Below are 115,343 nucleotides of genomic sequence, written 5' to 3' on the forward strand. Positions count from 1 at the left end.
TTGCTAGACCAATCTGTTTTGACCGGTTGTGTGGGACGTCCCATACAGACCGGTAGGCCGTCGCCAAGCGTTTGGCGCACCGTCTGTAGCGCAGGCTCGAAGAGCCGACAGCGTGAAGACAAAACAAACCCCGAGTGTGGGGCGATAGGGTTCGGCAAAAGAGGTTTCTAGATATCGCAAATAAGGTATCTTACCTTGAATACATAGGGGTAAGAAGCGAACTCGGGGAACTGAAACATCTAAGTACCCGAAGGAAAGGACATCAACCGAGACTCCGCAAGTAGTGGCGAGCGAACGCGGACCAGGCCAGTGGCAATGAGGAATAAAGCGGAACAAGTTGGAAAGCTTGGCCATAGTGGGTGACAGCCCCGTACGCGTAGAACACTCATTGTCCTAGAGTAGGGCGGGACACGTGAAATCCTGTTCGAACATGGGGAGACCACTCTCCAAGCCTAAGTACTCGTGCATGACCGATAGCGAACAAGTACCGTGAGGGAAAGGTGAAAAGCACCCCGACAAGGGGAGTGAAATAGAACCTGAAACCGGATGCCTACAAACAGTAGGAGGGCGAAAGCCTGACTGCGTACCTTTTGTATAATGGGTCAACGACTTAGTGTAACTAGCAAGCTTAAGCCGGTAGGTGTAGGCGCAGCGAAAGCGAGTGTTAATAGCGCGATTGAGTTAGTTGCATTAGACCCGAAACCGAGTGATCTAGCCATGAGCAGGTTGAAGGTTGGGTAACACCAACTGGAGGACCGAACCCGCATCTGTTGCAATAGATTGGGATGACTTGTGGTTAGGGGTGAAAGGCCAATCAAACTCGGAAATAGCTGGTTCTCCGCGAAAACTATTTAGGTAGTGCGTCGATCGAATACCTCAGGGGGTAGAGCACTGGATGGGCTATGGGGACTCACCGTCTTACTGATCCTAACCAAACTCCGAATACCTGAGAGTACTAATCGGCAGACACACGGCGGGTGCTAACGTCCGTCGTGAAGAGGGCAACAACCCTGACCTCCAGCTAAGGTCCCCAAGTCATGGCTAAGTGGGAAAGGATGTGAGGATCCCAAAACAACCAGGATGTTGGCTTAGAAGCAGCCATCATTTAAAGAAAGCGTAACAGCTCACTGGTCTAAATAAGGGTCTTTGCGCCGAAAATGTAACGGGGCTAAAGCCATGCACCGAAGCTGAGGATGTGCACGTAAGTGTACGTGGTAGCGGAGCGTTCCGTAAGCCTGTGAAGGGACAGTCGTGAGACATCCTGGAGGTATCGGAAGTGCGAATGTTGACATGAGTAACGATAAAGGGGGTGAGAGACCCCCTCGCCGAAAGACCAAGGGTTCCTGCTTAAAGTTAATCTGAGCAGGGTTAGCCGGCCCCTAAGGCGAGGCAGAAATGCGTAGTCGATGGGAACCACGTTAATATTCGTGGGCCTGGTGGTAGTGACGGATCACACAAATTGTACAGTCTTACTGGATTGATTGTGCAGTGGAGTGGTTCCAGGAAATAGCTCCACCGTATAGACCGTACCCGAAACCGACACAGGTGGTCAGGTAGAGTATACCAAGGCGCTTGAGAGAACTATGTTGAAGGAACTCGGCAAATTGCACGCGTAACTTCGGAAGAAGCGTGACCCCTTTTTACGCAAGTGGAGAGGGGTGGCACAGACCAGGGGGTAGCGACTGTTTATCAAAAACACAGGGCTCTGCGAAGTCGCAAGACGACGTATAGGGTCTGACGCCTGCCCGGTGCTGGAAGGTTAAAAGGAGAGGTGCAAGCTTTGAATTGAAGCCCCAGTAAACGGCGGCCGTAACTATAACGGTCCTAAGGTAGCGAAATTCCTTGTCGGGTAAGTTCCGACCTGCACGAATGGCGTAACGACTTCCCCGCTGTCTCCAACATAGACTCAGTGAAATTGAATTCCCCGTGAAGATGCGGGGTTCCTGCGGTCAGACGGAAAGACCCCGTGCACCTTTACTATAGCTTTACACTGGCATTCGTGTCGGCATGTGTAGGATAGGTGGTAGGCTTTGAAGCTTGGACGCCAGTTCGAGTGGAGCCATCCTTGAAATACCACCCTTATCGTCATGGATGTCTAACCGCGGTCCGTTATCCGGATCCGGGACAGTGTATGGTGGGTAGTTTGACTGGGGCGGTCGCCTCCGAAAGAGTAACGGAGGCGCGCGATGGTGGGCTCAGACCGGTCGGAAATCGGTCGTCGAGTGCAATGGCATAAGCCCGCCTGACTGCGAGACTGACAAGTCGAGCAGAGACGAAAGTCGGTCATAGTGATCCGGTGGTCCCGCGTGGAAGGGCCATCGCTCAACGGATAAAAGGTACGCCGGGGATAACAGGCTGATGACCCCCAAGAGTCCATATCGACGGGGTTGTTTGGCACCTCGATGTCGGCTCATCGCATCCTGGGGCTGGAGCAGGTCCCAAGGGTTTGGCTGTTCGCCAATTAAAGCGGTACGTGAGCTGGGTTCAGAACGTCGTGAGACAGTTCGGTCCCTATCTGCCGTGGGTGTAGGAATATTGACAGGATCTGTCCCTAGTACGAGAGGACCGGGATGGACATATCTCTGGTGGACCTGTTGTCGTGCCAACGGCATAGCAGGGTAGCTATATATGGAATGGATAACCGCTGAAGGCATCTAAGCGGGAAACCAACCTGAAAACGAGTATTCCCTATCAGAGCCGTGGAAGACGACCACGTTGATAGGACGGGTGTGGAAGCAGGGTAACCTGCGAAGCTTACCGTTACTAATAGCTCGATTGGCTTAATCGTTCTCATTGACCATGCTCATCGACTTCGTCGATGAGCCATCTGTTTAGCGCTCACGCATGAGCGGCTCGTATACGAGCCTATGCTCCGCGAGGGCGCCGAACGATCGGCGACGCGCCTTGCGCTTGCGGACTTCGTCCGAAAGTGCCAAGCAAAACGTCGCGGAATGACGTGTTCACACAATAAGAAAACGGGCAATGCCCGCCAGCTTCTCATCAACATTGCCCTTAGCTGACCTGGTGGTCATGGCGGGGCGGCCGCACCCGTTCCCATTCCGAACACGGCCGTGAAACGCCCCTGCGCCAATGGTACTTCGTCTTAAGACGCGGGAGAGTAGGTCGCTGCCAGGTCTGCTAAGCGCAATGTTCATACTCAAATCAATCATCTTCTCTCATAAACATCGGCCCCGCCGAAAACATAAAGGGTCGCTCAAGCGACCCTTATTCCGTTAACGAATAAAAATATATAACGCGGGGTGGAGCAGCCCGGTAGCTCGTCAGGCTCATAACCTGAAGGCCGCAGGTTCAAATCCTGCCCCCGCAACCAATAACTTACACAAAATATCAATACGATAAGCCCTCCCAAAAGGAGGGCTTTTGGCGTTTCTGGGCTTCAGTTGCCGCGAGTCTTCCCATGAGGTCTTCCAGGATCGCCTTTTCGTTGAGGAACTCAGGCTTCTTCTTGCCGGATGCAGAGGTGAGGATCGCGGCAAGATCGCCTCGCAGCACGATCACCAGTTGCCTACCATCGGGCACGAGATTGATGCGGCTGACCAGCGCACGGAGTTTGTTGGCCGCCAGCGCCCGCGTTTTTTCATTGCTCAACTGTTCGGGGAGAGCGGCGATCTCATCATGATAATATTTCGCCAGATTGGGATGCAGCAGGGGGGAGGTGGCTCTTCTGCACCATCGAGCAAGCCGGCAAGCTCTTTCTTCTGAATAGCCCCGAGTTTCGTAGCCCCCCGGGTTACGTTTTTTGCTGCTTTTCGAGCGCGACAGGTGACAGCATTCCGTTTCTGACGTGCTTGCGTTTTGGGTTGTGGAAAATTTCGATGTAATCGAACATGTCCATTCGAGCTTAATCGCGAGAACGGTAGACCTTGCGACGTATCCGCTCCCGCTTCAGAAGATTGAAGAGGCTCTCGGCGACAGCATTGTCATGGCAATCGCCGCGTCTGCTCATCGAGTGAACCAGATTGTGATGCTTCAGGAACGATGCCCAGTCCATGCTGGTGAATTGTGAACCCTGATCCGAGCGCACCAGAACCTTTTCCTTTGGCTTTCGTCGCCAGACAGCCATCAACGACGACAGCAAGATAGGCAAAGCCCTAGTTCGTCCGGATGTAGGTGATGTCTGTGACCCAGGCCTTGTCCGGAGCCGCCACGTCGAGTTGTCGATTCAGCGTGTTATCGATGACAATGGAAGGTCTGCCGCTATAAATTCCAGTAGGGCGCTTATAGCCGATCTGAGCCTTTATCCCGGCGGCCCGCGCAAGCCGGGCACCCGTGTTGAGGCAGCAAGTCTCGCCGTGGTCGAGCAGGCCGTCGTGAAGCTTGCGGTAGCCATAAACCTTGCCGCTTTCGTCTTAGGCTTTCCGCAGAAGACCGATTTGCCGGTCGTCTTTACAAGCCCGCTTGCTCAAGTGTGTCCGGAGCCAAGCGTAAAAGCCGCTGGGATGAATACGCAACAAGCGGCACATCGTTCGCACCGAAAACAGCTTCTGATGCTGGGCAACGAACGCGTACTTCATTTTGCATTCCTGGCGAAATACGCGGTCGCTTTTTTTATATGTCGGGCTCTTCGGTGACGCGCGCCAGTTCCTTTTTAAGCTGCCTGATCTCTTCGGCCTGGTTGCTGCCCTGGTCACCCGTCGGCGAGGAGAATTTCTTCTTCCACTCGTAGAGGGAATGTTGGCTGACACCCAGCCGCTGCGAAACCTCTGAAACGGGATAGCCTCGTTCGGTGATCTGACGCACAGCGTCGATTTTTAAACTCTTCGCTGAAATTCGATTTGCTCATGATGAGCTTCTTGCCTCAAAATTAGGAAAGAAGGTGCCTACAAATCTAAGGGCTATTCAATCCTGATCGACCCGATGATCATCCACACCATGCCACTCGAAGACATCAACAAGGGCTTCGAGCTGATGCGTGCCGTCGTAGCAATTGCTGGAGGCGAGCTATCTTTAATTTCCACTCTTGGGGTTGCGCAAAAGCAACATGTGTTTTTTGAATGTCGTTTTTGCGGCATTTGTCGTTTTTTACAATTGTTAGTTAGGCATCTGCTGCTATCTATTTTTTTTATTGATTCTTGGATTTTGGAGCAGCGAATGCGCAAGGTTTTGCCAGTTCTTTTGATTGCGATTTTGTCGAGCTGTGCAAAACCATCGGATGGACCAAGTGCTGGGGCCATCCGCTCTGCGACGTTCCCGGGCAGTTCAAGCAAGGTGCCGGTGATTGAGCTTTCCAAGGCGCCGGCTGTCACGGCTGCGGCACCGCAGTCTGGTTATTCAGCCTCCGAACCGGGTCTGTCGGTGCTTCGTGGCGCCTATAATCAACAGAGACTGCGGCCGGGCGATGTGTTTGACGTCACCTTGCTGGATACCGGCGAAGAAGGTCTTTTTTCCTCCACCCATAGTAGTACCCTTAATCTTGGCCGCTTCACTGTCGATCCGCAGGGCAGCGTCACCATGCCTTTCGTTGGCAAGCAGCGGGTGACGGATTCCACCCCGGAAGGCCTCCAAAATCGTATTGTCCAGGGCATGAAAGGCTCGGCGGTTAACCCACAGGCCGTCGTGACAGTTGTCGACAAACCGTCCAGCGCCGTTCTGGTCAGCGGTGGCGTCAAGACCCCCGGAAAAGTGGCGCTGACAGCGCGGCGTGAGCGGGTTCTGGATATCATTTCGCAGTCAGGCGGGGCGTCTGTTGCACCGCAGGCCGCCAAGGTTACCGTGGTGCGCGGTCGGGAACGCGCAACGACGACGCTGGATCGGGTGATGAGCGATGAAAAACAGAATATCGTCCTGCTGCCAGGCGACCAGGTGATCGTCGATGGTGAACCGGCCAGCTATACGGCCCTTGGTGCTTTCAAAAGCACGGGTGAATTCCAGTTCGAAACCGGCAAGCTTACCCTGGCTCAGGCGGTTGGCCGGGCTGGCGGATTGCTGGATGACCGGGCCGATGCCCGCAATGTCTACGTGTTCCGCAACCAGTTGATCCAGGTTCCGGCATCGACGGTGACGGCAAGTGGCGCCAAGGGACCGGTAGCCATGACCACCAGCAGCAAGCCGGTAATCTATCATGTGAATATGAAAGATGCCTCCAGCATCATGCTGATGCAACTGTTCCAGATGCAGAAGGGCGATGTGCTCTATGCCAGCAATTCGGGCATGGTTGATGCTGCCAAGTTGCTGACCGTTTACCAGAAAGTGCCGTCAACATCGGCGGCACCTCTCCCTGGCTCCTCCAATTGATCCTGATAAGCTGAACCTGCGGCGTGCTGGTTCTATGATTGAAGTGACTGTCAAAATTCGGGTCTTGGACATCTCAAATTCTTGATGGATTTGAGATGTCTTTAATGCTTTGATGGCGAGAAAACCTAAGCGTTGTTACGCCCTGATATCATTCCCTTGCCCCTATCTGCGACAGGTTCGCCAAGGCTTCTTTGGCGGTTTCGGGCCTGTTTCCAGGATCGATGTTACAGAGGTGATCCGCGAGCTGTGCACGATCGGCGTTCTGGCCTTGCGGCACAGTGTCGAGCATTCGCAAGAGCACGCGACCTGCACCGTAGAGATCCATCGCCGCCGATGCCTTGCTGGAAGCATTTTGTTCCGGGGCGCGATAGTCCGGGGAGCCAACCTCTGCAAGACCGAGATCGGCCCAGCTGGCACCGCATTCTATGGTCAAACCAAAGTCGGCTAATCTTGCTATCCGCCGCTGCGGATCGAGAATGATATTGCTGGGGGTAACATCACCGTGGACAAGGCCGCGGTTATGCAAAGCCTCAAGTGCGGTCAGGAGATCATGCATGATTTGCGCTACGTCGAGACCGGTTCCTCCCTCCCTCTCCAGGCTCTCCCTCAGAGAATACCCAGACCAGGGTTGGATAAGGCCTGGGCTGCCATCGGCCAGTCGCAACAGTATTGAGGTTTTGACCAGGTTGGGGTGGTCCAGGTCGAGGCCGATCCGGGCTTCACGGATCAGGAGGTCCGCCTGACTGGCTGACGGAGCCCCATCCGTGGTCAGTGTTTTCAGGATATAGACGGTTCCCAGATCCCGATGACGCAGTTTGAGAACGCGGCTATGGCTTCCCTCGTAAAGCAGGTTTTCGACGGCAAATGTTCCTGCAACGAAGGCGGGGTCCGAGGGAGCCAATGTTTCGGCCCGGCGGTCGAGGGCGTTTCTCAACTGGTCGATCAGCAGCCGCTGTTCTCCGTCATTATGAGGTGTCCCGCCACGCCCGCGCACAGCTTGCATCAGGGCGTTGAAACGGGCGGCGACGTCGCTGAAACCGTCAGGCAGAGGCATCGCTACGTGCCAGGCTAACGACGATAGCGCTCACATTTTCGCGCACATTGGCAATCAAAGCCTCCTGAACCAACCGCTCGGCGCTTTCTGTATCGGTGCATTGGTGCAGAATTTCCGCGACGGTTCGCTCCGTCAGGACCTGGATCAGCGGAAAACTGCATAACAACAGGCGGTCGCCCGGTAATATGTCGGTGGTCAGCGTTTCCGGCAAAAATTGCTGATCCAATCCTACCCCGCGCCGCAGTCGTTTTTGCAGGCCGATGGCGATATGGTCGCGGGTCAGTGGTACCATTGTGCCGTCACGCAACAGATAGGCCCTAGCATCCCCCGCCCAAACCAGCAGAAGTTGATGATTCACCAAGGCGGCAACAACAACGCTGGCGGCGGGTGCGGTTCCGTCTGTGCGTTGCGTGCGGGCCTGCAACAGGCTATTGGCCCTGCCAAGCTTGCCTTTGATTTCCTGCAATATGGTGTCCAGATCGGCGGTCTCACCGATTTCGGCCAGTTGGCCTGCAGTATAGCGTGCGGCTTCCTGCGACGCGGTGTCGTCGCCAACACCGTCGGCAATGGCGAAAATCCTTGGTTTTTCGCAGATGAATAGCCCATCCGCATTGATCGAAAATCGTGTGCCGGCATGGGTGGCATAACTATACCGTAGCCCTGCTGCTTGCGGCTCAGGTGCTTGTTGGTCTCTGGGCGGCTTATCCGGGCTTGGAGCGGTCCGTTGAGGCGCAGGTCTTGCCTCGGCTTTTATCGGGACTGGCCCTGGGGCACGGGATGAGGCAGGGGCGGTTGTGTCTTGTGGTCGGGATGTAAGGCCGGCGCTTTGCCGGAAAAGCCGCAGGAAGTCCTCGGCCTTCATCTGGCTTGAAAAGCGAAGGCCCTGCGGTTTTGAGGTCTGCGGGTCGATATACCACCAGAGCGCAGTGCCATCCTTGCTGGCGGTGGCGGTGCCCTCTTCCTCCTGGGGACGGGGCATACGCATGCGCTTCAGGGTTTCAGTGAAGCGGTTGATGTCAAATTCCCGCGTCATCGTCGATTCAGCCAGGCCTTCGGCGGCCATGAACCAAGTATGGTCCAGAAACAGCGTGCGGGGGTGATGGGTGAAGCGGTGCATCTGCGCCATGATGATCAGCGGAAAACTGCGACCAACCCGATCACGGCTGGCCAGCATGACACCCGCATGAGCCACTTGGCCCCAGACGCCTTTTTCGACGATGAACCGCCAAGGAGGGGAGGCGCTGAATAGCTCCGGCCAAGCCGAGCCGAATTCCTGTTCACAGGCGTGCAGGCCGCCACGGATCCAGCCATCGAGCGTCGCGACCATCTCCCGTTCCAGGCCATCCGAGAGGAAGTCGCCATGGCTTGGTAATTTGCCGAAAAACCCGATCCGGTCCTGATTGGCGGGCTTTTCTGTCTGGGCAGGTCGCAATGCCATGGCTTGCCTCTTCCTCAGGATGCATCCCGACAGAGTGATCCGGGGTGCCTTTGACAGGGAGGTAGGACCCGGCCATCAAGCCGGGTCCTACGATAGCGGTTCAGAACTGGGTCGGGCAGGTAAATTCGGACAGCGCCTTCAGCCTGAAGGCATTCAACACCGAACCAAACTGCACATCGAATTCCGCCACCTGGTTATCGTTGGTGAATTTCGCCCTAAACAGATCGTCGCCTTGGTTTTGGATATTTGCATCGTCAAACAGGCGGAAAGGCGACCAGTCGCCATTTTCGGTTTTGGCCTGTTGCCAGCCGCCGGGCTGGAAGGCAATCCGCGACATGCTGGCGGCATCCTTCGATGGCCAGGTTATGGTTTTCGCCTGGACCGGGCCATGGAAATATACCACCCGTTCGCCCTGGATTTCCAGCATCACCGCCGTCGAGGTCTCGCCAAGCGACACCGGCTTGACATTGATGGCAATCGCCGGTGTCTCGCTGCCATTTGGGAAGAAGGCGCGGAAGATCTGGTCGGCCCTTTCAAACTCGGCAATACCCTCGCTGGGAATGCCTGCCGCGCCGAAGGTGCCCTTCCAACCCCAGGGGGAGATCGACTGATCGACGAAGGGCTCCATCCTTTGCTTGAAGAACGTCTGGAACAGGCCCTTCGGTCCAAAAAGCCTGATGAAGTCGTTCATGGCGACATCGCGGCTGGAAGCGCGGTCGAAGGGGTAGCGGCCCGTAACGATGGAGCTGCACAGGCCCGCCCCTTCGCTCGACCACAGGTCGCCAATCCGGCTGCGGGCCGATTTGACGGCGAGTGAGCCGGTATCGGCGGCAAGTCCGGCCATCCAGCCATCCAGCGGTCCCGGTAGGCGGCGGGCATCCTGGAGCAGGTCCTGATTGGCCCGTGTCAGTTGGCTATCGACATCGAATACTTTCGCCACCTCCGCTGAGGACGTAACCGAGCGGGCCAGCTGGTCATGCAGCGCCGTGATAACTGGCAATATCGCCTCGACCTGGGAGGCGGGTTTATCCTGTTTATCTGTTGTTGCCTTGCGGCTATCGTCTGCGGCAGGCGTATCCAGCGCCTCGCGCAAGCGGCTATAGGGATCAGGGGCGGCCATGGAGGATGCTAGCATGGCAGCAACTGTGTCGCCGCTGGCGGATGACACCAGCGTGGTCATGCCCGCCGTATCGCCCTTCGGGCGCAGATCCGTCGCATCGGCTATCGATCTGGCGGCCTGGGCGACGATATTGCGGTCATTGGAAAGGATGCGTGTGGTTTCCACGGCATCGCCCAGGTTTTGCGACGGCCTGACGGCTAGATCTCCCAGCACGGACGCCCAGCGCTGTTCAAGCCGGTCATAATAGATTTGCAAGGCCGCCTGGGCCACTGACTCCAGCGTTTGCCCCCGCAATTGCGCATTGGAGCCGCGCACCCATTCTTCTTGCAGCGCTTCGCGGGCGGCGTCGGCAATATGCGGCAGGACGACGCTGCGGTAGCCGGTCGCGGTAAACAGTCCCTCGACCCCTTCCGTCAGCAGCGCGCCGGACTTACGGATGAAGGCTTTTTCACCCAGCGCGCCAAAGGCAAGCGACGGTTGCCACGGCATCAGCGCCTGCGCTTGTTTCGATCCGGCCAGAATGTCGAAAGCACGTTCGGCAACGGTTTGATTGCGGATGGTGTCGCGGGCCTTTTCGATGAGCCGTCTGTCGATTTCGACTGGCGGCAATACGCCGGCTGCCATGGCACTGGCATGCTGGATCAGCGCTTTGCGGGCCGCTGTCCGGCCTTCGCCGGGATACAAGGCGTTAAACATCTGGGTTGCCTGGGCGGAGACGAATTCCCGGTCAAGCCGCCCCAGTCCACCCAGCATTTCATAGAGTTTCAGCGCATTGAAGGTACGCGTTACATCGCTTTCACCGGTCAGGTCCTTTTGCAATTGCACCAGCATACGGGGCAACAAAAGGCTGTTCAGTGCGCGCTGATAGGCGTCGCGCTGGCGACCGGCAATCTTGTCGCGCTGGCTGAGGCCGAAACTTGCGGCCCAGACATAGCGGGTGTCAAAGCCGGTTGGAACCGCACGCAGATTGTCCAGCGCAGGCAGGACGCGCAGAAAATCGGCATCCGACACATTGCGCACCGGCACATCCTGGATCAGCTTGTCATAGGCGTTCAGATGTTCTTCGGCCTGGGCGAGAGCGGCCCGGTTCTGGAAAAACGTCATGGTCCATCCGGCAAACACAATGACCACCGCCGCCACAGCCAAACCCCAGACGGCCTGGCGCAGCAGGACTTGGCGAGAGGAAAGGCGCTTGTCGCGTGCAACCAGGGCCGCTTCGTTGAAAATCACCTCGCTGAACAGTTTCGGCAGAAAATAGCTGCGCCGCGTCCGGTTTGTCGTGGTGCGGGCCAGGGTTTCATCCGGTTGTGTCGCGGAGACGAAATAGATACCACGGATCAGCGGAGCCTCGACCAATGACGAGCCGGTGCAAAGCTCGCTGATCGCCTCACCGAGCTTCTCCTGCAAACTGGCAAGCTCGGCCGGAAAACGGAAAATCCGGCCCCGCACATCAGCACTTTGCTCCTGTTGCAGACGCTCGATCAGCATGGCATCGACACGCTGTTGCAACAGGGCGAATTCCTCGGCAAAACGCTCCGGCAATGTCTTTGCGCCGTAGCTTTCTTCCAGGCCGAAGGTCGTGCCCCAGACCTGTTCGCGGTCGCTCTTGTTGAAACTATCGTAGAATTCCACGAAACCGGTGAGAAGATCGGCCTTGGTTAGCAGGATATAGACCGGCACGCGGGCACCGAGATGGTCGTCCAGTTCGGCCAGCCGCTTGCGGATCGCACGCAGTTCTTCTCGCTGGGCTTCCGGGTCGCGGGTCAACAGGTCGCCGATGGAAAGCGTCAGCAGCGCGCCATTGACCGGCTGCGAACGGCGATAACGGCGCAACAGGCCGAGAAACCCTTCCCATCCGGCTTTCGATGATCCATCGAGGTCATCCTGGGTCGTATAGCGGCCAGCGGTGTCGATCATGATCGCCTGATCGGCGAACCACCAATTGCAATTGCGCGTGCCGCCAATGCCCTTGACGGCATCGCTGCCAAGGGCGTCGCCAAGCGGAAATTGCAGGCCAGAATTGGTCAGCGCCGTCGTTTTGCCAGAGCCGGGTGCCCCGAAAATCACATACCATGGCAGCTCATAGATATAGCCGAAGCGTTTCTTGGTAATCCGCCGCAGCAAGGCCAGCGCTTCTTTCAGCCGGTTGCTGATTTCGCTGACTTCGGCCTGCTGGTTGGCCAGCGCCTGCGCCTCGATACTGTCGACCAGTTCCTTGTCCTGGCGCTTGGCGCGGACCATGGTGACAATCATATAGGCGGTCCAGATGGCAAAGATCACCACCATGGTCCAGATGCGGGCGGAAACGCTGGCGAGTGGCTTGAAGCTGCCGAAGGCGGCCAGATAGCCGTAGAACCAGATCAGCACGCAAAGGGCGATGACCCAGATCAGCGATATAAAGCGCCGCCCCACGACACCCGCGTAGGAATCGACATAGGAGCGTATGGTGTAAAACCAGCTGAGTGGATTGATCACGGCTTGGCCCCCTGCTGCGTCTTTATACTTGTGTTCGGCACTTGATTATTGGGACCGTTGTCGATGCTTTCAACGGGCGGGGTCAGGATGCCGGCATCGGTGATTTTCTCGTCGGGATTGGTCAGAACGAGGATTTCCGTGCGCCGGTTCATTTCACGGCCCTCCGGCGTGTCGTTACCGGCAATCGGATCGCTATCGGCGCGGCCTTCGGTCAGAATGGCATCCGGTCCGGTGAAGCTGGAAAGGATTTCGCCCACCGCTTTGGCGCGGGCTTCCGACAGGTGCCAGTTGGATGGAAACTGCACGGTCTTGATCGGCACATTGTCCGTATAACCGATCACCACCGCCCTGAATTTTTCCGCCGCCAGCGCTCCGCCGATGCGTTGCAGCAGATCGCGGAACTGACCCTTCACATCGGCGCTGCCGGTGTCAAACAGGCCTGAATTGTTGATGCGAACGCGCAGCCGTCCATTGGCATCTGACAGCGATACCAGTTTCTTTTCGACTTCCGGCTGAAGGAAGGTAATGAGGTTTTTCAGACGGCTTGGCGGCGGTGGCTCCGGTGGCTTGACCGGCTGCGGTTCCGGCTCCTGCTGCGCAACGGTTGGCTGGGGCTGTGGTTCAGGTACGGGAACCGTTATCATCACACCCGGCGCCTCATGTGGTCCAAGCCCGGCCAGCCGCTCGAAAGTTCGGTCGGAGCTGTCGTTCAGGGTCAGGGTGAAAAACAGATAGCCAAGCCCAAGCGCCAGGGCCAGCAGCGACAGGACGGTCCACAGCGCCGCCATGGTGCGCAGCGGTTTGTGGCGGGCATGGACCCCCTGCCAATGGGGCGAAAGCTCCCGTTCAAACACGCCATACTGGCCAAGCAGGGTTTTGTAGAGACTGTCGCGAATGCGGGAAAGCTCAAGCGGTCCCTTGGAGGAAACGCGGGTACGGCCTTCGAACGCCAGCGACAGGGACAGGTAGATCAGCAGCAGCAGATCCTTGGCAGACCCAGGCGATTGATGGAAATGATCGAGAATATCGAACACCCGGTCGCCGCCCGTCACGTCATTGTGGAAGGTGGAGACCAAGCCCGAGCGCGCCCACCCGGCCCGCACGCCCCAGGGCGTAGACAAAACCACATCGTCGATTGTCGCGCAGACGACATAATGGGCGGCGCGCGCCCGTTCCGGGCTGATCCGGGCGCTGGCGAGATCACGCTCATAGCGGTTGACCGCATTGATGCAGACCTGGCGCAGTTCCTCGATATCCGGCTGTTCGGCGCGGTAGCGCAGCGCATGTGCAAGGTTGAGCAGCGGTGCTGCTGAGCGCACCAGCACCGGCATTTCGCTGCTGCCGAAGCGGAAATTGTCGATCAGATGCGCGACAGGCATCCGCGCCCCGCTGTCGTTGGGTGCCGGTTGCGATGTTTCGCCGTCGAGCAGGTCGGCGACCTTGCGGGCGTTGTCGTCCTGGAGGCGTTTTTCCTCCGTGACTTCCACCACGGTCGGCAGATCCTGCCAGGAAGGAGGCCGTTCGTTGCTCATTCTCTCAAGGCCCACATTTCGAGTTCAAGACCAGGGAAGTCGCCTGCCAGGTGCAGGGCAATCGCCCCGGATGTTTCAAGCTGTTTCCAGAGCGGCGTCTTGGTATCCAGCTCGAAATAGATGGTTCCGGCCCGGTAAGGCAGCTGGCGTGGCAGAACTGGCAACGGGCGCACCGGAATGCCCGGCAGCGCGACATTGACCAGTTCGGCGATCCGCTCCACCGGCCCGACCTTGATACGAGCGGGTAGGGTGCGGCGCACGTCTTCCGCCGACATGTCCGCCCGCACTGCCAGCACGAAACCAGCATCGCGCAGCAGGCTGCGGTCGTTGATCGTGCCGACCCGCACGCCGTGGCGGCGTTCCACCAGCTCGATAGCGACAGCCGATTGCGCCAGCACCGAGGACAGCGAGGTGCGCAAATCCTCGAAGACAGCGCCAAACGTCGCCTTCAGATCGTCATGGCGATAGGCCGGAAAATCCGTCGCCCGCTTGCTCTCCATGGTGAACGTTGCAAGCTCGCCGGCTAGCTGAATGCATTGCTCGTAAAACTGTATGGGATGCAGGCGTGTGGCGTTGGACAATGCATGTTTCAACAGCGGATCGGCGCGGTTGAGGATCTGCAACAGGAAATAATCACCAACTTCCGCGGTGCCGCGAATGGTCGGATCGCCGATCCGCTCGGCAATCGCTTCCGCCCGGTGCCGGACGATGCCCAGCAATTCGGTCATCAATTCATGCAGTCTTGAGGACGCCGTGCAGTTCAAGCTGGCTGGAATGAAATCCGGGTCGAGGAGAACAGCCTTGTCGGAGCGCACCTCGACCACGCGGGCAAGCCCGAGCAGTTCATAACCAGCCAGATCGTCGCCGGTCTTCAACAGCTTCAGGTTCAGCCGTCCGACATCGATGGGCGCCAGGAAATCGGTTTCCACATTGGCATCCGGCGCTTCATAGGGTGAAGCAACAAGCCGCACACTGTTGACCGCCGAGGTGCCGGTCTGGGCCATGTCAGCCTTGCCGGGCTGGCGGGCGGGAAGGGCCAGATAGATCACCGCGTTCTTGACGGATTCGTCCAGCTCAAGGGCTGCTGGCAGGTCGGTATCCTCAGGCGCATCGAAGGGTGTGCCATCCGGCAGCATGCCACGCAGGCCCGACAGGGCGAACTGGCCGATGGCAAGGGCGCTGCGGTCGAGGCCAATCTCCAGAATACCCCAGGGATAAGGCGTAAGGCTGCGCGCCACCGAGCGCACCAGACGCTCCGTCCAGCGGTCGGACTGCTGGAAATGTTGGACGCGAAGGAACATGCCTTCGGTCCAGGCAACCCGGTTTTCATGTCTCATCGGTTGTTTCTACCCCCATTACTCTGTCGGCTTGAACCGGTACGGCTGGCTCTTCGGCCTGCTCGCCCATGGCGGCGCGACGCATGAAATCCCTGAATGAAAGAATACGGCCCTCGGCCTGAAACAATTGCCGATAGGCCGCCCAGTAGTCGCGCTCGGCAAGGAAAGGCAGCCGCACCGGCGAGTTTGCGTCTACCTTGGCCTCCAGCAGGCGTGGGTCCAGCGACCGGCCTGCCGCCTGCATCATGGTTTGCAAAATCGCCGCGAAGGCCTCCTGCTGTCCGGCAAAGGCTTCAAGCCGGGCGGCAAGATCGGTGTCGTTACTGCTCGACAGGGAAGGCACGGCATCACCTGGCAGGTCGAAGGCCGCGATGCTTTCGGCCAGAGCCTCTTGGGCGCGGGAGAGCGCCGCCATCATCCGCTCCGCTTGCAGATCTGAAGCCGATGGGCTCTGTCGCGCATCCGGCTCCTGATCCTCAGGATCGGCGAACACCGCGTCAAATTCGTCCTGCGGTTTTGACCGCTCCTCTTGCGGAGGGGGCAATTCCTGCGGCGAACGGCGAACGGGGGGCGCGATGGTCACGAAGGTTTTCGGCGCGGCCAGATGTTCCATGGCGCTTCCACCGGCATCCTCATCGAACCAATTGTCCGGCAAGACGGGTTTCATGCCATCGGTCTGCGGCGGACCGCTCCAGCCGATATCGACATGACGGGTAAAGCTCTTTTCCTTGTCCGCCCGACGGTCAGATTGTGTGGCCCCTCCAGACATGCCTCGCTCTGATGGCCGGGGTTGCTTCCACGGTTCCTCCACCTGCCGGTCTCCCAGAAGGCCGCGGGCGGTGGTGCCATTCGGGGCGATATCGGCAAGGATCGAGGAAATCGTCAGCGTCTCACTGCTAACCGGCATGGTTGGATCGGGATCGACCGCCTCAGGCGTCGCCTCACCGGTAATTGAAACGGTAAACCGGTAGCCGCGCACATCGATGCTGGCGCCGTGCTTGAGCCGGATCGTATCGCCTTCCAGCAGCAGCTTGCCATCGACCAATGTGCCATTGGCGCTCTGGTCGCTCAGCACGTAACCGTCCCGGTCCCGGCTGATGGTGCAATGCAGTTTCGAGACGCGACATTCATTGTCCGTCACTTGCCAATCGCAGGCAGGGGCGCGGCCAATGGTCCGGCGACCATAGTCCAGTGTCCATGTGGTCTGGCCCTTGGTAACTGGTTTTTCGGGGCGAAGTTCCAGCTTCATGCCAGACCTCCCTGCGGCATGGCCTGATATTCGGTAACCACGGCATCGCGGCTGTCAGTGCTTGCTGGGGCCAGCCGCGCCCAGCTGTTCCAGCCGAGCCGGGCAGGCATGGTCGCAGACCCCATCTGACAAAACGGAATGTCTTCTTTTTTCAGGACGACCTGGGCATCGATATCAAAGCCGTTGCCGATAAACAGGCGGGTGAGGGCGAAGATTTCCGCAAGACGCGGCTTGCCAGGCGATAGGCTGATATAATCGTCATAGCCAACCGGACCGATGACCAGCCTCAGTGCTCCGCTCCGGTCCATGACGGATGCACCCGCCATGGCGTTGACGCCGAGTCTTGGGCCGGACCCCTTGCCCATCTGGCTCAACTCTGCCGACGGAATGGAGACCCAGCGCGGACGAAACTGCTCAATCGCCACCGCCATGCCGGTAAACTCCTCCAGCATGGCTCGAAGACTGGCGACATTGCGGGTACGGTCGGCAAAAAATCCGGAAAACCGCAGGATCACATCTTCATTGATGCCTGCCTTTTCCACCAGTCCGGCGGTGCCGAAGCCGGTCAGCGATAGCAACACCTTGCGGAAGGTGTTTTGTTCCTTGGTGGCACTCCAGCGCAGCCGCCGTGCCAGCCGGTATTTCTCGCAGGCCGCCACAAACAGTTCCGAAAACCGGATGGCAAACAGGTTGAGAAAGCTGATCAAGGCGCGGGAACGCCGACGCTCTTCGCGCAGCAGCAATTCGTTATATTCCGGCGGCAGCGCGCCAAGCGGCCCGACCAGCGGCGCAAAAGCCGATTTGACGACATTGCCCTGCAACTTGCGGCGAAAACCGCTGACGGCAAGAGGGGCTGGCTGAATGCCGGAATGGGCCCCGACCTCCAGCTCCGTTCCCGATGACAGGTGCTGTGCCACCCGAAATGCCGTGGTCGATTCAAAATGGCCGGGGTCCTGCTCCAGCAGGCGGGCCAGCTTATCCTCATTGGGTTTGATCTGGATATTCATCGCCACCCCTACAGCAAAGGCCGCTCGGCGGCCCGGGCGGGCCAGCGGACAATTGGCTCGGACTGGCCGCGCATGGTGAGGGTCAGCCGGGTGAAACTGTTGACCGAGGTATAGAGCCCGCAGAAATGATCAATGATGCTGCCGAAGATGAAAGCGGCCGCCCGGTCGATCATAGCCGGGTCGAATTCGATCGTGACATCGGTGCCTGGCACCATGGCGGGGCCAAGCCGGGCGAGTGCATGTTTTGCCTCGACGCGGCTGATGGCCTCGACAAGCTGTCGCGTTTCCGGCGCATCGCGCAATGCATAGAGCGAAAGAATATCCTTCAGTGCCGAACCGTCATTGTCGAACAGTGACAGATGATTGAGCAGCAGATGGGAGACCAGCCGCCACTGGCGCGCCAGTTTTTCATGGATACGAATGGCGGGCGTTGGCGGTAAAAGCGCCTTGATCTCGGCCACGCTTTCACTGCGCTTGACCAATTGAAGGTGCGGGTGACCGCCGCCGAAAGGCAATTGGCTGGCAAGGTCTCTGTTCAGGCATAGGGTATCGACGCTGGCCGTCAGTCCGGTCGGCTCAAGCGGACCGCGATTGCGATCAACGAAGGCGATCTGGGTGTCCGATGATCCGTCATCCTCATCGAACCGGCGAACCGCCTGCCAGAACACACTGCTATTGGCGCCCCGCTGGCTGCTCCCGAAAAATGGCCGGGCATCCTGTTCTTCGCCGGACGCCGCCGAAAGCCGGACCTGTTCGACCATGTAGATTTCCCGGGTCGTTTGGCGGCGGCTGTCGGGCAGGAGCGAATATTCCGTGCGGCTGCCATCCAATGTCAGCGGTTCCGAGCTTTGCCGGAACAAATTGATGACCGGGGTGGCATTGAGGACGATGTCGCTGGCGGAAATCATCCGCTCCAGTCGCGCATCACTGCTGTCCAGATAGATGTAAAGCTCGACATCATCGCCCTGCCAGCGATCCATGCCGGATACTTCCAGGAACAGAAATTTTTGCGGCAACGTGAAAAACTCGGTCAGCAGCCGGTATCCGGCAAAACTGCCCGGTGCCGTGGGAAGCATCGCCTGCTCCGGCGCAAACCCCAGTGGACGCAGGTTTTCCGCTGGCAGAAAGACCGCATTGCGATCCTCCGAATGGCGTGCCAGCGCCATGCCGATGCAATGATTGGCCAGAAGCTCGAACAGGGCGGCGGCCTGCGCCCATGCGGAGGCAATGAAAAAAGTCAGGCGCTTGACGCCAAGCCCGGCCATGCTGTCCTGCTTGGGGGCCGTAGAGCGCAGGGACAGACGCAACACGCCTGCTGCACCTGCAAAGGGTGCCGCTGGCGCATCGAGTGGCAAGCCGGTCAGGCTGGCATTGCTGACCGTCATCGGGACAATTTCCACATCCTGCGTGGTGCGGAACTGGCAGGGATCGCCGCCGACCGGCTCGGTGACGATGTCGGTATGGCGCGGCAGCAATTGCATACCAGCCAGCGTTGCGCCTGGCGCAAATTGCACGATGCTCATCGGCGGCACCGGCGCCAGATAATGGGGATAAAGCGTTTCCAGCAGGCTGTCGGTCAGTTCCGGAAATTCATCATCCAGTTTCTGGCGAACGCGGGCGGCGGAATAGGCGAAACTCTGGATGATCCGCTCTACATGCGGATCGTCGGCCACATCACCCGACAGACGCAACCGACCGGCGATTTTCGGGAAGGCGCGGGCGAACTTTTCCGCACGCCTGCGCAGCGCGAACAATTCGTCATTATAGCGTTCCAGAAAGGTCTCAGCCATTCGACGCCTCGATGCGGAAAGCCTGGGTGGAAGGGTCGATGCGGGATTCGAAACTGACCGGCGGCATCCCGTCATAAAGACGGAACGTACCGTTGATGCGCATCCGCAAGGCGCGGTCGCCCTCTGTATTGCCTTTGAGGATCGTGACCTTGACGTCGGCGAGGCGGGTCTCAAACAGCGCAATGCGCCGTTCCACCAGTCTTGCCAGCCGAAGTTTGGATTCGTCCGTCGAAAGATTGGCCGAAAGAATACCATCGACGCCATAGGAGACCAACGCGTCCTGCAACTCGCTAAGGCCATCCGGTGGTGCTTGCGGGCAGCGGCGGGTGTTCAACAGCGCTTCCAGGTCGCGGCGGATCACTTCGCGCATCTCCCGCACCTGTTCGCTGACGCTGGTTTGCGGATCACTGTCCATATCAGGCGTATCGTCCAGCAGCCGGTCCAGGACGGATCGGTTCAATACCCGTTCAGAGGCGCGAAACCGTTGTAATGGATCAACCATGGGCAGCCTGCCTTTCGCCGGTCGCATCCGATTGCAAGCTTTCAAGATCGTGGAAAGACACCAGTTCGTCGCCCGCCAGCAGGCATCGCTGGCCAAGACCGGTGACGATCCCGTCCACCGCATCCATCCACTCGGTCTCATGGCCGAGTTGCAGGGCAGGGCTGGAATCGGCGCCATAATAAATGGCGGGAAGAAGCACGGTCGCCTCGGCGCCGCTTTCCAGTGTCAGTTCCGCCGGGCGGAAGGCCGTGTCCCGGGGGCGGCGTATCGGTTGAGGCGTAACAGACGCGATCCTTGAAAAATCGACCCAGAGATAGGCGCCGCCGGTGGTCAGCACTTCAAGCGCATGAGGGATACGGTCGTCGAGATCGCGGATATCGGCAACGGCGCCGCCGTTCCATAGCATCGGCACAGTGCCACGGCTCGCTTCCAGTTCGGCAAGCAGGGCCACGGCCTCGCTTGCCGCTCCTTCCTTCAGGGCCAGGTTGAGCTTTAGCGCAATCTGGTCGCTGGCGGTGAGGCCACCGGGAAAATCCGGCAGGGCACCGGTTTCAAACCAGGCTTTGCGGGCTGCCATCCCACGGATCTGCTGGCGCAGCATCGAAAAACCGACGGCATCCTGCGGCTGGAAGCGGACAGCCAATTCGCATTGGCTGTCGGCTTTTTCATAATCGCCAGCCAGAATCAGCAGGTCGATATAGAGATGGCGCAGGTCATGATCGCTGGCCGCCGTTTTCAATTCGGCTTTGACGGCATCCATGGCCTGGGCAAGATCTGCATCATCGAGCAGGCTGGCAATGCGGCGGGAGGCGGTACTCATGCAACTATCCTTTTCGGTTCCGTCTGCCCGGCGGTAGCGCCCATGGCGGCAGCGCCCGAGGTCTCGGCGACGAGATGAAAACTGGTGGAGATATCATCGAGCTGGAAATGCGGCTGCAATCTGACCGTGCAGGAAAAGGCGCCGGGTTTTCCAGGAATTTCCGTGACGTGGATGCCCGCTGAACGCAGCGGATAACGGCTTCTGAGCGACACATCCGCATCGTCATTGCCCAGCGTGTAGCCTGACAGCCAGTCTTCCAGCCGTCGCTGAATGACATTGGCGGTGCTGAGCTGGCCAATATTGTCGCGCATGATCACCTTCAGGTAATGCGAGAAGCGTGACGCGCAGAGCACATATTGCAGCATGGCCGCCAGCCGGGCATTTTGCCGGGCGGTTTCGCTGGAATAATGGCCCGGCGCGTGCAGCGACTGGTTGGCGTTGAAAATCGCGGATGATGAAAGATAGGTCGTGGCAACGGGGACGATGCCGAGATCGGACAGTTGCAATTCTTGTGAGCGTGTCAGTTTGACCTCGACGGGCGGCTGGGCGGACAGGCCCTCGCTTTCCACACCGATATCAAGGCCCGGCAATTGCCAGGGCGCCAGCATGCCGCCATCGATCTCGTCCTGGGTCACGCCGCGCATGTCGGCAAACCAGCCGGAATCGATAAAGGTGCGCAGAATAATCGCCGCAAAGGCGAAGGCACTGTTTCCCCAGAGCAAAGTCTCTCCGCTTTCCGAGAGATGTTCACGAAACGGAAAACCGTCATTGCGCTTGCGCCAGAATGGTTTGTGCGGCGGGCGCATCAGCACGCGCGGTGCAACCAGGCCCAGGAAACGAGTATCGTCATTGCCGCGCAAGCTATTCCAGCGCAGCCGCATCTTGTCCTGTTGCAGCCAGGAAAAATCGGAAACCCGGTTCAGTTCGCGGAAGGTTTCAAGCCCGATGGCCTGCGGCGATGCACCGGCGATGAAGGGACAAAAGGCCGCTGCGGCTACCGTTGAAAGTCGTGCAAGCGTACTGACTGTATCGCTACCATCGATGGTGGCGGGAGAGAGATCGTAATCGCCGACCAGAAGTCCGAACGGTTCACCGCCCGGCATGCCGAATTCTCTGTTATAGACCAGTTCGAACAGGTGGCTCTGGTCGAAATCGGTGGCGCGTTCCATGCTGCGCGCCAATTCTTTCCAACTGGCGCTGATCAGCTTGATTTTCACCTCGGCGCTGCGTCCGGCTTCGCGGACTAGCAAGTCAAGACCAAGCCACCGCGCTTCCATCGCCTGGAAGTCGGGATGATGTAGAATTGCATTCACCTGCCGGTTCAAAACCGCGTCGATTTCCGCGATCAACCGATCCGCCAGCATCCGTGACGATGTCCTCACAATACCCCCCGGTGGACGCGCATGTTTGATGACGTTGACGATAGAGGTCTGCGCGAAGCACCCGCGCAGACCTTTGATGATCGATCAGTTTTTCGATGGAATACGGGCAACCATGCGCAGCGAAGTTGTCAGCTCTTCCATCTGCAACCATGGACGCAGCCAGGCGACCGCATTGTAGGAGCCCGGTTTGCCAGGGATTTCCTGTACCGTCACCTTGGCATCGCGCAGCGGATACTTTGCGCGCGAATCTTCTCCAGCATCGTCATTCGCATTGACGTAATTGGAGATCCAGCGATTGAGCCAGACTTCGCAATCGTCTGCTTCCATGAAGGAGCCGATCTTGTCGCGGCCCATGACCTTCAGATAATGGGCGAACCGTGAGGTCGCCATCATATAGGGCAGGCGGGCGGAAACGGCGGCATTGGCTGTCGCTTCGGGCTTGTCGTAGAGCTTCGGCTTATGGGCGGTTTGCGCGCCGAAGAACACGGCGTAATCGGTGTTCTTGTAGTGGCAGAGCGGAAGGAAGCCCAGCTTGCCCAACTCGGCGTCGCGACGGTCGGTAATGCCGACTTCTGTCGGGCATTTCAGGTCGAGGTCGCCATCATCGCTTGAGAACACATGCATGGGCAGGTTTTCCACCTTGCCGCCGTTTTCTGCGCCACGGATGGCTGTGCACCAGCCGTTCTTCGCAAAGGCTTCGGTGAGGCGTGTCCCCATGACGTAGGCGGCATTCATCCAGCAATAGCTGTCGTGATGCAGCTCGCCGCTTGCCTCGCCCAGGGTTTCATCAAAACCGAACTCGTCGATCTGGCTGGTTTTCGGGCTATAGGGCATACGCGCCAACACCCGGGGAAGGGCCAGCGTGACGAAACGCGAATCGTCGCTTTCGCGGAAGCTGCGCCATTTCGCATATTCCACGGTCTCGAAGATCTTTTCGAGATCGCGGGGCCGCGACAATTCCCGGAAATCGTCAAAGCCAAACATGCGCGGGCTTGCTGCCGAGACAAACGGTGCGAAGGCTGCGGCGGCAATCGAGGACACGCCCTGAAGCAATTGGACGTCCTCGAAAGAATTATCGAATTCGTAATCGCCGACGACAGCACCCATCGGTTCACCGCCAGGCGTGCCGAATTCGTCTTCATAAATCGACTTGAACAGCCGCGACTGGTCGAATTCGACCGCTTTGGCCAGGTCTTTCGACAGTTCGCGCTTGGAGGCGTTCAGCACCCGGATTTTCAGGTTGACGCTGGTTTCAGAATTCTTGACCAGATAGTTCAGCCCTCGCCAGCTGCCTTCCAGCTTGGTAAATTCCGGCGATTGCATAATGGCGGCGAGCTGGGTGGAAATCACCTTGTCCAGCTCGGCAATGGCATTGTTCAAGGTGACCGTCAGGTTGCGGTCGTATTTTACAGTACCTTTCAGGGCCTGATCCGTCAGGGTGCTCAAAAGGTTGCGGGCGCGGTCCGGCTCCGTCTGACGGGTGGCGGCAACGACTTTCGACAACAGCCCCTGTTCCTCGGTGGCGGCGGTCGGTTCATTCGGCTTCAAAACGCTTTCAGCGCTCATCTCTTCAATCCTTTCAAAGCGGCGTCACATAAGGGCCGCCAGTCAAAGAGTTTTCGGTTGGACCGGCTGGTGTCAGCTCTGGCCGTTGCTGTCGGGCCGGTCTTTCAGCTCGGCGACGAGCTTTGAAAGATCACCACGGTTTTGCAGAATGTCTTCGAGAAGCCGTTCGAGATCTTCGGAACGGTCCGCCTTGCTGAGTAGGTCGCGCAATTCATTGCGGGCATCCAGAAGCGCTTTCAGCGCTGGCACCTGCTGCACTACCGACCCCGGCAGGAAATCGTCCATGCTTTCGAACTTCAGATTGACGCCGATGTCGGTGCCGTCATTGTCAATGGTATTCTTCACCTGGATATTCAGGCCGGGCGTCATGCGGCGCATCACATCGTCGAAATTGTCCCGGTCGATCTGGACGAATTTCCGCTCGTTGAACGGCTTCAGCGGCTGGGTCGGGTTGCCGGAGAAATCGCCGAGCACACCCACCACGAAAGGCAGTTCCTTGATCACCATCGCACCTTCGGTTTCCACCTCGTATTTGATGTGGACCCTGGGCTTGCGAACCCGCTCTAGCTTTTCATGCACACTTGCCATCACTGACCCTCCTTGCGTGCCCCCTGGGCATCAAAAAATCCGGTAGGCGGATGCCGAAGCCTCCGCCGATGTGTGTTAGTTTCCGCTCTCCTTGGCCGGTTTGATGCCGGCAGCAATGAGAATGGCATTTCTGGTCTGTGCTTCCGGCAGCAACTCCGTCAGCAATTCGGAAAAATCCATGCGTCCTCGCCGCACCAGGGTTTCAATCGACAGCGAAATCGGCGAATGCGGTTCCGTGCGGCGGAAATAGCGGGCGACATTCATCAGGAGATCGAAGGCGTCTTCACGCGAAGCAATGCCTTCGGGCCCCTCGGCTGGGCGGGCAGCGGGCTGGATTGCGCCGGCCGCAGCATTCTGTTGGGTCGTCTGTCCATCTTCACCTGAAGGGGTGGCATTCTGATTGGCAGGCAATGTCGCGTCGTCGCGCCCGCCAAGACTGCGAATCGCCGCAATGATTTCCTCAAGCACGTTGCGGATATTGGATGCCGGTGGGGCAAACTGTCCGTAGCGCTGGGTAACGAGCGCATTGAAGCCATTGAAGGCGGCGAGGCATGTGTTGACCTCGGCCAGATGAGCAGAGAGAGCAGCTATTCCGGCCTCGGCTGCGGCCTGATGCAGGCTATCGCGCAAACCCGTTTCATCACTGCGCTGGGCAAGTTGATAGTCCCAAAGCGTGAATTCCCCGAATTTCCCAAGCGGCAAAAGCGAAGACAGGCGTAAGGGCTGAATCAATGTTCCCTCGGCGCCAAAACCATTCAATCCGGCAAAGGGTGCCAGCTTTTCCTCGATATCTTCATCATCAATCGAATGAAGCTCGTCGCTATATCGTTCTATAAGCGACGCCGTCGCTTCATAAACTTCACTCAGGCCGGGAAACCCTTCAAGTCGCAAACGGGATTCTGCAAGCCAAGCCAATACTTCGAGATCTTTGCTGACGGAAGAAGTAATTTGCAATCCAAGATTGCTCACCAGGTTCCAACTTTGGGAAACTTTGATAACCTCTCCAGGTGTCGTAGATCTTTCTTCCGTCCTTGCTTGGTTCCTTGCGTCCTTAATTCTGTAGTATACCTCACGATAATTGGCATCCACGCGAATATTTATTCCGCAAGGTCCGTTTTCTACTAATGCTGTAGCCAATTCATTGTCGATCAACGATAGACTAGCCCCATTTTGAATTAACTAATATATGCCACTTGTTAATGTGGGGCGCAGTTATATTTTTGTCAACCTGAGGTCATTTGTTTGATGTCGGGGGTGATGCCTGGCTTTGCATATCTTAAAAAAATTATCTCGCGCTCTGGACAGGTTGGGGTAATCGCCTTAGTTGTTCATTCCAACGAAGGTAAGGTCGTTGCTGGGGAGGCTTTTTGCATGTCGCATATTGACCTCAATCGATTGATCGAATCGCTTGAGCCTAATTTGCGTGTCGCGCTTGAGACGGCTGCATCCACAGCAGCCGGGCGCGGACACGGACAGGTTGATATTGCTCATCTGCTTGCCGCCGTCATGGATGCGGCGTCGTTTCAACCTGTGTTGGAACAATTGGGCTTGCCCATTGCAGCACTTCGCCGCGAAGTGAGCGATGCGCTCGATGACACCGTGGTGTCCGGATCCGGTCAGCTCGCTTTATCCCAGAATATTCTGACTTTGGGTCGTGAAGCCTGGATTTGTGCTTCGCTCCAGTCTGGAAGACGTGCGATTACGCTTGCCGATATATTTGCGGCTATGGATGATGAGCCGTCGCTTCGGGCCTTGACCCGTGGTCGTTTCCCGTCGCTGAGGATGCTGGACCGAACAGCACTCGAAACACTTTTGCAGACAGACGTTGTCGCCGAGACGCCAAAATCGTCGCTGTCTCCGGCCTCAGTCCGGGAAGACGAGTTCCTGCGACTTTACACTCATGACCTTACCGAGGATGCGCGGGCGGGCCGGCTTGATCCTGTCGTCGGCCGTGATGGCGAACTTCGCCAGATGATCGACATTTTGTTGCGCCGGCGACAGAATAACCCGATCCTGGTCGGTGAAGCGGGCGTTGGCAAGACAGCGGTGGCCGAAGCGCTGGCGCTGGAGATTGCCGCCGGACGCGTGCCGGAAAAATTGCAATCCGTACGGCTTCTGATGCTCGATCTGACTCTGTTGCAGGCAGGCGCTGGCGTGAAGGGTGAGTTCGAACGGCGGTTGACCGGCGTTATCGAAGCGGTGAAACGTTCGCCGGAACCTATCATCCTGTTTATCGATGAAGCGCATGGACTGATCGGTGCCGGTGGGGCAAGCGGGCAGGGCGATGCCGCCAATATTCTCAAGCCCGCGCTAGCGCGGGGTGAAGTGCGGACAATCGCTGCCACGACTTGGAGCGAGTACAAGAAGTATTTCGAAAAAGACGCAGCGCTTACCCGCCGCTTCCAACCCGTGCATGTGCGTGAGCCGGACGAGGAAACCGCGATCCGCATGTTACGCGGAATAGCTGAGACCTTCATGGCCCATCATGGGGTAAAGATCCGTGACGAGGCTATCGTCGCTGCCGTGCAACTTTCTGCCCGCTTTCTTCCAGCCCGCCAATTGCCTGATAAGGCGGTCAGCCTGATCGATACCGCCGCAGCCACGGTTTCGCTGGCGCGCCAGACGGTGCCGGAACAATTACTGCTTCTTAAAAGCGAGCTTGCGCATCTCACGGTCGAGACCGACTGGCTTGCCCGTGAGCCAGAAAATACGGATGTGCAGGAGCGCCGCCAGGCCGTGACCACTGAAATGGAGCGCCTGGCTAAGGAAATCGATAGCCTCCAAGCGCGCTATGATGCTGAAATTGCAGCGCTGGCAGCGAGTGACGAAGCGCCCGCCGTAGACAGTGATAAGATGGCGTCGAAGGATGCTCCTGATGTTAACGTCACACCATTGATCACTCCTCTGCGGACACGGGGGCTTGTCCGCCGCGCGGCGTCTCTGGCGCCGACCTCCGCTGGCGAAGAAAAGCTTGTACCGCATGAGGTCGATCGCAATGTTGTTGCCGCCGTCCTGGCGCGGTGGACCGGCATTCCTCTGGGCAAACTGCTGGCCGACCAGATTGAAAGCGCAAAAAGCCTCGATATGAGGTTGAAGGAAAAGGTAATCGGCCAGGATGCCGCACTGGAACGGATCGGTGACGCCATGCGTGCGGCGCGCGCCGGGCTTTCCGATCCACGTCGTCCGCCTGCCGTGTTCATGCTGGTCGGCATGTCGGGAACCGGTAAAACCGAAACCGCGCTGACCCTGGCTGATCTGATGTATGGTGGTAGCCAACATCTGACGACGATCAACATGTCGGAGTTCAAGGAAGAGCACAAAGTATCCATGCTGCTGGGTGCTCCTCCAGGCTATGTCGGCTATGGCGAAGGCGGCGTGCTGACCGAAGCCGTGCGGCGTCGGCCCTATGGCGTGCTGTTGCTCGACGAAATCGACAAGGCGCATCCCGGTGTCCAGGACATTTTCTATCAGGTCTTCGACAAGGGAATGTTGCGCGATGGCGAAGGCCGCGATGTTGACTTCCGCAATACCACGATTTTCATGACGGCCAATACCGGCTCGGAATTGCTGGCCTCCTTGGCCCTTGATCCAGACACCATGCCCGAAGGTGAGGCGTTGGAAGCATTGTTGATGCCGGAACTGCAAAAGCAGTTCAAGCCGGCCTTCCTCGGACGCACGCTGCTGTTGCCGTTCATGCCGCTTGGCAAGGAGGCCCTGTCGCGGATCGTCGATATCCAGATCAACCGCATTCGGGAGCGTATTTTTTCGGCCTATGGCACAGAGCTTGCTCTGTCCGAAGAGGCCCGCAATGCGCTGGTCGGACGCGCTGTTGCAAGTGAGATCGGAGCTCGTGCCATCGAAATCATGATTGGCCGGGATCTGTTGCCGCCGCTTTCCAGCTTCTTCCTTGAGCTGGTCGCATCTGGCGCAAAGGTTACCGAAGCTCTGGTAACCCATGATGAAAAAGGGTTCGGCGTTCGCGCCGGGGCCGCTGGGGAAAAAGAGGAATTCGCCGATGCCTCGGGTGCATCGGTGGATAAGGATGCCGCGTCGGAAGGGGTATCCAGACGCATGCGGCAGTGAGTGAAAGGTGAACCATACCTCGCCGTGAACGAGGTGATTTCAATTTATATAGGAGAATTTATATGCCGATTTATCTGAAGGTCGATGGTATCCAGGGTGATGCGACCCACGAAGAGCACCGCAACTGGATGGACATCGAGGCTATTCACTGGAACGTTAGCCGCGCCATGAACACCACGGCTGGTTCTACCGCCAACCGTGAAGCCTCTGAACCCGCAATTTCCGAAGTCATCCTGACCAAGGTCAGCGATTCCTCTTCCACGAAATTGTTCCAGGAAGCCTGCGCTGGCCGCACTGGCAAGCAAGCGGTGATCCACATGGTCACCACCGGCAATCCCGGCAATACCTATATCGAATACACGCTCACCAACACGCTGATCGCCAATTATTCCGTCGATTCCAGTGGTGACCGTCCGGTCGAAACCATCAAGCTGAACTTCACCAAGATCGAAGTGAAGTATACGCCTTACGACGACCAGAATAACCCGAAGTCGCCGATGATCGCATCTTACGATCTGTCGACCACAAAGGCTGCGTAATCCGCCTTTCTCCTGCAGCGGCACCGCCTTCGGGCGGTGCCGTATTTGTTGTGATGCCGATATTTCGGATGCGCCCGTTCGAGCGAATGTTCCCTGATAGCGTCTTCAAGGTGAGGGTGCGTGAGCAACTTCGGCCTTCGGTATCACGCACGTCTATCGTGATTCAAGGAGAAGGCTATGCCTGATTTCGATGTTTCTTCCTCAAGTTTGAAGATGAAGCCGTTTAACAGCAATGATGTTTCCCAGCCCATGAGCCGTATGGGGCGAGGTCCGTCACTGGATTATATTACCTATGCACCAGGCCCGCGCGAGGTTGCCTCTCGCAACGCCGTTGGAGGCGCTGCTGCATCTGCGCTGCGCATGGGATCGGAGGCTCTGAACAGCTATGCCTTGACCCATTGGGCAAAGAAATGGCTGGAAAACAACGAAACCAAAATCCTCGCAAAACTGTTGGAAACCGGCGATGGCGCCTTTGTCGTTCAAGTGAACTACATGGAATCGGACGCCAATGAGACCCGAACCTATCTCAGCCGCGATATTTATCTGCTTGGTACTGTGCCGAAGGCTGCTGATGCCGGTCGTATACTGACGGCGGACCTGATGTATGGTCCGAAGATCGATGCGCAACGTCCCAATAATTCGATCAAGTTCCGCTATGCCTACCTGGTGGGCGAGCGCCTCTGACATTTTGAGCTCTCGCATCTCGTTTGCACCGAATGCTTTCAAGGCGAGGATGCATCAGCATCTTCGCGCCGTGGTGTTAGACAGTGGGGCTGCTGTGAGAAATACGAAGAGCAGATATTCGTCTGTTGTCCGCAGTCATGTCATCGGCATGATGCTTCATTACGAAGTCGAGCACGCATCGCGGTGAACTGTCGTTTGACCCAGCCGGATGGCAGTAGCGTTCGATCTCCAAACCGCGCAAGGGTCGACAGCATCGTGCTGCTCTGCTAATCACGGCCATGGCGATTAACCAACATATGATGTCGGCAAACGAAGAGCAGACTTTTTCAAAAGGTCTGAAGCCCGGCGTTCTGATTGCGATTATCGCGCTTGCGGTTGCCTATCTCGGCTTTTTGTTTGGGGCACCGTTACCCGCGCCGCTTGGCGCACACGGGTCGGCGCTTTTGCATGCGCCCCAGCAGACGCAGCATCTGGCTGCACGGGAAAATGGCAGCCGGGCTGTTGCACTGGCGTCCCGGCCCGATCCACGCGTTCCAGTGCCGCCGCCTGTGGCTGTACTGAGCTTGGGGGCTGAGCATTTCCTGCTTGTCGGGCGGTCTTCCGTCCAGCGTGTCGAGCGTTCTTCGCCCTTGGTTTCCGGGCGGATTTCGCGTGCTAACCTGGCCAGGGCGCCGCCATCCTTGTCGGCTTGATCCCGTTTTTTCGATCAACGCGCGACCGCGCACCGACCGTCTGCCGTTCAATACCTGTGATCAGGATTATGCCGCAGACATCAAGCGTTTCATTTAAGCTTATAGCCTTTTCGCGGCGTTTGGCATGTGAAGACGCATCGGCAGCAGCGGCGCAGGCATGGATACTGTTCTATGAAAACCTCTCCCTGGCTTGTGGCCACCTATGTGGTCATCATCGCCTTTGGCATCCTAACGGCACTGCCGAATATTTTGTCGCCAAACACGCTCAATAGCTTTCCCTCCTGGTTCCCGAAGGACAAGGTCGCACTTGGCCTTGACCTGCGCGGCGGCTCTCATCTGGTGCTTGAGGTCGATAGCGCCGATCTGGTGCAGGAAAGACTGCAAAGCCTGATCCAGGATTCGCGCCGTGCGCTGCGCGACGATGGCGTTGATGCCGCGACAGTGCGCAAAAGTGGCTCGTCGCTGGTCGTGACCCTTCAGTCGGCGGAGCAAAGAGCCGCAGCCTTGACCGCCTTGGGCAAGCTTGCCCATCCGGTCGGTCTGACGGGCGCGCCTGATCTGGCATTTACGGGTGAGGGCGCCACCATATCCATTACACTTGCCGAGGCCGGAATTACCGACCGTGCCAATGCCGGAGTGGAACAGAGCCTGGAAATCATCCGCCAGCGTATCGACCAGGTTGGTGTTGCCGAACCAACGATCCAGCGCATCGGTGGCGATCGTATTCTTGTGCAGCTTCCGGGTACGCAGGACCCGGCGCGCATTCGTGAACTTCTGGGCTCTACCGCCAAGATGAGCTTTCATATGCTGTCGGAAAATGCCACGGATGGCGCAGCCGTACCGCGCGGCGTCACCATGCTGAAGGACGATGAGGGCCGCACCTATCCGGTTGATGACCGGGTGGAACTGGCAGGCGACCGCTTGACCGATGCCCGTGTTGGTTTCGATCCGAATACCAATGAACCGCTGGTCAGTTTCCGTTTCGATACGGCGGGTGCGGCGCGCTTTGCTGAAATCACCCGCGCCAATGTTGGCAAGCCTTTTGCCATTGTTCTGGACGACAAGGTTCTGTCTGCCCCTGTCATCCGTGAGCCGATTACTGGTGGTTCCGGCCAGATTTCCGGGAATTTCACGGTGGAAAGCGCAACGGACCTTGCTGCATTGCTGCGCGCCGGGGCGTTGCCCGTCAAGCTCACGGTCATTGAAGAGCGGACGGTTGGTGCTGACCTGGGCGCGGACGCCATCAAGATGGGTGTCTATACCGGCTTGATCGGCTTTGCGCTGGTCGTCGGATTTATGATCGTGCTGTATGGTGGATGGGGAATAGTCGCCAATCTGGCCCTCGGTCTCAATGTCATCCTGACCTTCGCCTGCCTGTCGCTGATCGGGGCGACGCTGACGCTGCCGGGTATCGCGGGTATTGTGCTCGGCATTGGCCTTGCGGTTGACGCCAACGTTCTGATTAATGAGCGGATTCGGGAAGAAACCCGCAAGGGCCGTGGTGCCATGGCGGCACTGGATGCCGGTTTCCGCCGGGCCTATTCCACCATTATCGATAGTAATGTGACGGCGTTGATCGCCACCCTGCTGCTGTTCTGGTTCGGCTCTGGCCCTGTTCGCGGTTTTGCCATCACCATGGGTCTGGGCATTGCCATATCGATGTTCACAGCGGTTTCGGTGGTGCGTGTCGTCATGCTCGCCATAATCAGGCGTTACAAGCTGAAGCGTCTCGATATCAAGCCGCTGCTTCCCCTCCAGTTGATCCCTGATGGAACACGCATTCGTTTCATGCGGGCGCGCTTCGTTGGCATCGGCATTTCTGCGTTCCTTTCGATTGCCTCTCTTATCCTGTTCGTCACGCCCGGCTTGAACTATGGCGTCGATTTTCGTGGTGGTATCCAGCTTGAAGTGGTGACCCAGGATCGCGCCGATCTCGCTGCCTTCCGCTCAGGCTTGGATGGGCTTGGGCTTGGCGATGTCACGCTTCAGGAATTTGGCGATGCTCGCCACCTGCTGGTTCGCGTCGAGCGGCAGCCGGGTGGTGAAGAAGCGCAGACCGCGGCGGTGGAGCGGCTGAGAACCGAGGTAAAGGTTATCGATGCAACGGCGTCGGTAGAGCGTACCGAAGTTGTTGGCCCGAAGGTGTCGGGAGAACTGGCGACCGCGGGTATCCTCTCGGTTGTCCTCGCCAGCCTGGCCATGCTGGGCTATATCTGGGCGCGTTTCGAGTGGCCTTTTGCGGTTGGCGCAATTGCGACACTCATTCTCGACGTCACCAAGACGATTGGCTTCTTCGCGCTCACCGGGCTTGATTTCAACCTGACGGCCATCGCGGCGCTGCTGACCCTGGTCGGCTATTCCGTCAACGACAAGGTCGTGGTCTATGACCGGATGCGGGAGAATATGCGGCTTTACAAGACGATGCCGCTGCGTGAACTGATCGATCTGTCGATCAACGAAACGTTGGCCCGCAGCCTGTATACATCGGCCACTGCCTTTCTTTCGCTGTTGCCCATGGCCATCTGGGGCGGTAGCGCGGTTGAGAGCTTTGCCGTGCCGATGATTTTCGGCATTGCCATTGCGGCCTCATCGTCGGTGTTTATTGCCGCACCGATCCTGCTGTTCTTAGGCGATTGGCGTCGCAAGCGGGCGGCCGCTCCAGAAAAGCCAGCCGGTTCCGTCGAGGCTTGATCAACAGATCCCCGCTGCCGTCCACTGACGGCAGCGGGGCTATCGTTTATGCTGCGTCTTCGGCGGTTACTGGCGCATCGCGATGGGCTTCCTCAAGCCGCGCATATAGATGATCGGCGATGTCGCGAGCATGATGCGCGACCTGGGGAAGACCCATTAATTCCCCGAAGGTACCACGGGCAAGCGGTCCGGCGACCAGTAGGCCCGGCGTTACCGCTCCATGCTGGTCGAGAAGGCGCGATTGCCGGTCGCAATGCAGCCCAAGACCGGTCGGGTCGAGGCCGATCAAGCCCTTAAGCGCAAGGTTGCGGAGATAAGGCTGGTTATCGATGATGGCGCCATGCGCCGGACCGGTGGCAATGACCACGGCATCGACAACACACGACACCTTTTCGGTACTGCGCGCCAGACGTAGGGAGACACGAATTTTCGAGCCATCATAGGATACTGTTTGTACCGACGCTGCCAGTATCTCCATCTGGCCCCTGCTGATCGCCTGGTTGATGGCCCCTTCCACTTGCGGGGCGATGCGGAATCGATGCACATCCCAAAAGGGGCGCAGATGGCGCACCAGGCGCCGCCTCTCATCGAGCGGTAGTGCGCCCCAGATCTCCTGGGCCTGAGCGCGAACCGCATCCAGCACGGCATGCCAACTGATGCCTTCCGCTGCGGCATGGTTGATCTGTTCACGGATGCGGCGCGTCAGATGCCGGATCGACCGACTGGGCGGGTCGATAAAGTCCCCATAGGGCTCCTGTACCGTCCCGGCATGGCCTCTGGAACGCAGGCCACGTCTTGAAATGCTGGTGATCGGCCCTTGATGGTGTCGCGCCAGCAAGGACGCAGCGATATCGGCACCCGTCAGGCCATTACCGACAATCAATACATTGTCTTCCGGGCGAATGACGTTGAGCGCATCCGGCACGGTCGCATCGGGAATGAAGCGTGGGTGTCCTTCCAGAATGGTGGCAAGCGCCTTTGGTGGCCTGGGGGAGGGATGACTGGTGGCAATCACCACATCATCTGCCTCCAGTGTTGTTCCATCCGCTTGTGTTACGCGCCAGCCGCGGGTGGACGGGTCCAGCGCAACGACATCGGATTTGACATGCTCTATCCGGCCATCGGCCAGATAAGGTGCCAGCTTCGAGGCGATATAGACACCGAAATCGCGGCGGCGCGGAAATATCCTGCCATCGTCCAAAGCCGCTTGCCTGTCTTCCTCACCCAGACGGTGCTTGCCGACCCAATCGAGGAAGTCGAGAGGTTCGTCCGGATCGAGGCTCATCCTGTCTGCCGGGACATTGATACGATGAGCCGGATCGACCGTGTCATAGGCAAGGCCGCCGCCAAGTCTTGCCCGCGGTTCGTATATGACGATGCGCACATGGCCGGGCTGTGTCTTGCGGGCCAGGTTCCAGGCGACGGCTGCTCCGGTAAAGCCGCCACCAATGATGGCGATTGTTGGCGGCTTTTTGGCCTGAGACAGGTTGGCGGCAGGCATGGAAGTTTCTCCACGAGATTTCATCGGCATTAGGCTACTTCATCGTGCAGAAAATCGGAAACGGTGCGATGCTTTTATCAGCTCCAGGCATGGAGCGGTGGGTTCTCGCCATTCAGGTAATATTTGCCGAGAATGGAATATTTCCAGCGCACCGGGTCATGCAGCGTATGGGTTCGGGCATTGCGCCAATGACGGTCCAGATTGTGCTCGGCCAAAGTCGATCTCGTGCCTGCGAGTTCGAACAATTTATTGGTCGCCTCAATGGCAATCTCGGTCGATAGAATTTTTGCCTCGGCGGTGATGATTTGTGCCTGGGCGACGGTGTCGGTATTGGGGTTGGCAACAGCGATGTCGATGGCTCTACCGGCTTTTTCCAGCAATGCCTGCGCCGCATGCAGGCGTAGCGATAGGCTGCCAACAGCCTGGATCGTGTAGGGATCGTCGCTGGCGCGCTCCAGGCCTGAATCCACCCAGGGCCGGGATTTGGTGCGGACGAAATCGATGGTTTCGACAATCGCCGCCTGGGCGATGCCAGTATCGACGGCAACCTGGATGATCTGGAAAATTGCGCCGTCGGCAGTCGGTACCTCATAGCCCTTGTAGCCCGGAACCAGCCAGGCTTTGTCCACCTTGACATTCTCTAGAATGACGGTGCCTGAGAGCGTGGTGCGCTGGCCGAAACTGGACCAGTCGTCGATAACCGTCAGGCCGGGTGCATCGCGGTCGGCGATGGCGTACCAGGCGCGGCCTTCCTCATCCAGGGCGACGATTGGCACTTTGTGGGCAAGTAACGCACCGGAGGAATAGAATTTCTTGCCGTTAACGATGACATGATCACCGTGATCGGTAAATTTCGTTTCGAAATCGGCGGCCCGTTTCGAGCCGAATTCCGAAAAGGCATTGCCCAGCCGCAAGCCTTTCAGCACTTCCCCGAAGATCAATTGCTGTTGGGCTTTGTCGGACACGGTGCGAATTGCCGCCACGACGCCCAGATGGTTCTGCGCCACCTGTCCGATGGAGGAATCGGCCTGCGAAATGATTTCGATGACTTTCGCCAGCGTGGCATAAGAAAGCTCGGGGCCACCGAACTCCTTTGGGACATTGATCGACCAGAGGCCGCTTTGGGAAAAAGCGTCGAGTTCCGCAACCGGCCAAATTCTGTCCCGGTCCCGGAGAGCCGCATCCTTGACGAAATCTGCTGCGAGGCGATGGGCGATCTCGATGGCTTCCGCATCGCTTCTGATTACATGTGCGGGCTCAATGGGACGCGGGATGGCAGGTATTCCGGCTTTTTCCGGCTTTGCAATGATATTCATGAAAATCTCCCTGGGTTAACGGACAACTGCGTATTTCGATCGGTTATTCGGCAGCTTGCAGTGCGCCGTCTTCCCGCGCTTCCAGTTCGCGCACCAACGGAATGACCTTTTTGCCAAAAAACTCCACCTCTTCCTGGAAATGCAGGAAGCCCATCAGGATCAGGTCCGCACCGGCGCGTTTATGCTCGATGATCCGTTCGGCGACCTGTTGCGGCGTGCCGATCAGGTTGGATTTGAAGCCATCGTTATATTGGACCAGATCCTGGAAGGTGGATTTTGCCCAATTGCCTTCGCGCTCCGGCGAGGCGTTGCCGGCATTCTGAACTTCATGCTTGAAACCATTGACGGCATCTGGAATGGCCTTGTCGATGATTTCCTTCAGGGTGTCCTGAGCTTCCTGCTCGGTGTCGCGGACAATGCCGAAGGCATTCATGCCAATCCTGGTGCGCCAGGTTTTGCCGAATAGTTTTTCCTTGGCGCGGATGTCATCGACCTGGGCTTGCAGGCCTTCCGGCGTATTGCCGTTGGTGAAATACCAATCCGACACGCGGGCCGCCATGTCTCGCGCAGCGCGTGAGGAGCCGCCCTGGAAGACCTGTGGAACCCCACCTTCCGGCTTCGGTTTCATGGAATAGTCGTTGAAGCGATAGAAATCGCCGCGCAGATTATAGCTGTCCTCGGTCCAGATGCCGCGAATGGCCCGGATGAATTCTTCTGAGCGACGGTAACGCTCGTCATGGTCCAGCCACGGTTCGCCAATCGACGTAAATTCACCCCGGAACCAGCCCGAGACGATATTCACATCGACGCGCCCGTTGGTGAGGTGGCTGATTGTGGCGATCTGCTTGGCAAGCAGGGCCGGGTGCCAGGGGCCGGGAAGCACGGCGGCGATAACCCGCAGTTTTTCAGTCGCCGCCAGTAGGGCGTGGCTGAAAGACACGGATTCGTGCTGGTTGTCGGCGCCATAACCGGCGGTGAAGCGGATCTGGCTGAGGGCGTAATCGAAGCCGCTCTGCTCGGCAATCTGCGCCAGTTTGCGGTTATACTCTATCCCCCAATGGGTCCGTTGTTCGATGGAACTGATGACCAATCCGCCGGAGACATTGGGAACCCAATAGGCGAATTTCAGCGGCTCTCTTTTCTGGTGTGGCATATCCGTCTCCTCCATTGGGTTTCAAAAGTGACCTGCAACATTGCATGCGATCTCGCTGGCTGCATTGCGCAATATTTATAAACGATAGAAATAGTAGATAATAAATCAAAGGTCATATTCGCTGTCCGGCGGAGGCCAGTTGGAATAATTTGCTCAAAAAGTCTGATGGATGAGACGGGTCTTGCCGCTTCGGAGCCTTACAATGCAGCCGTGCAGCTCCTGGTTTTTCTCCCTTGCATTTATTGGGAATCTTGAATAGATAAATTCAACTATTCAAGGAATATTGAAATATGGATCAAAAACAGGCTCTCTCCGCCTTCGCCGCTCTTTCCCAGGAAACCCGGCTGCTGATCGTCCGTATGCTTGTTGTCGCTGGGCCAGATGGCATGGCTGCCGGTGCGCTCGCCGACAAGATCGACGTGTCTCCCTCCAATATCTCCTTCCATCTCAAGGAGCTTGAACATTCCGGATTGATTGCCGCGCAACGGCAGTCACGGTCGATTATTTATACCGCCAATTATGCCGCCCTGGGCGGACTTGTCCGGTTTCTGATGGAGGATTGCTGTTCAGGACATCCTGACATCTGCGTGCCCGTTGCTGAGCTTGCCGTCTGCTGTGCTCCGGGATCGAAGCCACCGGTCGCCACGTCATTGGAGCGATAAACAGATGTCCAAATTCGAACGTTATCTGACGGTCTGGGTTTTCCTCTGCATTCTCGCAGGGATCGCGCTTGGACATGCCATGCCCGGTGTGTTTCAGGTCATCGGTGCCGCCGAAATCGCCAAGGTTAATATCCCGGTTGCGGTGCTGATCTGGTTGATGATTATTCCGATGTTGATCAAGATCGATTTCGCAGCGCTTGGGCAGGTTGGTCGTCACTGGCGCGGCATCGGTGTTACGCTGTTCATCAATTGGGCGGTCAAGCCCTTTTCCATGGCGCTGCTTGGCTGGCTGTTTATCGGCACCCTGTTTCGGCCCTTGCTTCCGGCTGTGCAGATCGACTCCTATATTGCCGGACTGATCATTCTGGCTGCGGCACCCTGCACGGCCATGGTCTTCGTCTGGTCTAACCTGACAAAGGGCGAGCCTCATTTTACCCTTTCCCAGGTCGCATTGAACGATGCGATCATGGTCGTGGCCTTTGCGCCCATCGTCGGCCTGTTGCTTGGCCTGTCCGCCATCACCGTACCTTGGGATACCCTGGTGTTTTCGGTGGTGCTCTACATCATCCTTCCAGTGATCGCGGCGCAGATTTTGCGGCGCAGTCTGACCTCGTCCGGCTCTTCGGCCTCGCTCGACCGTTTGCTGAAGGTGCTGCAACCGATGTCGCTTGTAGCGTTGCTGGCCACGCTGGTATTGCTGTTCGGGTTCCAGGGCGAGCAGATCATTGCACAACCGACCATTATCGCCCTTCTTGCCGTGCCGATCCTCATCCAGGTCTATTTCAATTCGGGCCTCGCCTATCTGCTGAACCGTATGACGGGTGAGCAACATTGCATTGCCGGTCCTTCAGCCCTGATCGGCGCGTCGAATTTCTTCGAGCTGGCGGTTGCCGCTGCCATCAGCCTGTTCGGCTTCAATTCCGGTGCCGCCCTTGCGACGGTCGTCGGCGTTCTCATCGAAGTGCCGGTCATGCTGTCGGTCGTCTGGATCGTCAATCGCAGCAAGGGTTGGTACGAGCGCGGCACGGCGGTGCAGGCGGCTGGTCTTTCCCAAGCCAATAGTCATGAAACAAACACCCAGGAGAAGGTCCGGTCATGAACGCCACTATCTATCACAACCCCGAGTGCGGCACGTCCCGAAACACGCTGGCAATGATCCGCAATGCGGGCATCGAACCGCTGGTTATTGAATATCTGAGCACCCCACCAACGCGAGGCGAACTGGCCAGGATGATTGCCGATGCTGGTCTTTCGGTGCGTGAAGCGATCCGGGAAAAGGGTACGCCCTATGCCCAGCTCGGGCTGGATAATCCTGATCTTACCGACGCGCAATTGTTGGATGCGATGCTGGAACACCCGATCCTGATCAATCGTCCGTTCGTGATCACCCCGCTTGGGACGCGCCTCGCCCGACCCTCCGAACGGGTCCTTGAGATCCTGCCCAATACCCATCAGGGAGCGTTCACCAAGGAAGACGGTGAAAGGGTGCTGGACAGCGAGGGTAAACGGATTGTCTGATTTGCCACAGGCTGTCGAACAGCATTTGAACCATCCAGACATGGCGGCCTTGAGGCCTCCGGTCTCCACGCACAAGCCTCGAATCCTGATCTTGTATGGCTCTCTGCGGGCCGTGTCTTACAGCCGGTTATTGGCGCAGGAAGCGGGCCGGCTGCTTGAGCATTTCGGGTGCGAGGTGAGGATATTCGATCCGACGGGCTTACCATTGCCAGATGCAGAACCGGTCAATCATCCAAAGGTCCAGGAATTGCGCGCGTTATCTGCATGGTCGGAAGGTCAGGTCTGGGTCAGCCCTGAACGCCATGGCGCGATGACCGGTATCATGAAATCCCAGATCGACTGGATTCCGCTTTCCATCGGTGCTGTGCGCCCGACCCAGGGAAAGACCCTGGCTGTCATGCAGGTTTCGGGAGGATCGCAGTCCTTCAATGCGGTCAACCAGATGCGCATTCTTGGCCGCTGGATGCGGATGATCACCATCCCCAACCAATCCTCCGTTGCCAAGGCATTCCAGGAGTTTGACGCTGACGGACGCATGAAACCCTCCTCCTATTACGACCGCGTCGTCGATGTCTGCGAGGAGCTGGTGAAGTTTACGCTCCTGACACGAGATGCATCCAGCTATCTGACCGACCGCTACAGCGAGCGGAAGGAGGCGGCTGAAAAGCGCGAGACATTCACGGGCAACACAACACTATGAGCCTGAATAGGACCAGTCCCAGTCGCTTGTCGCTTTCGACCGACCGGGGCGATATCCTTGTGACCATCGCCTTGGGGCTGACGCAAATCATCGGTTACGGCACGCTCTATTATAGTTTCAGTATTCTCGCCCCCGCAATGGGTTTGGATCTTGGCTGGTCGAGCGAATGGATTTTTGCAACTCTTTCCGCTGCTCTGCTGGCAGGCGGACTGGTAGCACCCTGGGTAGGACGCATCATCGATGACCATGGTGCAGGTCGGGTCCTGACGGTGGGATCGATGATCGCTGCGCTGTCCCTGGCCGCCTGCGCGTTTGCGCCGGGCAAGATTACATTTGTAATGGCGCTGATCGTCATTGAGATGGCATCGACCCTGGTACAATATACGGCGGCTTTTGCCTTTCTTGTCCAGTTTCGGCCGCAGAGTGCGCAACGGAATATCACTTATCTGACTTTGATCGCCGGTTTTGCCTCGACGATTTTCTGGCCATTGACCTCGGCCCTTCATGCCGATCTCAGCTGGCGGCAGGTCTATCTGGTTTACGCGCTTCTGCATCTTGCCATCTGCTTGCCACTTCATCTGTGGCTGGCAAGCAGGGTGGGTGAGCGTCATGCACCAGTTGTCGCTCCCAGCGCCACGTCACATCATATCATGGAAGGAGGGCTGCCCGACAGGTTGCGACCTATCGCCTTTCTCCTGATGGTGACAGGTTTTGCGCTTGAAAGCTTCGTGAATGCGGCTTTGCTCGTGCATATGGTGCCGCTGTTGACGGCGCTCGGCCTTGGCTCCGCCGCTCTATTGGTCGGAACCCTGTTTGGTCCATCGCAAGTCCTCAGCCGCTTCACCAATATGATGTTTGGCCGCGATCTGTCTCAACTGACATTGGCACTGGTTTCGGCGCTGCTGATGCCGGGGGCAGTTGCGGTGCTTTTGTTGACGGCGCCATCCTTTTCAGGCGCATTGATTTTTGCGGTCCTGTTCGGCTTGGGCTCCGGCCTTGGCAGCATCGTCCAGGGAACCCTGCCGCTGGCATTGTTCGGCAGCGCCGGTTATGGCAGGCGCCAGGGGCACGTCACCGCCGTTCGGTTGGTCGTGTCTTCGACGGCCCCTTTCGCTTTCGCATGGATGATGGAAAACATGGGTACGGACCTGGCTCTTGCAATCAACACCGCCATTGGCGGTGTTGCGGTCCTCGCCTTCCTGGCAATTGCACATTTGGCCCAGCGTCAGCGCACAATGCCAACATAGTCTCTCGGAAACTCAAAGCGGTTACGCCAGCACAAAGCGATACCCCACCCCGGCTTCGGTGAGGATGATTGCCGGTTGGCTTTCGTCTTTTTCAATCTTGGCGCGGATCTGGCGAATAAAGACGCGCAGATATTGAAGGTCGTGGGCATGGGCCGGCCCCCATACCTCTTTCAGCAAGGCGCCATGGGTCAAGACGCGACCCGCATGGGTGGCGAGCAGGCGCAGCAGATCATATTCCTTCGGCGTCAACTTGACCGGCTGATCCGCTCTTGTGACGAGGCGGTGGTCGATGTCGATGACGAGTTCACCACTGCGGATGATGGATGGGGCCGGTTCCGCTTGCGGTTTATGGCGAAGGGCGACGCGAATGCGGGCCGTCAATTCGCCGATTCCGAACGGTTTTTCGAGATAATCGTCGGCACCGAGATCAAGGGCGGCGATCTTTTCGACCTCACGGTCCCGTGCGGATAGCACGATGATCGGGATCGGGTTCCAGTGGCGCAATTGGGCGATCACCTCTTTGCCGTCCATATCAGGCAGGCCGAGATCGAGGATCAGTAGGTCCGGCACGGCGGTTGCCACCAGCGCCAATGCCTGCTTGCCCGTATCGGCTTCAATCACCTCGTAACCGGCCGCCGCAAGGGCAGGGCGCAGGAACCGGAGGATCTGTGGCTCATCATCGACGACGAGAATGCGTTGCCCTTTCATGCCTCAGCCCGGTCCTTTTCCATATTCTCCAGCGGAAAACGCAGGGTGAACCGCGTGCCTATCCGTTTCACCGCCGGGCTTTCGACGGTGATCGTGCCGCCCATCGCCTCAACAAAGCCCTTGGCAATGGCAAGGCCAAGGCCAGTCCCCGGCTTGCGGCCATCGGCTCCCTTGCCGCGACGGTAGAACTTTTCAAAGATCCGGTCGATGTCTTTTTCCGAAATGCCCTTGCCCATGTCCGTTACCGAAAGCGACAGCACTGTATCATCGGCGCGGGCATAGACGGTGACCGGCTCGCCGCCGCCATGCTTGCAGGCATTGTCGATCAGGTTGAACAACACCTGACCCAGAAGCAGGCTATCTGCCCGCAGCAAGGGCAGGTCCTTGGCAATGCTGGCGCTGATCTCTGTGGCTGGTGCGACACGGCGAGCACGGGCGATGCTGTCCGAAATCACATCGTTCAAATCCACCCAATCGTGCTTGGCTTCCAATGCGCCTGCCTCAATCCGGGTCATGTCCAGGAGATTGCCGACAAAACGTGACAGCCTTTCGCCCTCTTCCTCGATGGATTGCAGCAGGTCGCGACGACTTTCGACGGGCATGCGCTCGCCAAATTCCTTCAGACTGGTGACGGCGCCGGTAATCGTGGCAAGCGGCGTGCGCAGATCGTGGGAGATGGAAGACAGGAGTGTCGATTGGAACCGCTCTCGTTCCAGCCGCGCCTGGTCCTCGACGCTGCGGATCGTCAGATTGGCGCGGTCGAGAGCGATTGTCACCTGGTCCAGAATGGCGGACAGCGCCCGCTCCTCCATCGGATCGAGTGGCTCCCCAGTCATTTCATGGCCACAGACCGCCAGTGTACCGGCAGGACTGCGCAAGGGCCGAAATTGCAGTTTCGAATTCGGCAGGGTACCGGTGCCAGCACCCGCTGTCTCGCCTTTTTCGAGAGCAAAACGGGCCGCGGCCATTTCCGCCACGCCAAGCTCGGTATCCGGCGGCCAGCAGGAGCGTAGGGCGAGCGTGCCGTTTTGCGGTGAGAGCAAGGCAACGGGCCGCTTGATAATGCCGTTCAACTGGCTGACGGCGGTCCAGACCACGCCGTCGGCATCCACCGTGCCTGCAAGTTTTGAAGAGACGTCATAGAGGATCTGCGTCTGTGTGGCGCGGCGGGCCGCGATCTGCCCCTGGGCGCGTATCCGTGCGGCAATGCCCCCGGCGATCAGCGCGGCCGCAATGAACATGACGAAGGCAAAGACTTCATGCGGCGCGGCGATGGTCAGGGTGAAAACCGGAGAGATGAAAAAGAAATTATAGGCCAGCGCCGATAACACGGAGGTCAGAACGGCGGCGACATAGCCTTCCCGCAAAGCCGAAACCAGCACCGCGAGCAGAAACAGCATGGACACATTGGGCAGGGCCACGAAATGGATGATGCCGCGTGCGCCGATGACCGCCACCGTGGTGGTGATGAGAGCGGTGATGATATCTCTTGGGCGAACGGGCAGGCTCTTCAGTGAAAAGGTTTTCGTCAGCCCGACGCGCTTTGTTTTCTCTGGTGCGGCTTCGCCGGTGACCAGGTGAATGCCCATGCCGGATCTGACGTCCAGCAAGGCATCCGGCAGGGAGCGGCGGAAAAGCCTTTGCCAGCGGGATCGCTTCGGTGCGCCAATAACGATCTGGGTGACGTGTTCCTTCTTGGCGAGACGCAGGATTTCGTGAACGAAATCGCGGCCCTGCACACGCCGGGTTTCTGCACCAAACCGTTCCGCCAGGCGAAATAGCTCTTCAATCCGGGTCTGGTCGCCGGGATTTTCATCCGCCTGGTCGGCCTGTTCCAGAGAGACGACCAACCAACGGGCATTCATCCCCGACGCAAGATTGCTGGCGGTGCGCACCACTTTTTCCGAGAGCGCATCCGGGCCGATGCAGACAAGCAGCCGCTCACCCGTGCGCCACGGTCCTTCAATGGCATTTTGCTTGAGGTAATCTACCATTTGGTCATCGACCCGGTCGGCGGTGCGGCGCAAGGCCAATTCGCGCAGCGCGGTCAGATTGCCAAGCCGAAAGAAGCTGTCGGTGGCGCGACGGGCATTGTCAGGCAGGTAGATCTTGCCCTCTCGCAGCCGGACGATCAGTTCTTCCGGTGGCAGGTCGATGAGCACGACCACATCGGCCTGTTTCAACACCCGGTCTGGCACGGTTTCCCGCACCTGGACGCCGGTGATTTGCGTGACGATTTCCGAGAGGCTTTCGAGATGCTGGATGTTCAAGGCGGTCCAGACGTCGATTCCGGCAGCCAGAAGTTCCTCGATGTCCTGGTGGCGTTTCGGATGGCGGCTTTCCGGGACATTGCTATGGGCAAGCTCATCGACAATGATGACCGCAGGACGGCGGGCAAGCGCCGCGTCGATGTCGAATTCCTCTAGGACACGGTCCTTGTAGGCAATCTGCTTGCGCGGCAGGGTTTCGAGCCCGTCCGTCAGCAATTCGGTTTCGCTGCGGCCATGGGTCTCGACCAGGCCGATAACGATATCAATGCCCGCCGTCTTTTGACCGCGGGCACGTGATAACATGGCATAGGTTTTTCCAACTCCGGGCGCTGCTCCCAGAAAAATCGTCAGTTTTCCCCGTCCGTCCCGGTTGGCGAGCCCAAGCAGGGCGTCAGGATCGGGACGGCGGTTGGTGTCGCGCTGGGCGTCGGACATGAGTAGACCTTATTGAGTGGCTCCCGCCGCATCGAGCGCCATGTTCAGCCGCAATACATTGACCCTTGGCTCACCGATCACGCCAAGAAGTCGCGGTTGCACCTGGGCTTCCACCAGCGCTGCCACATCCTTTTCCGGCATGTTGCGGGCTTTGGCAACCAGCGCCACCTGTTGGCGAGCATTTTCAGGCGAGATATCCGGGTCAAGCCCGGAAGCGGACGACGTGACGGCATCAGCAGGCACTGGCCCGCTGCGACCGTTCGCTTGCCAGGCGGTGACAGCGGCGGCAATCTGGTCCTTCAGCTTTTGCGAGGTGGCCCCAAGATTGGTGCCGCCTGACGCCAGCGGATTATAGGGCGAATTGCTGGTGGCCGATGGGCGGGAGGCGAAATAGCGTGGCGACGTGAAGGCTTGGCCGATCAGGGCCGAGCCGACCACGGCATCGCCTTTCGTGACAATGCTGCCATTGGCCTGGGCGGGAAGCACCGCTTGCGCAACGCCGGTGATGGCGAGCGGATAGGCGAGGCCGCAAAGACCGGTAAACAGCACGGTCATGGTGATGGCGGGACGAAGATGGGACAGCATGATTACACCCAATGCAGCGTTGTAATGGCGAGATCGACAATCTTGATGCCGATGAAGGGAAGGATCAGGCCGCCCACACCATAGACCAGAAGATTGCGACGCAGCAGTGCTGCGGCCCCAACCGGGCGGTAGGCAACCCCCTTGAGGGCAAGCGGGATCAGCGCAACGATAATCAGCGCGTTGAAGATCACCGCCGAGAGGATGGCCGATTGCGGCGAGGCGAGCTGCATGATGTTGAGCGCGGCAAGCCCCGGATAGGCGGTGACAAACAGAGCCGGAATGATGGCGAAATATTTGGCGACGTCATTGGCAATCGAAAACGTCGTCAGCGAACCGCGTGTCATCAACAGCTGCTTGCCGATTTCGACAATCTCGATCAGCTTGGTCGGGCTGGAATCCAGATCGACCATATTGGCGGCTTCACGTGCAGCCTGCGTGCCGGTCTGCATGGCGACACCGACATCGGCCTGGGCCAGCGCCGGGGCGTCATTGGTGCCATCGCCGCACATGGCGATCAACCGGCTGCCCTGCTGGGCCTTGCGGATATAGGCAAGCTTGTCTTCCGGCGTCGCCTGGGCCAGAAAATCATCCACACCGGCTTCAGAGGCAATCGCTGCGGCGGTGATCGGGTTGTCACCCGTGACCATCACCGTGCGGATGCCCATGGCGCGCAGGGCGGCGAAGCGTTCCTTGATGCCGGGCTTGACCACGTCCTTCAGGTGAATGACACCCAATAACCGGCTGCCATCGGCAACGGCCAGCGGCGTGCCGCCCGATTGGGCGATCCGGGTGACGGCGTCGGTAAAGGCGCGTGGTGCCGATGCCGCGTCGAGACCGGTAAAGGCCAGGACCGAATCCACCGCACCCTTGCGCAGACGCTTAGCCCCGATATCGACGCCGGAAAGCCGGGTTTCGGCGGTGAACGGGATGACCGCATCCGGTGCCGCATCGGGAGCGGACTGGCCGTATTCGCCGGTGGCCAAGGCTACGATGGAGCGGCCTTCAGGTGTTTCATCGGAAAGGCTAGCAAGAAGGGCAGCCTCGGCGATTTCAGTGGCGCTGACACCGGGTACGGCGATGAAATCGCTGGCCATGCGGTTGCCGAAGGTGATGGTGCCGGTCTTGTCGAGCAGCAGCGTATCCACGTCGCCCGCCGCTTCCACGGCGCGGCCCGAGGTGGCGATGACGTTGAAGCGCACCAGCCGGTCCATACCTGCAATGCCGATGGCCGATAGCAGGCCGCCGATCGTTGTCGGGATCAGCGTCACCAGAAGGGCGGCCATGACCGTAACCGTCAGCACCACGCCGGAATAGCTGGCAAGACCCCAGAGTGTGACGACGGCGATCACGAAGATCAGCGTCAACCCGGAAAGCAGGATCGACAGAGCGATTTCATTTGGGGTTTTCTGGCGTTCGGCCCCTTCGATCAGCGCAATCATCCGGTCAACGAAGGAAGAGCCGGGAGCCGTGGTGATCTTGATGCGGATCTCGTCCGACAGAACCTGGGTTCCGCCTGTCACAGCAGAGCGGTCGCCGCCAGCCTCGCGGATCACAGGCGCGGATTCGCCGGTAATGGCGCTTTCGTTGACTGAGGCAACGCCTTCAATCACTTCGCCATCGCCGGGGATGAGTTCGCCAGCGGCAACCAGTACCACATCGCCAATCTTCAGCGTGGTGGCGGCAACCGTGGTTGTTTCCCGGCTGCTGGCGGCATTGCCCGTGACTTTACGTGCGGAAAGCTCGCTCTTGGTGCGGCGCAGGCTATCGGCCTGTGCCTTGCCCCGGCCTTCGGCGACCGCTTCCGCGAAGGTGGCAAACAACACGGTAAACCAGAGCCAGGCGGCAATCTGGCCGGAGAATACCGCTGAATTTCCGGTAATCAGGTCGCGGACCGCCAGGATCGTGACGACCATGGCGACGATTTCGGTGACGAACATCACCGGATTGCGGATCAGTTGCCGTGGATCGAGCTTCACGAAGGCATCTTTGAACGCGCCCTTGAGGATCGACGGTTCGAACAGCCGTTGGGCAGGCCTGGTCTCTGTGGTGGATTGTGACTGTGTCATGATGACAGCCTCTTTCAATCAATAAAGGGTTCCGGCGAGCATGCCGACATGTTCTGCAATGGGACCAAGTGCCAATGCTGGGAAGTATTGCAGCCCGCCCAGGATGATGATGATGGCGACGAGCAGGCCGACAAAGAGCGGCGTGTGCGTGGGGAAGGTACCTGCCGAGGCCGTGCCTTTTGTCTTTGCAGCGAGAGAACCGGCAATGGCGAGGACGGGAACCGCATAGGCGAAGCGGCCAAGCGCCATGGAAATGCCGAGCGTGGTATTATACCAGGCCGTATTGGCCGAAAGCCCTGCAAATGCCGAGCCGTTATTGCCAGCCGCAGACGTATAGGCATAGAGTATTTCCGACAGACCATGCGGTCCGGCATTGCCAAGCGAAGCCAGCGCATTGGGGAGTACGGCAGCAATCGCCGAGAACCCCAGAATGGCAAAGGGCAGGACCAGTACGGCCAGCATGGCAAATTTCATTTCCCGGGCCTCGATCTTCTTGCCCAGGAATTCCGGTGTGCGCCCGACCATCAGGCCAGCGACGAAGACAGTCAGCACACAGAAGACGATCAGCCCGTAAAGGCCGGAGCCGACGCCACCGGGAAGGATTTCGCCAAGCTGGATCAGGAACAGTGGCACCAGACCGCCAAGCGGGGTCAGCGAACCATGCATGGTGTTGACGCCACCGTTGGAAATGCCTGTTGTGATCGCCGTATAAGCCGCACTCATCGCCTGACCAAAGCGGACTTCCTTGCCCTCCATATTGCCGAATGAAGGATCGAGCCCAAGCGCCAGATGGATCGGGTTGCCTGCGGTTTCAGCGATATAGACGGCGGCGATGCCGGCAATCAGCAGCACGGCCACACTGGCAATCAGCGCCCAACCCTGGCGCAGGTCGCCGACCATTTTGCCGAAGGCATAGATCAGCGCCATGGTGATCGACATCATTGCGAGGATGTTGAAATAATCGCTGATCGCCGAGGGGTTTTCAAACGGATGGGCCGCATTGGCATTGAAGAAACCGCCGCCATTGGTGCCGAGCTGCTTGATGGCTTCCTGGCTGGCAATCGGGCCCAGTGCGATGGTCTGTTGGGCGCCATCCAGTGTCGTGGCCGTCACAGATGCATCGAGGGTTTGAGGAATGCCCATCCAGACGAAAACCAGAGCCAGCACAATCGACATTGGCAGCAGCAGATACAGCGTCGAGCGGGTCATATCGACCCAGAAATTCCCGAGTGTGTTGGCAGCCGAGCGGGCAAAGGCCCGGGTGACGGCCAGCGCAATGGCAATACCGGTGGCCGCCGACAGGAAGTTCTGGACCGCAAGGCCTGCCATCTGCGAGAAATGGCTGGCGGACTGTTCGCCGGAATAGGCCTGCCAATTGGTATTGGTGACGAAGCTGATCGCGGTATTGAAGGCCAGATCGGGTGTCATGCCAGCAAAGCCCTGCGGATTATAGGGCAGATAGGCCTGAAGCCGCAAAATGCCATAAAGCGCCAGAAAGCCAGCGGCATTGAAGGCGAGCATGGCAAGCGTATAGGCTAGCCAGCCTTGTTCGCGGCGCGCATCAACGCCGGATATGCGCAGGAGCAGCCGCTCAAGAGGGCCGAGAATGGGAGAGAGAAACGTCCGCTGCCCCTCGAACACGCAGGCGATGTAAAGCCCAAGCGGTTTGATGGTGAGGAAGACGAGAGCGAGCAGCAAGCCGATTTGCAGCCAACCGTTGGAAGACATGATGTTCTCCGGAAAGAGGGATTGCGTCCCACATCGTCGTCGCTACGAGAATGAAGCAACGCGGTGCGGGACGTCTGATGCTTGGCAGGAAAGAGGGTTGTCCGATGTCTGAAAAGACAAACGAGACAAGAATGGCTGAAGCGGATATCGCTTCAGAAACGTTCAGGCCTGATCAGCGTGATCAGCAGGTACACGCAGATGAACAGGGCGGCGGCAAGACCGAGCAGGGGTTCGAACATGGTCGCCTCACAAACTGTTTAAGGCGCGGGCATAGACCGCGAGAGCCACGAAGCTCCCCAGTCCGATGGCGATGAATAGCAAGTCAGTCACATTGTGCTCCTGTCTATGGTCAGACATGCACAATCCACCCGAATGACATTAAATCTCGATAGGGAATGCGATGGCGGGAGATAAGGATTTTATAAAGATGGTGTCCAAAGGAGAGCGTTTCCGGGAACAGGTCTGAATGATCCCGGCTCGACGCCGCTACCGGCTATGCCACAGAACTGCCGCTTCGCCAGCGAGTTGCCGCGCCTTTGCCAGTGTCTCGACATCGGTGGCAGGGGGCGTTTTCCCAAGGTATCGATCCGGTGCATGGAAAGCGATCTCGGCTTCGGTGCTGGCAATTCCGGCAGCGCGGCGCGTGAGAGCGATCTGCGCCGCGTCGCCGCGTTCGGCGGCATCACGGTAAGCGCGATTGGCGTCCAGCGCCCGGGCTGCCAGCTCTGAAAGGGACGGCGCCTTGTCGGGCCAGACGAGGAAGGTGACAATGATTGCCGCGAGACTGCCGATGATATTGTCGAGCATTCGCGCCGATGCAATGCCAGCGCCTGGATGCAACATGTCCATGGTCAGAACGAACAGCATGGTCAGCACGGTGACGAACAGCGTATAACTGACGGAGCGCAGGGCAATGGTTGCTGCGGCGAGGGGAATGATGATGGCGGTAAGCAGCCCTGATGCCGGTATGCTGGTCAGTAACGCCAGAGCCAAGGCGCTCCCCACAACCGAACCGACGATACGCTCCAGCGCCCGGCTCCAGCTCATCCGCCGGTCCGGCTGCAAAACCACGACCACGGCCATGGCGGCCCAATAGGGATAGTTCAAGGCCAGCAGATGGGCGACGACGGTGACAACCGTCACCCCCACGGCACTGCGAACGGCCCCACGCAAAAAATGTTGCCGCTGCCGGGCCTGTGCCATCTTGTCCGAAGCGGCCTGTTCCGGTCCCGCCGTTTCGGCAACGTCTGGTGCGGTTTTCCATTGGAGTGCTGTTGCAATGCTCCGCACCGCGCCCGCGACGGCGTCACGGCGGTCCGAAACGCTCTTTTCCAGCACTGAAAGCCGATTTTGCAGCTCGGTCACTGGCTCCGTATGCAGGGAGAGATTTTGGGCAGCCGCAATGAGGCTCGGCCGGATAACCTCGGCGCAAAGCTGGCCAATATCTGCCTGCCGCTCGGATGAACGCAGATGGTCAAGCGCCAGAAGCGCGTGAAAAATATCGTCCGCCGCCAAAAGCGCGATATGGAGGGCGGTCTTGTCGCTCTGCTCCGATGGACGAGCTGCGCGGGCAAGGTGAGACCGCGCGCGCTCCATCGCATTGCGCACAGCACGCCGATGTTGGCTGCTTTTGAAGGTCCAGGCTTGCATGGCTGCGGGCTGAGATATGGTGTCGAGCTCAAGCGTCATATCGGCCAGCCGGGCGTAAACGGCGGAAATGGCGCGCCGTGCTGGGCGCCAGGCATCTGTTGGCCACAGGACAGTCAGCACCAGCGCGGCCCAGGCGCTGCCAGCCAGAAACGAACAGGCGAGCAGTGCCGCTTGCGGTGCCGTGTGAGGATAACCCGCCGCCACAACGCCAACCACGCCAAGGAGTGTGGCGACAAGCGGCACGACAGGCCAGCGCAGCGGCAGCAATGCGGTCAAACCGACGAGAATTGAGCCGGCGGCCAGCCCTGCTATGGACCCGAAACCCGCAAGCCAGGACGCGAGGAAAGCCGTAAGGCTGCCAAGCAGCGCGAAGGTCGCCAGCATCCGCCGCTGGAACCGTTTTTCGCCGCCGGTATCGGCAAGGCAGGTCCAGAAAGCCGCAAAAATCGACCAGCCAAATTGGTTTTGCCCTGCCGCGACGATGAGGACGGGAACGCCGACGATAAAGGCCGAGCGCAGGCCATCAATGATGTCGAGATGTTCAGGCGTCAACCCGATTGCACGCAGTTCCAGCCAGCGCGCAATGCGGCGAACCCAATGTCCTGAAGGGCGGCGTGCTGTTTCAGTCTCTGATGTCATCGCCAAGCCAAGGACAGTTTTCACGATTTTTAGTCGCCCCGTTTAACATTTCTGATAGCATTTCCAAATGCATGCTGATGGAAAATTGTATCAAAGACAGACGCCCGATACCTCAGGCGAGTTTGCATGACTCATGTGTCGAAGACTGATGTCTGCTGCACCGCGCAAAGCCGGTCTGGCTGCCGTATTCAGAGGTTTTGCTTGCGTTGTGAAGGTGAATCTCGTTTTGGTTGCGTTTCGGGTTTGTTGACCTTAGCTGTTTTCATCCCACGCTGCCTAAGGTCATCCAGGTTGCACGGGGCCTGATATAACTCTATCTCTTGGCTTTCGCTGCCATCCGGTAGCCGATTAAACAGCCCTGTTTTGGGCATCCATAATGTCTCGAAAGCAATGCCATGCCGTCAAGCCAGCCACGCCACGAACCGACATTCGAGCATGGCGAAAGACATCCGCTGTCCATTCTGAAGCGGGTCTATGGCTATCCGGCTTTTCGCGGCAAGCAGGCCGAGGTGGTTCAGCAGGTGGTGGCTGGCGGCGATGCGGTCGTGCTGTTTCCGACCGGGGCCGGTAAATCCCTCTGCTTCCAGATCCCGGCGCTGTGCCGCGATGGGGTCGGCGTTGTGGTGTCGCCGCTGATTGCGTTGATGCGCGACCAGGTGGAGGCGTTGAAGCAAGTGGGTGTGCGGGCGGCGGCGTTGAATTCGTCTTTGTCGCGGGAGGAGTTTGTCGAGGTGCGGCGCGCCATTGCCGATGGCACGCTCGATCTGCTGTATGTCACGCCAGAGCGGATCGTCACGCCTGCCTTCAAGGATGTGATCGGCTCTGCGAAAATTGCGCTGTTTGCCATCGATGAGGCCCATTGCGTTTCGCAATGGGGCCATGATTTCCGCCCGGAATATCGTGAACTGGGCAAGCTCGCCGAGACCTATCCCGGCGTGCCGCGCATGGCGCTGACGGCGACCGCCGATCCCCATACACGCGATGACATTATCGACAAGCTTGGTCTGCAATCGGCCAAGGTGTTTACCACCTCCTTCGACCGGCCCAATATCGCCTATGAAATCGTCGAGCGCGACCAGCCGCGCCAGCAGCTGCTGCGGTTTCTTTCCCGCCATGAAGGCGAGAGCGGCATTGTCTATTGCCTGTCGCGCGCCAAAGTCGAGGAAACGGCGGAATGGCTCAACACGCAAGGGGTGAGGTCGCTGGCCTATCACGCTGGCATGGACCGGGTATTGCGTGATGCCAATCAGGATGCGTTCCTGAAGGAGGAAAACCTTTGCCTTGTCGCAACCGTCGCCTTCGGCATGGGCATCGACAAGCCGAATGTGCGCTATGTGGCGCATCTTGATCTGCCTGGTTCCGTCGAGGCCTATTACCAGGAAACCGGGCGAGCCGGACGCGACGGGCTGCCGTCGGATGTGTGGATGGCCTATGGTATGGCGGATGTCATCCAGCGCGGGCGGATGATCGATGGCGGCACCTCGGCTGAGGAGGTCAAGCGGGTCGAGCGAGCCAAGTTGAATGCGCTGCTGGCAATTTGCGAGACCCCCGGCTGCCGTCGTCAGGCAATTCTGGCGCATTTCGGCGAAGTGCATCCCGGTTCCTGCGGCAATTGCGATACCTGCCTGAAGCCGGTGGAAACCTGGGATGGGACTGACGCGGCGATCAAGGCGCTGGCGGCGATCTACCGGACCGGGGAGCGTTTCGGCACCGGCCATGTTATTGATGTGCTGCTGGGGAATGAGAACGACAAGACCGCCCGTTTCGGCCACGTTGACATGCCGGTTTTCGGTGCGGGCAAGGATCTGCCGTTAAAAACCTGGCAATCGGTGTTCCGGCAGTTGCTGGCCGCCGGTCTGATCCGGGTCGATCATGACGCTTTCGGCGCGTTGAAACTGGAGCCGGACGCGCGCGCCGTCTTCAAGCGGGAGCGTGAAGTGCGATTCCGCAAGGACCGTCCGACCAAGGGCAAGGCGGCACGCACTGCGTCACCCGCCGCCGCACGAGCCAAGTCGGCGCTGGAGGGGGCCGATATGGAACTGTTCGAGGCGCTCAGGGCGGCGCGAATGGCGATTGCCAAGGATCTTTCCGTGCCGCCTTATGTTGTATTCCCGGATACGACGCTGATTGCCTTTGCAACGGAAAGGCCTGATAGCCGGGAGGCGCTGCTGGGTATTTCTGGCGTCGGCCAATCAAAGCTTGAACGGTATGGCGATGCTTTCCTGGAGGTTATCCAGGCGCATGAGCGATAATGAGGGGCATGGATCATGAATGAACAGGAAGACCTCGCCTCTGTTCTCCCCATCGAGGAGACGATTGACTGCGATTGCGCCGTTGTCGGTGCCGGGCCTGCCGGGTTGATGCTTGGTCTGCTGCTGGCCCGCGCCGGGGTGAATGTTACGGTGGTGGAAAAGCACGGCGATTTTCTGCGCGATTTTCGCGGCGACACACTTCACCCCTCCACACTGGAAGTGATGCATGAGCTTGGCCTGCTGGAAGATTTGTTGAAACTGCCGCATGTGCAGGCGCCGACTTTGCATGCGGAAATCGGCGGACGTGACGTGACGATGGCTGATTTCTCCCGGTTGCCGACCCGCTGCCGGTTCATCGCCTTCATGCCGCAATGGGACTTTCTTGATTTTTTGGCCCGCGAAGCTGGGAAATACGCCAATTTTCGGCTGTTGATGAATGCCAAGGTGGAGACGCTGTTGGAAGGGGCGGATGGTGTTGCAGGCTTGACCGCTTCTACCCCGCAAGGCCCGGTGACGCTGCGATCCCGGCTGGTGGTCGGTGCCGACGGACGCCATTCCGTCACCCGCGCCAAGGCGGGGCTGGAGGTGGAAAGCTTCGGCAGCCCGAGCGATGTGCTGTGGTTCAAGCTGTCGCATCAGCCGCAAGACCCACCTTATACGATGGGGCATGGCGGCCCAAGGCAGGGTTTCGTGATGATTGATCGAGGCGACTATTGGCAATGCGGTTATATCGTCCGCAAAGGCAGTTTCGATACGGTCAAAGCCAAGGGGATCGAAGCTTTCCGTCAAGCCGTGGCTTTGGTGTCGCCATTGTCGCCTGAGCGGGTGGAGGAAGTCACCTCCTTTGACGATCTCTATCTTCTCAGCATCCGTATCGACCGCCTGAAACGCTGGTGGAAGCCGGGACTGATCTGCATCGGCGATGCGGCCCATGCCATGTCGCCGATCGGTGGTGTCGGCGTCAATCTGGCCATTCAGGATGCCGTGGCGGCGGCAAACCGGCTGGCAAAGCCGCTGCTATCAGGTGAACCATTGGACGCCCATCTCGCTGCCATCGAGAAACGACGCCTGTTCCCAACCAAGGCGACGCAGAAACTGCAATTGATGATGCGCCGCAAGCCGAAGGCCGAGGATGAGACGGTGGCGAACGAAGCACCGGCCAAGCCCTCCGGTCCGCCTGCATTCCTGAAGACCATTGCCCGCTGGCCGCTGCTTGCCCATATTGCCGGGCGGCTGATCGGCCTTGGTTTCAGGCCGGAACATGTCCGGCCCTTGAAATAGGCCAGCACCTTTTTTATCCGACGCGACCGGCAGCATAGCGGCTCAGTGCCAGATCGGCATTGTCGATCTCGGTCTGGCGGCCACTGACGATGTCGCTGAGCAAACGGCCTGAACCGCAGCTCATTGTCCAGCCCAATGTTCCATGGCCGCTGTTGATATAGAGATTGCTGATGCCGGTTGCGCCGATCACTGGCGTGCCATCCGGCGTCATCGGGCGAAGGCCTGACCAGAAATCGGCTCGCCCCATATCGCCGCCGGGAAACAGGTCGGTGACGGAATGTTCGAGTGTGCGGCGACGCGCGGCACCCAGATCATTGGTATAACCGGAAATTTCGGCCATGCCGCCCACCCTGATCCGGTCGCCCAACCTGGTGATGGCGATCTTGTAGGTCTCGTCCATCACGGTGGATTCGGGGGATTTCGATGGATCGACAATTGGAATGGTGAGCGAATAGCCCTTGACCGGATAGACCGGCAGTGTGATGCCGAGCGGCTTCAACAGCAGTGGCGAATAGCTGCCGAGTGCCACGACATAGGCGTCGGCGGTTTCGGTTCCCCTGTCGGTGACAACGCCGGTGACCTTGCCCCCCGACACCACCAACCGTTCTATGCTGCGGCCATAGTCGAACACCACGCCAAGCGAGGCGGCCTTTTCAGCGAGCTGATTGGTAAATTTGAAACAGTCGCCGGTCTCGTCCTTCGGCGTCAGCAAGCCGCCGACGATTTTATGGCGGGCTGCCGCCAAGGCAGGCTCGACCCGGATGCAGGCTTCACGGTCCAGCACTTCATAGGGAATACCGTCCGCCGCCAGTGCTTTCACATCTTTCGCCGAGGCATCCAGCTGCGCCTGAGTTCGAAACAGCTGCAAAGTGCCCTGCATGCGCTGGTCGTAGTCGATATTGGTCTCGGTGCGCAGCTGCGCCAGCGCAATCCGGCTGTAATCGGCCAGCCGCAGCATCCGGCTTTTGTTGATCGCGTAGCGCCCGGAGGTGCAGTTAGAGAGCATTCTCAGCATCCAACCCAGCATGGCAGCATCGATTTTCGGTCGCAGGATCAGCGGGGCATGTTCCATGAACAGCCATTTCAACGCTTTTTGCGGAATGCCGGGCGCTGCCCAGGGCGAGCAGTAGCCGAAGGACACTTCTCCCGCATTGGCAAAGCTGGTTTCCAGGGCCGGACCCGTCTGCCTGTCGATGACGGTCACTTCATGCCCGGCTTTGGCGAGATAGTAAGCACTGGTGACACCGATGACGCCCGCGCCCAGAATGGTAACTTTCATGTCGTTCCCCAATATTCTTATGCTGAAATATAGTCGCGGTGATAGCGATGACCAAGGCTGGTCAGGATTTCATAGGCGATGGTGCCCGCCGCTTGCGCCACATCCTCAAGGCTCTGGTGCGGACCAATCATCTCCACCAGACTTCCCAGCGTCAACGTGCCGGGTGGCAGGGCCGAAATATCGAGTGTCATGCTGTCCATCGAAACCCGCCCGACAATTGGCAAACGGATATCACCATAGTAAGCGGCACCACGGTCGCTCAAGCAACGCGGCAGGCCATCAGCATAACCGATGGCGATGGTGGCCAGCCGGGTTTCCTTGGTGGCCACATAGGTCGCGCCGTAGCCGACGCAGGCTCCGGCTGGTACCGTTCGGGTTTGGATCACCTTCGCATCGACCCGCACCACCGGCTTCATGCGGCGCCCTGCCAGATCGCTGGGCACCGCACCGTAAAGGGCAACGCCGGGGCGGACCAACGCGCCGTGAAACTGCTTGTCGATAAAGATGCCGCCCGAATTGGAAAAGCACAAGGCAATGCCCGGAAATTGCGCCAATCGCTCGCGCATGACCGAAAATTGCGCGGCATTCTGGGTGCTGGCGCTGTCATCGGCTGAGGCGAGATGACTCATGATGTAGCGGATGGAGAGGCCGGATAACAGGGCGGGGTCGCCTGCAAGCACATTGGCTTCTTCCGGTGAAAATCCGAGCCGCGACATACCGGTATCAAATTGCAGGATCGCGGGCAGGGTTCGTCCGAACTCGCTTGCCATTTTCGACCAGTTGGCAAGCTGTTCCAGCGAATTCAGCACCGGTATGAAGCCATTTGCTGCGGCAAAGGGTTCTGCACCCGGCTGTAAGCCATTGAGAATGAACAGTTCGGCATCCCCAGGCAAATGCTGCCTTAGCCCGGCGGCTTCCTGCACATTCGCCACGAAGAACTTCCGGCATCCAGCCCGGTAGAGCGCGGGGCCGACGCGGGCGGCTCCAAGGCCATAGGCATCGGCCTTGACGACGGCGGAGGTTTCCGCCGGGGTGGTCTCAGCGGCCAATTGGCGGTAATTGTCGGCAAGCGCGTCGAGGTCGATCACGAGGCGGGCGGAAAACGCATCGGCATTCATATCCTGGCTGATAGACATATCCATAACTGCACCCCGTTTTTCTCGATGATATTGAAAGATTCGCGAAATTTCCGGGCGGGTTATCGGCAACTCTTGTGCTTTGTGAATTTTTGCGCAATTTTATGCGAAGAAAACGAGGATTGTTGCGTGAGTGGTATCGACGCCATCGACCGGGCCATTATGCGCCAATTGCAGCTGAATGCGCGCATCAGCAATGCTAGTTTGGCGGCGGCTGTCGGGCTTTCCGCCTCGGCCTGCCTGCGGCGTGTCGCGCTGCTTGAAAAGCAGGGTTATATCAGCGGCTATACCGCCATTCTCGGCAAGTCTGATAAGGACGATGGTATTGCTGTCATCATCAACATCACACTGGACCGGCAGACCGAGGACTATCTCAACCGCTTTGAGGCGGCGATCCGGAAATATCCGGAAATCCAGGAATGTTTCCTGATGACCGGCGGATCGGATTATCTGCTGAAACTGGAAGTCGAAAGCGCCCATGACTTTGAGCGCATCCACAAGGAAATCCTGGCCAAACTGCCGGGCGTGGCGCGCATCCATTCCAGTTTTTCCATTCGCAATGTACTGAAAACCCGCCATGCCAAGCCGAAATCGTGATGGTGTCATTCCTGCTTGTCATTTTGGCCTTTGGTAGACCATAATACGGGTGAATTGCCTGCTCTTTATGAGCGGTCTGGTTGCCGGGAAGGCTTGAGGGAATGACAGAGACCATCAAGGTGGAACGCCCCACCAAGACGCTGCGGGAACTGGCGCTTGAGAAAGTCCGCGATGCGATCATCAGTGGTTATTTCAAGCCGGGCGACCGGTTGGTCGAGCGTGACCTGTGCGCGCAGCTTGGGGTCAGCCGAACGGTGGTGCGCGAAGTGCTGCGGCATCTGGAGTCCGAGGGTCTGGTCAGCAATCCACAGAGCAAGGGGCCGATGGTGGCGCTACTGGATGTGGATGAAGCCCGGCAGATCTATGAAATCCGTGCGGCTTTGGAAGGCATGGCGGCGCGGCTTTGTGCGGAGAGGGGTGATCCGGCTATTGTGGCTGGCTTGTCAGAGGCGCTGGACGCGATCAAGGGTGGCTATGCTCGCCAGGATATGGCTGATGTCTTGAAGGAAACGACGCGATTTTACGAGACCTTGTTTACCCGGATTGATAGGCAGGTCGCCTGGGGCGTGGTGCGGCAAATGACCGTGCGGATCAACCATTTGCGTTCTATGACCATCAAGACCGATGGCCGGGCGACGGAGGGACCAGCCCAGATGCAACGGATTGTCGAGGCGATCCGCAATGGCGATGGACCAGCCGCCGAACAGGCGGCAATTGATCACGTTCAGCGCGCCTCCTCTATAGCCGTCGCGGTGCTTGCGCAGCAGGCCCGATCCGCCATTGAGATCGAATAGATATATTCCTTAAAAGAAAAAATAATTCCTGTTCGACAAGCCGCTTGACTCTGAAATAGCTTGGCATACCATAATACCAAGATTGATATTTGAGGTAAGCCATGGCCCTGCACATCCGCAAAACTCTTCTGCATGTGGAAACCACCCTGGTGGAAGGCGGCAAGGCAGCGCCGACACCATTGAAGCTCTACGCGGCTTTTGCTGTCGTTAAAAATCCCTGGGCCGGACGCGGCTTTGTCGAGGATCTGAAACCGGAAATTCATCAATGCGCCCCGGTTCTCGGCGAGCTTCTGACAGGCATGATTCTGGATGCCGTTGGCTCTGGCGAAGCGGTCGAGGCCTATGGCAAGGTTGCCGTTGTTGGTCTTGATGGCGAGATCGAGCATGCTTCGGCGCTGATCCATACGTTGCGCTTCGGCAACCATTACCGCACGGCGGTGGGGGCAAAATCCTATCTCGCATTTTGTAACACCCGCGGTCCGGCCAATGCCCCAATCATGATCCCATTAATGGACAAGAATGACGAAGGTCGCCGCTCCCATTATCTAACGATTCAGACGGCCATTGCCGATGCACCAGCTGCCGACGAAATCGTTGTCGGGCTTGGTGCGTCTGTCGGCGGAAGGCCCCATCACCGGATCGGCGACCGCTATCAGGATCTGAAAGATCTGGGCCAGGATGTCGCCAACCCGGCTGGCGTATAAGCGGGGGCGGCGAGATGGAGATGGCAGCAATGCGTGGCACGGCCCCATCGCCATTTCCGGCGGTCAAGCGCCACATTACCCCTGATGGAACCGCTTATGTGGAGCAAGGCGAGGGTGAGCCGCTTGTGCTGGTGCATGGGGTCGGTATGCGGCTTGAGGCCTGGTGGCCGCAGATAGAAAGCCTTTCCGTTAGCCATCGGGTGATCGCCGTCGATATGCCGGGCCATGGCCAGAGTGTTGCCTTGCCGAAAGGCAGTGAGCTGCCGGATTTTGTTGCCTGGCTTGACCGGTTCCTGGAGGAAATCAACCTTGGGTCGGTCAACTTGGCCGGTCATTCGATGGGCGCGTTGATTGCAGGTGGTGCCGTCGCCAGCTTTCCGCAGAAAATCCGGCGCGTGGCGCTGGTCAATGGTGTCTATCGGCGTGATGCGTCGGCCAAGGCGGCTGTTCTTGCTCGGGCAGAGTCGATTGCCGCTGACGGGATCGATATTGAAGGGCCGTTGAAGCGTTGGTTCGACAGCGATGCCGTCAGTCTGGCCGCCCGCGCCCTGACCGAGCAATGCCTGCGGCAGATGAATATCGATGCCTATGCCACGGCCTATCGTGCCTTTGCCAATGGGGATGAAACCTACGCCGACTACTGGCCGCAGGTTTCCTGTCCGGCGCTGTTCCTGACGGGTGCCGGTGATCCAAACTCGACGGCTGAAATGGCTGAGGCCATGGCGCGTCAGGCGCAGCAGGGTGTTGCGAGGATCGTTCCCGGCCATCGCCATATGGTCAATCTTACGGCACCGCAAGAGGTGCATGACATCATGGCCGCGTGGCTTGCTTTGCCGGAGGCACATCCATGAGTGCCGAGAAAACCAACAGTGAGGTGCGCGGATGAGCGAAGCGATAATCGATCCCCGCAGCCTGCGTGATGCCTTCGGCGCGTTCGCCACCGGCGTCACCGTTGTCACCACGCTTGACCCTCATGGTTCTCCCATCGGCTTTACCGCCAATTCCTTCACCTCGGTCTCCCTCGATCCGCCTTTGCTGCTGGTCTGTCTCGCCAAAACCTCGCGCAATTTTGAGGTGATGACCAAGGCCAAAGGCTTTGCGGTCAATATATTGTCGGATGCGCAGAAGGATGTGTCCAACACCTTTGCAAGGCCTGCGGAAGATCGTTTCGCAAGCGTGGAGTGGCAGCTTGGTCCTCATGGTTCTCCGGTGTTTTCAGGCACGTCTGCCTGGTTCGATTGCAGCCTTGAGACTGTCATTGAGGCAGGTGATCATGTCGTGCTGCTGGGGCGGGTACAGGCATTCGACAAAAGTGAGTTGAACGGGCTTGGCTATGTGCGCGGTGGTTATTTCACACCGGCCCTTGCCGAAAAAGCGGTCAGTGCCGCCAGCGATGGCCCGCTGCATCTGAGCGCCGTTATCGAGCGGGACGGCGAGGTTCTTTTGGTGGGCGAGGGTGGCCGCAGCCTGCCGGGTTGTCATGCGGTCAGCGGCGAGCCTTTGCAGGATCTGAAAGCCCATCTCGAACACGAGACAGGGCTCAGCATTACCATCGGGTTTCTGTATTCCGTCTACGAAGACAAGAGCGAGGGATGTCAGCATATCGTTTACCGGGCTTTTGCGGGTCCCGGCGCGCCGAAATACGGCAATTTCGTTCCGGTTGACCAGCTTGCCGGTCCGGGCGGCGCGGCCACGGCGGATATTCTCAACCGGTTCGCGGCGGAAAGCTCCATTGGCAATTTTGGCGTCTATGTTGGCAACGAGACGGCAGGCCGGGTTCACTCCATTGCCAGGAAGGCTTGATCCATGAAGTTCTCTCTCTTCGTCCATATGGAACGGCTCGATGCCAGCCAGAGCCACAAGAGCCTCTATGAGGAATTTCTGCAACTCTGCGAGATCGCCGATAAGGGTGGCATGCATGCGATCTGGACCGGTGAGCACCATGGCATGGATTTCACCATTGCGCCCAACCCGTTCGTGACCATTGCCGATCTGGCCAACCGGGTGAAAAACGTCCGCCTTGGAACCGGAACGGTGATTGCGCCCTTCTGGCATCCGATCAAGCTGGCAGGCGAGGCGGCGATGACCGACCTGATCACCAATGGCCGGTTGGATATCGGCATCGCCCGGGGTGCCTATTCCTTTGAATATGAGCGTTTGATGCCGGGCCTTGATGCCTGGACCGCCGGGCAGCGGATGCGCGAACTTATTCCAGCCGTCAAAGGCGTCTGGGCTGGCGACTATGCCCATGAGGGTGAGTTCTGGACTTTTCCAGCGACCACTTCGGCACCGAAACCATTGCAGGAACCGATCCCTCTGTGGGTGGCGGCGCGTGATCCCAATTCCCATGATTTTGCCGTGGCCAATGGCTGCAACGTGCAGGTGACGCCGCTGTGGAATGGTGACGGCGAAATCGAAACTCTGATGCAGCGGTTCAATGCCGCCTGCGAGAAGTCCCCCGATCTGCCTCGCCCGAAAATCATGCTGCTGCTGCACAGCTATGTCGGCTCCAGTGAGGCCGATATTGCCCAGGCCGCAAAAGAATTGAGCACCTATTACAATTACTTTTTCGCATGGTTCAAAAACGAGCGTCCAATCCATCAGGGCCTGATCGAGCGGTTGAGCCAGGAGGATATCGACGCCAATGCCATGCTGGCACCTGAGGTGATGCGGGCCAATATGGCGGTTGGTACGGCGGATGAGGTCATCGCCCGGCTGAAACGCTATGAGGCGCTGGGCTATGACGAATTTTCCTTCTGGATCGACACCGGCATGAGCTTCGAGCGCAAGAAAGCCTCGCTGGAGCGCTTTATTGCCAATGTCATGCCAGCCTTTGCGGAGTAAGGCGATGCAGCGTTTTCAGCTTTACATCGATGGTACCTTCAGTGACGGCGAGGCTCGGTTTGAAAGCCTTGATCCGGCCACTGGCGAGGTCTGGGCGGATATGCCGGAAGCGCGCGAAGCCGATGTGGACCGCGCTGTCGAGACCGCTCATGCTGCGCTCTATGATGGGCCATGGGCAAAAATGACCGCCACCCAGCGTGGCAAGCTGATCTACCGGCTGGCCGACCTGATTGCCGCCAATGCGCAAAGGCTGGCAGAGCTGGAAACCCGCGATACCGGCAAGATCATCCGAGAAACAAGCTCACAAATTGCCTATGTCGCCGATTACTATCGCTATTATGCGGGGCTCGCTGACAAGATCGAAGGCTCGACACTGCCCATTGATAAGCCGGATATGGATGTCTGGCTGCGGCGTGAACCGGTTGGCGTGGTCGCCATGGTCATTCCGTGGAACAGCCAGTTGTTTCTCTCGGCGGTCAAGATCGGCCCGGCGCTGGCCGCTGGCTGCACGATGGTGGTGAAAGCCTCGGAAGACGGTCCGGCCCCGATGCTGGAATTTGCCCGGCTGGTGCATGAGGCTGGCTTTCCGCCCGGTGTCATCAATATCATCACCGGTTTTGGGCCGTCCTGTGGTGCCGCGCTGACCCGCCATCCCAGGGTCGCGCATGTCGCCTTTACCGGCGGGCCGGAGGCAGCACGGCATGTGGTGCGCAATTCTGCGGAAAATCTGGCCTCGACCTCGCTGGAACTGGGCGGCAAGTCGCCGTTTATCGTGTTTGCCGACGCGGATCTGGAAAGTGCTGCCAATGCGCAGGTCTCCGGCATATTTGCCGCGACCGGCCAGTCCTGCGTTGCCGGATCACGGCTGATTGTCGACCGCTCAGTGAAGGATGAATTCCTGGCCCGGCTGAAGACCAAGGCCGAAGCAATCCGCATCGGCAGTCCGCTGGATATGGCAACGGAAGTGGGACCGCTCGCCACAAGACGCCAGCAGGATCATGTCGATGCGCTGGTCAAGGCCTCGCTTGCCGCAGGCGCCCGGTTGGTGACGGGAGGGCAGCGCCCGGATGGTCCGGGCAATTTCTATCCGCCGACCATTCTCGATTGCGATGGCGTCAACTCTCCGTCTCTGGCGCAGGAGTTTTTTGGACCGGTCCTGTCGGTGGTGTCTTTCGAGGGTGAGGCGGAGGCGCTGCATCTGGCCAATGATACGGCCTATGGCCTGGCATCCGGCGTGTTTACTCAAAACCTGGCACGCGCGCATCGGATGATACGCGGGCTTCGCGCTGGCGTTGTCTGGGTCAATACCTACCGTGCTGTTTCGCCGATTGCCCCGTTTGGCGGCTTTGGCCTGTCCGGCCATGGGCGGGAAGGCGGTATGGCCGCAGTGCTGGATTATACCCGCACCAAGACCGTCTGGCTGAAAACCTCAGATGACCCGTTTCCCGATCCGTTCGTGATGCGGTGATTAAGAACATGCCCCGGATGGATGGCCCAAAAGAAGCAACCGGCATCCGGGTAAGGCACAATCAAACAAGGACAAGGGAACATGAAAAACACAACCATTATCGCATCGCTGGCTTTGCTCTTAGGCGTCTCCGGTCAGGCGCTGGCTGCCGACCTGGTGTTCACCAGTTGGGGCGGCACCACGCAGGACGTGCAAAAATCCGCCTGGGCGGATAAATTCACCGCCAAAGAAGGCATCAACGTTCTTCAGGACGGTCCGACCGATTACGGCAAGATCAAAGCCATGGTTGAGGCCAAGGGCGTGACCTGGGATGTCGTCGATGTCGAAGGCGACTATGCCATTCAGGCAGGCGACAAGGGCCTGCTGGAAAAGCTGGATTTTAAGACCATCGACAAGACCACGCTCGATCCGCGTTTCGTGACGGATTATTCCGTCGGCAGCTTTTATTATTCCTTCGTGGTCGGCTGCAACAAGGACGCCGTCGCCGCCTGCCCGAAAAGCTGGACGGACCTGTTCGACACCAAGAAATTTCCCGGAAAGCGAACCTTCTACAAATGGTCGGCACCAGGCGTGATCGAAGCCGCGCTGTTGGCGGATGGCGTGACGCCGGACAAGCTTTATCCACTCGATCTCGACCGCGCTTTCAAGAAGCTCGACACCATCAAGTCTGATATCATCTGGTGGTCCGGGGGTGCGCAGTCGCAGCAATTGCTGGCCTCTGCCGAAGCTCCGTTCGGTTCCTTCTGGAATGGCCGGTTGACGGCCTTGGCCGCGACCGGTGTGACGGTTGAAACCTCCTGGGCGCAGAACATCACGGCAGCCGATGCGTTGGTCGTGCCGAAGGGCACCAAGAACAAGGAAGCAGCGATGAAGTTCATCGCTTTCGCAACCTCGCCTGCTGGCCAGGCCGAGATGGCGGCGGGCACTGGCTATGCGCCTGTGAATACCAAGTCACCAGCGCTGATGGACCCCGCCATCGCCAAGACCTTGCCGGACCAGCAGACCGCGTCGCAGGTCAATGCCGACATGGCCTATTGGGCCAAGCATCGCGACGAGATTGGCGAGCGTTGGTACGCTTGGCAGTCGAAATAAGCCATACTCTAAAGTAAGGCATTTCCGGCACCGTAAACCATACGGTGCCGGAGCGTCCTCAGCGTTACGGCATGTTGCATCCTTTTAATGCAAGGTGCCGGACGGGTTTCGCAAGGAAGCGGCATGGCGTCCCCGATCTCGACCATTGAACAGCCCCATAGAAGCCGGTGGGGTTTCGGCAATAAAGCCGCGACCCTGCCTGCGCTGGTGTTGATCCTGATTTTCTTCGTTTTACCGGTGCTGGCTCTGCTGACGCGCTCGGTGACGGAGCCGGTTCTCGGCCTTGGCAATTATGCCGCATTGCTGGGAAGCGCGACCTATCTGAAAATCTTCTTCAACACGTTTTTCGTCTCGGCCTTGGTCACGGCAATTTCGCTATTGATCGGCTTTCCCGTTGCCTGGGCGCTCGCGATCATGCCGCAACGATTGGCCTCCGTGATTTTTGCCATCGTGTTGCTGTCGATGTGGACCAATCTTCTGGCCCGCACCTATGCCTGGATGGTGCTGTTACAGCGCACCGGGGTCATCAACAAAACGCTGATCAGTCTCGGTGTGATCGATACGCCGCTGGTGATGGTCAACAACCTCGTCGGTGTCACCATCGGGATGAGCTATATCATGCTGCCCTTCATCATTATTCCGCTCTATGGGGTGATCCGCAAGATCGATCCGGCGCTGTTGCAGGCGGCAGCACTGTGCGGCGCGACGCGCTGGCAGTCGCTGGTGACAGTGCTGCTGCCGCTCGCCATGCCGGGCATGGTGTCGGGCGGGTTGATGGTGTTCGTCATGTCGCTTGGCTATTTCGTCACACCGTCGCTGCTCGGCGGCACATCCAATATGATGCTGGCCGAACTGATCGCCCAATTCGTGCAATCGCTGGTCAATTGGGGCATGGGCGGTGCGGCGGCGCTGGTACTGCTGGTGGTGACGCTGAGCCTTTATGCCCTGCAACTGAAACTGTTCGGTGCAGCCGGTGAGGGAGGGCGCTGACATGCTTTTGAATTTCAACAGCCTTGGCACCTGGAAATGGATTTTGCTGGTCATCACGCTGCTGACGGCGGCGTTTCTCCTGTTGCCAATCCTGTTTATCGCCGCCTTGTCCTTCGGCTCCTCGCAATGGCTGATTTTTCCGCCACCGGCCTGGACCACAAAATGGTATGGCCAGCTGTTTGCCGATCCGCGCTGGCTGGATGCCGCCTGGACCAGCTTTCGCATCGCTGTCATCGTCAGCATCCTGTCGGTGCTCATTGGGCTTTATGCGTCGTTCGGCCTGGTGCGCGGACGGTTTCTGGGGCGGGACGCGCTGCGAGCACTGTTCATGACGCCGATGATCCTGCCCGTTGTGGTGCTGGCCGTGGCGCTCTATGCGTTTTTCCTGCGCATCGGTCTGAACGGCACGACACTCGGTTTCGTCATTGCCCATTTGGTTGTCGCACTGCCATTCTCTATTCTGGCGCTGACCAACGCGCTGGAAGGTTTTGACAAATCTATCGAGGATGCGGCGGTGCTGTGCGGTGCCTCGCCGCTGAAGGCGCGGCTGTTGATCACGCTGCCCTGCATCGGCCACGGCTTGTTTTCGGCGGCGGTGTTTTCATTCCTGACCTCCTGGGATGAGGTCGTTCTGGCGATTTTCATGGCAAGCCCGACCCTACAAACGCTGCCGGTGAAGATCTGGGCAACGCTGCGTCAGGATCTGACACCGGTGATTGCCGCGGCCTCCACCCTTCTGATCGTCGTCACCATCGCGTTGATGCTGATCACCGCCCTGGTGCGCAAAGGACTGAAAGCATGACGCCTTTTCTGGAAATTCGCGGTATCCGCAAGCAATATGGCCCGGTGGTCGCGGTGCAGGATGTCAATCTTGAGGTGGCAAAGGGCGAGTTCATGACCTTTCTCGGCCCATCCGGGTCCGGCAAGAGCACGACACTTTATATTCTGGCCGGTTTCGAACAGCCGAGTGCGGGCGATATGCTGCTATCGGGCAAGAGCGTGTTGCAGACCCCATCACACCAACGCAATATCGGCATGGTGTTCCAGCGCTACACGCTGTTTCCGCATTTGTCTGTTGGTCAGAACATCGCCTTTCCGCTGAAAATGCGCGGCTGGTCGAAGGCTGATATCACCGAGCGCGTCCGCAAGATGCTGCAATTGGTGCGGCTGGAAGGTTATGAGGATCGCAAACCGGCGCAAATGTCCGGCGGTCAGCAGCAGCGTGTCGCGTTGGCCCGGGCGCTGGCTTACGATCCGCCGGTGCTGTTGATGGACGAGCCGCTTTCGGCGCTGGACAAGAAATTGCGCGAGGAAATTCAGCACGAAATCCGCCGCATCCATCACCAAACGGATGTCACCATCCTTTACGTCACCCATGACCAGGAAGAGGCACTGCGGCTTTCCGATAGGATTGCGGTGTTTTCCAAAGGGGTGATCGACCAGATCGGCACCGGTGCCGAGCTTTATGCCAATCCGGCGACGCGGTTTGTGGCGGAGTTTATCGGGGACAGTGATTTTCTGCCCTGCGTGGTGACGGGTGCCAGGGACGGTAAGGCTGAAATTCAGCTCGGCAGTGATTTGACCATAGGAAATATTCCGCTGCATGGGAAAGCGCAGAATGGAAGCAATGCCATGCTGATGCTGCGCCCGGAGCGGTTGACGCTGGTTTCTGCTCAAGGGCCGGGAATGCTTGCTGCCAAGATTGAAGACATTACGTTTCTCGGCAACACAATTCACATCGCGGTTTTGAGTGAAGGTGGCCATGCCCTGTCCGTGCGTTTGCCTTTTGGCCATGCCGCACTGGAGGGATTGACGATCGGTGCGCCTGTTGCGCTGGGGTTTGATCCGGTGTCAGCGCATGTTTTCGCAGAATAGCGTTTTGGGAGAATTGCATCCTGAAAATGCTATAATCTACAACTTTTACGATCTTGATTAGGATCAACAGCCAGAACCGCCTTTAGCGCTATCATTGCCTCATCGACGCGACCGATGTCGGTAAAGCGCGCCGCAGCAATGACTGCAAAGGACGGTTCCATGGCTTACGCAACAACCAATCCCTATACTGGCGAAACTCTTATCACTTTTCCCGAAGCAACCGACGCTGCCGTTCAGGCGGCAATCGCGGCGGCGGATGCCGCTTTTCAACAATGGCGACAGACATCCTTTGTCGAGCGCGCCAAGGTCATGCATGCTGCTGCCGAAATCCTGCGCGGCCAGACGGATGATTATGCCAAGCTGCTGACCCTGGAAATGGGCAAGTTGATGTCTGAAGCACGCGCTGAGGTGGGGCTTTCTGCCGATATCCTCGATTACTACGCTGTCAATGCCGAGCGCCTGTTGAAGCCGGAACAGCTTCCCGTCGCCGACAAGGCTGAAGGTGAGGCGATCCTGGTGCATGAGCCTCTCGGTGTGCTGCTGGCCATCGAGCCCTGGAATTTCCCCTATTACCAGATCGCCCGGATCATCGCGCCGCAGCTGTCGGCCGGAAATACCATGCTGTTGAAACATGCGTCGAATGTGCCGCAATGCGCAGCCGCTTTTGAGCGGTTGATGCTGGAGGCCGGTCTGCCGAAGGGTGCCTTCACCAATCTTTATGCGACGCGGAGCCAGGTGGAAATGATCCTCAACGATCCGCGCGTCCATGGCGTGGCTTTGACCGGTTCGGAAGGCGCGGGTGCCACGATTGCCGCGCAGGCGGGGCAGGCTCTGAAAAAATCCACCATGGAGTTGGGAGGAGCTGATGCCTTCTTGGTTCTGGCCGATGCCGATATGGAAAAGACCGTGAAATGGGCAGTCTTCGGTCGCCACTGGAATGGCGGTCAGGTCTGCGTCTCGTCCAAGCGGATGATTATCGTCGATGCGGTCTACGATGCCTTTCTGGAACAATACAAAACCGGTGTCGCTGGGCTGAAAGCCGGTGATCCGTTCGATCCGCAAACGACGCTTGCGCCGCTGTCCTCGCAAGGGGCTGCCGACGAGATCCGTCAGAAGATTGCCGAAGCAGTATCCTATGGGGCAACGGCAACTGAAGTGGGGCCGCCGGTGCCAAACCAGGGCGCTTTCGTGCAGCCAACAATCCTGACCGACCTGGCTGATGACAATCCTGCCCGTTATTGGGAGTTTTTCGGCCCGGTCTCCATGCTGTTTCGCGCCAAGGATGACGATGACGCGATCCGCATTGCCAATGATACGCCCTATGGTTTGGGCGGCTCGATCTTCACCCGTGACACCGCGCGCGGGGTTGCTCTTGCCCACCGGATCACCACGGGCATGGTGTTCATCAACCATCCGACCATGGTCAAGGCGGACCTGCCGTTCGGCGGCGTCAAACGTTCGGGCTATGGCCGTGAATTGCTGGGCCTCGGCATCAAGGAATTCGTCAATCACAAGCTGATTGATGTCGTGGATATCGATGCACCGTTCTGATTTTAGCGCGTAAAATCAAACGCTCACCTCGGTCTGTTTATAAGGTCGAGGTGGGCGTTTGACGTAAAGGGACGTTGCGAAAGTTCACAGAGACTTATAACTCAGACACCGTAAAAACGGCGCGCATTGGTCTCGAAAATCAGCGTGAGATCATCAGGGCCGAAATGGGCGGACACTAAGGTGCGGGCCAGATTGGCAACTTCGCCATAGCTGGCGGCCAGCGTGCAAACCGGCCAATCGCTGCCGAACATCAGCCGGTTGGGACCGAAACATTTGATAACATGGTCCACATAAGGCCGGAAATCTTCCAGCGCCCAATCGGCACTGGCTTCTGTGACCATGCCGGAAACCTTACAGTAGACTTGGTCGAAACTGGCAATTTCCGCCATATGGTCGCGCCAGGGATCAAGTGTGCCTTTGGCAATGTCAGGCTTGGAAATATGATCGACCACAGCCTTCAGATCCGGCACCTGTCTCAATGCCGCGATCACATGCGGTAAATGGCGTGGGAAGGTCAGGATATCGAAAGGCAGACCGCTGTCAGCGATGGCTTTGAGGCTATCGATCACCTTCGGGCGCAGGATATAGACGTCGTCGGCCAAGCTTTGCAGCATGGGACGGATGCCAATGAAATCAGGATTGGCGCGGTAGTGTTTCAGGCGCGTGGAAAAATCATCGGCTTCCAGATCGAGCCAGCCGACAACACCTGCGATGAAATCAGTCTTTGCGGCAAGCGCCAGCAGGAAATCAGTTTCTGCCTGGGTTTCCGCCGCCTGGACCAGAATGGTCCGGGTTATTCCGGCCCGGCGCATGTCGGGTTCCAGATCCTTTGGCAGAAAATTGCGATAAATCGCTCCAAGATCAGGCGTCAGCCAGCCGTAATCGCCACGCTCAACTTTCCAGAAATGTTGATGACTGTCGAGCATCTGAAGCTTTCCACTCTGACTTATGCGGGACGAACCACGCCCTTTTTCAGGATGATATTGCCGTACAGCCGACGCTCGCCGGTTGAGATCACTGCAAAGGCGGCTTTGGACCGGTCGTAGAAAGTGAAGCGGTCGATGAGATCCAGCTCGATTTTGCGATTTTCGGCGCGTTCAATCAGTGCATCGAACTCGGCATAGATGGAGGGCCGTTCGCCTGGCGCGTTCATGACACCGGCTGGATATTCGACAAAATCATCGAGCGGCATCAGAGTGAGAATGGCCTCCACCACAGCACAAGCGTCGATGCCCGGCATCTGCACCAGACGGTTGGCGGCGGTGACTGCTGGGAAGTTGGCATCGGCGATAACGATTTCATCGCCATGGCCCATATCGGCGAGGATAGCGAGAAGATCGCCGGTCAAAAGTGGATTGATGGTTTTCAGCATGGTCGTCCTCCAGGACAGGTTAATGACTTATAAGGCCTTCGGCGCGTAGTTGCGCCCAAAGATCCTCGGGAATGTCCTGTTCGAACCAACCAATATTGGTGGAGATCTGCTCTGCGGTTTTTGCGCCGATCACCACGCAGGTCGCAGCCGGATGGCGCAGCGGAAACTGGATGGCGGCGGCAGGCAGCGGCACGGCGAAACTGTCGCAGATTGCCCTCAGCCTTTCGGCTTTATCGATAATGTCCTGTGGTGCATCGGCGTAGTTGAATTTGCGGCGGCCGGTCGTGGAGGCAAGAATGCCGGAATTGAAGACGCCTGCGACCACCAGCGCCATGCCGCGTTTCTGGGCGAGCGCTAGAAACTGTTGTTCCGCATCCTGGTCCAGCAACGTATAGCGGCCCGCCAGCATCGAGCAGTCGAGATCGGCTTCTTCCAGGGCGTCTCGGATAATCTGCCATTCGTTCACACCAAGGCCGAAGCCGCGGATATCGCCCGCATCGCGCAATTCCGTCAATGCCCGGAAGCCGCCGCCCTTGGTCAAGGCCGACCAGTGATGCTCGTGCAAATCGGCATGGGTAACGCTGCCGATGTCATGCACATAGAGAATGTCGGGCTTGGGAAAGCCCAGGCGCTGCTGGCTATCATCGAAGCTGCGCATGATGCCGTCATAGCTGTAATCGAACACCTCGCGGAAATCCAAGCCGTTCCACCAGCCGGGATCGAGCGGGTTTTTCGGCGGGGCGGGGGGAAGCTTTCGGCCTGCGCGCTCCGTTGTCATCAAGCGTCCGACCTTGGTGCTGATCGTCCAGTCTCGTTGCTCGGGATTTTTCTCTCGCAACAACGCTCCAACAAGATGTTCGGAACGGCCATTGCCATACATGGGGGCGGTGTCGAAATAGCGGATACCAGCCTCCCAGGCCCGATCCAGCATGGCGGTGGCATCGTCCTTGGAGACCGCTGCATATAGTCCGCCAAGCGGGGCCGTGCCGACGCCAAGCGCGGTGACAGTCAGGCCGGTCTTGCCGATGGGGCGTTTCTCAGTCGCTTTCATGCTATTTTCCTTGGCTTTAAATGTGGGCGCGTGTCTTGCGCCTTGCCCAGACAACCGTGGCGACACCGCATAGCAGGAGCAGGCCACGCACGATCTGGCGTTGCGCATCCGTCCAGCCGAGTAGGGCGGCACCGCTTAAAAGCGTGGCCAGTAGGAGAACGGCGGTGACGGTGCCGATGACATTGGGTTTGCCGTATTTCAGCGCCATGCCCCCCAGCAGAACCGAGGTCAGGCCGTCAATGAAATAGGAACTGCCGATATAGGGCTGACCGGACGAGAGATCGGCTGTCAGCAGGATACCCGCCAGAGCCGACACAAGGCCAGACAGCACATAGAGCATCAGCAATAACCGGTTGACTGGCACGCCCGTTTCGATCACGGCGGCGCGGTTCTGTTCCATGGCGTAGAGATAATGGCCAAAGGTCAGCCTTTCCTGGATAAACCAGGCACCGGCATAGAGAAGCGCGACGATCACCGTCAGCAGCGGGATGATGCCGAAATTGACATGCAAGAGAGAGCCGACGAAGCCCGTGGAGGAGAGGGAAATTGATGTGCCAAGCCCGATGGCGGCGGCAATCGATCCGGCCAGCCCGCCCGTGGCAATGGTGATGACGAGGGCCGGAAGCTTGAAGATCGCGACAAGCAATCCGTTTACGAGACCAAAGACAAGACCAACCAACAGGCCAGCAAGACAGGCCATGGCCCAGCCCTGGCCTGCCGCAACCAGCGCTGCCACGACCATATTGGCGAGCGCTGCAACGGACATGAAGCTGACATCGATTTCACCTGCCGCAATGATCCAGGTCAGCCCTAGAAACATCAGTGCCGCGATGCTGGCCGAGCGCAGCATGTCATTGATGTTACCACCACTGACGAAGCTGGGCCGCAGCCAAGCAAATAGCAGAATGAGCAATACTAAGAGAAGGAACAGTCCGTAGCGCAGGAAAAATCCCTGAATGTCTAAACGGCCAGGAGTTGCCGCGCTTTGCAGAGTCGTCATGGTGATATCCGTTGCGTTTTTCATCCACTATCTCCCGTCTTTGCTCGCGGCCTTGCGGCCAAAAATGTCGCCAAGCAGTGTGGTGAGCTTCGGATCGAAAATACCAATGGCAAGGATCAGCACGGTGCTGACAATGGCGTCACTGTAGTAGTAGGGGATGGCAAGCAGGGTGAAGCCGTTCAGCATGGCCGACATCAAGAGCGCCCCGGCAAGCGTCGCTGGAATGGAGGGGGAGCCGAACAGGGCAGCCCCCAGGTAAACAGCGGCAAAGGCTGGCATCATCAGCTGGTTGCCCGCCGTGACATTGGCCGCCCCCGATGAGGCAACCAGCAGCGTGATGGCAAGACAGCTCAGCGCGCCGCAAAGGCCGAAGGCCGTCAATATATAGGTCTTCACCCGGATGCCGGAAAACACTGCTGAACGCCGGTTTTCGCCCGTGGCATAAAACGCCCTGCCAAAACGGGTACAGTGCAGGATAACGAAAGCCACGATGGCCGTTGCCAGCAGGATGACCACGGGCATGTCGAGCGCCAGGAATTTCGAATCGTTCAGGTCGAGAATGCCCGACATGAAGAAGTTTTCCGAAATCGATGTGCCGTTGCTGTAGAAATAGGACAGTCCCACAGCCACGCCGCCGGTGGCGATGGTGGTGACGATGTCGGGCAGGCGCAGATAGGAAATGACCGTGCCGTTGATCAACCCGGCCATCAGCCCGACGCCGATGCCGCCCAGCACGCTCGCAGACAGGCTGTAGTCATTGGCAAGCAGCCAGCCGAGTGTCATCGCGCCCAACGAGGCAACGCCTGGAAAGGAGAGGTCGAAATGGCGAACGACGATGACGAAGGTCAGTCCGATGGCCGTCAAGCCGTTGACCGACATATGGCGCAGCAGGGCATGCAGGTTGTTTTCACTGAGATAGGTGGGCGCAAAAGACTGGAAGACCACAGCGATGACGCAGAGCAGGATCAGGAAGGCAGCCAGCCGCAAGGCAAGTGGTGAGGATTTGAACGAGGCAATCATGTACGTGCTCCCATGATTCCGGCAGACAGAAGCTGGTCGCGGCTGGGGCGTTGGTCGGCGACGGCGACGGGGCGGCCCTTGTAAAGGGCGATCATCCGGTCGGCGACGCCATGCACTTCGTCGCAGTCAGATGAAATCACCAGCACGCCCGCATGCTGCGACAATTCCCGCATCAGCGCATAGAGCGTTGCTCTTGCGCCGATATCGACGCCCACCGTCGGCTCAACAAAGATATAAATGTCAGCATCGCGGTAGAGGCCCTTGGCGATCACGATCTTCTGCTGGTTTCCGCCGGAAAAGGCACTGGCCGGGCGGTCCAGCGTCAGCGGATGAAGAGCGACGCGCCGGGCCAATTGTTCGGAAACCTTGCGGCTGGAGGAGAATTTCAGGAGCCCGCCTAAAAACGAGGCTTTCTTCAAATGCGCCAGCGTCATGTTGAAAATCACGTTGCGTGACAGGGTCAGGCCTTCCGTGCGGCGATCACCGGGAACCAGGAAAATACCCTTGCGTAAGGCGTCATGCGGGTCTTTCAACGTCACCGACTTGCCCTTGATGCGGATCGTGCCTGCGTCTGGCCGGATGACGCCGAACAGCGCCTTTGATAATTCATCGGCACCGGAGCCGACCAGGCCGAAAATGCCGAGGATCTCGCCGCGCCGCAGGGTGAAGCTTACGCCGGAAAATAGGCCAGGCCGTTCAAGACCTTCGACTTCCAGAAGTGCTTCCCCTGCGGCGCTCGCGGCCTTGGGAGGAAAGATATTGCCCGGCTTTTCGTCCAGCATCAGTTCGGGAATGGATATGTTGCTGTCGCGCGCCTCACGGCAGGTGAAGGTGGCAACGCGCTTTCCTGCCCGGAACACCGTGAAGCGGTCGCCGATCTCGAAAACCTCTTCCAACCGGTGGGTGATGTAGATAATGGCGATGCCTGCCGCCTTCAGATGCCGCATCAATTGGAACAGGGAGGTCTTTTCGCGCTCGGTCAGCGTCGAGGTTGGCTCATCGAGAATCAGGATGCGGATATCCTCGCGTCTGAGCGCATGCAGAATGGCAACAATTTCCCTGTCAACGGCGGGCATTTCGCCGACGCGCTGGTCAAGATCGACGTCGATGGGAAAGCGTTTCAGCAGCAAAGCCGCTTCGGTCTTCAGAGCTTTGCGATCTATAAGGCGGCCAAGACCCATCCTGTTGGATTCCTGACCGAGAAAAATGTTTTCCACCCCTGTAAAGTCATCGACCAGTTCCGGATGCTGCTGCACAGAGGCGATGCCGCAGGCAATTGCCGCTGCCGGGCTGCCGAGTTCCACCGTCGCCCCGGCGATGGCGATTGTACCGGCATCCTTTGAATAGACGCCGGAGAGGATCTTGATCAACGTCGATTTGCCCGCGCCATTGATGCCGAGCAGAGCGTGGATTTCGCCCGCGTCCAGCGAGAAATCGACATTGTCCAGCGCTTTGACGACGCCGAACCGTTTTTCGATTCCCTTCATGTCGAGAATGGCTGTCATATCCTGCACCTACGCCTTTCCGGCTGTATTTCTGTAGCCGGCAGGCCTGGTGGGCCTGCCGGAGTGACAGATCAAAGCGCGCGCGCCCAGCCAAGTTTGATGGCTTCACCCGGCTGGTCGTAATTGTCGGGAATATCCTTGAGGGGCTTCAGACTGTCTTCTGTCACCGCATAGGACGGCGTGATGACGAAGCGCGGTGCCTTGCGGCCTGCCACGACTTCATGGGCATAAAAGGCGTTCATATAGGCCATTTCGTAGAAGCTCTGCGCCATGGTCATGGCAAAGGGCGAACCGGCCTTGATATATTCAAACGACTGGCGGCCACCATCGATGCCGGTGATGAACACTTTGCGGCCTGCGGCGCGAATGGCGAGCGTGCCTTCTGAGGCTGCGCCATCCCAGGCGCACCAGATGGCGTTTAACTCAGGATTGGCCGTCAGGATATTGTCCACCACCTGCCGGGGCGTCGTCGTGCCGCCCAAGGCAAAGGCGATTTCCGAGACGATCTTGATATCGGGAAAGCGGACGAAGACCGATTTTGCGCCCAAGGTGCGCTGGTCCCAGGATTCGTTGGAAGGCAGGCTGACGAGCGCGACCTGTCCTTTGCCGTTCAGCCGTTTGGCAATATATTCCGCCCCGGCTGCCCCGAGGCCGAAATTATTCGACATGGCGGTGGATGTTACCGTGGTGTTGGGCACATAGCTGTCACCGCAGAAAATTGGAATGCCGGAGGCAACCGCAGCCTGCACGGCAGGCGAGATCGCGGCGGCATCGGCTGGTGTGATGAAGATGGCCGCTGGTTTTGACGCCACGAAGGAGGCGATCTGATCGGCCTGTTTCTTGATGTCGTAATTGGCATCGGCGATAGTCAAGGTTCCGCCAAGGCGCGAGACGGCGTCCTTATAGCCATTGACGATATGGCGACCCGATTCCCAGACGGTCCAGCCCAGTGAGGCACAGAATTTCAGGTCTTCTGCACCGGCCAGCCGTGGCCTGCTCAGGGCGGCAGCCACCGTGAGTGCTGCGCCAGCACTCAAGACGCCACGACGGCTCAGTTTCAGATCACCCATAAACCGGCCGCGATCCTTGGTTTCCTCGAATTCAGACATTATGTTCTCCTCCCACTCGATTGTTGTCGTTTGCCTCGGTTTTCAGGCCGATTCCTGGAGCAACGCCAGGTAATCCTCACGGCTGGCGAGCCGGGGATTGGTGGCGTGGCAATGGTCTTTCAGGGCTTCTCCGGCGATTTTTTCCATCATCGCGTCCGTCACACCCATGGCTTTCAGGCCGGAGGGCATGCCGATATCCTGGTTCAGCGCTGCGGTGACCTCATCCGGCGCACCGCCCATGATGTCTGCCATCATCTCCCATTTCTCGCCGATGACCGAGCGGTTGAAGCGCAACACGGCGGGCATCAGCACGGCATTCAGCGTGCCATGGTGCAGATTAAGCTCGCGGATCGCGCCCAGCGGATGGGTCAGGGCATGGACAGCACCGAGACCTTTCTGGAACGCCATTGCTCCTTCGAGCGCAGTCATCATCATGTCCCAGCGGGCCTGCCGGTCACCTCCATTGGCAACCACCTTGCGAATGGCCGGAAAGCCCCGCTTCAATCCGTCGAGCGCAATGGCGTCGGCAGGCGGATTGACGGAGGGTCCCATATAGGTTTCCAGGCAATGGGAAAGAGCATCCATGCCGGTTGCCGCCGTCAGGAAGGGCGGCAGGCCATAGGTCAGTTCCGGATCGCAGAGCGCAATGGAGGGCAGCATGTGGCCGCTCAATATACCAAGCTTGCGGCCTTCCTTGGTGATGATGACGGCAGCGCGGCCCACTTCCGAGCCAGTGCCTGAGGTGGTCGGCACAGCTATCATCGGACATATGCGCCCATGGATTTTTGAGGCACCGCCTTCGACCGCCGTATATTGCGCCAGTGGTGCGGCGTGGCCAGTCAAAAGCCGGAGGGCTTTTGCCAGGTCCAGCGATGACCCGCCGCCGAGCCCGACAATGCCGTCGCATCCGGCGCTTTTATAGAGGTCATAAGCTTGGGTAACAGCCTCTTCCGTCGGATTGGCTGGAGTGCCGTCAAACACCGCGGGTGTTTCATCAAACAGGCCGAGGACTTTCGCAACCAGACCAGTCGAAACCAGTCCTTTGTCGGTTGCAATCAGCGGCTTTTTCACGCCGAGTTCAGCCAGCAACGCAGGCAATGTGGAAATTGCGCCCTCGTTGAATTCAATCCGCGTCAAATAATTGATTGTCGCCATGATCCGCTTGTATCCATTGTTTGTCAGCCGAGGTGAGACACAGATCTCCCGTCGCCATTGCATCACGCAACGCGCAAACAGTGTCGGCCAGAATCGTCATTCCCAAATTTTGAAAGCGCCTGCCGGCCTCCTCGCCAGCTCGGTTTAGTCCTCCTGGCTGCGGGCTGAAAATTTCACTTGCGCCCTCAACCAATATATGAGTTATCTAAGTCAGATGATTATTCGCCTGTCAACAGGCTTTCGAAAACTTCTCTTCTCGTGCTAAAAGCCCTGATAATAACGAGATTGATATGCGTACGGAAAAAATGAAGACAATTCCAAAGGCTGAACAGATATATTGGTTGTTGCGGCAAGCCATCGTCCATCTAGAGATGCAACCGGGCGCGATTATCTCCGAAAAGGACCTCTGCGCCGAGTTTGGTGTGTCGCGTACCCCGGTCAGAGAGGCCTTGCAGCGGCTGGCGGATGAGGGTCTGGTGGACGTATTTCCTCATTCCGGCACCTATGTCAGCCGTATTTCCTTCACCGTCGCGGAAGAGGGGTTTGTCATTCGCCGTGCGTTGGAAATCGAAAGTGTTAGAAAGGCTGTGGCCAATGTAACAGATCGCGACGTTGCGCAGCTGAAGTCGATCATCACGCAGATGCAGGCCATCCTCGATAGCGACCAGTTGGACAAATACCTGGATTGTGACGATGCCTTTCACAGTGCCATTGCCACGATCAGCGGCTATCCGCGTATCTGGAAGTTCATAACGCTCGCCAAGGTTCATCTCGACCGGATGCGCCAGCTCAGCGCACCTGTGCCGGGCCATCTGGCTGTGGTGACCGAGCAGCACGACACGATCGTGCGGGCGCTGGCCAGCCGCAACGCTGATCAGGCCGAGTTGGCCATGCGCATCCACCTCGATTCCTCCTTCGCCGTCATGGCCAAAATGCATGAGGACCAGGGCGCACTCTTTGATGGAAAGGAAGGCTCATGACAGTGACTTCGGTTTCTTCGCCGCTGCTTAGGCTCAATATGCGCGACAATGTTGCCGTTGCCCGGCTGACGCTGGAGCCGGTGGCGCTGCCCGAACTTGGCGGCGCGCAGCTCTCGACCCGGATCACCCAGGGACACAAGGTTGCCATCACGGCCCTTCAGCCGGCGCAGGCCATCATCAAATATGGCCAGATCATTGGCTTTGCCACGCAGCCGATTGCGGTTGGTGACCATGTTCACACCCACAATATGGCGATGGGGGATGTGGAGCTGGCCCACGAGTTTTGCGTGGACGCGCAGGAGCCTGTTTTTGTGCCAGAGCCTGCGACGTTTATGGGGTATCGGCGAGAGAATGGCGAGGCTGGCACCCGCAATTACATCGCCATCGTCTCTTCCGTGAACTGTTCCGCCACCGTGGCCAAGGCCGTGGCGCAGCATTATGCACAACCGGGCAGGCTTGACGATTTCGCCAATGTCGATGGGGTCATTGCGCTCACCCATGCAGGCGGCTGTGCCATCAATACCGCGACCGAGGGTTATCTCTATCTCACCCGCACGCTGGCCGGTTATGCCACCCACGCCAATGTCGGCGGCGTGGTGATGATCGGCCTTGGCTGCGAAACCAACCAGATTCCGGCTTTGCTTGCCGCTCATGGCCTCACCGAGAGCGATAGATTTCACACGCTGACCATTCAGGCGACCGGCGGCACACGCAAATCCATTGAAGCCGCGATTGCAGCCATCAATTCAATGTTGCCTGTCGTCGATGCCTTGGAGCGCACGCCGCAACCGGTGTCGAAGCTGAAATTGGCGCTCGAATGCGGCGGATCGGATGGGTATTCCGGGATTTCCGCCAATCCGGCGCTTGGCTATGCTGCCGATCTGCTGGTGCGCCATGGTGGAACCGCTTGCCTCGCCGAGACACCGGAAATCTACGGTGCCGAACATTTGTTGACCCGGCGGGCCAAAAGCCCTGATGTGGCACAAAAGCTGCTGGAGCGCATCGAATGGTGGCGCGATTATGCGGCGCGGGGCAGGGCGGAGCTGAACAACAATCCATCCCATGGCAATAAGGCCGGTGGGCTGACCACAATTCTGGAGAAGTCGCTGGGTGCGGTGGCCAAAGGCGGCACGACCAGGCTCAACGCCGTCTATGAATATGCCGAGCGCATCGTGGAACCCGGCTTCGTCTTCATGGATACGCCTGGCTATGACCCGATTGCCGTGACCGGCCAGGTGGCGGGCGGCTGCAATGTCATCTGTTTCACCACTGGGCGTGGTTCGGTTTCCGGCTTCAAGCCGGCGCCATCCCTGAAGCTTGCCACCAACACACCGATGTATGAGCGGATGCAGGAGGACATGGACCTCAATTGCGGCACCATCGTCACCGGCGATGAGACGGTGGAGGCGGTCGGGCAACGGATTTTCGAAGCCGTGATCGCCACAGCCTCGGGCGAGCGCACAGTGAGCGAGATCTACAATTACGGCGACAACGAATTCGTCCCCTGGCAGGTCGGCGCGATCATGTAACACCAACGAGCATTTGAGCATCTTCAAGCCTTGGTAGAAAAGCGCCTTTCGGAGGAGAAAGGTATTCATTCGGACGCAGGTGCAAGCAAGAGCAGGCACGGGAGAGAGACATGAGTGAGTTGAAGCGATTTTACGACGTGATCATTATTGGATCAGGTGTCGGCGGCGGCGCGCTGGCGAACCGGCTGGCGGAATCGGGCCGCAATATCCTGATGATCGAACGTGGCCCACGGCTGCCACGCGAAGACGACAACTGGAGCGTCGATGCGGTTTTTCACCAGAAAAAATATGCAACGACCGAAGAATGGCGCGACAAGGATGGTCAATCTTTCCGCCCCAGCACGTTTTATTATGTCGGCGGCAACAGCAAATTCTTCGGTGCGGCGACCCTGCGCTTTCGCCGGGAGGATTTCGAGGATTTGGCCCATGAAGGCGGCATTGCCCCGGCCTGGCCGGTTTCCTACGATGAGTTTGAGCCTTATTATGCTGTGGCCGAACGGTTGATGGGGACGCATGGAACGGCGGGCATCGACCCGACCGAGCCGCCACGCTCCGGCCCCATGCCGCATCCGGCCATTGGCCATGAACCGGAAATCGCCTTCTTCGAAAAAAAGCTGAAGGAAAGGGGACTGCATCCCTTTCCGTTGCCGATTGCCATTGATTACCATCAGGGCGGCAGCTGTATCCGATGTCGGACCTGTGACGGCTTTGCCTGCAAGCTCGGCGCCAAGGGGGATGCGGAGGTGCGCCTCGTCAATCCGGCGCTCGCCCGTGGCAAAGGTAAGATCGAGCTTGTCACGGAAGCCTTTGTACATCGTTTGCTGACCGATCCGACTGGCAAGAGGGTGACGGGTGTTGAACTGACCCATGCGGGTGAGAAAAAGCTGATCGAAGCCGACCTGTTCGTCTCCAGTGCAGGTGCGATCAATTCGGCAGCCCTTCTGCTGCGATCAGCCAATCAGGCCCATAAGCGCGGCATCGGCAACAGCATGTCCGACCAGCTCGGCCGCAATTACATGGCGCATAACAATACGGCGTTGATGGCGATTTCGCCCTTCAAGAAGAACCGGGTCATCTTCCAGAAATCCATGGCAATCAACGATTATTATCTCGCCAATACCGAAAAACCTTATCCGCTTGGCAATATCCAGGGGCTTGGCAAATTGCAGGGCGGCATGCTGACCGCTGGTGCGGCCTGGGCGCCGGAATGGTTGATGTCGATCTTCGCCGACCGCAGTGTCGATTGGTGGCTGATGTCGGAAGACCTGCCCGATCCTGAAAACCGCGTCACCGTCGATCCGGATGGCCGCATCCGTTTGAGCTATACGGCCAACAATCTCAAATCGCACAATGAATTGGTGAAGGTTTGGTCACGGCATATGCGCGCGTTGGGCTATCCGCTGATCATCACCAACAAGATGGACATCAAGGTGTCCATGCATCAATGCGGCACCGCACGCTTTGGAAAGGCACCGGAAACCTCGGTTCTGGACACGCATTGCAAGGTTTGGGATGTCGATAATCTCTATGTCGTCGATGCGTCCTTCCTGCCGTCCTCCACCGCCGTCAATCCGTCGCTGACCATTGTCGCGCAGGCGCAGCGGACCGCCGAACATATTCTGGCCCAATGGGGCGAAACCGCCGTTACGCCACAGGCTTCACCAACCGTGGCCTGATCGGCAAAAACAAGACAGATAGGGAGGAGCCTACATGTCAAACACAGCATCCGATTACCGTCAAATGTTCGACCTGACCGGACGCAAGGCCATTGTGACCGGTGGGTCGCGGGGCATTGGCAAGGCGCTGGCCGAGGCGCTCGCGGCCCATGGGGCAGATGTCGCCATTGTCGTGCGCTCAACGCTGGATCGTGCCGAAGAACTGGCCGCCAGCCTGAGCGCGCAAGGGCGCGACAGTTTTGCCCTGCAAGCCGATGTCGCACAGGAGGCAGATGTCGAGCGCATGACCCAGTCGGTGGTTGATCGCTTCGGGCGTATCGACATTCTCATCAATAATGCTGGTATTGTGCTGCCCGCGCCAGCAGAGGATTGCAGCCTCGACCAGTGGCGCCAGACCATGGCGGTCAATCTGGATGGCGTTTTCCTTGTCTCCAAACATGTTGGACGGCAAATGATCGGGCAGAAAAGCGGCTCGATCATCAATATTGGCTCGATGTCGGGGCGGATCGTCAACTGGCCCTTTCGTCACGCCGCCTATAACGTCTCCAAGGCGGGCGTCCATATGCTGACCAAGGCGCTGGCAACGGAATGGGCTGAACACAATATCCGCGTCAACGCGATTGCGCCGGGCTATATTCGCACCGAGCTGACCGACGACGTGCTGCGGGAACATCCCGATGTGGTCAGGGATCATTGGGCAAAAGGTGCCGTGCAAAACAGAATCGGTTCCGTCGAGGAACTGGCCGGTTCGGTGGTCTATCTGGCTAGTGATGCCGGTTCCTTCACCACAGGCGAAATCATCACGATCGATGGCGGCTTGACGCTGCGTTGATCATTGCATTTTTAGAAAAAGGATAAAACCATGACTTCAAGAGGCTATGGTGGACCGCTGCGGTATGTTCAGGGACCGGGTGTCATCAATGAAATCGGGCTTTATATCGCGCCGCTGTCAAACTCGGCACTGATCGTTATCGATGGGTTTTTCTGGGATACTCTTCGCCCAGAAGTGGAAAAAAACCTTGATGCCCATGGGGTGAAAAGCCATTTCATGAAATTTTGCGGCGAATCCACGGATAAGGAAGTTGAGCGGGCCGTGAGCCTCGGCAAAACAGCTGGTGCTGGCGTTGTTATTGGGATTGGCGGCGGCAAGGCGCTCGATACGGCCAAGATTTCCGCGCTTCATATTGGTGCACGCACGGTAACTGTCCCCACCATCGCCTCGACTGATTCCCCAACCAGTGCGCTGGGCGTGATTTACAGCGAGGACGGGGTCTACGACCGGGTGGTGCGTTGTGGCCGCAATCCGGATGTGGTTTTGGTGGATAGCGCCTTGATTATCAAGGCTCCGGTCCGGTTTCTGGTCGCGGGCATGGGCGATGCATTATCGACCTGGTATGAGGCGCGCTCCAATTTTGAAAGCCATTCAAACAATTATATCGGCGATGGCTATGGAACCACGGCGGCGGGGGCAGCCATTGCCCGGCGTTGCCATGAGGTCCTGATGCGTGATGGCCGGGCCGCTTACGCTGCCGCCATTGATGGCAAGCTGACGCCTGCGGTGGAAAATATCATTGAGGCCAATACGCTTTTGAGCGGTCTTGGCTTTGAAAATTGCGGTGTCTCCGGTGCCCACGGCATCCATGATGCGCTGACCGTGCTGGAGCCGACCCATCATTTCTTCCACGGCGAAAAGGTTGCTTTCGGCATTATCGGCCTGCTGGTGCTGGAAAACCGTCCGTTGGATGAGATCAACGAGGCCATCGACTTCTGCCAGGACCTGAAATTGCCGACAATGCTTGGCGATCTCGGGCTGGAGACGGTCACAGCGGAAGACCTGCTGAAAGTCGGTGAGATTGCTATGGCTCCAGCCAGCGTCATTCACTCTGTCCCGGTTAAACTGACACCAAGACTGATTGCAGATTGCATCTGGACAGCGAGTAAGCTGGCCGAGACTCGCAAGCAGTCGAGGGCGGGGAGGGTGCTTTGATGCTCCTGCAAGACCTTGGAAGGCTTATGCCTGCGCTGCTTTTGCGGCATTGGGAAATGTGACCGATACTGTCAGGCCGCGCCCCTCGGATGTGTCTTGAAGCGTGAGTTTGGCATTGAAGAGATTGGCGATTTCCTCAACGATTGGCAGGCCAAGGCCCAAACCCGGGGAGGGGTTGTGTTCCCCCCGGGCGAACCGTTGGCGCACGATGCTGCGTCGATCGGGAGCAATACCCGGACCATTGTCTTCGACGATCAGGGAAACGTTTCGCATGTCGTGGCGGATGCGCACGGTGACTTCCGCGCCATTCCCTGCATAGGCAAGGGCATTGGCGATCAGATTGCTGAGCAATTCTCCGATCAGTAAGGGTTCAGCCAGCACGAAAGCAGGGCCATCCTGCCCCTCGAACCCGAGATCGATACCGGCATCGGCGGCGCGTGGCACATGATCAGCGGTGATCGATTGAGACAGTTGGACAAGATCGATCCGGGGCGATATTTGTGGCTCGTTGGAACTGGCAGCGTCGATACGGGCCATCAACAGCAGTTGCGCCAGAATGTGTTCAGCGTGGGCGAGCGCCTCATCGCCTTTGCGCGCTGCCGATTGCGCATCACCAAGACTTGTGGCGCGGGCAGACAGCGCCAACTGTGTCCGGATGATCGCCAGCGGCGTGCGCAATTGATGGCTGGCATTGCCGGTGAAATGGCGAAGGGCATCCAGCGCCGATTGCAGCCGGACCATGAAGGAATTGACGGTTTCGACAAGGTTTTCGACTTCGCTTGGAACGGATTGCTCGATGGGATGCAGATCGTTCGGACTGCGCTCGGCAATGGCCTCTCCTAGCCGGTAAAGCGGGCGTAGCGAATAGGTGACAGCGACCCAGACAATCGCGCCAGCACCGGCAATCATCAGCAAAAGCCGCAAAGCCGAGCGCAACAGAATGGCCTGGGTGAGCTGATTGCGCGCAATCGTCGTCTCAGCCACGGTCACCACGAAGGGCAGCGAATCGATACCGGTCGAGGCAGACCGTTGCAGGGCCGCGATGCGGATCGGCTCGTTGCGGAAAGCAGCGTCCATATACACAGCCGATTGCCCCTTGAAATCGGAAACTGTCGGTAAGTTCTGGTAACCGGTGATGAAGCGGCCACCAGGGCCGTCGACGCGGTAGAATACCCGGTCCTGCGCTCCTGATGTCAGCATTTCCAGCGCGACATAGGGGATATCGACCGCCAACTCTCCATTTTCCGAGACGATGACCCGTTCGGCAATCGCCAATGCGGACCCGGCCAGAACCCGGTCGGAGACTGTATCGGCAGTTTTGACGGCCTCGTAATAGGTATCGATCAGGGCGACGGCACCGATGAGTGCAGTTGATAGCAGCAACCAGCCCAGCAAACGGCGACGGAGCGAGTAGGCGACCCCGGTCATGCCGTCTCGGTCAGGGTTTTTTCGAGGTAGTAACCGATGCCGCGCGCAGTGCGCACGGTGAGGCCGTGAGGCGCAAGCCGTTTGCGCAACCGGCTGGCATATTGTTCTATGGCATTGGCGCTGAGATCGTCGTCAAAGGCCGCCAGCGACTGAATGATAGCTTCCTTCGCCACGACTTTGCCCGCCCGCATGAAAAGCACTTCCAGCAGTCCCAGTTCCCGGGCGGGAATGTCGAGGGGCACGCCTGCTGCCGAAAAGCTGCGCGAATTCAAATCGAGCGAAACCGCTCCGTAGCTGACCATCGAAGACCGCAGTCCGGCCTGCCGACGCAACAACATGCGCACCCGTGCTTCGAATTCGCCAATATCGAAAGGTTTGATCATGTAGTCGTCAGCGCCGAGATCCAGGCCTTTGACCTTGTCTTCCGGTGTGCCGCGCGCCGTCAGGATCAGGATTGCCACCTTATCATGGCGGGCGCGTACGCAGCGCAGCACCTCTATGCCGTCCATTTCCGGCAGGTTGAGGTCCAGAATGACAAGATCGAAATTTTCAGTCGCAATCGCGGCGTCAGCAGACGCGCCGTCGCTGACGGTATCGACCGCATAGCCGGTGCCGCGCAGAATGGCAGACAGGCCATCGGCCAGAGCCTTATTGTCTTCAACGAGCAAGATGCGCACCGGGGAATACCTCCTGAGTCACTGCTCTAGCATTTTATATTTGGTCTGGAATACGATGAAACGCTGAAAATGACACTTCGCATTCCACCTCGAGGTCTTTTGAAGCATTTATGCTCTGGTGCCGTCCATGGTGCTTGTGAACAACGCTGGGCTGCGGCATGATCCGTCTATGCGTTTTATCTTGTGTATTTCAATCCTGCTGGGCCTAGCCTTGCCATACGTGGCCGGGACAGCGGTTGCCAGCCCCGTATTATTTCCTGCCTTGTCGGGTAATGCGAAAGCTCCCGAGCTGCTTGTCTATTCTTCGCTTGATGAGCCGATGGCAAAGCAGATCATTGCGGGCTTCCAGGCGAAAAATCCCGATATCGCGGTGCGCTACGAGGACATGCTGACCAGCGAAATCTACGACCGGATCGTTCAGGAAACCGATGCGGGCAAGACAACAGCGGATTTTGCATTTTCATCGGCGATGGATCTGCAAGTCAAGCTCAGCAATGACGGCTATGCCCAGCGCAGTGACCTGCCGATGAGCGCAAGCTGGCCCGCCTGGGCAAATTGGCGCAACACCGCCTATGCTCTCACATTCGAACCTGCGGTTTTCGTCTACCACAAGCCGAGTTTCGCCAATCAGAAGCCGCCCTCGACGCGGGCGGAGTTCGTGGATTACCTGAAAAGCCAGGGAAATGCCGTCTATGGCCGGATTGGAACCTACGATATCGAGCGTTCAGGGGTCGGCTTTCTGTTCATGGCCCGCGACCAGGAACAATTTGGCGATATCTGGTCGGTGATCCGCAGCATGGGCACGGCGGGCGTCAAGCTCTACTCCAACAGCTCGGCCATTCTGGAGCGCGTCGCCGATGGGCGATTCGTGCTTGGCTATAATATTCTGGGCTCCTACGCTGCCGACTGGGCGTCGCGCCATCCCGATGTCGGCATCGTGCTGCCCAAGGATTATACCGTGGTGATGTCACGTATCGGACTTGTGCCACAGGCGGCTGCATCGCCGGAACTTGGTCGGCGCTATCTGGAATTCTTCATGTCGAAGGAAGGGCAGGGCATCATGGCGCGTGAGCTGCATATCGCGGCGGTTAGTCCCGATGTCGGCGGCGAAAACACTGCCAATACCATGCAATCCCTGCTGGGCGCACAGCTGCGGCCCGTGCCCGTCAGTCCCGGATTGATGGTCTATCTCGATCAGGTCAAGCGTATGCGTCTCATCGCCCGCTGGAACGAGGTTTTGCGATTGCAATAACCCATTGAATTGTGGGGCGTGCGCCGCCGCTTGATAAAACGCAGTGCAATGTCAGCTCGATGACAGCTTTGTATGGTGCGTTCCAGGTCTCGATTATCCGTGGAGGCGGATGATTGCGGCTTGAGGGAGGATACTCAAGGGATGGACGAGCACGGTGTCTTGCCGCGGCTTGCAGGAGGGTCCCGTGACACACTCTTCCTTCGGCATCGACGAACATTGCGCATAGAGGCGCACTCGAAGGAGGACATTATTTTGAAGCAGTTCATTCTCGCAACCATCCTGGCCGGGGCCATGGCGCTGCCGGTCGCAGCGGCCGATTACACCATTATCGCACCTGCCAATCCCGGCGGCGGCTGGGATCAGACGGCCCGCTCGCTCCAGACCGTCCTGCAAAAGGAAGGCATTTCGAAGCGGGTTCAGGTTCAGAATGTGCCAGGTGCTGGCGGCACCATCGGTCTTGCGCAATTCGCAAGCCAGCAAAAGGGCAAATCCAATGCCCTGATCATCGGCGGCTATGTCATGGTGGGCGCAATCCTGACCAACAATGCGCCGGTGACGCTGAAGGACGTAACGCCGATTGCCCGCCTGACCGGCGAATATGAGGCGGTCGTGGTTCCTGCTTCCTCGCCGATCAAGAATGCTGCGGACTTGGTTGCTGCGCTGAAGGCAGATCCGGCCAAGGTTTCCTGGGCAGGTGGTTCTGCCGGCGGTGTCGATCATATCGCAGTTGGCCTGATCGCCAAGGCCGCTGGGGTCGATCCGACCAAGATCAACTATATCGCTTATTCCGGTGGTGGTGAGGCATTGGCCGCTATTCTCGGTGCGCAGGTGACGGCGGGTATTTCCGGCTACGGGGAATTCGAATCCCAGGTCAAATCGGGAACGCTGCGGCTGATTGCTATTTCGAGCGCCGAGCGGATCGCTGGCATCGATGCGCCGACGTTGAAAGAATCCGGTCTTGATGTCGTGGTTGAAAATTGGCGCATGGTGGCTGCCGCTCCTGGGCTGTCGGCCGAACAGAAAGCTGCTGTTTCTGCCGATATTGATAAACTGGCCAAGTCCGAAGGCTGGAAAGACCTGCTGAAGACCAAGGGCTGGCAGGATACCTATCTGGCGGGCGATGCTTTCAACGCGCAGCTCGACAAGGACATCGCCGCGACCTCGACAATCCTCAAAGATATCGGTCTGGTGAAATGAGCACCGGCCCTAACCCCTTGACCAATGAGAAGCGCCGCCCTGACTGGGCGGCGCTTGCAATCGCAGTGTTTCTCGTTGCCATCGCCGGTGTCATTCTATGGGACTCTGCCCGGCTTGGCGCTGTGGCAGGCTACTCGCCCGTCGGCCCCGCGACCGTTCCCTATGCAATCGCGATCTGTTTGATCGGACTGGCGATCTGGACCGTGTTTGAGGCATGGCGCGGTGAGTTTCCTGAACGCGAAAAGCAGGAAATCGCCCCGGTGATCTGGGTCGTGGGTGGTTTGGCCGCGCAGATGCTTCTGCTCGATGTTGCGGGCTTCTCCATTGCGACCGGTCTTCTTTTTGCTGCCACTGCCAGGGCCTTCGGCAAACGCAAATTGTGGTTCTCGATACCAATAGGTATAGCGCTCAGCCTTGCGGTCTGGCTGGTCTTTGCTGGCCTGTTGCAATTGTCGCTGCCCGCCGGGCCGCTGGAAAATCTGTTTTTCTGATACCCGACAGGGACTTACCTTCATGAGTACATTTGAATTCCTGATGCAGGGTCTTGTCGTTGCAATGCAACCCATGAACCTGTTCTATGCCTTGATCGGGGTGACGCTTGGAACCGCCGTTGGCGTGTTGCCGGGTATCGGACCCGCCCTGACCGTGGCGCTGCTGCTGCCCGTGACCTATCAGCTGGATCCTGCTGGCTCGCTGATCATGTTTGCCGGTATTTATTACGGCGGCATGTATGGCGGCTCAACCACGTCGATCCTACTCAACACGCCGGGAGAAAGCGCTTCGATTGTCACGGCATTGGAGGGCAACAAGATGGCTCGGGCCGGGCGCGGTGGCCCCGCTCTGGCAACGGCTGCCATCGGATCGTTCGTGGCCGGGCTTCTGGCAACGATTGCCTTGGCGCTTGTCGCCACGACCATCGTCAAGCTTGCACTGGTGTTTGGCCCACGCGAATATTTCGCGCTGATGGTTCTGGCTTTCGTGACCGTGTCCTCTGCATTCGGTGACTCGGCATTGCGCGGATTGACCTCGCTTTTCATTGGCTTCACGCTGGCGATTGTCGGCATCGACCAACTGACGGGCCAGACCCGAATGAGTTTCGGCGTGCCAGACCTGCTTGATGGTGTCGAAGTTACAACGCTGGCGGTTGCCATGTTTGCCATTGGCGAGACCTTGTACATTGTCGCCCAGGGTAATCTTGGCCCCGATAAGGTCGAGGCGGTCAGAGGATCGGTCTGGATGAGTGCGCAGGATTGGGCGCGATCCTGGAAGCCTTGGTTGCGTGGTACTGCTATCGGGTTTCCGATTGGGGCTATGCCGGCTGGCGGCGCCGAGATCGGCACCTTCCTGTCCTACGCTACCGAAAAAAAGCTGACGAAATATCCTGAGGAATTTGGCAATGGTGCCATCGAGGGTGTGGCTGGTCCTGAAGCGGCCAACAATGCTTCGGCTGCCGGAACATTGGTGCCTCTGCTGACGCTTGGCTTGCCGACCACGGCAACCGCTGCCATCATGCTGGCGGGTTTCCAGCAGTTCGGCCTTCAACCTGGTCCTTTGCTGTTTGCCACCAATCCGCAATTGGTCTGGGGCCTGATTGCCAGCCTGTTGATCGCCAATTTCATGCTGCTGGTTTTGAACCTGCCGTTGATTGGTCTCTGGGTCAAGCTGCTGACCATCCCGAAGCCCTGGCTTTACGCTGGCATCCTGCTGTTTGCCACACTCGGCACGATTGGTGCCAATCCGTCGGTGTTTGAGCTTGGCATGTTGCTGGCGTTCGGAATTCTTGGCTATGTCATGCGCATCTTCGGTTATCCTATCGCGCCTGTCGTTATCGGCCTCATTCTTGGACCACTGGCAGAACAGCAATTGCGTCGGGCGCTGGCAATAGGGCAGGGCGACTTTACGGTGCTGTTTATGTCGCCGATTGCTGTTGGTCTTTTCCTCGTGGCTGCCGCGGCCTTCTTCATTCCGCTGATCATGAGAATCAGAGGGCGTGGGCAGGTTCTTTCGCAGCTTGCTGCCAACGAAGATTGAGTTTCAGTCCGGGCGAAAATGAACAGCCAACAGCCCCCTGCGCCATTATGGCGCAGGGGGCTGTTCTGTTTCATTCGAGCAAATTCTCTGCAAATCTCTCTCAAAATGGGCGAGTTCAGGCATTTCAATGCGCGAAAGAAGCGATGTTATTGGCTATACCCATAAAATCGGAGGGGTAGATCTGTTCGATCTGTTCAGGCTGCATGGCTACAGTGCGTTTGTGTGCATTGAAACAAGCTAATGGAAGGCCCATTTTTCCTCTGTAAGATTTAACAAGGAAAGAGAACGAAAATGGCTTCCCTCCCCCGTAAAGGCTTTATCGGTCGTGCCATCGCCGTGTTCGGCGCAGCAACCGCCGCTGCCGCGGCTGTTGATGGGCATCGCCAGCCGCGTGACCGCGACCTGCGTCTTCTGGGTATCGATCCCCTAAGCTTCAGCAATATCAAACGCGCTGACTGATTTTTTTCATATCCGCTTGTAAAAGCCCGCCAGTTGAACCAACTGGCGGGCTTTTTGTTGTAGGAAAAGCTTTTGTCTTATGCAGTGAAGCTTTTCAGCCCTTCTGGTGTTCGCGTTTGTTGTAACGGATCGATGACCAGAGCGAGATGCCGATCAGCGCTGCACCGCCGAGGCCGGTGATTACTTCGGGAATATGCACCAGCGTCTGGCAATACATGATCACCGAGAGGATCAGGATTGCGTAAAAAGCGCCGTGTTCCAGATAGCGATATTCCGCGAGTGTGCCTTTTTCAACCAACATGATGGTCATCGAGCGCACATACATGGCGCCGACACCAAGGCCGATGGCAATCACGAACAGGTTTTGGGTGAGCGCAAACGCACCAATCACACCGTCGAAGGAGAAGCTGGCGTCGAGCACTTCCAGATAGATGAAAGCGCCAAGACCACCTTTGGCCGCCGCGCTCATCGTCTGCTGCGACGCATCGAGCAGGCCACCGACCAATTCGACCGCCAGGAAGGTCAACAGGCCATAGATGGCGCTGTAAAGGAAGGTAATCGCTTCCGCTCCCTCCAGAAAGGACGAAAACAGCAGGATCAGCACCAGGACGAAGGCCACTTCGATACCCTTGATGCTCGCATATCTTGCCATATGCTTTTCGATAAAGGCGATCCAATGGACGTCTTTTTCCTGATCGAAAAAATAGTTAAGGCCAACCATCATCAGGAATGTGCCGCCGAAAGCAGCAATCGGCAGATGTGCTTCATTCATGATTCTGGCGTATTCCGCCGGTTCAGCGGCTGCCAGTTTCAGCGCTTCGATCGGACCAATCTGGGCCGCGATGGCGACGATTGCCAAGGGGAAAATGATCCGCATACCAAACACGGCGATCAGGATACCCCAGGTCAGAAAGCGTTGCTGCCAAACCGGGGTCATTTCCTTCAGCTTGTTCGCATTGACAATAGCATTGTCAAACGAAAGCGAGATTTCCAGAACAGCGAGAACCGCACAGATGAAAAAGACGCTGGCCATGCCGCCAAGCGTGCCTGTCATGTTCCAGCCGAGCCAGGCACCGAGAGCAAGACCGGCGATGGTGACAATAAAGGCCCATTTGAAATAGCTGAGAACGGAATTGGACGAGGTTGCCGTGCTCATGTCCGCACCTCCAAAACACGATGGAAACGCGGGGTGGCGCGTGAACGACCACCGGCCATGCCGGATGGATCACGCGAAAAACACGTGGATGAAATTGTCATTGCGTTATAATCCGCCGGCCATGATTGCTGGCGGTACCGACATCACGAGAGCGCCGTAAACTCTCGCCAGAGGGGCCCGGCACCATAAGTTCACTCCGCAGAGACCGATGTCTGGCAATGCGGCAGCATATGTTAACTACCAGCCATGCGAGCAAGGTCAAGTGCTGTTGTGTAAATGCAAACAACCATCGCGCAGATAGGCATTCGTAAGATCTGATCAAACGACGCTAAAGACGAAAAAGGTGGAGAAATCATCCTCCACCTTCATCTGTCGTCTTGCCGGTTGGATACCGGATTACGCCCGCTCCAGCGCCACTGCGATGCCCTGGCCGACGCCAATGCACATGGTGGACAGCGAGTAGCGTCCGCCCGTCAGAGACAATTCCAGTGCCGCCGTGCCGGTAATCCGCGCGCCGGACATGCCGAGCGGATGGCCAAGGGCGATAGCGCCGCCGTTGCGGTTGACACGTGGATCGTCATCGGCAATGCCAAGCTGGCGCAGGGTTGCCAACCCTTGAGAGGCAAAGGCCTCGTTCAACTCGATTACATCCAACTGTTGTTGAGTGAGGCCGAGTCGGTCCAGCAGCTTCTGGCTGGCGGGGGCAGGGCCAATGCCCATCACCCGGGGCGGCACACCGGCAGTCGCTCCGCCCATAATGCGGGCAATCGGGGTCAGGCCATATTTGCGGGCGGCAGCTTCAGAGGCAATGATCAGCGCGGCTGCCCCATCATTGACACCGGAGGCATTACCAGCGGTGACTGAGCCGCCTTCCTTCTTGAAAGGCGTGCCAAGCTTTGCCAGCGTTTCAATTGTCGTGGCACGGGGGTGCTCATCCTTGTCCACGATGACCGGATCGCCCTTGCGCTGGGGAATGGTGACCGGGGTGATTTCTTGCCCCAAACGACCATTGGCCTGCGCTTCCGATGCCTTGTTCTGGCTTCTGACGGCAAACGCATCCTGGTCTTGGCGGGAGATCTTGTAATCTTCAGCAACATTTTCGCCGGTTTCCGGCATGGAATCGACGCCATATTGCTTTTTCATCAGCGGATTGACGAAGCGCCAGCCGATGGTGGTGTCGTAGATTTCGGCATTGCGGGAAAAGGCGGTCTCTGCCTTTGGCATGACGAAAGGCGCCCGGCTCATGCTTTCGACGCCACCGGCAATCATCAGTTCCGACTCGCCGGATTTAACAGCGCGGGCTGCTGCGATCACGGCATCCATGCCTGAGCCACAAAGCCGGTTGATGGTCGTGCCGGTCACTGAAACCGGTAGGCCTGCCAGCAGCAACGACATGCGCGCCACATTGCGGTTATCTTCACCGGCCTGGTTGGCGCAGCCGAAGATCACGTCATCGACGGCTTCCCAGTCCAGATTGGCGTGTTTAGCAAGGAGAGCCTTGAGTGGTACCGCGCCAAGGTCATCGGCGCGAACGGAGGAAAGTGCTCCGCCAAACCGGCCGATGGGGGTGCGGATATAATCGCAGATAAATGCTTCGGTCATTGGGGTTCCTCAAAGCGCGGGTACAGTGAGATCGACAATCGGCCCATCCACGTGTAGCTTTGCGCCAGTCATTGCCTGCAATTCGTCCAGCGTCATGGCGGCGAGCATTTCACGCACCACGAAGTGACCCTTGGCGATATCGATCACGGCATGGCTGGTATAGACACGGGTAATGCAGCCGACGCCGGTCAACGGGAAGGTGCATTTGTCCAAAAGCTTGAACTCACCCTTCTTGCTGACATGTTCGGTGATGACGAAAACCTGTTTTGCGCCATGCACCAGATCCATGGCACCGCCCACGGCAGGCACGCCTTTGGAGCCAACACGCCAATTGGCGAGATCACCATTTTGCGCGACCTGATAGGCACCGAGAATGGCGACATCCAGATGGCCGCCGCGCACCATGGCAAAGCTGTCGGCATGGTGGAAAAACGCAGCGCCCGGTTTCAGCGTAACCGCCTTTTTGCCTGCGTTGATCAGGTCCCAGTCTTCCTCGCCTTCCGGCGGGGCTTCGCCGAAATTCAGGATGCCGTTTTCCGTGTGGAAAATCGCCTGACGGCCCGGCGGCTGGTATTGCGCCACCATTTCGGGGAAGCCGATGCCGAGATTGACATAGGCGCCATCGGCAATATCCTGAGCGGCGCGCCAGGCGATCTGGGCGTTGGAGAGCTTGATGTCTTCGCGGGTGTCTATTGTCATGCGTAGGCCACTCCGGCGCGGATCAGCGCTTCTTCCTGTTGCGGATTGGCGACTTCAACGACGCCATCAATGAAAATGCCGGGCGTAACGATAATTTCGGGATCGATCTCGCCAGGGGCAACAATCTTCGAAACCTGTACTATGGTTTTGGTCGCGGCCATGCACATCAACGGATTGAAATTGCGGCCAGCCTTGCTGTAGGTCAGGTTGCCATGCAAATCGCCGAGATGGGCTTTGACAATGGCGAAATCAGCCTTCAGCCAGCGTTCCTGTACGTAATGGCGGCCATCGAACTCGGCAATCACCTTACCTTCGGCAAGTTCGGTGCCGTAACCGGTTGGCGTATAGAAAGCCGGAATTCCAGCCCCGCCAGCGCGAATGCGCTCCGCGAGCGTGCCTTGTGGCACCAGCTCCAGCTCGATTTCGCCGGCCAGATAGCGGTCAGTGAAGGCGCGTGGATCGGAAGAGCGCGGAAAGGAGCAGATCATCTTCTTGACCATGCCCGCATCAATCATTGCGGCGATGCCAATCCGGCCATTACCGGCATTGTTGTTGATGACCGTCAGGTTCTTCGGCCCCTTGTCGATCAGGGCGTGAATGAGTTCAATAGGCGCGCCGGAGCCGCCAAAGCCGCCGATCATGACGACGGCACCATCATGTATACCGGCAACGGCGTCTGCCGTGCTGGCGATAGTCTTATCCATGGGATTCTCCCGTTTGCGATTGCGCCAGAGGAAAGTCGGGCGCGCCTCCGACATGGAAGATAGGACCGGACCGATGACCTCGCAACAGATTTGTGCGATAATTGACATTTGTTCGAATAACGCACAAACTGCATGTCAACGAGGAGGGCATGATGCGCGAAACGGATATCATGGGCGGGTTTGCCAAAGGCCTGAAGATCATCGAGGCTTTCGAGGAGGCCGCACCGCGCCTGTCCATCGCAGAGGCAGCAAAGCTGTCGGGCCTGGACCGGGCAACAGCCCGCAGATGTCTGCTGACGCTTTCCCAGCTGGGCTATGCTGATTACGATGGGAAATTCTTCTCCCTGACGCCAAAGATCCTGCGGCTCGGTCACGCCTGGCTCTCCGCCACCCCATTGCCTGCCATTCTACAGCCGCATCTCGATCAGCTCAGTGAGAAAGTCGGTCAAAGCGCGTCGGCGAGCGTTCTGGATGGGACGGAGATCGTCTACATCGCCCGAGCGTCACAACGGCGCATTATGTCCATCAACCTCATGCCGGGAAGCCGCTTGCCAGCCTATTCCGCCTCCATGGGGCGGGTTTTGCTGGCCGGAGTGAGCGATGCCGAGGTCATGGCCGTTCTGGAGGCGTCGGTGTTGAAGGCCAATACGGCTTTCACCCGAACCGATCCGGAAGACCTTATGGCCGAAATCGCCCATGTGCGGCGCCAAGGCTATGCAATCATCGATCAGGAGCTGGAAATCGGCCTGTGCTCTATTGCCGTACCGGTTTATGACAGTCGCGGCCAGATGGCAGCGGCGATCAATATCGGCGCGCCAGCCGCTCTTATCCCCGCGTCGGAAATGGCTGAGCGTTACCTTCCAGCGCTGCTGGCGACACAAGCTATTCTGAAGCCGTTGCTGCGCTGATCTCTGCCTGCGCGCGGTCGCTCAGGTTTTGGAGTTTTTGTCGTTCCGCGAGGCGCCAGGCCCGTGGTGTGAGGCCGGTTTCCCGGGTGAAAAAACGGGTGAAATAGGCGGGATCGGTAAAGCCGTGGTTGAGCGCGATAGCCTGAATACTGGTTTGGCTGAAGATCAACTCCTGCTGGGCGATTTCCAACTGCTTGCGAGCGATCAATTGTTGCAGAGTTGCGCCGGTTCCCGCTTTGGCAAGCCTGTTCAGATGGGTCGGCGAAAGGCCCATTTCCCGTGCATAGAAAGCAGCAGTCTTGTGGCTGCGAAAATTGGCAGCAATCAGTGCGGCAAGCTTTTCCATCCGCCGGTCATTGGCCGTCAGTGTCATCAGGTCTTGGGATGCGTCCGGCGCGGCCTGCCTTGCCAGCAGAAGCACGACGGTCGCAAGATAGGCCTCAAGCAATCCGTTGCGGCCCGGCTTTGCGCCAGCATATTCGTCGGCGATCCGCTCCATCAACAGGCTGATTTCGATTGCGCACGGCTCGCCTTCCAAAGGCATATGGAGAGGCAGGGGCAAAGCCTGTTTCAGGCTGGTTCGAACGGCAAGCGGCAGGGCGGCTGGCAAAACGGTGATGATCATGCCCTTAATGCTACGCGAAAACCGGAATCCATGGCTAAACAGCGGTGGAACGACGATGGCGGCTGGTGGGGTGATGGCTATCACCTTGCCGTCCAGTGTTGCATCTCCCTGACCCTCTGAAATGTACAGAATTTGCAGAAAGTTCTCATGGCGGTGGAGGTCGATCTCGAAGCGATAGAGGCTGCTGCGGGAAAAAAGTGTTTCGCAATGCAGCAAAAACTCACCGGAAACCTCGGTTTTTTCGCCATATAGCTTGTAAGTCGGTATGGCAGCCATGGTCGCAGCATCCTTCGTTGATGGTCAAATAGTGCAAGTTTTGGATTGAAAAGTCCATTGAGCTGACGACCCGAAACGATCAATTTCTTGACCACGAGCAAATTCGGGAGGAATTCATGCGTACTCAAGTCGTCATTATTGGCTCAGGCCCCTCTGGCTTGTTGCTGGGACAATTGTTGCATCTCAAAGGCATAGAGACCGTCATCATCGACCGTGTTGGCCGCGACTATATTCTTGGTCGGGTCCGCGCCGGCGTGCTCGAACAGGGCATGGTGGGCATGCTGGAAAAGGCCGGTGCTGCCGATCGCCTCCATCGCGAAGGTCTGCCGCATGACGGTTTTTCGCTGGCATTCGATGGGCGTGATCACCGCATCGATCTTTTCAATCTGACCGGCGGCGACCGGGTTATGGTCTATGGCCAAACCGAAGTGACCCGCGATTTGATGGACCAGCGCGACGCTGCCGGTGCTTTGACCATCTACGATGCCGCAAACGTTGAACCGCATGATTTCTCGGGCGAAAGCCCCTATGTCACCTATGAAAAAGATGGCGTAAGCCACCGGATCGACTGCGATTTCATCGCTGGCTGTGACGGGTTCCACGGCGTTAGCCGCAAATCCGTGCCCCAGGGCGCAATCAAGGAATTCGAGCGGATCTATCCTTTTGGCTGGCTGGGTGTGATGGCCGAGGTGCCACCTGTGGCCCATGAACTGATCTACGCCAACCATCCGCGTGGCTTTGCGCTGTGTTCCATGCGGTCTAACACCCGTAGCCGCTACTATGTGCAGTGCCCGCTGGACGATAAGGTTGAAGACTGGAGCGATGACCGGTTCTGGGATGAGTTGCGCCGTCGCCTTCCGGCAGAACATGCCGAAGCCATGGTGACCGGGCCATCCTTCGAGAAATCGATTGCGCCGCTACGCTCTTTCGTCACCGAACCCATGCGGTTCGGTCGGTTGTTCCTGGCTGGGGACGCCGCGCATATCGTGCCACCAACCGGTGCCAAAGGGCTTAATCTCGCTGCCAGTGACATCCATTATCTCAGCGAAGGCCTGATTGAATTCTATGGCGATAAGTCGAGTGCCGGGATTGATGATTATTCGGTACGGGCGCTGGCTCGCGTGTGGAAGGCTGTGCGGTTCTCATGGTGGATGACCACCATGATGCACCGTTTTCCTGATACCGGCGATTTCGGGCAGCGCATTCAGGAAGCCGAGCTGGATTATCTCGTTCATTCTCGTGCGGCGTCTACGTCATTGGCTGAAAACTATGTCGGCTTGCCTTACTGATCAGGCGATCAAGGCATAATGGCTGCTGCCGCATCACGGATTGCTTGCATAAGCAGTGATTGCGGCAGCGTTGCCATGGCATCGGCGCGGACGGTCAATCCGACCGGGCCGCGCGTCGGGGAGCAGTCTATCGGAAGGGCGCAAATCGTCCCTTCTGCTATGTCGCCCGCCACGACACCCTCGGAAATGACCCAGACGGCATCGCTGATTTTCAGAAAGGCGCGACCGAAGGAATCGGAGACCGTTTCGATCTGGTTGGGCAGGGTGGCAACGCCGTTGGCGATCAGGAAATAGTCAACCAAGGGACGGATGATCGAGTTGCGGGTCGGCATCAGTACCGGAAAATCACGCATCCGCTCAAACGGCGCCGTTTCTCCCGTCAACAACGGATGGCCCGCCCGGACGACGAAAACCACGGGTTCTGAATAGAGATGCTCGAAGGAAAATCCCGCCATTTTCTCCGGTGCCGCCAGCCTTCCGACCACGAGATCCAGTTCTCCAATGCGCAATTGTTCGAGCAGAACCGAGTTGTCGCCGGTGACGATCTTGATCGGGCTTCCGGTGTTCTCCGCCAAGAACGCCGTCATGGCTTGGGGCATGATGCGGGTGGCAACAGTTGGTAGCGCGCCGACCCGCACCGGCGGCCCGGCTTTGGCGGCCTCCTGCGAAACCGAATCAACCGCATGACGCAGAGCAGCCAGCGTTGCGCCCGCATGACGCAGAAAGACCTCACCATAGCGAGTGATGCGGATGCCGCGCCCCTCGCGCTCAAACAGGCTGACGCCTAAGATTTCTTCCAGCTCACGAACCGTTTTGGTCACAGCGGGTTGGCTGACATGCAGCAGATTGGCGGATTTCACCACGCTTTTTTGCCGCGCAACCTCGACAAAGGTCTGAAGATGACGAAATTTGATGCGCTGATCGATCATAACTCTCATAACCCACAGGTTATCATTGGTGGCGATAATGTCATTTTACTTAACCGATTGGCTGCTGCAAGATCGCTTTCGGAGGATAAGTGATGAAATTTCTCAAGACGACGGACGCAGTTATTCATTACCACGCGATTGGCCTGGAGAGTGACAAGCCGGTGATTGCGTTTGCCAATTCACTCGGCACCGATTTCCGGATCTGGGACGAGGTAATCGAACGCCTCAAGGATCGGTTCGCCTTTGTGCTGCATGACAAGCGCGGTCATGGCCTGTCGGATCTCGGAAATCCTCCCTACTCAATGGCGACACATGTCGATGACATGGCCACACTGTTGGACCATCTTTCGTTGAAACAGGTGATTGTCGTTGGGCTTTCTGTCGGCGGTCTGATTGCCCAGGGCCTTTATGCCAGCCGGCCCGATCTGGTGCGGGCGCTTATTCTCAGCAACACCGCCCATAAGATCGGCTCTGCCGAAATGTGGAACACCCGCATCGCGACCATTCAAAACAACGGCATCGGAGCCTTGCTTGAACCGATCATGGAGAGATGGTTCACGGCGCCGTTCCGCACGACGGATAATTCGGTCTATTCGGGGTGCTGCACCATGTTGCTGCGCCAGTCAGCAGAAGGTTATTGCGGCACTTGCGCTGCGCTGCGCGATGCCGATTTCACGGAGCAGGCATCGGCCATCGCCGTTCCCACGCTTTGTGTCGTTGGCGACCAAGATGGGTCTACGCCGCCGGCTCTGGTGCAATCGCTTGCGGCCTTGATTGCCGGTAGCCGGTTTTCTGTCGTGGCTGACGCGGGCCATATTCCCTGCGTTGAGCAACCGGACGCCTATGTGGCGACCTTGCTGCCGTTTTTGGATGAGTTGGCCTAACCAAAAAACAACAAACGACATCGTCGCGGAGACAGAGCGGACATGACGGATAAAACAGACACAGCATCAGAGGCACATCGGCGCGGTATGAAAACCAGGCGATCCGTGCTTGGCGACGCCCATGTGGATAGGGCAACAGCGGCGGCAACCGCCTTCGATCAACCCTTCCAGACGCTGATTACCGAAAGCGCCTGGGGAACGGTGTGGTCTGGTGAGCAGTGGACGAAACGCGAGCGCTCTATGGTGACGATTGCGCTGCTGGCCGCACTTGGTCAGGACGAGGAAGTGGCCATGCATATTCGCGCCACGGTCAATACCGGGGCAACCCGCGAGGATATACGCGAAGCGCTGATGCATGTGGCGATCTATGCGGGCGTTCCGGCCGCTAACCATGCGTTCAAGATTGCCAAGGGCGTTTACGCGCAGATGGATGCCGATGCAGCCTCAGCCTAACCGGCATCAGGAAGGCAGCAACGGAGAAACTTGAGGAGGAAAGATATGAAGAATTCCCTGCCGGAAACCGGGCCATTTTTTGCCCGTGACCGGGATATGCATCCGCCGGCCTATGCCCCTTGGTACAAGACCAGCGTGCTGCGTTCGCCGCAGCGGGCGTTGATTTCGCTTGAGGGTACCAAGAGCGAAATTACCGGCCCGGTCTTCGGGCACGGCCTGTTGAACGAGACCGATAACGATCTGATCCTAAACTATGCAAAACCGGGCGAAATGGCGATTGGTCAGCGCATTCTGGTGCATGGCCGGGTGCTGGACGAGCGTGGGGTCGGTGTAAACGGCGCTTTGGTTGAATTCTGGCAGGCCAATGCCGGTGGGCGTTATCGCCACAAGAAGGAAACCTATCTGGCGGCGCTCGATCCGAATTTCGGCGGGGTAGGGCGTACCATCACCGACGAGAACGGTTATTACTGGTTCAAGACCATCAAACCCGGTGCGTATCCCTGGCCGAACGGCGTCAATGATTGGCGTCCGGCGCATATTCATTTTTCCATTTTCGGCCATGGGTTTGCCCAGCGGTTGATCACTCAGATGTATTTCGAAGGTGATCCGATGATCTGGCTGTGTCCGATCGTCAAAACCATTCCGGATGAAGAGGCGATCAAGCGTCTGGTGGCTCCGCTGGATATGAATGCGGCCATCCCGATGGACATGCGCGCCTATAAATTCGATATCGTCTTGCGCGGACGCCGCTCCACACTGTTTGAGAATCGCAAGGAGGGCAACTGATATGGTGCAGCCACTCGGTTATCTGAAGGAATCGCCTTCGCAGACGGCGGGTCCGTACGTGCATATCGGTTGCACACCGAATTTCTCCGGCATTGAAGGGGTCTTCAAAGAAGATCTCGGGTCTGGTCCGCTTTATAACGACAAAACCCGTGGTGAACGCATCACCATTCGCGGTTTCGTTTATGACGGCGGCGGGAATGCGCTGAAAGACGCGCTGATCGAAATCTGGCAGGCCGATAGCGATGGGCTTTATAACAGTCCGTCGGAAACCGGCGGCAAGGCCGATCCGAATTTCCTCGGTTGGGCTCGTTGTCCAGGTGATATGGCAACCGGGGAATTCGTGTTTCATACCATCAAGCCGGGCAAGGTTCCCTTTGCCGGAGGCCGATGGATGGCGCCGCATGTGACCTTCTGGGTCGTGGCACGCGGGATTAATATCGGCTTGCAGACACGCATGTATTTCCCGGAGGAAGAGGCAGCTAATGCTGAAGATCCGCTTCTGGCGCGTATTGAGCACAAGGTACGGGTTCCGACACTGATTGCCAAAAAGCAGGGCAATGACTACGTGTTCGACATTCACCTGCAAGGTGAAAACGAAACTGTGTTCTTCGATATTTGATTGGTAACATGAGCATTTCTCCTTTCGAACACCCCTTCCTCTCCGGCCTGTTTGGCGATGAGGCCTTTTCTGCCTTGTTTGCCGAGCAGGCAGATATTGCGGCCATGTTGTCCTTTGAGGCGGCGCTGGCCACGGCTCAAGGTGAGGCCGGGGTGATCGAAGTGGGGGATGCCACGGCGATCCAGGCGGGCCTCGCCCGCTTCACAGCGGATCTCGATGCCTTGAAAACGGCCACGGCACGCGATGGCGTGGTCATTCCCGAATTGGTCGGCCAGATGCGCAAAGCTGTCGGCGGGACAAGCGCTGCAAAGCTGCATTTCGGTGCCACCAGTCAGGATGTCATCGATACCAGCCTCGTGCTGCGCCTGAAGATGGCGGCGGAACACCTTGATGAGCGGTTGGCGGCATTGATTGTCGGGTTTGAACAGCTCGATGCGGCATTTGGACAAAATGCGCTGATGGGCCATACCCGCATGCAAGCGGCCATCCCGATTACCGTTTCAGACCGGATCGCCGCTTGGGCTGGACCTTTGCAACGACACCAAGCCCGTCTGCGAGTTTTGCTCGCCGATGGTTTTGCCTTGCAATTTGGCGGTGCTGCCGGAACATTGGAAAAGCTCGGCGATAAAGGCCCTGCGGTGCGCGCCCGACTGGCTGAACTGCTTGGCCTTGAGGATGCGCCCCAATGGCATAGCCAGCGCGACCGGATCGTTGCCTTTGCCGATCTCCTGTCAATGATCTCAGGCAGCCTTGGTAAATTCGGCCAGGACGTGGCGCTTCTGGCGGAAATGGGTGGAGAAATTCAATTGACCGGCGGCGGCGGCTCCTCGGCCATGCCGCATAAGCAAAATCCGGTCGGGGCTGAAACGCTGGTGACGCTTGCCCGTTTCAATGCCGTCCAGATCGCTGGCCTGCATCAAAGCCTTGTGCATGAACAGGAGCGGTCCGGCGCTGCCTGGGCCTTGGAATGGTTGCTGCTGCCGCAGATGGTTGTGGCGACAGGGGCCGCCACAAAAACCGGTCTGCAATTGATCGTTGCCATTGCCCGGCTTGGCAAATTGGCCTGATATCAAGCGGAAAAACGATGTCCGTCGATTGCAAGGGCGATTATCTCGTCACATCAATCACCACCCGGCCACGGGTTTTTCCAGCAAGGATCGCCTCAGCCAGCGCGGGTAAATTGGACATTGGTTCGATGGTTGTCATGGCTGCGAGGTGGTCGCGGTTGAGGGTTTTATCGAGAAACTCCCAGGCGCGGATGCGTTTTTCCATCGGCGTCATGACGGAATCGATACCCAGCAGGGCCACGCCACGCAGAATGAACGGCATGACTGTAGCAGGCAGGTCGGCGCCGCCCGCCAGGCCGCAGGCTGCGACAGCGCCATTGTAAACGGTTTGGGCGATGACATTGGCAAGTGTGGTTGAACCAACGCTATCGATGGCACCGGTCCAACGCTCTTTTTGCAAGGCGCCGGCCTTTTGCGCCAACTCGGCACGATCCACGAACTGGCTGGCCCCAAGCGCTTTCAGGTAATCATGGGTCTCAGGCCTGCCAGTGGATGCCGTCACCTGATAGCCCTGCGAAGCCAAAAGGCTGACGGCCATGGAGCCAAGGCCGCCGCCAGCCCCTGTTACCAGAACCTCGCCACTCCCCGGCTGGATTGCGCTCCAATCCTCCAGAGCCAGCACGGCGAGGGCCGCGGTATAGCCAGCTGTGCCGATGGCCATTGCTTCCTGCAAGGAAAACCCTTCGGGCAAACGCAGCAACCATTCCGGCTTGACCCGCTGGTAGCGGCTATAGCCGCCGCCTTCGGTCTCGGTCATGCCAAACCCGTTGACGATCACGCGGTCACCTGGTTTCCAACCCGGCGAGCGCGACTCCACCACGGTTCCGGCAAGATCGGCACCGGCGATGATGGGGGTGCGCCGGGCAATCCGACCGGTGCCTGTAAAGGCCAATCCGTCCTTGTAGTTCAAGGTCGAATAGGAAACTTCCACCAGCACATCGTGATCGGCCAGATCGGCCAGTGTCAGTTGCCGAAAGACGCCTTTTGGCTTGCCGTCAACGGTATCGATGACGATTGCGGTGAATGGTTCGGTCATGATTGTCTCCTCACTATCAGTGCCGTGGAATCTGCCATGTCCAGTCCGGCGTGGCTACTGTCGATTCGTCTAAGCTGGTTGGGACATGAATGGGCAAACCAGCGGCATTCCTTCGAGAAGGATGAAGAATGGGGTGTGGCCCATCGCTGTGCCTCTCGCCGGACGAATAAAATGCGTCCGCAGGCCTATCCGAGGCGAAAAAAGATCTGACTGCGATTATCCCCTGTTTTCAAGGCGCTGAGGGCGGGCTTTGATCTGTGCTCTTCCAGTCACGCATTGAAAAACAATGGGTTATACGCGGGGTTTCGCAAGGTTTCGCCCAGTTATGATGCGGCTTGGAAAGGAGTGATTAACCTTTATTTTTTACTTCTATAGGGGACAAGAGCCATTCCAAATGAACTGTTAGGCATCATGCGCGTTCCAACACAGAATAGTCCCCGTTCTTCCGATCAGTCCGGTCATGACGATCCGCAGTCTGGCGCGGTGTCTTCATCCGATCAGGGCCGTCAGTCCGGTCCGAATGGACCGCTTGAGCCTTGGCAGTCGGCCTTCGTCTTGGGGCCGAATGTGCGGTTTACCCGTACGCCGGAAGCCGCCATCAACAAGCGCCGGGAAGCTGAAGCGGCAGCCGAACAGGCGGCAGTCGTTGCAGCCTTGCAGAAGGCTGTCGATCAGGCTCGCGTGTCTACGCCTATGGTCTCCGTTTCCCCCGATCTGGCGTCGACCACGGCGATGCCTGCCTCTATCCCTCCTGAGTCCGCAGCGCAGAATACGGGCTTTTTCGGATTGCCGAAGACGGGCAGTCCGTTGATCGTCCCGCGCCGTGCGCCGCCGCCAAGGCCGGTGAATGCGCGCCCGCCGCGGCCCGTTGCCGATGTGTCAGTGGCTGAACCTGTTCAGGAACATGAGGCTGCTCAAGCTGAGGTGGTTCAAGTGCCACAGATCGTTATCGCTCCACAATTTTCGCCGGAGACACTGGTGCGGCCCTTGCCGAACGCGCAGAAAGCCGAATCTATCGGTGCGGAACTGCCGCAATTGCCTGAGGCGCTGCGTTTGCGTCAGGCGGCGGCAGCCATGCGCATGGCAGAGAATATCGAATTGAACCTGCGCAATGAGAGCCTGTTGGTGGCTGCTGCTGCCGAAATTCCAGCCGATCTAGGGCAGGCGGCGACTGCGGTCGCTACAGCGCAGTTGTCGGTGTCCGATTTTGCGTTTTTTGAAATGCTCGCCGTTCCCTTTGATCTTCCCGTCGAGGTGGAGGCTCCCCAGGTTGCTTTGGCGCCGGTATGGGCGCCCATTCCCGCAAAGGAATCTGTATCGCAGCCGGTTAGTGGCTCGGTGGCAGCGCTTTATAGGGAAATCCGGGTGCGCCATGGTGCGGAACAGGCGATTTCGGTGCCTGCTCCTGCCATCGTTGTCGATGAGAATGCCGAGCAGCCCGTTCCGGCTGAGCCAGTCATGGAGCAGACAGTCGAACTCGCCGCAGAGCCTGAAATTGTCGTTGATGTAACGGAAGCGGCTCCTGTCGATCTCGTCCCTTGGGAAGAGCCGGTCGAGCCCGCTGAGGTTGTTCAAGCCTTGTCGTTTGTTGAAGCTCAACCGATCGTTTTGGCACCGGTGGCAATTGCTCGTCCCATTTCGGAAACCATTCGGGCCAATCGTGCCATTGGCGGCCTGGAAATGAACCGTCATCATCCGTTCGATGGTGATTTCGTTTTCCCGTCGATCAGCCTGTTGCAGGAACCGCCGGCTGCTCGCGCCGAAGCCATGTTGCCGGAAGCCCTGGAGCAGAGCGCCGGTTTGCTGGAAAGCGTGCTGGAGGATTTCGGCATTCGCGGCGAGGTCATCGACGTGCGCCCCGGCCCTGTCGTAACGCTGTATGAATTCGAACCGGCCCCGGGCATCAAATCATCGCGGATTATCGGCCTTGCTGATGATATCGCTCGCTCAATGTCGGCGCTTTCGGCCCGTGTTGCTGTTGTACCCGGTCGCAATGTCATCGGCATCGAATTGCCCAATGCCGTGCGCGAAACCGTTTATCTGCGCGAACTGATCGAATGCGAGGATTATTGGGAAAGCCGGTTCAAGCTGGCGCTTTGCCTCGGCAAATCGATTGGCGGCGAACCTGTTATCGCTGAACTCGCCAAGATGCCACATCTTCTGGTGGCAGGCACGACGGGTTCAGGCAAGTCCGTTGCGATCAACACGATGATCCTGTCGCTGCTCTACCGGCTGAAGCCGGAGGAATGCCGGTTGATCATGGTTGACCCGAAAATGCTGGAACTGTCTGTTTATGATGGCATTCCGCATCTGCTGACCCCTGTCGTGACCGATCCGAAAAAGGCCGTCATGGCGCTGAAATGGGCGGTTCGCGAGATGGAAGACCGTTACCGCAAGATGTCGCGGCTCGGCGTGCGCAATATTGATGGTTATAACGCTCGCGCCGCCCAGGCTCGCGAAAAGAACGAGGTCATTACCGTCAGCGTTCAGGTCGGTTTTGATCGCCATTCGGGCGAGATCCTCTATGAGGATCAGGATCTCGACATGTCGCATATGCCTTATATCGTCATCATCGTCGACGAAATGGCCGACCTGATGATGGTGGCGGGCAAAGAAATTGAAGGCGCGATCCAGCGTCTGGCGCAGATGGCGCGTGCAGCGGGCATTCACTTGATCATGGCGACCCAGCGGCCGTCGGTTGATGTCATCACCGGCACGATCAAGGCGAATTTCCCGACCCGGATTTCCTTCCAGGTGACATCCAAGATCGATAGTCGCACCATTTTGGGCGAGCAGGGTGCGGAACATTTGCTGGGCCAGGGCGATATGCTGCACATGGTTGGCGGTGGCCGGGTCTGCCGCGTCCACGGTCCGTTCGTCTCGGATGCCGAAGTCGAGCAAGTCGTGGCGCATCTGAAGACACAGGGCCGTCCTGAATATCTCGGCACGGTGACTGAGGAAGACGGCGGCGAACCCATGGCCAGTGCACCGGCCGTTGAAGAGACCTATGATCGTGCCCCGGTTGGCGGTGGTAGCGAAGAGAGCGACGAGGTCTACGAAAAGGCCGTCAAGGTGGTGCTGCGGGACCAGAAATGCTCGACATCCTACATCCAGCGTCGCCTGTCGATTGGCTATAACCGCGCCGCTTCACTGGTGGAACGCATGGAGCGAGAAGGTCTGGTCGGTCCGGCAAACCATGTCGGCAAGCGGGAAATTATCGCCGGTTCTTCATCTGAACCAGTTGGTAGTGGCATTGGTTTTGATGACGTCGATTGACGCGAGAGACCGATGACGACTGCGTCACTCCTGATGATGGAGATGATTAGAGTTTGTCAGGGAAAAGTGGAACCCGGGTTTCCGGAAAAGCCAAACGAAAACAAAAGAAACAAGACTCTGTCTGGTTCAATCTGAACCTGACAGAGTCTAGGCGCATAATAGATACCAACGCCGTGCCTCTGCTAGGGGCATGGCGTTTTGCATTTTAACGGCTATTCGGACCGGATTATTCGCGCGGCAGGACGTGGGCGCTGCCGATGACGGTCAAATAAGACAGATCTCCTGGCCTTGGCAGATCAAGGCGTGACATCCTCACGGAAAGGGGCGACATTGCCACATCGTTACCCTGCAGTTGCAAGGTCACCGTTCCACTTGCGCCTGAAAACTCGACATCCAGCACCCGCACTGGTCTGCTTGCATCTGTCATTGCCGGTTTGATGCAGATCTGCTCCGGTCGTAACATGATATCGCCGTTGCCAGTGTTGGCACACTCCACCGGGATCGTTCCAAGCACGCAAGTGGCTTTCCCAGCTGATAAGACTGCTGGGAGAACGATGGCTTCGCCAAGGAAAAGGGCTGTTTGGCGGTCAATCGGTCGCTCGTAAAGCTCTCTGGGCGCGCCAGCCTGCACCAACTTGCCATCACGCAATACAGCAAGCTGATCCGCGAAGGATAGTGCCTCTGTCTGGTCGTGGGTGACAAGAATGGTGGTGATCCCGGCGGCGGCCAGCAGTTTTGACACTGCCTTGCGCATGGTTTCTCTCAAGCCGGTGTCGAGTGCTGAAAACGGCTCATCCAGCAACATCAGTCGCGGTTGACGGCCAAGGGCGCGCGCCAACGCCACCCGTTGCTGTTGGCCGCCTGAGAGTTGATGAGGACGCCGGGTTAGCATGGTGGGATCGAGTTCGACCATTTCGGCCAGATTGCTGATCCGCTCAACGCGATTCTTCAACCCGCGTTCAAAGCCGAAGCCGATATTGTCGGCAACACTCAGGTGGGGAAAAAGCGCGCCGTCCTGAGAGACGATGCCGATGCCGCGTTTATGGGCTGGCTGCATGAAGCCCGGCTCGGCTTGAAGGGCGCCGCCAAGGCTGATCCGGCCCGCGTCCGGCATTTCGAAGCCAGCGATCAACCGCAAAAGTGTGGTTTTCCCTGAGCCAGAAGGGCCGACGATGGCGGTGCGACTGCCTGCGGGAATAGCCAGCGAGACATCGTTCAACGCCTGCACATGACCATACTGTTTGCTGACGGATTGAATATCGAGAAAGGTCATTGGCCAGCCGTGCGTTTGGATTGCGACTGCAAAAGCAGGGTAAGGGGCAGGGAGAGGACCACCATCATCAAGGCGAAGGGAGCCGCTGCCACATAGTCGATTTCGCTGGTCAGTGACCAGAATTTGGTGGCAAGTGTGTCGACCCCGTTGGGCGCCAGCATCAGCGTTGCGGTCAGTTCATTGGTGATGCCCATGGCAACCAGCGCGATACTTGCGGCGGCGCCCGGTGCTGCCAACCGCATTGTTGTCAGCCAGACCGCTCGGGTCGGACTTTTACCAAGGCTCATGGCGGCCCTTTCCAGTTCCACCGGAGCCTGCGAAATGCTGGAGCGCAAACCCACCATGGCACGCGGCAGGAAAAGCAGGATATAGGCAGCGATGAGCGTGGCGAATGTTTGGTAGAAAGGCAGCGCTACCCGCACCGTGATGGTCACCAGCGCCAGCGCCACGACGACGCCGGGCAGAGAGCCGACATAATAATGGCAGGCCTCCAGCAGCTTTTGCAGGCGTCCCGGTGCGCGCACCGACAGCCAAGCCATTGGCGCTGCGGCCAGCATCGAGAGTATGCCGCCGGTCAGTGCCAGCACGATGGTTTCGACGAAGGCTGCGCCGACCATGTCATTCTGCCAGACACGCAAACCGCCAATATAGAGCCACCGCAGCAGCGTATAGACAGGCACGCCAAGCGCCAGAACCGTTACGGTGAGCAGCAGCAGCAAGGCTGGAACGACAAAGCCGCCCAACTCGTGGCGCGGAGACGGCCGGATGGCGCCAGAGCCGACGCGTGCATAGCGTTCGCTGCCGCGCAGAACTCCGTCAAGACCCAAGAGCAGCAAGCAGCAGAACACCAGAACGCCGCTCAGCATATTGGCGGCAGGGCTGTTATAGGCCGATTGAAACTGATCGACGATGGCGGTCGCAAAGGTGTCGAACCGGATCATCACGAACAAGCCGTATTCGGACAACAGGTGCAGCGCCACCAGCAATGCGCCCCCGAGAATGGCCAGACGCAATTGCGGCAAGACCACGCGGAAGAAGACCTGCCATGGTCCAAGGCCGAGCGAGGCTGCTGCATCCTCTATGGCCGGATCGAGCCGGCGAAGAGAGGCGGCGACGGGTAAGTAGAGAAACGGGAAATACGCGAGCACCGAAATGAACACCGCGCTCCACAGCCCATGCATACCGGGGGAAATGCCGATCCAGGCATAGCTGTGCACAAAAGCTGGAACAGCAAGTGGCGTCACCATCAGCCAGGACCAAAGCCCGGCCCAGGGCAGGCGTGTCCGCTCAATCAGCCAGGCGAGGGCTACGGCAAGCACGATGGTAATGGGAATGGTTGCCGCTTCCAGCAGGACCGTGTTGATCAGCAGATCGCCGACACGACCGCGAAAGACCAGGGCCTTCACCGTCTCCCAGCCGACATCGACCGTCACCCAGGCGATAAAGCCAAGTGGCACAAGGCTGAAGGCGGCGACGATTCCTGCAATCGCCAGAAGACCGATATGCCCGGCAGGCCGGTGCTGGCGCCCTGCCGTCATCCCTGTCTGCGCTTTGGGCGCTGTTCGCCTATTGTCCTGCAACAACGGTATTCGATCTTCTTGTTATGGCAATATCGATGCGGGCGTGTCTGGAAAAGTCAAATTGACTCTAAAAAAGGCAATCGCCGATTGGCGATTGCCCTAAGCCTTTCTTGAGGGAAAGACAATAGTTTCGAAGTGAAGGCGACGTCTGGCAACCGACCGGGCCGGTTGCCGTAACGCGTGCCGACTGCTTTAGAGAATAGCTGGATTAGAGAATCCCGGCCGCCGTCATCATTTCAGTGACCTTCTTGCTGTTCAGCTTGGTCGGCTCCACCTTCGGTGCATCCAAATCCTTGATCGGGACGAGCTTGGCATTCGATTCAGCACCCTTGCCGACTGCATATTCATAAGACGTGCCGGTTTTCAGGATCGCCTGGCCTTCCTTGCTGGTGATGAATTTCAAGAAGGCCTGGGCATCCTTCATATGTTGGGTGGACTTGATGATGCCGCCGCCGGAAATGCTGAGAAAGGCGCCCGGGTCCTGATGCTTGAAATAATGCAGTGCCACGTTGCCGCTGTTTTCTGCGGTCTTGGCCTGATCGCCGAACCAGTAATAATGATAGATCACCGCGCCTTCGACTTCACCGGCGTTCACGGCCTTCATGGCAACGCTGTTGCCCTTGTAGAAGGTCGCATTTTCCTTCAAGGCCTTCAGCCACTTGGCGGTCGCTTCCTCACCCTTCAGCTCCAGCAGGGCGCTGACGATGGCCTGGAAATCCGCACCTGATGGAGAGGCCGCCCAACGGCCTTTCCACGCCGGATCGGCAAGATCGAGCAGGGACTTTGGCAGCTTATCTTCGCTGAGCTTGGTCTTGTCATAGGCAAACACCGTGGAGCGGGCGGCGATGCCGATCCATTGGCCATTGGCTGGACGAAACTCTTCCGGCACTTGCGCCAGGGTATCGGCATCAACAGGAGCAAACAGGCCAGCTTGATCGACCAGCGTCATGGCTGGCGAATTTTCCGTCAGAAACACATCGGCTGGTGAGGCTTCGCCTTCCTGCAAGAGCTGATTGGCAAATTGCATGTCGCTGCCCTGGCGCATCGTCACCTTGATGCCCGTCTGCTTGGTAAAGGCCTCGACCCATTCCCGGCCTAGGCTTTCGTGCTGGGCATTGTAAACCACAATGCCGTCGCCGTCGGCGGCGAAAGCCGGCACAATTGCAGTCGTGGCGAAGAGGGCGGAAAGAACAGCCATAGCGCGGAGGTTGGAAATACGAGAGATTTTCAAGTCAGTCTCCTTGTCGAAGGGCAGAAGGAAGTTACAAATCTGGACCTTGGTTAGGTAAGCTGAGTATTAAAGTCAAGTTACTCTCGGTTGGGAAGTGTGTGGCCGCTGAACGGCTTAGCTGTATCCGGCGCCTAAAACGACTGTTGGATACGCCTATGGCCGTGGGAATGAAGGGCTCGATGCCCTTTTATCGCACGCTATCGCATTATGGGTGCAACCGGTTCTGCGTTCCGGATCACAACGAATTGTAATGTGGAGAACGGAAACGTTGATTTGGGAGGGCTAATCCAGACGCCTATCAAGGCGCGTTGGCGGCCTTTGCGGATAGGGTTGAGGCCGCAGCAGCATCACTGATTGTCGTTCCATCGGAGCGTACGACGACAGCATTGGAAGCGAGATTGAGCCCTGCGGCCTTGAAGGCGGCGAGTAGACGCTTGATACCTTCGCGCTTGATCAGGCTGGGATTGCCGGGCCGGCAAGTGAACTTGAAGCGGATGACCATGGAATTCTCATTGACCTCCTGTATGCCCTGCATTTTGAGAGGTATAAGAAAATCACCCGCAAATTCCGGCTCTTCCAGCAGTGACAGACCGACTTTCTTGGCCGTCTTGCGGATCATTTCCAGATCGGCGTCGCGGTCGAAGCGCAATTCGAATTTAATCGTGCCCCAATCGCGACTGTAGTTGGTAACGGCGGCGATCTGGCCAAAAGGTACTGTATGCACAGGCCCATTGTGGTGGCGCAAACGAACGGAGCGCAGGGAAATCTGCTCGACAGTGCCCTGTAGCTTGCCAACATCGATATATTCATCGATCCTGAAGGCGTCTTCCGCCAGGAAGAATATGCCGGAAACGACATCCTTGACGAGCGCTTGCGATCCGAAAGAGACGGCAAGGCCAAGCACGCCGAAGCCTGCGAGAAGCGGCGCGACATTGACGCCGAGTGAGGACAGGATGACCAGAAGTGCGACGGCGAGCACCGCGCCCATAACCAGATTGCGCACGACAGGCAGAACTGTCGACAACCGGCTGGTGGTTTTCTGTTCGCCATCATCCTCGTGACCCGGCAGTTTGACGGTATTGACCGGGGATATGGTCTCGAAAAACTTCCAGAGGAAACCGCAGACAAAGGCGCTACAGACAATGGTAATCCCAAATTGCTGTAAATGGTTCAGCCAGTAGGAGGCATCCACCCCGGCATTGGCCAGAAGCGGTTGCCACAAGATGACGGTGATATGAATTCCGATCAGCCAGATTGCCCCGGAAAACGGGATGCGCAAGGCCCAGAGCAGGACCGAATGGAAGCCCGGACCATAGACGGCTTCCCGTCGTATTGCCAGATATTGAAACAAGCCTGAGACACCGCGATGCAGGATGGGAATCAGTATGAACACTATCTGGCTGATGCCCGACACGCGCACCCAGAGGACGTTTTGAGCCGTGCCGGCGACCAGAAGACCGAGCAGCCATATAATTATTGTGGAGACGATGTAGAAATTGGCGATGAGATTGCCGGTAATACGCTGCCATCCGTTGGCATGGCCGGAATGAGAATTGGCGATGTCGCTCCGTCCGACGATAAACCAGACCAGCAGATAGGCGGTGATGATGGTGGAGCTGAGGAACAGCCAGCCATCCACCGCCATCGGGGCAAGCCCGCGGGCATCGGCCAGACTGAGGCTGCTATGGGTAAAGCCGGACAGAAAGCCGAAGCCCACCATCATTTTTAAATGCCAGGACGGGTCGGCAATATCGAATAACGGTTCGAAACCATTGATCCTGGCAAAGAGCAGGCGTCCGAAACTGGCAAAAATCGCTGTGGTCATGGCAATGTGAATGAAGCCGGAGGTGACCTCCTTGCCAAATGAGCCGGAGACCATGCCCATATGGGCGCCATTGCGCGCCAAAACCACGAAGATGACCACCGCAAGTAGATCTCCCGCGAGCCGCAGTCCTGCCAATGAGACCTTGGCAACTAGCCCTCGGTCCGGCCTAAGACGGGGCATGAGCCTTGCGAACGCCATCAGGAACACGGCTGCTGTCGCGAGCCCGGCAACGATCGCGCTGGCGGCCGTCAGGCTGAGTTCCTTCATACCCGTTTGCTCTTCATGCAAAGATTGCATGCTGTTGCTAAACGCCGCTGGCAAGCTTTGTAGGCCGGTCAATGCGACGGTCCCGCCGCGCCGAAGGGCAGTTGCCACTTCCCCGTAGGCAGCCATCATCATGTCGGCTTCCATGGTGGCGGAACCCGTCTGCGCAGTTTGGGCAGTGGTTACTTCGGGTGACGGGGACGATACAGGGGTGATTGCGGGTAGGGCTTGCTGGTGCACTAGATTGTTCTGTTCCGCTGCAGCTTTGGCCGGACCCTTAGCGCTGTCTTGCGCGGCAACCCCTGACATTAATCCACTGAAGAGGCTTGTGAGGAGGATGGCGATGATCAGGCCGGTATGCCGGCACCTTGCGATAAGCTGTGTCATCTCTTCCCCCCGGCGTTTAGCCATCCGGCTATGCTATGCCTTGGGAAGTATTAGCGCGATTTTCTGAAAAATCAGCAAAGCCATCGCGATGCGATAGGAATTTTCATGCAAAAATGGCGCGAAACCGAGTCTCGCGCCATTTTCCAGTTATTAGGAGATGTTTACGGTGAAACGCATTGGCGGCGTGGGCCGTTATTGGGCTGGAACGTATTGTCCGAGGCCCGGTAGGACCGGTAGCGATTATAGCACCATTGAGTATGCGAGTTTCCACCTTGTGGCCGTGCGCTGAGAGCGCCGCCAATGATGGCACCTGCGGCCAATCCACCGATAATTGCGCCCGCATTGCTGCGGTTATGGCGACGGTGATATCTGTCACGATCATAGCGGTTATAGTTACGGCGCCCATCCCAATTGCGATCGCTATGGCGACGTGGTCCAGGAACATAGCGACGCTGGCGACGATCGTCAGCCCAACTATTTTCCGCGACCTGGACGCCGCCCTGTGCTGTGGCACCGGGAACACTCTGCGTCTGTGCAGGTTGCGAAAGCGATGTTGGTGCGGCGGATGCGCCAACCGGCGCCATACCTGTCAGCAGTGTCGCGGCTGACAGCAGAATTGCGGCAATTTTTTTCATTTCCTCACCTGTTTCCGTCTTTGATTTCACCCGTAAACTGTTTGCCAGCAAGAAAAGTTCCTTGGTCTGCGAGTTTAGGGTCTCGCATTTTAGGGAATATGCCGATGCATAAGGAATGGCGTCTTACCTCTAGGTGAAAAGCGTGCGTAAAACTCAGCTTTTCGGGAACAAAATCCTCTGTGGAGGCTTTATTGCGGACTTCACAAACGCGAGCGGTTCTCGATGAAATATGTTCTCCCAATTCTATTGGCCACAGCCATGCCAGCCATGGCCCAATCGCCGCAGCTCGAGCAGGCTTGTCATACGGTGCTGCAAAATTTTCTGATGAAGCCGGATGTGAAAATCGGCCAGACACAGAGCTTTCCTGAATTGACCCCTCCAGGAGCACGAATCAGCTTTTCCGAGCGACAGGATGTCGACGCCACGAAGATGGATGACGTCATCGATTGCGAGTTTCAAAAATCGACCGCACCTTTCGGTCTGACCAAATTCTGCATCTCCAGCACCTGCTATTCGCAAGGTGAGCGCGCCGACGACCGCCGCCGCCGTTTCGAGGAAATGCAGGCGTTGATGAACAGGAAGTAACAGCTCTGATGCATTTCCTTGAGGCGGAGCCGAGAGGATGGTGGCGTTTCAGAGCGTGGGTAAGCGCGCCCGACAAAAACCAATAAATCCAAACACAATTTTGAGGTGACATGACTCAACACGCTAGCAAACCAAGACGTCGCATGCAGATTTTCGTCGGCTCCCTTTTCATCATTGGCTGCCTTATCGGTGGCTACTATGTGATTGGCTATCATCCCGGTGAAGTGGAACCAGAAAACCCACTCAACAGCTCCAGCCAAACCAATCCGTAATCTTTTCTTTCAGCATCTGAGCGAGATGCTAGAAGTAGATATTTCAGATATATAAGCGAAAACAATGCATTGTCGTGCAGTCGCTCTTCGTCAATGACGTTTCTGAAATCATCCACTCTCGGCGCAACAGTCTTCCTTTTAGAAAGGGCGGCTGTTGCAGAAATACCGCAGTCAGTGCGTTTTATCCCAAAATTGCAAATCACTTATTGGCTTCAGAATCGAGTCGATCTAAAAACCATTTATGTTCAACACCAATCAGGGAGGCTTTATGGCATATTTTTCCACCTCCCCGGTGGCCAGCGCCAATTTCATGTTGGCAGGCGCCATCCGCAGTTAAGCTGCGTGTGCGTAACGGTCAGTCCGTTACCTTGTGTTGAATCCGGTTTGTCCGGGAATAGAATTTTCTCCCTCTAACGCCACTTTATCGCGTTTGCGCGCGGTTTCCATTCTATTCATATGTCGGAGCCGGCTCGCGCCGGAATTTTCCTATGGCTTTAGGTTATAAATCTCGCCGTGGCGGGGCATTTCGCAGCGTTTTCGGTTTCTGTGCGGTGCATTGGCGCCAGCAGCCGGGGCGTGTTGTCTTCATGCTGTTTGCCGTATTGCTTTCCACTTTGGCCGATGTGTTAACGCCACTGTTCTCCGGTCGTTTGGTTGACGCGGTCGTCTCCGGTCGCGCCGATGACAGCCTAGCCTGGGACAGCGCCAT

At 58.1% G+C, this 115,343-nt stretch carries 95 protein-coding genes, 1 tRNA gene, 2 rRNA genes and 1 pseudogene (2 of these 99 cut by a window edge); 49 read left to right on the forward strand and 50 right to left on the reverse strand.

Features of this window, described 5'->3' with window-relative positions; all coding sequences use genetic code 11:
• The 3 genes from AVI_RS21765 to AVI_RS21775 all read left to right on the forward strand — a co-directional run.
• Positions 1 to 2,788: ribosomal RNA gene (locus AVI_RS21765) — 23S ribosomal RNA — on the forward strand; it begins 155 nt to the left of the window's first position.
• Between the two features lie 232 nt (positions 2,789 to 3,020).
• Positions 3,021 to 3,135, forward strand: a 5S ribosomal RNA gene (rrf, locus tag AVI_RS21770).
• Positions 3,136 to 3,254: 119 nt separating this feature from the next.
• Positions 3,255 to 3,331: transfer RNA gene (locus AVI_RS21775), tRNA-Met, on the forward strand.
• Positions 3,332 to 3,348: 17 nt separating this feature from the next.
• Here AVI_RS21775 and AVI_RS21780 read toward each other — a convergent pair.
• Together AVI_RS21780 and AVI_RS21785 are read right to left on the reverse strand one after the other, a co-directional pair.
• A complete protein-coding gene (locus AVI_RS21780) occupies positions 3,349 to 3,609 on the reverse strand; it encodes a hypothetical protein (protein ID WP_041698648.1) in 261 nt (86 codons plus the stop codon).
• 142 nt (positions 3,610 to 3,751) lie between these two features.
• Positions 3,752 to 4,804, reverse strand: a pseudogene (locus tag AVI_RS21785) (IS3 family transposase).
• 308 nt (positions 4,805 to 5,112) lie between these two features.
• On the opposite strand from AVI_RS21785, the gene AVI_RS21795 reads away from it, so the two are divergent.
• The gene (locus AVI_RS21795) at positions 5,113 to 6,255 is read left to right on the forward strand and encodes a polysaccharide biosynthesis/export family protein (RefSeq protein WP_012654292.1); all 1,143 of its coding nucleotides are present in this window, start codon (positions 5,113 to 5,115) and stop codon (positions 6,253 to 6,255) included.
• Positions 6,256 to 6,403: 148 nt separating this feature from the next.
• Here the strand turns inward: AVI_RS21795 and AVI_RS21800 are convergent, their stop codons facing one another.
• From AVI_RS21800 to tssA, 14 genes are all read right to left on the reverse strand, one after another.
• A complete protein-coding gene (locus AVI_RS21800; protein WP_012654293.1) occupies positions 6,404 to 7,309 on the reverse strand; it encodes a protein kinase domain-containing protein in 906 nt (301 codons plus the stop codon).
• Positions 7,296 to 8,747 (reverse strand): type VI secretion system-associated protein TagF, encoded by a 1,452-nt coding sequence (gene tagF, locus AVI_RS21805; protein WP_012654294.1) that lies wholly within the window; start codon positions 8,745 to 8,747, stop codon positions 7,296 to 7,298. Before tagF ends, AVI_RS21800 begins: the two co-directional genes overlap by 14 nt.
• Before the next feature lie 100 nt (positions 8,748 to 8,847).
• Positions 8,848 to 12,339 (reverse strand): type VI secretion system membrane subunit TssM, encoded by a 3,492-nt coding sequence (gene tssM, locus AVI_RS21810; RefSeq protein WP_041699021.1) that lies wholly within the window; start codon positions 12,337 to 12,339, stop codon positions 8,848 to 8,850.
• Positions 12,339 to 13,874: a type VI secretion system protein TssL, long form gene (gene tssL, locus AVI_RS21815; protein ID WP_012654296.1), complete on the reverse strand. Its 1,536-nt coding sequence runs from the start codon at positions 13,872 to 13,874 to the stop codon at positions 12,339 to 12,341. The genes tssM and tssL overlap by 1 nt, the downstream gene beginning before the upstream one ends.
• Positions 13,871 to 15,211 carry a type VI secretion system baseplate subunit TssK gene (gene tssK, locus AVI_RS21820; RefSeq protein WP_012654297.1) on the reverse strand — a complete coding sequence of 447 codons (1,341 nt, stop codon included), beginning with the start codon at positions 15,209 to 15,211 and terminating at the stop codon, positions 13,871 to 13,873. Before tssK ends, tssL begins: the two co-directional genes overlap by 4 nt.
• On the reverse strand, positions 15,201 to 16,460 hold the full coding sequence (locus AVI_RS21825) for an FHA domain-containing protein (protein WP_012654298.1): 1,260 nt from the start codon (positions 16,458 to 16,460) through the stop codon (positions 15,201 to 15,203). Before AVI_RS21825 ends, tssK begins: the two co-directional genes overlap by 11 nt.
• Positions 16,457 to 17,467, reverse strand: coding sequence for a type VI secretion system baseplate subunit TssG (gene tssG, locus AVI_RS21830; RefSeq protein ID WP_012654299.1), 1,011 nt, complete (start codon positions 17,465 to 17,467; stop codon positions 16,457 to 16,459). Before tssG ends, AVI_RS21825 begins: the two co-directional genes overlap by 4 nt.
• Before the next feature lie 8 nt (positions 17,468 to 17,475).
• Positions 17,476 to 19,257, reverse strand: a complete 1,782-nt coding sequence (gene tssF / locus AVI_RS21835; protein WP_012654300.1) for a type VI secretion system baseplate subunit TssF — start codon at positions 19,255 to 19,257, stop codon at positions 17,476 to 17,478.
• Entirely contained in the window at positions 19,250 to 19,759 is a 510-nt protein-coding gene (gene tssE, locus AVI_RS21840) for a type VI secretion system baseplate subunit TssE (RefSeq protein ID WP_012654301.1), read from the reverse strand. Before tssE ends, tssF begins: the two co-directional genes overlap by 8 nt.
• Complete coding sequence (locus tag AVI_RS21845; protein WP_012654302.1) at positions 19,752 to 20,579, reverse strand: type VI secretion system accessory protein TagJ; 828 nt, start codon at positions 20,577 to 20,579, stop codon at positions 19,752 to 19,754. The genes tssE and AVI_RS21845 overlap by 8 nt, the downstream gene beginning before the upstream one ends.
• Positions 20,576 to 22,003 carry a type VI secretion system contractile sheath large subunit gene (tssC, locus tag AVI_RS21850; protein WP_080517043.1) on the reverse strand — a complete coding sequence of 476 codons (1,428 nt, stop codon included), beginning with the start codon at positions 22,001 to 22,003 and terminating at the stop codon, positions 20,576 to 20,578. The genes AVI_RS21845 and tssC (AVI_RS21850) overlap by 4 nt, the downstream gene beginning before the upstream one ends.
• 42 nt (positions 22,004 to 22,045) lie before the next feature.
• Positions 22,046 to 23,527 (reverse strand): type VI secretion system contractile sheath large subunit, encoded by a 1,482-nt coding sequence (gene tssC, locus AVI_RS21855; protein WP_012654304.1) that lies wholly within the window; start codon positions 23,525 to 23,527, stop codon positions 22,046 to 22,048.
• A 72-nt stretch (positions 23,528 to 23,599) separates the two neighbouring features.
• A complete protein-coding gene (gene tssB, locus AVI_RS21860; RefSeq protein ID WP_012654305.1) occupies positions 23,600 to 24,115 on the reverse strand; it encodes a type VI secretion system contractile sheath small subunit in 516 nt (171 codons plus the stop codon).
• Between the two features lie 75 nt (positions 24,116 to 24,190).
• Entirely contained in the window at positions 24,191 to 25,267 is a 1,077-nt protein-coding gene (gene tssA / locus AVI_RS21865; RefSeq protein WP_012654306.1) for a type VI secretion system protein TssA, read from the reverse strand.
• Between the two features lie 219 nt (positions 25,268 to 25,486).
• Here tssA and tssH point away from each other — a divergent pair, with 219 nt between their 5' ends.
• The 5 genes from tssH (at position 25,487) to secD (ending at position 32,804) form a co-directional block, all read left to right on the forward strand.
• The gene (gene tssH / locus AVI_RS21870; RefSeq protein WP_012654307.1) at positions 25,487 to 28,198 is read left to right on the forward strand and encodes a type VI secretion system ATPase TssH; all 2,712 of its coding nucleotides are present in this window, start codon (positions 25,487 to 25,489) and stop codon (positions 28,196 to 28,198) included.
• Between the two features lie 62 nt (positions 28,199 to 28,260).
• Complete coding sequence (locus AVI_RS21875) at positions 28,261 to 28,737, forward strand: Hcp family type VI secretion system effector (RefSeq protein WP_012654308.1); 477 nt, start codon at positions 28,261 to 28,263, stop codon at positions 28,735 to 28,737.
• A 177-nt stretch (positions 28,738 to 28,914) separates the two neighbouring features.
• Positions 28,915 to 29,421 (forward strand): hypothetical protein, encoded by a 507-nt coding sequence (locus AVI_RS21880; protein WP_041698651.1) that lies wholly within the window; start codon positions 28,915 to 28,917, stop codon positions 29,419 to 29,421.
• A gap of 296 nt (positions 29,422 to 29,717) precedes the next feature.
• Entirely contained in the window at positions 29,718 to 30,113 is a 396-nt protein-coding gene (locus AVI_RS21885; RefSeq protein WP_139191584.1) for a hypothetical protein, read from the forward strand.
• Positions 30,114 to 30,284: 171 nt separating this feature from the next.
• Positions 30,285 to 32,804 (forward strand): protein translocase subunit SecD, encoded by a 2,520-nt coding sequence (gene secD / locus AVI_RS21890; protein ID WP_012654310.1) that lies wholly within the window; start codon positions 30,285 to 30,287, stop codon positions 32,802 to 32,804.
• 46 nt (positions 32,805 to 32,850) lie between these two features.
• On the opposite strand, the gene AVI_RS21895 is transcribed toward secD, so the two are convergent.
• The 3 genes from AVI_RS21895 to sfnG all read right to left on the reverse strand — a co-directional run bounded on the left by AVI_RS21895 (position 32,851) and on the right by sfnG (position 36,774).
• Positions 32,851 to 34,305, reverse strand: coding sequence for an FAD/NAD(P)-binding protein (locus tag AVI_RS21895; protein ID WP_080517044.1), 1,455 nt, complete (start codon positions 34,303 to 34,305; stop codon positions 32,851 to 32,853).
• A 77-nt stretch (positions 34,306 to 34,382) separates the two neighbouring features.
• On the reverse strand, positions 34,383 to 35,621 hold the full coding sequence (locus AVI_RS21900) for an SfnB family sulfur acquisition oxidoreductase (RefSeq protein ID WP_041698655.1): 1,239 nt from the start codon (positions 35,619 to 35,621) through the stop codon (positions 34,383 to 34,385).
• Positions 35,622 to 35,664: 43 nt separating this feature from the next.
• Positions 35,665 to 36,774 (reverse strand): dimethylsulfone monooxygenase SfnG, encoded by a 1,110-nt coding sequence (gene sfnG, locus AVI_RS21905; protein ID WP_012654313.1) that lies wholly within the window; start codon positions 36,772 to 36,774, stop codon positions 35,665 to 35,667.
• Positions 36,775 to 37,064: 290 nt separating this feature from the next.
• On the opposite strand from sfnG, the gene AVI_RS21910 reads away from it, so the two are divergent.
• Genes AVI_RS21910 through arsK form a run of 5 tightly spaced genes read left to right on the forward strand, consistent with a single transcriptional unit; the run spans position 37,065 to position 40,901 of the window.
• Positions 37,065 to 37,436: an ArsR/SmtB family transcription factor gene (locus AVI_RS21910; protein WP_012654314.1), complete on the forward strand. Its 372-nt coding sequence runs from the start codon at positions 37,065 to 37,067 to the stop codon at positions 37,434 to 37,436.
• A 4-nt stretch (positions 37,437 to 37,440) separates the two neighbouring features.
• A complete protein-coding gene (gene arsB / locus AVI_RS21915; protein WP_012654315.1) occupies positions 37,441 to 38,535 on the forward strand; it encodes an ACR3 family arsenite efflux transporter in 1,095 nt (364 codons plus the stop codon).
• Entirely contained in the window at positions 38,532 to 38,954 is a 423-nt protein-coding gene (gene arsC, locus AVI_RS21920; RefSeq protein WP_012654316.1) for an arsenate reductase (glutaredoxin), read from the forward strand. The genes arsB and arsC overlap by 4 nt, the downstream gene beginning before the upstream one ends.
• The gene (gene arsH, locus AVI_RS21925) at positions 38,947 to 39,654 is read left to right on the forward strand and encodes an arsenical resistance protein ArsH (RefSeq protein WP_041698657.1); all 708 of its coding nucleotides are present in this window, start codon (positions 38,947 to 38,949) and stop codon (positions 39,652 to 39,654) included. Before arsC ends, arsH begins: the two co-directional genes overlap by 8 nt.
• Positions 39,651 to 40,901: an arsenite efflux MFS transporter ArsK gene (gene arsK, locus AVI_RS21930; RefSeq protein ID WP_012654318.1), complete on the forward strand. Its 1,251-nt coding sequence runs from the start codon at positions 39,651 to 39,653 to the stop codon at positions 40,899 to 40,901. The genes arsH and arsK overlap by 4 nt, the downstream gene beginning before the upstream one ends.
• A 21-nt stretch (positions 40,902 to 40,922) precedes the next feature.
• Here arsK and AVI_RS21935 read toward each other — a convergent pair whose 3' ends face one another.
• The 7 genes from AVI_RS21935 to AVI_RS21960 form a co-directional block, all read right to left on the reverse strand.
• Positions 40,923 to 41,609: a response regulator gene (locus tag AVI_RS21935; RefSeq protein ID WP_012654319.1), complete on the reverse strand. Its 687-nt coding sequence runs from the start codon at positions 41,607 to 41,609 to the stop codon at positions 40,923 to 40,925.
• The gene (locus AVI_RS21940; protein ID WP_012654320.1) at positions 41,606 to 44,314 is read right to left on the reverse strand and encodes a sensor histidine kinase; all 2,709 of its coding nucleotides are present in this window, start codon (positions 44,312 to 44,314) and stop codon (positions 41,606 to 41,608) included. The genes AVI_RS21935 and AVI_RS21940 overlap by 4 nt, the downstream gene beginning before the upstream one ends.
• Before the next feature lie 9 nt (positions 44,315 to 44,323).
• Positions 44,324 to 44,899, reverse strand: a complete 576-nt coding sequence (kdpC, locus tag AVI_RS21945; protein ID WP_012654321.1) for a potassium-transporting ATPase subunit KdpC — start codon at positions 44,897 to 44,899, stop codon at positions 44,324 to 44,326.
• A gap of 2 nt (positions 44,900 to 44,901) precedes the next feature.
• Positions 44,902 to 46,965: a potassium-transporting ATPase subunit KdpB gene (kdpB, locus tag AVI_RS21950; protein WP_012654322.1), complete on the reverse strand. Its 2,064-nt coding sequence runs from the start codon at positions 46,963 to 46,965 to the stop codon at positions 44,902 to 44,904.
• Between the two features lie 18 nt (positions 46,966 to 46,983).
• Entirely contained in the window at positions 46,984 to 48,693 is a 1,710-nt protein-coding gene (gene kdpA / locus AVI_RS21955) for a potassium-transporting ATPase subunit KdpA (RefSeq protein ID WP_012654323.1), read from the reverse strand.
• A gap of 152 nt (positions 48,694 to 48,845) precedes the next feature.
• Complete coding sequence (locus AVI_RS31845; RefSeq protein WP_070148480.1) at positions 48,846 to 48,932, reverse strand: potassium-transporting ATPase subunit F; 87 nt, start codon at positions 48,930 to 48,932, stop codon at positions 48,846 to 48,848.
• Between the two features lie 247 nt (positions 48,933 to 49,179).
• On the reverse strand, positions 49,180 to 51,006 hold the full coding sequence (locus tag AVI_RS21960; RefSeq protein WP_139192344.1) for an FUSC family protein: 1,827 nt from the start codon (positions 51,004 to 51,006) through the stop codon (positions 49,180 to 49,182).
• 371 nt (positions 51,007 to 51,377) lie between these two features.
• Here AVI_RS21960 and recQ point away from each other — a divergent pair, with 371 nt between their 5' ends.
• Together recQ and AVI_RS21970 are read left to right on the forward strand one after the other, a co-directional pair.
• Positions 51,378 to 53,234, forward strand: a complete 1,857-nt coding sequence (recQ, locus tag AVI_RS21965) for a DNA helicase RecQ (RefSeq protein WP_012654325.1) — start codon at positions 51,378 to 51,380, stop codon at positions 53,232 to 53,234.
• 15 nt (positions 53,235 to 53,249) lie between these two features.
• Positions 53,250 to 54,515, forward strand: coding sequence for an FAD-dependent oxidoreductase (locus AVI_RS21970; protein ID WP_012654326.1), 1,266 nt, complete (start codon positions 53,250 to 53,252; stop codon positions 54,513 to 54,515).
• A 13-nt stretch (positions 54,516 to 54,528) separates the two neighbouring features.
• On the opposite strand, the gene AVI_RS21975 is transcribed toward AVI_RS21970, so the two are convergent.
• Both AVI_RS21975 and alr read right to left on the reverse strand, forming a co-directional pair.
• A complete protein-coding gene (locus AVI_RS21975; protein ID WP_012654327.1) occupies positions 54,529 to 55,794 on the reverse strand; it encodes a D-amino acid dehydrogenase in 1,266 nt (421 codons plus the stop codon).
• Positions 55,795 to 55,811: 17 nt separating this feature from the next.
• The gene (gene alr, locus AVI_RS21980; protein ID WP_012654328.1) at positions 55,812 to 56,936 is read right to left on the reverse strand and encodes an alanine racemase; all 1,125 of its coding nucleotides are present in this window, start codon (positions 56,934 to 56,936) and stop codon (positions 55,812 to 55,814) included.
• A 123-nt stretch (positions 56,937 to 57,059) separates the two neighbouring features.
• Here alr and AVI_RS21985 point away from each other — a divergent pair, with 123 nt between their 5' ends.
• The 12 genes from AVI_RS21985 to AVI_RS22040 all read left to right on the forward strand — a co-directional run bounded on the left by AVI_RS21985 (position 57,060) and on the right by AVI_RS22040 (position 68,845).
• Positions 57,060 to 57,527: an Lrp/AsnC family transcriptional regulator gene (locus tag AVI_RS21985; protein WP_041698659.1), complete on the forward strand. Its 468-nt coding sequence runs from the start codon at positions 57,060 to 57,062 to the stop codon at positions 57,525 to 57,527.
• 101 nt (positions 57,528 to 57,628) lie between these two features.
• The gene (locus tag AVI_RS21990; RefSeq protein ID WP_012654330.1) at positions 57,629 to 58,321 is read left to right on the forward strand and encodes a GntR family transcriptional regulator; all 693 of its coding nucleotides are present in this window, start codon (positions 57,629 to 57,631) and stop codon (positions 58,319 to 58,321) included.
• Between the two features lie 101 nt (positions 58,322 to 58,422).
• Positions 58,423 to 59,025 carry an amino acid synthesis family protein gene (locus AVI_RS21995; protein ID WP_012654331.1) on the forward strand — a complete coding sequence of 201 codons (603 nt, stop codon included), beginning with the start codon at positions 58,423 to 58,425 and terminating at the stop codon, positions 59,023 to 59,025.
• Positions 59,026 to 59,039: 14 nt separating this feature from the next.
• Entirely contained in the window at positions 59,040 to 59,876 is an 837-nt protein-coding gene (locus AVI_RS22000) for an alpha/beta fold hydrolase (protein WP_012654332.1), read from the forward strand.
• Positions 59,877 to 59,907: 31 nt separating this feature from the next.
• On the forward strand, positions 59,908 to 60,828 hold the full coding sequence (locus tag AVI_RS22005; RefSeq protein WP_012654333.1) for a flavin reductase: 921 nt from the start codon (positions 59,908 to 59,910) through the stop codon (positions 60,826 to 60,828).
• Positions 60,829 to 60,831: 3 nt separating this feature from the next.
• Positions 60,832 to 61,869, forward strand: a complete 1,038-nt coding sequence (locus AVI_RS22010; RefSeq protein ID WP_012654334.1) for an LLM class flavin-dependent oxidoreductase — start codon at positions 60,832 to 60,834, stop codon at positions 61,867 to 61,869.
• Between the two features lie 4 nt (positions 61,870 to 61,873).
• Positions 61,874 to 63,337: an aldehyde dehydrogenase gene (locus tag AVI_RS22015; protein WP_012654335.1), complete on the forward strand. Its 1,464-nt coding sequence runs from the start codon at positions 61,874 to 61,876 to the stop codon at positions 63,335 to 63,337.
• Between the two features lie 81 nt (positions 63,338 to 63,418).
• A complete protein-coding gene (locus tag AVI_RS22020; protein WP_012654336.1) occupies positions 63,419 to 64,429 on the forward strand; it encodes an ABC transporter substrate-binding protein in 1,011 nt (336 codons plus the stop codon).
• 87 nt (positions 64,430 to 64,516) lie between these two features.
• A complete protein-coding gene (locus AVI_RS22025) occupies positions 64,517 to 65,419 on the forward strand; it encodes an ABC transporter permease (protein ID WP_012654337.1) in 903 nt (300 codons plus the stop codon).
• Position 65,420: 1 nt separating this feature from the next.
• Entirely contained in the window at positions 65,421 to 66,221 is an 801-nt protein-coding gene (locus AVI_RS22030) for an ABC transporter permease (protein ID WP_012654338.1), read from the forward strand.
• Complete coding sequence (locus AVI_RS22035) at positions 66,218 to 67,294, forward strand: ABC transporter ATP-binding protein (protein ID WP_012654339.1); 1,077 nt, start codon at positions 66,218 to 66,220, stop codon at positions 67,292 to 67,294. The genes AVI_RS22030 and AVI_RS22035 overlap by 4 nt, the downstream gene beginning before the upstream one ends.
• Before the next feature lie 159 nt (positions 67,295 to 67,453).
• Complete coding sequence (locus AVI_RS22040) at positions 67,454 to 68,845, forward strand: NAD-dependent succinate-semialdehyde dehydrogenase (RefSeq protein WP_012654340.1); 1,392 nt, start codon at positions 67,454 to 67,456, stop codon at positions 68,843 to 68,845.
• Between the two features lie 101 nt (positions 68,846 to 68,946).
• Here AVI_RS22040 and AVI_RS22045 read toward each other — a convergent pair whose 3' ends face one another.
• The 8 genes from AVI_RS22045 to AVI_RS22080 all read right to left on the reverse strand — a co-directional run bounded on the left by AVI_RS22045 (position 68,947) and on the right by AVI_RS22080 (position 77,057).
• Positions 68,947 to 69,771: an amidohydrolase family protein gene (locus tag AVI_RS22045; protein ID WP_012654341.1), complete on the reverse strand. Its 825-nt coding sequence runs from the start codon at positions 69,769 to 69,771 to the stop codon at positions 68,947 to 68,949.
• Between the two features lie 20 nt (positions 69,772 to 69,791).
• On the reverse strand, positions 69,792 to 70,217 hold the full coding sequence (locus tag AVI_RS22050) for an RbsD/FucU family protein (RefSeq protein ID WP_012654342.1): 426 nt from the start codon (positions 70,215 to 70,217) through the stop codon (positions 69,792 to 69,794).
• Positions 70,218 to 70,236: 19 nt separating this feature from the next.
• A complete protein-coding gene (locus tag AVI_RS22055) occupies positions 70,237 to 71,268 on the reverse strand; it encodes an aldo/keto reductase (RefSeq protein ID WP_012654343.1) in 1,032 nt (343 codons plus the stop codon).
• A 16-nt stretch (positions 71,269 to 71,284) separates the two neighbouring features.
• Positions 71,285 to 72,292: an ABC transporter permease gene (locus tag AVI_RS22060; protein WP_012654344.1), complete on the reverse strand. Its 1,008-nt coding sequence runs from the start codon at positions 72,290 to 72,292 to the stop codon at positions 71,285 to 71,287.
• Positions 72,293 to 72,295: 3 nt separating this feature from the next.
• Complete coding sequence (locus AVI_RS22065; protein WP_012654345.1) at positions 72,296 to 73,288, reverse strand: ABC transporter permease; 993 nt, start codon at positions 73,286 to 73,288, stop codon at positions 72,296 to 72,298.
• Positions 73,285 to 74,793 carry a sugar ABC transporter ATP-binding protein gene (locus tag AVI_RS22070; RefSeq protein ID WP_012654346.1) on the reverse strand — a complete coding sequence of 503 codons (1,509 nt, stop codon included), beginning with the start codon at positions 74,791 to 74,793 and terminating at the stop codon, positions 73,285 to 73,287. The genes AVI_RS22065 and AVI_RS22070 overlap by 4 nt, the downstream gene beginning before the upstream one ends.
• Positions 74,794 to 74,864: 71 nt before the next feature.
• Complete coding sequence (locus AVI_RS22075) at positions 74,865 to 75,902, reverse strand: sugar ABC transporter substrate-binding protein (protein ID WP_012654347.1); 1,038 nt, start codon at positions 75,900 to 75,902, stop codon at positions 74,865 to 74,867.
• Positions 75,903 to 75,944: 42 nt separating this feature from the next.
• Positions 75,945 to 77,057: an iron-containing alcohol dehydrogenase gene (locus AVI_RS22080; protein WP_012654348.1), complete on the reverse strand. Its 1,113-nt coding sequence runs from the start codon at positions 77,055 to 77,057 to the stop codon at positions 75,945 to 75,947.
• Positions 77,058 to 77,347: 290 nt separating this feature from the next.
• On the opposite strand from AVI_RS22080, the gene AVI_RS22085 reads away from it, so the two are divergent.
• The 5 genes from AVI_RS22085 (at position 77,348) to AVI_RS22105 (ending at position 83,229) form a co-directional block, all read left to right on the forward strand.
• Positions 77,348 to 78,037 (forward strand): GntR family transcriptional regulator, encoded by a 690-nt coding sequence (locus AVI_RS22085; RefSeq protein WP_012654349.1) that lies wholly within the window; start codon positions 77,348 to 77,350, stop codon positions 78,035 to 78,037.
• Positions 78,034 to 79,566 (forward strand): UxaA family hydrolase, encoded by a 1,533-nt coding sequence (locus AVI_RS22090; protein ID WP_012654350.1) that lies wholly within the window; start codon positions 78,034 to 78,036, stop codon positions 79,564 to 79,566. Before AVI_RS22085 ends, AVI_RS22090 begins: the two co-directional genes overlap by 4 nt.
• Before the next feature lie 110 nt (positions 79,567 to 79,676).
• On the forward strand, positions 79,677 to 81,242 hold the full coding sequence (locus tag AVI_RS22095; RefSeq protein WP_012654351.1) for a GMC family oxidoreductase: 1,566 nt from the start codon (positions 79,677 to 79,679) through the stop codon (positions 81,240 to 81,242).
• A 34-nt stretch (positions 81,243 to 81,276) separates the two neighbouring features.
• Positions 81,277 to 82,074, forward strand: coding sequence for an SDR family NAD(P)-dependent oxidoreductase (locus AVI_RS22100; protein ID WP_012654352.1), 798 nt, complete (start codon positions 81,277 to 81,279; stop codon positions 82,072 to 82,074).
• A gap of 30 nt (positions 82,075 to 82,104) precedes the next feature.
• Entirely contained in the window at positions 82,105 to 83,229 is a 1,125-nt protein-coding gene (locus AVI_RS22105; protein ID WP_012654353.1) for a glycerol dehydrogenase, read from the forward strand.
• A 24-nt stretch (positions 83,230 to 83,253) separates the two neighbouring features.
• On the opposite strand, the gene AVI_RS22110 is transcribed toward AVI_RS22105, so the two are convergent.
• Together AVI_RS22110 and AVI_RS22115 are read right to left on the reverse strand one after the other, a co-directional pair.
• Entirely contained in the window at positions 83,254 to 84,657 is a 1,404-nt protein-coding gene (locus AVI_RS22110) for a sensor histidine kinase (RefSeq protein ID WP_012654354.1), read from the reverse strand.
• Positions 84,654 to 85,334: a response regulator gene (locus AVI_RS22115; protein WP_012654355.1), complete on the reverse strand. Its 681-nt coding sequence runs from the start codon at positions 85,332 to 85,334 to the stop codon at positions 84,654 to 84,656. The genes AVI_RS22110 and AVI_RS22115 overlap by 4 nt, the downstream gene beginning before the upstream one ends.
• Positions 85,335 to 85,503: 169 nt before the next feature.
• Between AVI_RS22115 and AVI_RS22120 the strand changes: the two genes are divergently transcribed.
• The 5 genes from AVI_RS22120 (at position 85,504) to AVI_RS31190 (ending at position 90,273) form a co-directional block, all read left to right on the forward strand.
• Entirely contained in the window at positions 85,504 to 86,586 is a 1,083-nt protein-coding gene (locus AVI_RS22120; protein WP_041699048.1) for an ABC transporter substrate-binding protein, read from the forward strand.
• 252 nt (positions 86,587 to 86,838) lie between these two features.
• On the forward strand, positions 86,839 to 87,783 hold the full coding sequence (locus tag AVI_RS22125) for a Bug family tripartite tricarboxylate transporter substrate binding protein (RefSeq protein WP_012654357.1): 945 nt from the start codon (positions 86,839 to 86,841) through the stop codon (positions 87,781 to 87,783).
• Positions 87,780 to 88,274 (forward strand): tripartite tricarboxylate transporter TctB family protein, encoded by a 495-nt coding sequence (locus AVI_RS22130; protein ID WP_012654358.1) that lies wholly within the window; start codon positions 87,780 to 87,782, stop codon positions 88,272 to 88,274. Before AVI_RS22125 ends, AVI_RS22130 begins: the two co-directional genes overlap by 4 nt.
• Positions 88,275 to 88,296: 22 nt before the next feature.
• The gene (locus tag AVI_RS22135) at positions 88,297 to 89,814 is read left to right on the forward strand and encodes a tripartite tricarboxylate transporter permease (RefSeq protein WP_012654359.1); all 1,518 of its coding nucleotides are present in this window, start codon (positions 88,297 to 88,299) and stop codon (positions 89,812 to 89,814) included.
• A gap of 291 nt (positions 89,815 to 90,105) precedes the next feature.
• A complete protein-coding gene (locus tag AVI_RS31190) occupies positions 90,106 to 90,273 on the forward strand; it encodes a hypothetical protein (RefSeq protein ID WP_012654360.1) in 168 nt (55 codons plus the stop codon).
• A gap of 94 nt (positions 90,274 to 90,367) precedes the next feature.
• On the opposite strand, the gene AVI_RS22140 is transcribed toward AVI_RS31190, so the two are convergent.
• From AVI_RS22140 to AVI_RS22155, 4 genes are all read right to left on the reverse strand, one after another.
• Complete coding sequence (locus AVI_RS22140) at positions 90,368 to 91,429, reverse strand: DUF475 domain-containing protein (RefSeq protein WP_012654361.1); 1,062 nt, start codon at positions 91,427 to 91,429, stop codon at positions 90,368 to 90,370.
• Between the two features lie 396 nt (positions 91,430 to 91,825).
• A complete protein-coding gene (gene pcaF, locus AVI_RS22145; RefSeq protein WP_012654362.1) occupies positions 91,826 to 93,031 on the reverse strand; it encodes a 3-oxoadipyl-CoA thiolase in 1,206 nt (401 codons plus the stop codon).
• A 9-nt stretch (positions 93,032 to 93,040) separates the two neighbouring features.
• On the reverse strand, positions 93,041 to 93,730 hold the full coding sequence (locus AVI_RS22150) for a 3-oxoacid CoA-transferase subunit B (RefSeq protein WP_012654363.1): 690 nt from the start codon (positions 93,728 to 93,730) through the stop codon (positions 93,041 to 93,043).
• Entirely contained in the window at positions 93,727 to 94,434 is a 708-nt protein-coding gene (locus AVI_RS22155; RefSeq protein ID WP_012654364.1) for a 3-oxoacid CoA-transferase subunit A, read from the reverse strand. Before AVI_RS22155 ends, AVI_RS22150 begins: the two co-directional genes overlap by 4 nt.
• Before the next feature lie 152 nt (positions 94,435 to 94,586).
• Between AVI_RS22155 and AVI_RS22160 the strand changes: the two genes are divergently transcribed.
• Complete coding sequence (locus AVI_RS22160; RefSeq protein WP_041698666.1) at positions 94,587 to 95,342, forward strand: IclR family transcriptional regulator; 756 nt, start codon at positions 94,587 to 94,589, stop codon at positions 95,340 to 95,342.
• Here AVI_RS22160 and AVI_RS22165 read toward each other — a convergent pair.
• Complete coding sequence (locus tag AVI_RS22165) at positions 95,317 to 96,243, reverse strand: helix-turn-helix domain-containing protein (RefSeq protein ID WP_012654366.1); 927 nt, start codon at positions 96,241 to 96,243, stop codon at positions 95,317 to 95,319. The two genes, AVI_RS22160 and AVI_RS22165, sit on opposite strands and share 26 nt — an antisense overlap.
• A 116-nt stretch (positions 96,244 to 96,359) precedes the next feature.
• Between AVI_RS22165 and pobA the strand changes: the two genes are divergently transcribed.
• A complete protein-coding gene (pobA, locus tag AVI_RS22170; RefSeq protein ID WP_012654367.1) occupies positions 96,360 to 97,532 on the forward strand; it encodes a 4-hydroxybenzoate 3-monooxygenase in 1,173 nt (390 codons plus the stop codon).
• An 8-nt stretch (positions 97,533 to 97,540) separates the two neighbouring features.
• Here pobA and pcaQ read toward each other — a convergent pair whose 3' ends face one another.
• Entirely contained in the window at positions 97,541 to 98,461 is a 921-nt protein-coding gene (gene pcaQ / locus AVI_RS22175; RefSeq protein WP_041698668.1) for a pca operon transcription factor PcaQ, read from the reverse strand.
• A gap of 92 nt (positions 98,462 to 98,553) precedes the next feature.
• Between pcaQ and pcaD the strand changes: the two genes are divergently transcribed.
• The 5 genes from pcaD to AVI_RS22200 are packed head-to-tail and all read left to right on the forward strand — an operon-like array spanning position 98,554 to position 102,270.
• Positions 98,554 to 99,345 (forward strand): 3-oxoadipate enol-lactonase, encoded by a 792-nt coding sequence (pcaD, locus tag AVI_RS22180; protein ID WP_012654369.1) that lies wholly within the window; start codon positions 98,554 to 98,556, stop codon positions 99,343 to 99,345.
• A gap of 42 nt (positions 99,346 to 99,387) precedes the next feature.
• Complete coding sequence (gene pcaC / locus AVI_RS22185; protein WP_012654370.1) at positions 99,388 to 99,798, forward strand: 4-carboxymuconolactone decarboxylase; 411 nt, start codon at positions 99,388 to 99,390, stop codon at positions 99,796 to 99,798.
• Between the two features lie 45 nt (positions 99,799 to 99,843).
• Positions 99,844 to 100,584 (forward strand): protocatechuate 3,4-dioxygenase subunit beta, encoded by a 741-nt coding sequence (gene pcaH, locus AVI_RS22190; RefSeq protein WP_012654371.1) that lies wholly within the window; start codon positions 99,844 to 99,846, stop codon positions 100,582 to 100,584.
• Between the two features lies 1 nt (position 100,585).
• Positions 100,586 to 101,203, forward strand: coding sequence for a protocatechuate 3,4-dioxygenase subunit alpha (gene pcaG, locus AVI_RS22195; RefSeq protein WP_012654372.1), 618 nt, complete (start codon positions 100,586 to 100,588; stop codon positions 101,201 to 101,203).
• A gap of 8 nt (positions 101,204 to 101,211) precedes the next feature.
• A complete protein-coding gene (locus tag AVI_RS22200) occupies positions 101,212 to 102,270 on the forward strand; it encodes a 3-carboxy-cis,cis-muconate cycloisomerase (RefSeq protein ID WP_012654373.1) in 1,059 nt (352 codons plus the stop codon).
• Between the two features lie 40 nt (positions 102,271 to 102,310).
• On the opposite strand, the gene AVI_RS22205 is transcribed toward AVI_RS22200, so the two are convergent.
• The gene (locus AVI_RS22205) at positions 102,311 to 103,306 is read right to left on the reverse strand and encodes an MDR family oxidoreductase (protein WP_012654374.1); all 996 of its coding nucleotides are present in this window, start codon (positions 103,304 to 103,306) and stop codon (positions 102,311 to 102,313) included.
• Positions 103,307 to 103,717: 411 nt separating this feature from the next.
• On the opposite strand from AVI_RS22205, the gene AVI_RS22210 reads away from it, so the two are divergent.
• Positions 103,718 to 106,582 (forward strand): DNA translocase FtsK, encoded by a 2,865-nt coding sequence (locus AVI_RS22210; RefSeq protein WP_012654375.1) that lies wholly within the window; start codon positions 103,718 to 103,720, stop codon positions 106,580 to 106,582.
• Between the two features lie 226 nt (positions 106,583 to 106,808).
• Here AVI_RS22210 and AVI_RS22215 read toward each other — a convergent pair whose 3' ends face one another.
• The 5 genes from AVI_RS22215 to AVI_RS22235 form a co-directional block, all read right to left on the reverse strand.
• Entirely contained in the window at positions 106,809 to 107,855 is a 1,047-nt protein-coding gene (locus tag AVI_RS22215; RefSeq protein WP_012654376.1) for an ABC transporter ATP-binding protein, read from the reverse strand.
• Complete coding sequence (locus tag AVI_RS22220) at positions 107,852 to 109,393, reverse strand: ABC transporter permease (protein ID WP_012654377.1); 1,542 nt, start codon at positions 109,391 to 109,393, stop codon at positions 107,852 to 107,854. Before AVI_RS22220 ends, AVI_RS22215 begins: the two co-directional genes overlap by 4 nt.
• Positions 109,394 to 109,643: 250 nt before the next feature.
• Positions 109,644 to 110,633: an iron ABC transporter substrate-binding protein gene (locus AVI_RS22225; protein ID WP_012654378.1), complete on the reverse strand. Its 990-nt coding sequence runs from the start codon at positions 110,631 to 110,633 to the stop codon at positions 109,644 to 109,646.
• A 331-nt stretch (positions 110,634 to 110,964) separates the two neighbouring features.
• Positions 110,965 to 112,890, reverse strand: a complete 1,926-nt coding sequence (locus AVI_RS29255; RefSeq protein ID WP_187152395.1) for a mechanosensitive ion channel family protein — start codon at positions 112,888 to 112,890, stop codon at positions 110,965 to 110,967.
• Between the two features lie 413 nt (positions 112,891 to 113,303).
• Positions 113,304 to 113,777: a BA14K family protein gene (locus AVI_RS22235; RefSeq protein ID WP_012654380.1), complete on the reverse strand. Its 474-nt coding sequence runs from the start codon at positions 113,775 to 113,777 to the stop codon at positions 113,304 to 113,306.
• Positions 113,778 to 113,999: 222 nt separating this feature from the next.
• Here AVI_RS22235 and AVI_RS22240 point away from each other — a divergent pair, with 222 nt between their 5' ends.
• The 3 genes from AVI_RS22240 to AVI_RS22245 all read left to right on the forward strand — a co-directional run.
• On the forward strand, positions 114,000 to 114,362 hold the full coding sequence (locus AVI_RS22240; RefSeq protein ID WP_012654381.1) for a hypothetical protein: 363 nt from the start codon (positions 114,000 to 114,002) through the stop codon (positions 114,360 to 114,362).
• 143 nt (positions 114,363 to 114,505) lie between these two features.
• Positions 114,506 to 114,634: a hypothetical protein gene (locus AVI_RS31750; RefSeq protein WP_267889532.1), complete on the forward strand. Its 129-nt coding sequence runs from the start codon at positions 114,506 to 114,508 to the stop codon at positions 114,632 to 114,634.
• Positions 114,635 to 115,122: 488 nt separating this feature from the next.
• Positions 115,123 to 115,343: the beginning of an ABC transporter ATP-binding protein gene (locus tag AVI_RS22245; protein ID WP_012654382.1), read on the forward strand. It continues 1,591 nt past the right edge of the window; only the first 221 of its 1,812 coding nucleotides appear in the window; it begins with the start codon at positions 115,123 to 115,125; its stop codon lies beyond the right edge, outside the window.

Origin of the sequence: Allorhizobium ampelinum S4 (assembly GCF_000016285.1) — a bacterium.
Taxonomy (GTDB): domain Bacteria; phylum Pseudomonadota; class Alphaproteobacteria; order Rhizobiales; family Rhizobiaceae; genus Allorhizobium; species Allorhizobium ampelinum.

What these genes read in the sequence shown, in the direction of transcription:
- AVI_RS21795 (WP_012654292.1), top strand. Translation starts at nt 5,113, where the DNA reads ATGCGCAAGGTTTTGCCAGTTCTTTTGATTGCGATTTTGTCGAGCTGT.
- AVI_RS21800 (WP_012654293.1), bottom strand. Translation starts at nt 7,309, where the DNA reads ATGCCTCTGCCTGACGGTTTCAGCGACGTCGCCGCCCGTTTCAACGCC.
- tagF (WP_012654294.1), bottom strand. Translation starts at nt 8,747, where the DNA reads ATGGCATTGCGACCTGCCCAGACAGAAAAGCCCGCCAATCAGGACCGG.
- tssL (WP_012654296.1), bottom strand. Translation starts at nt 13,874, where the DNA reads ATGAGCAACGAACGGCCTCCTTCCTGGCAGGATCTGCCGACCGTGGTG.
- tssK (WP_012654297.1), bottom strand. Translation starts at nt 15,211, where the DNA reads ATGAGACATGAAAACCGGGTTGCCTGGACCGAAGGCATGTTCCTTCGC.
- AVI_RS21825 (WP_012654298.1), bottom strand. Translation starts at nt 16,460, where the DNA reads ATGAAGCTGGAACTTCGCCCCGAAAAACCAGTTACCAAGGGCCAGACC.
- tssG (WP_012654299.1), bottom strand. Translation starts at nt 17,467, where the DNA reads ATGAATATCCAGATCAAACCCAATGAGGATAAGCTGGCCCGCCTGCTG.
- tssF (WP_012654300.1), bottom strand. Translation starts at nt 19,257, where the DNA reads ATGGCTGAGACCTTTCTGGAACGCTATAATGACGAATTGTTCGCGCTG.
- tssE (WP_012654301.1), bottom strand. Translation starts at nt 19,759, where the DNA reads ATGGTTGATCCATTACAACGGTTTCGCGCCTCTGAACGGGTATTGAAC.
- AVI_RS21845 (WP_012654302.1), bottom strand. Translation starts at nt 20,579, where the DNA reads ATGAGTACCGCCTCCCGCCGCATTGCCAGCCTGCTCGATGATGCAGAT.
- tssC (WP_012654304.1), bottom strand. Translation starts at nt 23,527, where the DNA reads ATGAGCGCTGAAAGCGTTTTGAAGCCGAATGAACCGACCGCCGCCACC.
- tssB (WP_012654305.1), bottom strand. Translation starts at nt 24,115, where the DNA reads ATGGCAAGTGTGCATGAAAAGCTAGAGCGGGTTCGCAAGCCCAGGGTC.
- tssH (WP_012654307.1), top strand. Translation starts at nt 25,487, where the DNA reads ATGTCGCATATTGACCTCAATCGATTGATCGAATCGCTTGAGCCTAAT.
- AVI_RS21875 (WP_012654308.1), top strand. Translation starts at nt 28,261, where the DNA reads ATGCCGATTTATCTGAAGGTCGATGGTATCCAGGGTGATGCGACCCAC.
- AVI_RS21880 (WP_041698651.1), top strand. Translation starts at nt 28,915, where the DNA reads ATGCCTGATTTCGATGTTTCTTCCTCAAGTTTGAAGATGAAGCCGTTT.
- AVI_RS21885 (WP_139191584.1), top strand. Translation starts at nt 29,718, where the DNA reads ATGATGTCGGCAAACGAAGAGCAGACTTTTTCAAAAGGTCTGAAGCCC.
- secD (WP_012654310.1), top strand. Translation starts at nt 30,285, where the DNA reads ATGAAAACCTCTCCCTGGCTTGTGGCCACCTATGTGGTCATCATCGCC.
- AVI_RS21895 (WP_080517044.1), bottom strand. Translation starts at nt 34,305, where the DNA reads ATGCCTGCCGCCAACCTGTCTCAGGCCAAAAAGCCGCCAACAATCGCC.
- AVI_RS21900 (WP_041698655.1), bottom strand. Translation starts at nt 35,621, where the DNA reads ATGAATATCATTGCAAAGCCGGAAAAAGCCGGAATACCTGCCATCCCG.
- sfnG (WP_012654313.1), bottom strand. Translation starts at nt 36,774, where the DNA reads ATGCCACACCAGAAAAGAGAGCCGCTGAAATTCGCCTATTGGGTTCCC.
- AVI_RS21910 (WP_012654314.1), top strand. Translation starts at nt 37,065, where the DNA reads ATGGATCAAAAACAGGCTCTCTCCGCCTTCGCCGCTCTTTCCCAGGAA.
- arsB (WP_012654315.1), top strand. Translation starts at nt 37,441, where the DNA reads ATGTCCAAATTCGAACGTTATCTGACGGTCTGGGTTTTCCTCTGCATT.
- arsC (WP_012654316.1), top strand. Translation starts at nt 38,532, where the DNA reads ATGAACGCCACTATCTATCACAACCCCGAGTGCGGCACGTCCCGAAAC.
- arsK (WP_012654318.1), top strand. Translation starts at nt 39,651, where the DNA reads ATGAGCCTGAATAGGACCAGTCCCAGTCGCTTGTCGCTTTCGACCGAC.
- AVI_RS21935 (WP_012654319.1), bottom strand. Translation starts at nt 41,609, where the DNA reads ATGAAAGGGCAACGCATTCTCGTCGTCGATGATGAGCCACAGATCCTC.
- AVI_RS21940 (WP_012654320.1), bottom strand. Translation starts at nt 44,314, where the DNA reads ATGTCCGACGCCCAGCGCGACACCAACCGCCGTCCCGATCCTGACGCC.
- kdpC (WP_012654321.1), bottom strand. Translation starts at nt 44,899, where the DNA reads ATGCTGTCCCATCTTCGTCCCGCCATCACCATGACCGTGCTGTTTACC.
- kdpB (WP_012654322.1), bottom strand. Translation starts at nt 46,965, where the DNA reads ATGACACAGTCACAATCCACCACAGAGACCAGGCCTGCCCAACGGCTG.
- kdpA (WP_012654323.1), bottom strand. Translation starts at nt 48,693, where the DNA reads ATGTCTTCCAACGGTTGGCTGCAAATCGGCTTGCTGCTCGCTCTCGTC.
- AVI_RS31845 (WP_070148480.1), bottom strand. Translation starts at nt 48,932, where the DNA reads ATGTTCGAACCCCTGCTCGGTCTTGCCGCCGCCCTGTTCATCTGCGTG.
- recQ (WP_012654325.1), top strand. Translation starts at nt 51,378, where the DNA reads ATGCCGTCAAGCCAGCCACGCCACGAACCGACATTCGAGCATGGCGAA.
- AVI_RS21970 (WP_012654326.1), top strand. Translation starts at nt 53,250, where the DNA reads ATGAATGAACAGGAAGACCTCGCCTCTGTTCTCCCCATCGAGGAGACG.
- AVI_RS21975 (WP_012654327.1), bottom strand. Translation starts at nt 55,794, where the DNA reads ATGAAAGTTACCATTCTGGGCGCGGGCGTCATCGGTGTCACCAGTGCT.
- alr (WP_012654328.1), bottom strand. Translation starts at nt 56,936, where the DNA reads ATGGATATGTCTATCAGCCAGGATATGAATGCCGATGCGTTTTCCGCC.
- AVI_RS21990 (WP_012654330.1), top strand. Translation starts at nt 57,629, where the DNA reads ATGACAGAGACCATCAAGGTGGAACGCCCCACCAAGACGCTGCGGGAA.
- AVI_RS21995 (WP_012654331.1), top strand. Translation starts at nt 58,423, where the DNA reads ATGGCCCTGCACATCCGCAAAACTCTTCTGCATGTGGAAACCACCCTG.
- AVI_RS22000 (WP_012654332.1), top strand. Translation starts at nt 59,040, where the DNA reads ATGGAGATGGCAGCAATGCGTGGCACGGCCCCATCGCCATTTCCGGCG.
- AVI_RS22005 (WP_012654333.1), top strand. Translation starts at nt 59,908, where the DNA reads ATGAGCGAAGCGATAATCGATCCCCGCAGCCTGCGTGATGCCTTCGGC.
- AVI_RS22010 (WP_012654334.1), top strand. Translation starts at nt 60,832, where the DNA reads ATGAAGTTCTCTCTCTTCGTCCATATGGAACGGCTCGATGCCAGCCAG.
- AVI_RS22015 (WP_012654335.1), top strand. Translation starts at nt 61,874, where the DNA reads ATGCAGCGTTTTCAGCTTTACATCGATGGTACCTTCAGTGACGGCGAG.
- AVI_RS22020 (WP_012654336.1), top strand. Translation starts at nt 63,419, where the DNA reads ATGAAAAACACAACCATTATCGCATCGCTGGCTTTGCTCTTAGGCGTC.
- AVI_RS22025 (WP_012654337.1), top strand. Translation starts at nt 64,517, where the DNA reads ATGCAAGGTGCCGGACGGGTTTCGCAAGGAAGCGGCATGGCGTCCCCG.
- AVI_RS22030 (WP_012654338.1), top strand. Translation starts at nt 65,421, where the DNA reads ATGCTTTTGAATTTCAACAGCCTTGGCACCTGGAAATGGATTTTGCTG.
- AVI_RS22035 (WP_012654339.1), top strand. Translation starts at nt 66,218, where the DNA reads ATGACGCCTTTTCTGGAAATTCGCGGTATCCGCAAGCAATATGGCCCG.
- AVI_RS22040 (WP_012654340.1), top strand. Translation starts at nt 67,454, where the DNA reads ATGGCTTACGCAACAACCAATCCCTATACTGGCGAAACTCTTATCACT.
- AVI_RS22045 (WP_012654341.1), bottom strand. Translation starts at nt 69,771, where the DNA reads ATGCTCGACAGTCATCAACATTTCTGGAAAGTTGAGCGTGGCGATTAC.
- AVI_RS22050 (WP_012654342.1), bottom strand. Translation starts at nt 70,217, where the DNA reads ATGCTGAAAACCATCAATCCACTTTTGACCGGCGATCTTCTCGCTATC.
- AVI_RS22055 (WP_012654343.1), bottom strand. Translation starts at nt 71,268, where the DNA reads ATGAAAGCGACTGAGAAACGCCCCATCGGCAAGACCGGCCTGACTGTC.
- AVI_RS22060 (WP_012654344.1), bottom strand. Translation starts at nt 72,292, where the DNA reads ATGAAAAACGCAACGGATATCACCATGACGACTCTGCAAAGCGCGGCA.
- AVI_RS22065 (WP_012654345.1), bottom strand. Translation starts at nt 73,288, where the DNA reads ATGATTGCCTCGTTCAAATCCTCACCACTTGCCTTGCGGCTGGCTGCC.
- AVI_RS22070 (WP_012654346.1), bottom strand. Translation starts at nt 74,793, where the DNA reads ATGACAGCCATTCTCGACATGAAGGGAATCGAAAAACGGTTCGGCGTC.
- AVI_RS22075 (WP_012654347.1), bottom strand. Translation starts at nt 75,902, where the DNA reads ATGTCTGAATTCGAGGAAACCAAGGATCGCGGCCGGTTTATGGGTGAT.
- AVI_RS22080 (WP_012654348.1), bottom strand. Translation starts at nt 77,057, where the DNA reads ATGGCGACAATCAATTATTTGACGCGGATTGAATTCAACGAGGGCGCA.
- AVI_RS22085 (WP_012654349.1), top strand. Translation starts at nt 77,348, where the DNA reads ATGCGTACGGAAAAAATGAAGACAATTCCAAAGGCTGAACAGATATAT.
- AVI_RS22090 (WP_012654350.1), top strand. Translation starts at nt 78,034, where the DNA reads ATGACAGTGACTTCGGTTTCTTCGCCGCTGCTTAGGCTCAATATGCGC.
- AVI_RS22095 (WP_012654351.1), top strand. Translation starts at nt 79,677, where the DNA reads ATGAGTGAGTTGAAGCGATTTTACGACGTGATCATTATTGGATCAGGT.
- AVI_RS22100 (WP_012654352.1), top strand. Translation starts at nt 81,277, where the DNA reads ATGTCAAACACAGCATCCGATTACCGTCAAATGTTCGACCTGACCGGA.
- AVI_RS22105 (WP_012654353.1), top strand. Translation starts at nt 82,105, where the DNA reads ATGACTTCAAGAGGCTATGGTGGACCGCTGCGGTATGTTCAGGGACCG.
- AVI_RS22110 (WP_012654354.1), bottom strand. Translation starts at nt 84,657, where the DNA reads ATGACCGGGGTCGCCTACTCGCTCCGTCGCCGTTTGCTGGGCTGGTTG.
- AVI_RS22120 (WP_041699048.1), top strand. Translation starts at nt 85,504, where the DNA reads ATGCGTTTTATCTTGTGTATTTCAATCCTGCTGGGCCTAGCCTTGCCA.
- AVI_RS22130 (WP_012654358.1), top strand. Translation starts at nt 87,780, where the DNA reads ATGAGCACCGGCCCTAACCCCTTGACCAATGAGAAGCGCCGCCCTGAC.
- AVI_RS22135 (WP_012654359.1), top strand. Translation starts at nt 88,297, where the DNA reads ATGAGTACATTTGAATTCCTGATGCAGGGTCTTGTCGTTGCAATGCAA.
- AVI_RS31190 (WP_012654360.1), top strand. Translation starts at nt 90,106, where the DNA reads ATGGCTTCCCTCCCCCGTAAAGGCTTTATCGGTCGTGCCATCGCCGTG.
- AVI_RS22140 (WP_012654361.1), bottom strand. Translation starts at nt 91,429, where the DNA reads ATGAGCACGGCAACCTCGTCCAATTCCGTTCTCAGCTATTTCAAATGG.
- pcaF (WP_012654362.1), bottom strand. Translation starts at nt 93,031, where the DNA reads ATGACCGAAGCATTTATCTGCGATTATATCCGCACCCCCATCGGCCGG.
- AVI_RS22150 (WP_012654363.1), bottom strand. Translation starts at nt 93,730, where the DNA reads ATGACAATAGACACCCGCGAAGACATCAAGCTCTCCAACGCCCAGATC.
- AVI_RS22155 (WP_012654364.1), bottom strand. Translation starts at nt 94,434, where the DNA reads ATGGATAAGACTATCGCCAGCACGGCAGACGCCGTTGCCGGTATACAT.
- AVI_RS22160 (WP_041698666.1), top strand. Translation starts at nt 94,587, where the DNA reads ATGCGCGAAACGGATATCATGGGCGGGTTTGCCAAAGGCCTGAAGATC.
- AVI_RS22165 (WP_012654366.1), bottom strand. Translation starts at nt 96,243, where the DNA reads ATGGCTGCCATACCGACTTACAAGCTATATGGCGAAAAAACCGAGGTT.
- pobA (WP_012654367.1), top strand. Translation starts at nt 96,360, where the DNA reads ATGCGTACTCAAGTCGTCATTATTGGCTCAGGCCCCTCTGGCTTGTTG.
- pcaQ (WP_041698668.1), bottom strand. Translation starts at nt 98,461, where the DNA reads ATGATCGATCAGCGCATCAAATTTCGTCATCTTCAGACCTTTGTCGAG.
- pcaD (WP_012654369.1), top strand. Translation starts at nt 98,554, where the DNA reads ATGAAATTTCTCAAGACGACGGACGCAGTTATTCATTACCACGCGATT.
- pcaC (WP_012654370.1), top strand. Translation starts at nt 99,388, where the DNA reads ATGACGGATAAAACAGACACAGCATCAGAGGCACATCGGCGCGGTATG.
- pcaH (WP_012654371.1), top strand. Translation starts at nt 99,844, where the DNA reads ATGAAGAATTCCCTGCCGGAAACCGGGCCATTTTTTGCCCGTGACCGG.
- pcaG (WP_012654372.1), top strand. Translation starts at nt 100,586, where the DNA reads ATGGTGCAGCCACTCGGTTATCTGAAGGAATCGCCTTCGCAGACGGCG.
- AVI_RS22200 (WP_012654373.1), top strand. Translation starts at nt 101,212, where the DNA reads ATGAGCATTTCTCCTTTCGAACACCCCTTCCTCTCCGGCCTGTTTGGC.
- AVI_RS22205 (WP_012654374.1), bottom strand. Translation starts at nt 103,306, where the DNA reads ATGACCGAACCATTCACCGCAATCGTCATCGATACCGTTGACGGCAAG.
- AVI_RS22210 (WP_012654375.1), top strand. Translation starts at nt 103,718, where the DNA reads ATGCGCGTTCCAACACAGAATAGTCCCCGTTCTTCCGATCAGTCCGGT.
- AVI_RS22215 (WP_012654376.1), bottom strand. Translation starts at nt 107,855, where the DNA reads ATGACCTTTCTCGATATTCAATCCGTCAGCAAACAGTATGGTCATGTG.
- AVI_RS22220 (WP_012654377.1), bottom strand. Translation starts at nt 109,393, where the DNA reads ATGACGGCAGGGCGCCAGCACCGGCCTGCCGGGCATATCGGTCTTCTG.
- AVI_RS22225 (WP_012654378.1), bottom strand. Translation starts at nt 110,633, where the DNA reads ATGGCTGTTCTTTCCGCCCTCTTCGCCACGACTGCAATTGTGCCGGCT.
- AVI_RS29255 (WP_187152395.1), bottom strand. Translation starts at nt 112,890, where the DNA reads ATGATGATGGCTGCCTACGGGGAAGTGGCAACTGCCCTTCGGCGCGGC.
- AVI_RS22235 (WP_012654380.1), bottom strand. Translation starts at nt 113,777, where the DNA reads ATGAAAAAAATTGCCGCAATTCTGCTGTCAGCCGCGACACTGCTGACA.
- AVI_RS22240 (WP_012654381.1), top strand. Translation starts at nt 114,000, where the DNA reads ATGAAATATGTTCTCCCAATTCTATTGGCCACAGCCATGCCAGCCATG.
- AVI_RS31750 (WP_267889532.1), top strand. Translation starts at nt 114,506, where the DNA reads ATGCAGATTTTCGTCGGCTCCCTTTTCATCATTGGCTGCCTTATCGGT.